Genomic DNA, 112,354 nt, shown 5'->3' on the forward strand with positions numbered 1-112,354 from the left:
GACCAGATCCGTGACGTCAACCGGCACCTCTGGCAGTTCGCGCCGACGGTGCACGCCGGCTGGCTCGATCTCTGGCCGGCGATGGCACAGGAGGACGGGGAGCTGCACCCGGCGTTCACGGAGGACGGCCTCCACCTCACCGCGGAGGGCTACCAGGCCTGGGCCGGCGAGCTGGCCCCCGCGCTGGAGCGGGTGCGGCAGCAGCCGCCCTCGAGCCGCGCGATCCAGCTCCCGAACCTGGGCGGTTCCGCTTAACTCGACGCGAGGAGGTGGCGGTAGAAGGCGATGCCGCGCCGCCACGTCGCGACCCGGATGCGCTCGTCGCGGGCGTGCAGCGCTCCGCGCTCCTCCGCGCTCAGTTCGAATGGCGTGAACCGGTAGACCGCGTCGGCGATGCCGGTGAAGTGGCGGCTGTCGCTGGCGCCGAGCATCACGTACGGCGTCACGACCGCGCCCGGGTGCACCTCCGCCACGGCCGCGGCGACGCGCTCCCACACCGGCCCCTCCATCGGCGACACCGGGGAGGGCTCGCTCGGATCCAGTACGTCGATGCGCACCTGCGGATCGCGGATGGCGCGGCGCACGTGCTCCACCGCCTCCGCCACCGACGAGCCGACGGCGATGCGCACGTTGACGACCGCCTCCGCCGTCTCGGGCAGCGCGTTCGCGGCGAGGCCGCCGCTCAGCTGGGTCACCGCAGTCGTGGTCCGCACGATCGCGCGCGTCTCGTCGCTCAGCCGGCCGAAGACGCCGTGCAGCACCGGCCGCAGCCGGCGTGCGCGGGTGAACACCGCGCGCAGCGGACCGGTCGCGTGCGCGCCGAGGGTCTCGACCATGCGGAGGTTCGTCTCGGTCAGCCGTGACGGGAACGGCCGGGCGTTCAGCCGCGTGATGGCGCGGGCCAGGCGCACGGTCGCGGTCATCCGCGGCGGGGTGGAGGCGTGGCCGCCGTTCTGCTCGACGGTGAGGCGGAGGCTGGTGATGCCCTTCTCGCTGACGCCCACGACGGCGATCGGCTTGGCGACGCCGGGGAAGATCCCCTCCACGATCGCGCCGCCCTCGTCGACGACGAGCGCGGGGCGCACGCCGCGCTCCCGCAGTTCCGCCGCGATGGCCTGGGCGCCGGTGCCGCGCGTCTCCTCGTCGTGGCCGAAGCTGAGGTACACGTCGTCGGCGGGGGTGAACCCGGAGGCGGCCAGCGCCTCCACCGCCTCCAGGATGGCGACCAGGGCGCCCTTGTCGTCGATGGCTCCGCGCGACCAGAGCAGCTGCTCGTCGCCGGCTCCGGTGAGCGTGGCGGCGAAGGGCGGGCGCCGCCAGCCCTCGTCGGTGGCGGGGACGACGTCGTAGTGCGCCATGAGCACGGTCGGCGCGCCGGCGGGCGAGGAGCCGCGCCAGCGGTAGAGCAGGGAGTGGCCGTGGCGCTCCCGCTCGAGGGCCGCGTGCACCGCCGGGTACAGCTCGGGCAGGGTGTCGATGAACCGCTCGAACACCGGCCAGTCGGTCGTCTCGGCGTCGGTGCGGGAGACCGTGGGGAGGCGCAGGAGGGTGCGGAAGCGGTCGAGGGCGGCGTCGCCGCTCGCCGTCCCCTCCGTCACTGGCCCGCCGCCGCGCGGAAGGCGGCCAGGGCCTCGTCGTTGAAGAGCACGAAGCGCACGTGCTCGACAGAGCCGACGCCCGAGGAGAGCACGGCGCGGACGGTGCTGACCGCGATGCGCGCCGCATCCTCCATCGGCCAGCCGTAGACGCCCGCCGACACCGCCGGGAACGCGACGCTCTCGGCGCCCAGCTCGCGAGCGACCCGCAGCGACGAGCGGTAGGCGTTCTGCAGCAGCGGGGTGCGGTCCTCCCGCGACGACCAGACCGGGCCGACGGTGTGGATGACCCAGCGCGCCGCGAGGTCGCCCGCGGTCGTCGCGACGGCCTGGCCGGTCGGCAGGCCGTCTGGCAGGGTCGTCGCGCGCAGCTCGCGGCACGCCTGCAGGATCGCGGGGCCGCCGCGGCGGTGGATCGCGCCGTCCACGCCCCCGCCGCCGAGCAGCGAGCTGTTGGCCGCGTTGACGATGGCGTCGACGGTCTCGTCGGTGATGTCGCCGGGGACGATCTCGATGGGGTCCGACACGGTCACCCGCGGTTGTTCGAGAGCTCGTACACCTTGAGCAGCTCGACGATGGCGTCGTCGCGCTGGTCGCCGCCCTCCTCGAACATCTCGGAGACGTGCGTCTTGAGATGGTTCTCGACCAGGAGCTTGTTGAGCGAGCCGAGCGACTTCTGGATCGCGAGCGACTGGGTGATGATGTCGATGCAGTAGTCCTCGTTCTCGATCATCTTCTCCAGCCCCCGCAACTGGCCCTCGAGGATGCGCGTGCGGTGGAGGGCACGCTTCTTGATGTCTGCGATCACCCCTTCAGGATACCGCTGATCCCATATACCCCTATGGGGTACTGTGCTACGCTGCTGGACATGCAGACGACGTACGACATCCTGGGCATGACCTGCGACCACTGCGCCCGCGCGGTGACCGAGGAGCTGACGGCCATCGACGGCGTTGCCGGCGTGACGGTGGACGTCGCCGCCGGAACGGCGACCGTCGACAGCGCCGTACCGCTCGCCGAGCCGGACGTGCGCGCGGCCGTCGAAGAGGCCGGCTACACGCTGGCGCGCGCCGACCGCCTCCCGCTGCTCTGACCTCCGCCGAGCGACTCCCACTGCTTCGACTCCCACCGCTATGAGCGACATGACCGCCACCACAGCCTCCGGCTCGGCCGCCCGCATCGACCTCGCCGTCGAGGGGATGACGTGCGCCAGCTGCGTCGCCCGCGTCGAGAAGCGTCTCGGCCGCGTCGACGGCGTCACGGCGACCGTCAACCTCGCGACCGAGCGCGCCAGCGTCACGGCCCCGCCCGGGATCGCGGTGGACGCGCTGATCGCGGAGGTCGAGAAGGCCGGCTACCGCGCCCGCGTGCTGAGCGACTCCCGCGAGGAGCGCCGCGCGGAGGACACCGCCGTCGACGACCGCGACGGCGACCCGCGCCGCCTGCTGCCGCGACTGATCGTCTCGGTGGCGTTGAGCGTCCCCATCGTGCTGCTGGCGATGGTCCCCGCCTGGCGGTCGGCACCGGGGGAGTGGGCGTCCCTGCTGCTCGCGGCGCCGGTCGTGCTCTGGGGCGGCTGGCCGTTCCACCGGTCGGCCGCGGTGAACCTCCGCCACGGCGCGACGACGATGGACACGCTCGTGTCGCTCGGCACGCTCGTGGCGTTCGCCTGGTCCGTCGCGGTGCTCGTGAGCGGAGGCGGCGGTCACGTCTACTTCGAGGTCGCCGCCGTCGTGACCGCGTTCCTCCTGCTCGGCCGGTTCGCCGAGCAGCGGTCGCGCCGCAGCGCCGGTGCCGCCCTGCGAGAGCTGCTGTCGGCCGGGGTGCGCGAGGTGTCGCTGCTCGACGGAGCCGGGCGCGAGCAGCGCGTGCCGGTGCACGAGCTGCGCCCCGGCGACCGGTTCGTGGTCCGCCCGGGCGAGCGCATCGCCGCCGACGGGGAGGTGCTCGACGGCTCGGCCGCGATCGACGCGTCCGCGCTGACGGGGGAGTCCGTTCCGGTCGAGGCGACAGCGGGCGACGCGGTGTCGGCAGGCACGATCGCCGCGGGCGGCTCGCTCGTCGTGCGGGCCTCCCGCGTCGGCGAGGACACCCGGCTCGCGCGGCTGGCCGGGCTCGTCGAGGAGGCGCAGCTCGGCAAGACGCGCGCGCAGCGGCTCGCGGACCGCGTGTCGGCGGTCTTCGTGCCCGTGGTGATCGCCCTCGCGGTCCTGACCTTCGTCGTCTGGGCCGTCGTGACCGGCGACCCCGCCGCGGCGCTGTCGCCGGCGGTCGCCGTGCTGATCGTCGCTTGCCCGTGCGCGCTGGGGCTGGCGACGCCGACCGCGCTGCTGGTCGGCACCTCGCGTGCGGCGCAGCGCGGCATCCTGCTCTCGGGGGCGGATGCGCTGGAGCGTGCCGGCCGCATCGACACGGTGGTCTTCGACAAGACGGGAACGCTCACCACCGGGCGGATGACCGTCATCGGCGTGCATGCCGCGGACGGCGACGGCGCCGGTCGGGACGGCGCCGAGGCGCTGCGCCTCGCCGCGGCGGCGGAACGCGGTTCGGAGCATCCGCTCGGACGCGCCATCGCCGAGGCGGCGCTCTCCGACGCCCCGGTCTCCGGGTTCCGTGCGGTCGCCGGCGTGGGCGTCACGGCGACCGTCGACGGGCGCGCGGTGGAGGTGCGCTCGGCCGGTGACGAGCTTCCGCCGTCGCTGGCGACCGCTGCCGGCGAGCTGCGGGCCCGTGGCGCGACCGCGGTCGCCGTGGTCGTCGACGGCCGGCCGCTCGCGGTGATCGGCATCGGCGACCCGCTGCGCGACGACGCCCGGCGGGCGGTGGAGGCTGTGCGCGGCCTCGGCGCCGAGCCTGTCGTCCTGAGCGGCGACCACCAGGCGACCGTGCAGTCGGTCATCGCGCCGCTCGGCATCGCGCGGGCGGTCGGCGGCGTCGCTCCGGAGCAGAAGGCGGCGGAGGTGGCGCGCCTCCAGCGCGAGGGCCGACGGGTCGCGATGGTCGGAGACGGCGTGAACGACGCGGCCGCCCTGGCCACGGCCGACCTCGGCATCGCGATGGGGAGCGGCTCCGACATCGCGATCGCCGCCGGCGACCTCACGCTGCTGCGCCCGGAGCCGGTGCTCGTCGCCGACGCGTTGCGGCTGGCGCGGCGCATGCTCGCGATCATCCGCGGCAACCTGTTCTGGGCGTTCGCCTACAACGTCGCTGCCCTCCCGGTGGCCGCTCTGGGGTTGCTCGACCCGATGATCGCCGGGGCGGCGATGGCGTTCTCGAGCGTGTTCGTGGTGCTCAACAGCCTCCGCCTCCGGCGCTTCTGATATCAGACGCGCGCTTTCTGGACCGGTAAGCCATCTGGCGTGTCATCGTGCGTACCCCCAATGGGGGGTGGGGGCGGACATACCGGTTCGTCTATCCTCAACGCAGGGGTTGAGAAATATTCGTTTTACAGGAAAGGCCCGACTTTGCTGAAGAACCTCAGCCCGCTGCTGTCCGGATCGCTCTTGAGTGCTCTGGATGCCATGCACGACGGCGACACGCTTACCCTTGTCGGCAGCGGCTATCCCGAGAACACCATCACCACGCCCGTCGTCCACCTCGGTGACGACACCACCACTGAAGCCGCCGCCGAAGCGATCCTCAGTGTGTTCCCGCTCGACAACGCCAGCCCGTCCCCGATCGTGTTCCTCGACCTCGCCGACGAGCCCTACGAAGTCCCAGACGTCGCCTTCGCGGTCAACGGCATCGCCTCCGATGCCGAGCTGCGCCGCGTGCCCATGACGCGTCTCGAGCTCGACCCGTTCGTCGAGCTCGCCCGCTCCTCCTCCGTCGTCGTGCGCGTCGGGTCCGACGCCCCGCCGTGCGCCTTCCTGTTCAGGAGGGGCAACCTGTAGTCCCTGCACATTCCGAACGCACATTCCGCACGCGCCCGCCGGGAGGTCTCGCCCGGCGGGCGCTCTGCGTCGCGGCCGTAGACTCGGTTACCGTGTCCGCCTCCCGCACCCCGCAGCCGCCCGCCGTCAACCGCGCCGCCCTCGCGCCCGGATTGCTGGGCGCGATCGTCCTGCTCGCGGGTCTCGGGCTGCTGGGCGGAGAGTGGTACCTGTTCGTGCAGTACGGCGCGAGCATCCTCGCGCTGATCCTCTGCGTCTTCGCCGGACAGGCGCGCGCCTGGTGGTGGTTGCTGGGGCTGATCCCGCTCGCCATCGTGTTCAACCCGGTGCTGCCCCTCCCGATCGATGACACGCTGCTGCGCGTGCTGCACGTCGCCGGCGCCGTGCTGTTCGTCTGCGCGGGAATCCTGATCAAGATCCCGGCGGATGGGCGTCGCTGACCGGCGCAGCCTCCGGTAGACTGGAGTCGCGCGGCCGTTCCTGAAGCCGTGCTCCCGGCGCCCTCGACGCGCGGGCGGAACCACTCGGTCCACCGCCCCGCAACCGCGCCGGCCCTCATGCCTACGGCGCCGAGCCCTCCGTCAGTGCGCGGCGCACCTACTGGAGGACCATGTCTCGTTCCGGTCAGCGCACTTCCGGCCAGCGCACCAGCCCGTCGCGCCCGCAGCAGCGACGCACCCGGCACGCCAACAACGACGGCCTCATCCCCGTCCTCGCCCGCAAAGTGCGCGAGGTCGAGGCCAAAGCGGCCGACGGCAAGAAGCTCGGGCCGACGAACCGGACCAAGTTCCAGGTGATCGCGTTCCTCATGCGCGAGGAGCGCGCCCGCGCCAAGGCCGACAGCGAACTGACCGATGCGCAGCGCGCCGAGCAGCTGAAGCGCCTCGACGGCATCGCGACGATCCTCGCCAAGACCGCCGCTCGCGACACCTCGCTGATCTCCCTGCTCGAGAGCGAGGCGCCGCCGACCGCGACCGCGCAGAAGATCCGGCGCGACTGGCTGCTGGAGTCCGGCACCGAGCTCAGCCCCGACGACCTGATCATCACGGTGGAGGCGCCGCCGCTCAAGCAGGACAGCGTCATCCCTCCGGAGCTGGCGCAGAAGCAGGTCGTGCCGCCGTCGGTGAAGGCGCGGCAGCTCTCGAACCCGTTCCTCGCCCCCGATTTCAGCCGGGCGACCGCCCCGCAGTCGGCCCCGCGCCGCCGCCTCGACTCGTGGGAGCTGCTCGGCCCGCTGTTCAAGTCGTTCGAGTACGGCTCCGGCGGGCAGGCCGCCAGCATGGACCTGCCGCCTGCGCCGCTGATCGACCGCTACTCGCCTCCCGGCATGGAGCTGATGCACCACCAGGCGCGACTGATCGAGAGCGTGCGCCAGGGGCACCGCACCTTCCTGCTCGCCGACGAGCCCGGCCTCGGCAAGACGGCCCAGTCGCTCCTCGCCGCGTCGGTCGCCGGCGCCTATCCGCTGCTCGCCGTCGTCCCCAACGTCGTCAAGATGAACTGGGCGCGCGAGGTCGAGCGCTGGACGCCGCACCGCAGGGCCACCGTCATCCACGGCGACGGGGAGGGGCTCGACGCCTTCGCCGATATCGTCGTCGTGAACTACGAGGTGCTCGACCGCCACCTCTCCTGGCTGAGCACGCTCGGCTTCAAGGGCATGGTGGTCGACGAGGCGCACTTCATCAAGAACCTGCACTCGCAGCGCTCCCGGCTCGTCCTCGGGCTCGCGGAGGCGATCCGCTCCTCCACGCCCGATCCACTGCTGATCGCGCTCACCGGTACGCCGCTGATCAACGACATCGACGACTTCAAGGCGATCTGGCAGTTCCTCGGCTGGATCCAGGGCGACAAGCCCGCCGACCCGCTCATGGAGCGGCTCGAGGAGACCGGGCTGACCCCGGCCGACTTCGGTTTCTACGCCGCCGCGCGCGAATCCGTGATCGACCTCGGCATCGTCCGCCGGCGCAAGATCGACGTCGCCGCCGACCTGCCCAGCCGACGCGTGGTCGACCTCCCCGTCGAGCTCGACGGGGAGCTGGGCCGGTCCATCCGCCAGGCCGAGAAGGAGCTCGCCGACCGCCTGGTCGCCAAGTTCCAGCGCGCCTCCGCCGCCGGTCGTCCCGACTCGTTCGACGGCGACGACGAGGCTCACCGCAAGCACCTCATCCGGCTGGTCGCCCAGTCCGAGCTGGAGGATTCGAAGTCGGGCAAGACCGGCGACAACGTCTTCACGATGGTCCGCAAGATCGGTCAGGCGAAGGCCGGGCTCGCCTCCGACTACACCGCTCAGCTCGCGCGGTCCGTGGGCAAGGTCGTCTTCTTCGCCAAGCACATCGACGTGATGGACGCGGCGGAGGAGGCGTTCGCCGCCCGCGACCTCAAGACGATCTCGATCCGCGGCGACCAGTCGGCGCTCGCCCGTCAGAAGGAGATCGACGCCTTCAACAACGACCCGGAGGTCTCGGTCGCGGTCTGCTCGCTGACCGCGGCGGGCGTCGGCCTCAACCTGCAGGCCGCCTCCAACGTCGTCCTGGCCGAGCTGTCGTGGACCGCTGCCGAGCAGACACAGGCCATCGACCGCGTGCACCGCATCGGCCAGGAGGAGCCGGTCACCGCGTGGCGGATCATCGCCGCGCAGACCATCGACTCCAAGATCGCCGAGCTGATCGACGCCAAGCAGGGCCTCGCCGCGCGCGCGCTCGACGGCAGCGACCAGGAGGTCGGCTCGACCGATTCCGTGCAGCTCGACGCCCTCATCCACCTCCTGGAGGACGCGCTGGCCGCCTAGCGGTCAGGGGGCGTCACCGTCAGGCGATCTCGGCGTCGTCGGGGTCGAGGGGCACCGGGCGCTCGTCGTCCGGCAGGAGGCGGTCCTCCGCCTCCTCCTCGTCGTCGACCGGCACGTCGTCGGGGTCGTGCACGACGGGCTCCGGCTCGTAGTCGGTCTCCTGGGCTTCGCGGAAGTCGTCCAGGTCTTCGTCTCGTCCCGTGTCGCTCATACCGCGAGGGTACCGCCGGGGTGGGCGGCGGTGAAGAGCGAGCTGGGTCAGTCCAGCTCGACCACGAAGTACGGCCCGCGGTCGTCGTGGTGGATGCGCGCGGCGCCCGTCCAGCCGGCGAAGTCGCCGGTCCCGGTGCCCGGAACGATGTAGCCGAACGCCGACGGGTCGCCGGGATGCTGAAGCGCGCCGTGGTGGACCGTCACCGATCCGGAGCGCCCGTCCGGGAGTGCTCCCGTGATGCGCTCCGCCGCGAGGTAGCCGCGGCCGCCCTCCTCCGTGCCGGAGGAGACGAAGTGGGCGACGGAGTCCCCGACGAGCCCCTCCGTGTACGTCTTGCGCATGACCACCGCGCCCACCCAGTCGCCGTCGCCGTCGAGGCCGGGGAGCGGCGCCGGGTCCCAGCCGGTGACCTCGAAGCGTGCGGTGATCGTCTCCGTCGTGTCCATGCCCGCAGCATACGGACCGCAGGCACGGCGTCTCTTGTGATTTCGCGACAGCGGCGAAGTGGACTAGACAGGGGGGCATGCCGCAGCACACCCAGGTCGAGATCGAGCGCAAGTACGACGTCGACGCCGACACGACGCCGCCGGCGCTCGTCGGCGTCGGGGCCGTGGCTGTGCAGGCGGAGCCCGAGACCGCCGAGCTGGTCGCGACCTACCTCGACACCGCCGACCTCACGCTCGCCAACGCGCGCATCGCCGTGCGCGTCCGCCGCGGCGGCCATGACGAGGGCTGGCACGTGAAGCTGGCGCCGGGGGAGGAGGGCCGGGTCGAGCTGCACTGGGCGCTCTCCGAGGGTGACGGCGACGAGCCTCCCGTCGCCCTGCGCGAGGCCGTGGGCCAAGCGCTCGGCGACCTCCCTCTCGGTGACCTCCCGCTCGCTCCCATCGCCCGCATCGTCAACACGCGCGTCACCACGGTGCTGCGGGATGCCGCCGGCTTCGACCTCGCGGAGCTCTGCGACGACCATGTGCGCGGCGAGAACCTGCGCTCCGGCGGTTCCGAGAGCTGGCGGGAGTGGGAGGTGGAGCTGCTCAGCGGCGCCCCGGACACCCCGGCCGGTCGCACCGCCCTCCTGGACGGGATCGAGGAGCGGCTGCTCGCGGCCGGCGCGCGGCCCGCGGCCAGCGACTCCAAGCTGCAGCGCGTCCTGTCGCTCTGAGCCGGGAGCTCCGACCGGCACCCCTGGCGGTCCCCGTCCGGCGCTTTTGTGCTCCGGCGGAGGCGTCGGGCATGATTCTCGGGGGACATCGAAAGGGAGCGGCACACAGCATGAAGATCGGCATCCTCACCAGCGGCGGCGACTGCCCGGGCCTGAACGCGGTCATCCGCGGCGCGGTCCTGAAGGGCGACCGCGTGTTCGGCTCCGAGTTCGCCGGCTTCCGCTACGGCTGGCGCGGCGTCGTCGAGGGCGACATCATCCCGCTCGACCGGCACAGCGTCCGCGGCCTCTCCCGGCAGGGCGGCACCATCCTCGGCTCCAGCCGCACCAACCCGTTCGAGGGCGACCAGGGCGGCCCCGAGAACATCCAGCGCATGATGGACGAGAACGGCATCGACGCCATCATCGCCATCGGCGGCGAGGGCACGCTCACCGCGGCCCGCCGCCTCACCGACGCCGGCCTGCGCATCGTCGGCGTCCCGAAGACCATCGACAACGACCTCGCGGCCACCGACTACTCGTTCGGCTTCGACACCGCGGTCGAGATCGCCACCGAGGCGATCGACCGCCTCCGCACCACCGCCGAGTCGCACCAGCGCTGCATGGTGGTGGAGGTCATGGGCCGGCACGTGGGCTGGATCGCCCTGCACTCGGGCATGGCGGGCGGCGCTCACGCCATCCTGATCCCCGAGCAGCCCCAGTCCATCGACCAGATCTGCGAGTGGGTCGAGTCGGTCCGCGACCGCGGCCGGGCGCCGGTCATCGTCGTCTCCGAGGGCTTCCACCTCGACACCATGGAGGAGGCCCACTCGCACAAGGGCCTGGATGCCTTCAACCGCCCCCGCCTCGGCGGCATCGGCGAGATGCTCGCGCCCATGATCGAGGAGCGCACCGGCATCGAGTCGCGTGCGACCGTGCTCGGCCACATGCAGCGCGGCGGCGTGCCCAGCGCCTACGACCGCGTGCTCGCCACGCGTCTCGGCATGGCCGCGGTCGACGCCGTGTACGAGGGGCGCTGGGGCTCGATGGTGTCGCTGCGCGGCACGGACGTGGTCAACGTGTCGATCGCCGACGCGACCGGCGGGCTCAAGACGGTGCCCGCGGCCCGGTATGAGGAGGCTGCGCTGCTCTTCGGCTGAGCGGTACGTCGGGCGGGCGCGGCTGGGAGGTCCCTGCTCGCCCCTGCAGTTCGCGCGGCGCCGGGGCTAGGCTCCCTCCTACCGGAGTGGAAGGAGCACGTGTGCCCAGATTCGTCCAGCTCGAGGAGTTCGGCTCCCGCGACTTCCTGCACGTGGTCGACCGCGAACGGCCCTGGCCGGGCCCCGGTCAGGTGCTCGTGCGCGTCATGGCCGCGGGGCTCAACCCGATGGACTGCAAGGCGTACCGGGACGAGAAGGCCGCGGCACGCATGGGCGTGACCCTCCCGAGCGGGATGGGACAGGACTTCGCCGGCTTCGTGGAGGAGATCGGCGACGGCGTCACCCGGTTCGCCGTCGGCGACGCCGTGATGGGCACGGCCCCCTTCGCCTCCCTCGCCGACTTCGTCGTCGTGCCGGAGGACGGCCAGATCATCGTCAAGCCGGAGGCGCTCACCTTCGAGGCCGCCGGGTCGCTCGGGGTGGTCGGCAGGACCGCGATGGCGACCGTCGCCTCCCTCGGGCTGAGCGAGCACGACTGCGTGCTGGTGAGCGCCGCGGCCGGCGGTGTCGGCGTGCTCGCGGCGCAGCTCGCCGTGCGGGCCGGCGCCAGCGTCGTGGGGACGGCGGGGGAGGAGAACCACGAGTTCCTCGAGACGCTCGGCATCACCCCGATCGCGTACGGCGACGGGCTGGCCGACCGGCTGCGCGAGCTGCTCGACGACGGCAACCCGATCACGGCGGTGCTCGACAACCACGGCCCCGACACCATCGACGTCGCGCTGGAGCTGGGCGTGCCTCCCGAGCGCATCAACACCATCGCGGCGTTCGGGCCGGAGGCGCGCGGCGCGAACACGGTCGGCGGCGCGGCGGCCGGCAACGACGAGCTCGCCGAGCTGGCCGGCCTGCTCGCGGAGAACGAGCTGGTGCTGCCGATCGACTCCATCTTCCCCATCGAGCGGACGGTGGAGGCGTACGGGCGCCTCGAGGCGGGCCACGTCCGCGGCAAGATCGTCGTCGTCACCTACTGACCGGGCGACGCGGACTGAGAGGAGAACGCTTGTGATCGACGACGACCTGGCGCGACAGCTGCGGGAGGCGGGGCTGCGCTGGCAGCCGGCCTCGGGCGACACCTTCGCCATCGACCGCCCTGACATGGGCGGCGAGCGGTTCACCGTGAGCGACATGACGATCGAGCCGCACCACTTCGACACGGGGACGATCCTGGGCTTCAACGGCACGACCGAGTGGGCGCTCGACTCGCTGGCCGTGGAGGACGCGCTGTGGATCCCGCGGGAGGACCAGCTGCGCGAGCTGCTCGGCGGGTCGTTCCGGCACCTCGCACGGACGCCCGACGGGTATCGCGTGACCATCCTCCTCGGCGGGGAGGAGCGGATATACGAGCACGAGGACGCCGCTACGGCGTACGCGCATGCGCTGCTCTCGCTCATCGGGGCGGCGGTGTCGTAGAGCGTTCGACCCCTGAAATACAAACATTTTCATAGCGTCGTGGATGTGATACTCAAGATGTATGAGTTCACTCCGGCTGTCCACCTCCGCGCTGATCAATGAGGCGGGGCGGTTCTCCCTGCCTTCTGCTTCGCGCTCGTCCAGGTTGCCGGCATTCGGCGAACCGCATCGGCTCGGGGTGGCGAGTGAACGGGTCGCGGGCGAGCTGTCGCGCGCGGGAGACGCGCTGGCGCGTGACGCCGATCGGCTGAGCCGCGGGCTGCTGCTGGCGGTCGACGGGTTCGCGGGGGTCGACGCGGGGCTGGCTGCGGCGGTGGCGGGGTGAGCGCGGCGGAGGGGGCCGTCGCGCTCGACCGAGCATCGCACCCGCGCGAGCTGATCCGCGGCGATCCGGATGAAGTGCGAGCGGTGGCGGCCACCTGGCGGGCGCAGGGTGAGAGCCTTGCAGAGGCCGCGGCCCGGCATGGCGCCGTCGACCTGCGCGGCGAATGGGCCGGCGCCGCCGCAGACGCGTTCCACGCCGCTCTCGCCGCTCACTGCGAGCGATTGCGCTACGCGGCGGAGACCTCCGGCGCGGCGGCGGAGGCGCTCACACGGTTCGCGCACGAACTCGACGAGGGCCACCGTCTCGCTCGCCGCGCGATGGCCTTCTGGGAGGGGGCGGGTCCGGTCGTGGCGGTCGCCGGCCTTCGCCGCGGATTCATGGACGCGGGCTTCTGGGACCCGGCCGACGAGCTGCGCCGTTCCGCGCTGCGCCTGCTCGACCGGGCGCAGGAGGAGGTGAACGCCGCCGAAGAGGTCGCCGTCCGGCGGCTCGAAGCCCTGCTCGGCCGGGTGCCGGCCGACTCGGTGTTCGCCGCCGACCCGGTGCATACGGCGGCGTTCGCGGCCATCCTGCCGGATGCGCCGGTCCCTCCGCTGCTGACGACGCTGGAGGGACTGAGTGCGGGGGAGTTGGAGCGGTACGTGCGCACGCATCCGGACCTGCTCCCGTCGCTGCTCGCGCTCGGCCCCGCGACCATCGCGCGGTGGTGGCGGCGGCTGAGTGCGGAGGCGGTCGCGCGGCTGTCCGCCGGGTTGCCCCGCGTGGTGGGGAACCTCGACGGCGTGCCGCCCGGCGTGCGGTCGACGGTCAACGCCCGGCAGCTGGAGACCGACCTCTCTCGCACGCTGGCGTCGCTCTCGGACGCGCGGCTCGCGCTGTCCGCGCATCCGGCCGATCCCGCACTGCAGGTGCGGGCGCAGCAGCTGGCCGCTCACCTGGAGACGCTGCGTCGTATCCGCCGGGCGTACGGCGCCGGGCCGGCGGGCGCGCCGGCGCACGAGCTGTACGCCTACTCGACGGAGGGGAAGGTGAAGGTGGCGCTCAGCACCGGACTGATCGAGACGGCGGAGCACGTGACGCTGCTCGTGCCGGGGATGGGGACGACGGCGGATGATGTGGGGCGGTACGGGGAAGCATCGTGGCAGCTGCTCAAACGGCAGGCGCGCGTGGCGGACGCGGACCCTTCCCGCTTAGCGGTCGTCGCATGGCTGGACTACGACCCGCCTGGGCCGACGGATGTCTGGGGCGTCTCTCACGATGAGCTGGCCCGCGCAGGCGCTCTCCGCTTGGGGCACACGGTGCAGGGCATCGACCAGATCTCTGGTGGAGGCCGAGGGGCTCCCGCCGTTTCGGTCGTGGCTCACTCGTACGGGACGGCCGTGGCGACGTTGGCTCTCGCCCAGGGCGCAGTCGCCGCCGACAACGTCGTGCTCTTGGGGTCCGCCGGGATCCCGTCCGGCGTCCGCTCTGCAACCGCTCTCCATGTGCCGCCGGGTCAGGTGTTCGCGTCGGAAGGAGTGAACGACGAGTGGGCGGGTTGGGGCCGGTTGCTCTCGGGTCGTGCCGACCCCACGGGCGACGCCTTCGGCGCTCACGTCTTCACGTCCGAGGACGCGACGATCGACGGTGAGCACCTCCACGGGATCACCGAGCATGGCCCGCTCGTGAACAGCGACTCGCGCCCGGATCGGTTCAGCTACCTCGATCCGCGCACCTCGGCGCAGTACGCGACCGCGAAGGCGACGATGGGATTCGGCGCAGGACTTCCGGAGTCCGGAGACGCGGACGATCGCATCCGGGCGCACCTGCTCGAGGAACTCTCGCGATGACAGCTCCCACGATGACAGCGGGCCGCGCTCGTCTCCGCCGCGTCCTCGCCACTGTCGCCATCTGCCTCCTAGCCGCAACGGCGTCGGGATGTGCGCAGAAGGCCCGATTCGTCCCGGTCCCGCAGAAGAGGAGCGACATCATGTCCAGACCCGCCATGGAGAAACGCATACGCACCCTCTACGCCAAGACGGTCGAAGCAGTGGGGAACGGATGGAAGGAGGACGTGCTGGCCTGGCTCCCCGGGGGCGACTTCGATGACGGAACGCCGTCGGACTACTTCTCGGCCTCCGCCTCCCGTCGTGGCGACCTCGGGCGGAGCCCGCAGGACATCGCCGAAGCGGTGGCCGCGGTCTGGCATGATCTCGGCTACCCCGTGAAGGTGGAAACCGATGACACCATCCGGCCGCCGCAGAAGATCGTCGCCTATCCGGCCTACCTGACGGGGACGGATGAAACCGGATTCTCGGCGGAATTCAGCGTCGGTGAGGGCGTCGCGTACTTCATGGCCGACTCGCCGCCGTATCCCGGCAAACCGTATGCGGAGGACGAGTGATCAGCGTCGGCGGCCGCGGGACTTCCGGGACCCTGCTGTGTTGCCGGAAGCGGAGCGGCCGGTCTTGCCGGAGCCGGTCTTGCCGGACGCAGCTTTCCCGGCCCCTGCCTTGCCGGATCCGGCCTTGCCAGACCCCGCCTTCCCTGCCGCCGACTTCCCGGCCCCCGCCTTCCCGTCCGCCGCCCGGACCTCCTGCTCGGCGACCCCGGGGTTGCGGGAGCTGTGGGCCGTGCGGCCGCGGACGATGCCGATGAACTCGTCCACGAGCTCGTGCTGGCCGTCGCGCGGCCAAGTGAGACCGATCCGGCTCTGCGGGGCGTCGTCGAGGCGCATCGCGGTGACGTCCTTGCGGCGGAGGGCCTTGGCCACCGAGGCGGGGAGGAGGGCGATGCCGTCGCCCGCCGCGACGCTGCGCATCAGCGTCTCGGACGGTTCGGCCGTCAGCTGGGGCTCGTCGGCCAGGTCGGCGAGGGTGAGGCGCTCCTCCAGCGTCAGCAGGTGCTCGTGGTGCATGACGACCACCACATCCTCCGCGTAGAGCGGGATGAGGTGGCGGGTGTCGTCGGCGTCGGCATCGCGCACGAAGGCCATGTCGGCCTCACGCGACCCCAGGGCGGCCAGCGGGTCGGCGCTCGGGCGGACGACCAGCTCTGTGTCGGGGTGGCGGTGCTCGAACTCGCGCGTCCATTTGCCGACGGTGACGCCGAGCGGGAAGACGAGCGCGAAGCGGCTGGGCATCCTCCGAGCGTACCGGCCGGTACCCTGGAGAGCATGAGCGGTGAGAAGCGATCCCAGACGATGAAGGCGGCGACGGCGGCCAAGAAGCTGGGGGTCTACCTCCCGGCGACGCCCGACGACTTCCAGGGGCGCGAGATCAGCCGCACCGAGCTCGACGAGCTCACCGCCAACCCGCCGGAGTGGCTGCAGACCCTCCGCGCCGACGGTCCGCACCCGCGCGACGTTGTCGCGCGCAAGCTCGGCGTCTCCAACTCCGGACTCGCACGCGGCGGCGTCACCGACGCCCTGACGACCGCGCAGATCAAGGAGCTGCTCGCCGACCCGCCCGCGTGGCTCGTCAGCGAGCGCGCCACCCAGGCCGCCGTCCGCGCCGAGAACGCCCGCGTCAAGGCGCGCGACGCCGAGCGCGCCGCACGCGCCTCCGACGACGACTGAGCCGACCCGGCGGGAGGTGCGATGACCGGCCACGCGCGGGTGCGCAACGCGGGCGTCGACCTCGTGCGCGTCATCGGCGTCGCCGCCGTCGTCTTCGGGCATGTGTACGGCGCGATCCCGGCCGTGCACCAGTGGGTCTACGCCTGGCACGTCCCGCTGTTCTTCGTGCTCAGCGGCTACTTCTGGCGCGCGAGCGGCGCGCGCAGGACGCCGCAGCGCCGGACGTTCGCCGACGAGTTCCGCATCCGCGCGCGCACGCTCGCCCTCCCGTACGTCAGCTGGTTCCTCGTCATCGCGGTGCTCGGCAGAGTCATCCCGAACCCGTCGGGCAACATCGACGGCTCGCTGCTCATCGTGCTGGCCCGCGGCGGCAGCAACGCCACCGGGCTGTTCGGGACGTTCTGGTTCGTCTCCGCCCTCTTCTTCACCTGCCTGCTCTACCGGCTGATCGACCGCCTCCCGTGGGCCTGGCAGGCCGCGATCGCCCTTGTCGGCCTCGCGGCCGGGATCTTCGCCGGCCAGTGGCTCGGCGCAACGCCGCTCGGCATCGGCCAGGCGCTGCCGTGCGTCGCCTTCGTCATGGCCGGGCGCCTGCTGCGGCACGTGGAGCCGCGGCTGAGGCGTCCCGTGGTGATCGGAGGGGCCGCGATCGCGATGGCCGCGCTCCTGATCGCCGTGGTGCCGATGACGCCGATCGACCTCAAGTCCGGCGGCTGGGGGCTCCCGCTGCTGGGGCCGCTGCTCGCCGTGCTGATCAGCGGAGGGATGATCCTCGTCGGCTCGCGGCTGCCCATACCCGAGCGCGCGGCCGGCCCGATCACCGCCCTCGCCTCCGTCGCTATCGCGGTCGTGCTGTTCCACCCCTACCCGATCTGGCTGCTGAACGGGTGGCACGTCGCGCACGCGGTGATCCTCCTCGTCGCGCTGGTCGTGCCGTGGGGCGTCGCGCTGCTGCTGCGCAGCACCCCGCTCGCGTACCCGCTGCTCGGTATCCCGCGGACGCTGCGGAAGCCGCGCGTGCTGGCGACGACGCCAGGTGGAGCGGACGCGCCGCAGGCCCGCGCTTCGCGCTGAGCCGCGCTACGACCGCTCTCCGGACGGCGCGACGCGACCCGCGTCTCCGACCGTGCCGTCGCCGGAGCGCCGCACCGCGTGCGCCAGCACCTCCGGGCCGGTGACGAGGGCACGCCGCCAGGGTGCGACGCCGTCGATCTCCACCTGGAGCGAGAAGCTCAGGATGGTCCGGATCAGCACGATGATCCCCAGCACGAACGCGTCGGTGAGCGTCGGGTTCGAGGTGACCGTCTTCACGAGGTCGGCGGCGACCAGGATCTCGAGGCCGAGCAGGATCACGCCGCCGAAGGTCTCCCGCAGGGTCCGGAAGCCCGCGCGCCCGCCATCCCGCCGCCAGGCCACCAGTGCGAGAACCAGCGCCACGACGAAGCCGATGGCCATCGACGCGACGCCGACGAACTCGAACGTGACGCCGACCACTTCGAAGAACGCCTTCGACTCCATGACGTCATGCTGCCACACCGTCCGGCCGGCGCGGAGGCGACGCTCAGGGTGTGCGCCAGGTGAAGATCAGGAGACGTGCACCGCCGGCCGCCGCTTCACGTCCTTCTCGGCCTCGCGCAGCACCTCCCTGGTCACCGGGGCGACCTCGCCGACGCCGGTGATCAGGTAGCGCCACATGTTCGAGACCGGGTTGCCCTCTGTCCACTGGAAGTAGATCGCCGGCACGATGCCGGTCACGTCGCGGATCTCGAGCAGCACGGCCGCGATCGTGTTCGGGACGTTGCCGCTCTTCACCTGCAGCACCCGGAAGCCGTGCTTGACGACGCCGTGCACCACGAGGTCCTCCTCGAAGTCGGACGAGTCGGAGGGCAGCACCTCCAGGAAGATCGTCCGCGCCCGCTGCGGGATGTGGCTGAACTTGCGCTCGTCCTTGTTCTTCTGCGTGTACTCGCGGGTCGTGTCGACGTCGGGCTCGTGCGAGATGATGCGGATCTCGCCCTCCTCGGCATCCTCCAGCACGAAGTCGAGCGCGCTCACGTCGAGGGTGACGGAGGTGGCCCGGAGCTGGAACGACCGGCCCACGCGCGACACGATCGACACGACGAGGATGCCGAGGATGAACAGCAGCGCGATGCGGATGCCGTCGGGCCGTTCGATCACGTTGACGATCGTCGTGTAGACGAAGATCGCCGTGATCACGCCGAACAGCACCGTGCGCCGCGGCTGCTTCTTGCGCCGGGCCGAGAGCGCCACCGCGAGCGACGCCGAGGTGATCAGCACGAGCACGCCGGTCGCGTACGCGCCGCCCTGCGCGTCCACAGACGCCTCGAACACCAGGGTGATGACGAACGCGATCGCGGTGAAGACGAGCACCAGCGGACGCACCGCGCGCGCCCACTGCGGCGCCATCCCGTAGCGGGGGAGGTAGCGCGGCACGAGGTTGAGCAGGCCGGCCATCGCCGATGCCCCGGCGAACCAGAGGATCAGGATGGTGCTGAGGTCGTACACGGTGCCGAACCCGTTGCCGAGGTACTCGTGGGCGAGGTAGGCGAGCGCGCGGCCGTTGGCGGAGCCTCCGGGCTGGAACTCTTTCTGCGGGATCAGCAGCGTCGTCGTGAAGCTCGACGTGATCAGGAAGCAGCTCATGATGATCGCCGCTGTCGTCAGCAGGCGGCCGGCGCCGCGGATGCGGCCCTTCGGATACGCGGGGTCGTCGTCCGGCCGGCCCTTGATCTGCGGCATGACGGCGACGCCGGTCTCGAAGCCGGAGAGGCCGAGCGCGAGCTTCGGGAAGACGAGGAGGGCGACGCCGACGATCAGCAGCGGGTTGCCGTTGTTGCGGAACAGCGCCTGCCACCAGTCGTCGATCGCGCTGGGGTGCTGGAACACCTCGACGATGGAGGTGCTCACCACGACCACGTTGAGGCTCAGGTACACCGCGACCAGCACGACCGCGATGCCGATGGCCTCCTTGAACCCCTTGAGGAACACCGCGCCGAGCAGGGCGAGCAGCACGAGCGTTATGGCGACGTTGTTGCCGTGGAACCACTCGGGCGCGTACGGGTTCTCGATCGCGTGCGCGGAGGCGTCGGCGGCCGACAGCGTGATCGTGATCATGAAGTCGGTCGCCGCGAAGCCGAGCAGCACGAGCACGAACAGCTTGCCCGCCCACCAGGGGAGCAGGCGCTCCAGCATCGCGATCGACCCGGAGCCGCGGAAGCTCTCACGCGCCACCCGGCGGTACACCGGCAGCGCGCCGAGCAGCGTCAGCGCGACGAGCACGAGCGTGGCGAACGGCGAGATCAGCCCGGCGGCGAGGGCCGCGATGGCGGGCTGGTAGCCCAGGGTCGAGAAGTAGTCGACACCGGTGAGGCACATGACCTGCCACCAGCTGTGCGTGCGCTCGGGGTTGCGGCCGTGCGGCCCCTGCTGCGTGCCGCGCTCGTCGATCAGCCCCGAGAGGAGCCAGTGCTTGAGCCGGCCGGTCTGCCGCTGCTGCGCCCGGAGCGGCCGGGCCTGACCGGGGACGGGGACCGTCTCGCGGGGCGTGACGCGCGGAGGGGCGGAGGCGGTGGGGGCGGCGACACCGCGGTCGCCGTCGTCTCCGTCGCGCGCGCCGAGCTGGGCGTCGCCCTGCGTCTTGTCGGTCATCGGCTCTCTCTCGATCCGTCCGTCGCGGTCACTGTACCTTGCCGCGGGCGCGCACCTGCCACGAGGATCGCGGGGTCACAGGAGCTGCGACGGAGGCGGGGCCGGAGAGAAACGCTACCAGGAGAGCCGGGCCGTCAGTCGACCGGGACGATCAAGCCATCCTCGTCGAGCACGAGACGCGTGAAAGGCTGCCGGCCGAAGGCGTTGATGCCCTCGTCGAGGTGGATGAGGAAGAGTCCGAAGCTCCGTTCGGCGCGTGTGGCGCCGCCCATCCACTCGAAGCCGTCGCGAGTGGACAGCCTGTCGGCGTCTGCCGCCGTCACGGCCAGGGTTACCTTTCGACCGTTCCGCGCGCGGAGGAACACGGTTCCGTTCGCGCGGTCGATGGACTCCACCGACGGTTCCCAAGCCGTGAGGTGGTCGAACAGAGCGTCGAGATTCTGGTTCATCAGCTCGATCGTGTCACGTGCGTGGGAGCCAGCCCATCGGTGGTATTGGTCGCCTCGGCTTGCGCAGCGGGAATGTCCACTCCCGCCTCCGCGAACTGATCAACGTAGTCGTCCATCGCGGCAACCGGCTCGAGACTCCCGTCGTAGACCCCGCCGCCGGCCTCGATGTTCGCAGGCAGGGCATCCGCGGTCACACAGGGCGCCAGGCCGCAGAGGGGGAGAAGCGCAGTTACGCCTGCCGCAGCCGAGATGCGAATGGAGGGTCTCATGACCCCCAATCTGCCGGGCAGCCGATCCGCGTGGACCCGAACGGGCGCGATGCAGTGGTGTCAGCCGTCAGCTTTGCGTAGCGCAGCCCGACGAGTGCGAGCTCACCAGGCCGACGCCCGGTAGTCCTTCAGGAACACCCCGTGGACGTCGTCGCCGGCCTCGCCGCGGACGATCGGGTCGTAGACGCGGGCGGCGCCGTCGACCAGGTCGAGCGGGGCGTGGAAGCCCTCCTCGGCGAGGCGGACCTTGGTGTGGTGGGGGCGCTCGTCGGTGATCCAGCCGGTGTCGACGCTCGTCATGAGCACGTGGTCGGTTTCGAACAGCTCGCCGGCGCTCGTGCGCGTGAGCATGTTGAGCGCCGCCTTCGCCATGTTGGTGTGCGGGTGGCCGGCGCCCTTGTAGCGGCGGCCGAACACGCCCTCCATCGCCGAGACGTTGACCACGTAGGCGCGGCCGGCCGCGGCGGCTCCGGCGGCGAGGGAGGGGCGGAGGCGGTCGATCAGGATGAAGGGCGCCGTAGTGTTGCAGAGCTGCACCTCCAACAGTTCCAGCGGGTCCACGGCGCCGAGCGCCTGCGTCCAGCTGTTCACGTGCAGCTTGTCCGGCACGAGGCCGCCGGCGTCGATCGCCGTGCCGTCCGCGTGGCGGGCGAGGGAGGCGGAGCCCGCGGCCATGGCCTGCGCGGCCAGATCGTCGGCGGTGAGGGCGGCGGGTCCGGCGAGCTCGGCGATGGTGCCGCGCACGTCGGCGGCGGAGAGCAGCGGGTGGGCGGCGACCGACGCCTGCAGCGCCTGCGGGTGCGGGTCGGCGGTGTGGCCGAACGTCTCCAGCTCGGGCAGCGGGCCGTCGGGGAGGGGCTGCGTCTCGGCCTCCGCCAGCAGCGAGTAGGCGCCGGGGGAGCGGCGGACGGTCTGCGCCGCGTTGTTGATGAGGATGTCGAGCGGGCCGCGCGAGGCGACCGAGTCGGCGAGGGCGATCACCTGCGACGGGTCGCGCAGGTCGATGCCGACGACCCGGAGGCGGTGCAGCCACTGGCCCGCGTCGGGGAGCTGCGAGAACCTCCGCACGGCGTCGCGCGGGAAGCGGGTCGTGATGGTGAGGTGCGCGCCGTCACGCAGCAGCCGCAGGGCGATGTGCATGCCGATCTTGGCGCGGCCGCCGGTGAGCAGGGCGCGGCGGCCGGTGAGGTCGGTGCGCGCGTTGCGCTTGGCGTGGCTGAGCGCCGCGCACGACGGGCAGAGCTGGTGGTAGAACCAGTCCACCTCGGTGTAGTGCTGCTTGCAGATGTAGCAGGCCTGCGACTGGCGCAGCGTCCCCGCCGTCGCGGACCCGGTGGAGCTGGAGGTGAGCTCGCGTCCGCGGGTCTCGTCGTCGATGCGGTCGGCGGCGCCGGTCGCGGTCGCCGCGATCACGGCGCGGTCGTGGGCCAGCTCCTCCTCGCGGAGCTGCCGCCGCCTGGCCTGCTTGACGGCCTTGAACATGTGGCCGGTCGCGCGGCGCACGGCGATGAAGTCCGGGTGCTCCTGGTCGAGGTCGTGGAGGCTCGCGAGCACGCGCAGGGTCGTCGCCAGGTCGTCGGGGTGGATGCCGGGTTCGGAGGCGGCGGAGGGCGCGGTGGAGTCTGCCGGCGCCGGAGAGTCCGGGATCGCCGTGGTATCGGGAAGCACCGTGGAATTCTACGTGGTGTCGAGCTCGAGCCAGGCCAGACCCCGGAGGTCGAGGCACAGCCTCCCGTCGCGGTCGGTCGCCCGGGCGATCACCTCGCCGCAGACGTTGCACCGCAGGACGAGGCCGTGGTCGTCCGGGTAGAGCCGGGCGCGGGCGACGACGCTGACGTCGCCGCAGTGCGCGCAGCGTCCGCGCGCCGACGTGACGTCGACCGCGAACACCTCCGAGAGCATCCCCGCGGCGGCGTTGCCGTCGAGGAAGTCCATGGGCTGATCGGTGGGCTGATCGGTCATCCGGCACCTCCGATGCCGCCGTAGCGCTCGGTGCGGACGCGCGCAGGGTCGTGGCCGGCGTCGATCAGCCAGCCGGACACCGCCTCGACGAACGGGGTGGAGCCGCACAGGTAGAAGGTGGGCGCGACCTGCGCGGGCAGCACGAGGTCGGCCAGGGTCGCGGCGGTGAGCCGCGCGGGGGCGGTGGGCCAGCCGGCCGGCGCCTCCCTGGTGTACGTGTAGTCGACGCGCAGCGGGGCGCCGGGGTCGGCCGCGAGCGCCGACAGCTCCTCGCGGTAGTAGCCCGCGGCGGGCGTGCGCAACGAGTAGAGCAGCCGGAAGGGGGCCGCGCTGGCGGCCGCGTGGTGCGCACGCGCCATCGACATGAGCGGGACGACGCCCGAACCGCCGGCGATGAGCTGCACGGGGCCCTCGTCACCGGTGCGCCAGACGAACCAGCCGCCGACCGGGCCGCGCACCTCGAGCTGCTCCCCGACCTGGAGGCCGCGGACGAGGTAGGGCGAGACCTCCCCGTCGGCCAGCTCCTCCACGGTCAGCTCCAGCTCGTCCTCGGGCAGCCCCGCGCCGGAGGCCGAGGCGATCGAGTAGGAGCGCACGGCCTGATAGCCGTCGGGGGCGGTGAGGCGGACATCCACGTGCTGGCCGGCGAGGTGGCCGTGCAGGCCGGGGATGCGGAGGCGGATGGTGCGGGCGGTCGGTGTCTCGAGCCGCGCGTCCACCACGTCGGCCACGCGCCAGACGGTGCTCACCAGTAGCGCTGCTCCTTCCAGGGGTCGCCGTACATGTTGTAGCCGTTCTGCTCCCAGAAGCCGGGCTGGTCCTGCGGGAGCATCTGCAGGCCGTTGACCCACTTGGCGCTCTTCCAGAAGTAGAGGTGCGGCACCAGGAGGCGCGCGGGGCCGCCGTGCTCGGGGGCGAGGTCCTCACCGTCGAAGGTGTGCGCGATCCAGGCCTTGCCGTCGAGCAGATCGGCGAGCGGGACGTTCGTCGTGTAGCCGCCGTAGCTGTGCGCCATCGTGTACTCGTACGACGTGTCGACCTCGGCGAACAGCGTGTCGAGCGAGACGCCCCGCCACGAGGTGCCGAGCTTCGACCAGCTGGTGACGCAGTGGATGTCGGTGGAGACGTCGTCCTGCGGCAGAGCCATGAATTCGTCCCAGCTCCAGCTGCGCTTCTCACCCTTCTCGTTGGTGATGGTGAACGCCCACTCGTCTTTGGAGATGCGCGGGGTGGGGCCGGCGCTCAGCACCGGGAAGCCCTCGGTCAGATACTGACCCGGTGGCAGGCGGGGGTCGTCGGTCCGGCGACGACCGAGGAAGCCGGAGGAGATGATGCCCATGGGGCGAGCCTAATGGGGTGGCGGCTGCGCGGTCTATGGTGAAGGCATGGCCGCCGTCAATCTCGGGATGCCGCGCAGTGCGATCGCGGATGCTGCTGGCACTGCCGCTGGGGGCGCTGGTGGCGCTTCGGGCGTCGCGCCGAGCATGGCCGGGCGGCCGGAGCATCCTGGGCTCCTCGACCGGTTCGGGCGCGTCGCGCGCGACCTGCGGGTGTCGGTGACCGAGAAGTGCTCGCTGCGCTGCACCTACTGCATGCCGGCGGAGGGGCTCCCGGCGATACCCAGGGACGACCTCCTCACAGCCCCCGAGATCGCCCGGCTGGTCGGGATCGCCGCGCGCGACCTGGGGGTCAGGGAGGTGCGGTTCACCGGAGGCGAGCCGCTCATGCGCGCCGACCTCGCCGAGATCATCGGGCTGTCGGCGGCGGCGGCGCCCGGCGTCGACCTGTCGATCACGACCAACGGCATCGGGCTGGACCACCGCCTCCCCGCCCTCGTGGCGGCCGGGCTGACCCGCGTGAACGTGTCGCTCGACACCGTCGACCGTGCGCACTTCGCCGAGCTGACCCGCCGCGACCGGCTGCCGGCCGTGCTGGCGGGCATCCAGGCCGCCCACGACGCCGGGCTCAGCCCGCTCAAGCTCAACGCCGTGATGATGCGGCAGACGCTCGCGGATGCTCCCGACCTCCTCGCCTGGGCCCTCGAGCACGACTGCCGGCTGCGCTTCATCGAGCAGATGCCGCTCGACGCCGACCGCTCGTGGATCCGCGACAACATGGTCTCGGCGGCGGAGCTGCTGGAGGTGCTCGGCACACGCTTCGTGCTCACGGAGGCCGGACGCGACGACCCGTCCGCTCCCGCTGAGGAGTGGCTCGTGGACGGCGGCCCCGCGACGGTCGGCATCATCGCCTCCGTCACCAGGTCCTTCTGCGCCGCGTGCGACCGCACCCGGGTCACGGCCGAGGGCACCGTGCGCTCGTGCCTGTTCGGCGACGACGAGACCGACCTGCGCGGGCTGCTGCGTGGCGGCGCGGACGATACGGAGATCGCGCGCTGGTGGCGCGGCGCGATGTGGAACAAGCAGGCCGGGCACGGCATCGACGCGGCCGGATTCGCGCCGCCGGTCAGGAGCATGGGAGCGATCGGTGGCTGACATCCTGGTGCGGTACTTCGCGGCGGCCGAGGAGGCGGCGGGGCGCTCGGAGGAGCGGCTCGCGCTCGCCGACGCCACGGTGGGATCGTTGCGCGCCGAGCTCGTGGCGCGGCACGGGGAGCCGATGGAGAAGGTGCTGCGATCGGGGTCGTTCCTGGTGGGCGGTGTGGTGTCGCGGGATCCGTCGCGGGAGGTCGACGGGGTCGTGGACGTGCTGCCGCCGTTCGCCGGGGGGTGAGCGTCGTCGGCGCCTCGTGGGCGGCGCGACGCGCGCGGGAACCGTGCGTTCGTGCTCTGTCGTGTCCGGCCGCCCTCGCATAGTGTTCCGGAAAGGGGGTACGGGATGTCCGCACTGATGGGGGAATACGAGAAGGGGCGGCGTCGGGCCGCGCGATTCTGGATGCTGCTGATCGCAGCGTTCGCGGCGGGCGTCGGCGTGTGGTTGACGCTGCCGTACGGGATCGTGCTGGTCGCCGGTGACGTCGGAGCGGTCGGCGGCTGGGGGCTCGCCATGCTGGGCGCCGCGCTGCTGGCCGGTGTGGTGGCCGCGGGCGTGGCTGCTGCGCGAGTGCGCGTGCCGGTGACGAGTTCGCCGGGCAAGCCGAACGAACGTTTCGATCGGGTGGACCCGTCGCCCGATCCCGAGCCGGGTGTGGTCTGGAGCGGCGCGAAGCTGGGGTCGATGTAGCGGACGGTGGTGGCGCCGGCGCCGGCGTCGGTTGGTCAGCGTGGGTGGATCGTCACATCCTCCGGGGCGACCAGGAGGTCGACCGAGCTGCCGATGACGAGCGCTGCGTCGGCGACGGTGGCCGGTGGGACGAGTGCGGTGAGGGTCGTGGTCCGGACGCGGACCAGATCGGCGTGGGGCTCGAGGCCGGTGACGCGTGACGGGATGCGGTTGGGCGAGGCGGTGGCGGCCGGGTTCGGCGTGGTGGCGCCGGGGCTCGGCGCGGTGGCGGCCGGGCTCGGCGCGGTGTTGGTACTCGCCGCAGTGGGGGCGGTGACAGCGACGGCGGAGGGGCGGATGACGGCCGAGACGGGGGCGCCGACGGGGATGTGCTCGGTCGCGGTGCCGTGCAGGCGGAGGCCGTCGGTGGTGAGCAGGCCGGTGGGGGTGCGGCCTCCGGTGAGCAGTGTCAGGCCGGAGAGGTCGGCGGTGAAGGGGTGGTGGGGCCGTTCGAGCACGCGGCGCGTCTCTCCGTGCTCGACGACGCGGCCCTCGTGGAGCACGGCCACGCGATCGGCGAGGAGGTAGGCGTCCAGCACATCGTGGGTGACCAGCACCGTGGTCCGGTCGCGGAGGACGTCGGCGAGCATGCCCCGGAGCTCGGCGGCCACGGCGACGTCCAGCGCGGCGAGCGGCTCGTCGAGCAGGAGCAGCCGGGGCTCGGCGGCGAGGGCGCGGGCGATCGCGACACGCTGGGCCTGACCTCCCGACAGCGAGTCGGGGTGCCGGTCGGCGAAAGGGGCCGTCCCGGTGCGGCGCAGCCAGGCGTCGGCGCGGTCGCGGGCCTCGGCCCGGCCGGCGCCGGACGAGCGCGGGCCGAACTCGACGTTGTGTCGGACGGTGAGGTGGGGGAAGAGCAGGGCGTCCTGCGCGAGCAGTGCGACACCGCGGCGGTGCGGGGGCGTCCAGGTGCGGGGGAGGTCGAACAGCACGTCCCCGTCGAGCGCGGCGCGGCCGGTGTCCGGCCGCACGAGGCCGGCGAGCATGCCGAGCACGGTCGACTTGCCGGCGCCGTTCGGACCCAGCAGCGCCAGCGTCTCCCCGGCGTGGACGGACAGCTCGATGCTGACGTCGCGCTCCACGCTCGTCGCGGTGAGGGCGAGACTCATGGAGTCGCCTCCGGGGTGAGCGCACCGCGGGCGTCGCGCATAGCCCGGCCACCGCCTCCACCGCCTCCGCTTCTGCGCCGCCGCAGCGGCTCACCCGCGCTGTGCGCGACCGCGACGACCAGCACGGCCACCACGATCAGGACCAGCGAGAGCGCGACGGCGGCGTCCGGGTCCGTCTCGCGTTGGAGGTAGATCTCCAGCGGCAGGGTGCGCGTGACGCCCTGCAGGCTCCCGGCGAAGGTCAGCGTGGCGCCGAACTCGCCGAGGGCGCGCGCGAAGGAGAGGATCGCCCCCGACACGATCGCCGGGACCACGAGCGGAAGGGTCACCCGGAACAGCACGGTCGAGGGGCGGGCACCGAGAGTCGCGGCGACGGCCTCGTAACGGTCGCCCGCGGACCGCAGCGCACCCTCCAGACTCAGCACCAGGAAGGGCAGCGCGACGAACGTCTGCGCCACCACGACCGCCGGAGTCGAGAACGCGATGCCCAGCACGCCGCCGAGCGCGCCGCGCCGACCGTACAGGGACAGCAGCGCGAGGCCCCCGACGACGGGAGGCAGCACGAGGGGGAGCAGGACGAGCGCCCGCAGCAGGCGGCGTCCGGCGAACGGCAGGCGCGCCAGCACGATCGCCATCGGCACCCCGAGCACCAGGCAGGCGGCGGTTGCGAGCAGCGAGGTCCGCAGGCTCAGCAGCAGGGCGTCCACCGACGAGGGGGAGGTCACCAGCGGCACGAACTGCGACCACTCCACCCGGCCGACCATCGCCGCGAGCGGCAGGAGGACGAACAGCGCGCCGACCGCGGCGACCGCCACGATCCACCGGGGCACGCCCAGCCGGCCGGTCACGGCGCCTCCCAGCCGGAGGCTGCGATGGACGACGCCAGGACACGCCAGGCCGGGTCGTCGTGGCGCCACGCGTCGGCGACCACGGCCTCCGGACTCTCGCCCACGCCGCCGGTCACGGCGCCCCGAAGCCGGCGGCCTTCAGCACCGCGCGGCCGTCGGCCCCGGTGACGTAGTCGATGAATGCTCGGGCGCCCTTCGCGTTGGGGCCGTCCACGATCGGCGCGATCGGGTAGGTGTTGACCGCGCCCTCGGCCTCCGGGAACGGCACCGACTCCACCTTGTCGCCCGCGCCCGTCACGTCCGTGGCGTAGACCACGCCGGCGTCGGCCTCGCCGGACTCCACCTTGCCGAGCACGTCGGTGACCGACGACTCCTGGCTCACCGGCGACAGCGTCACGCCGCTCGACGACTCCACCTTCGCGGTCGCAGACCCGCACGGCACCTGCGGTGCGCAGACGACCGTCTTCACGCCCGGCTTCGCGAGGTCGGCGAACGATCCGATGCGGGCCGGGTTGCCGGGCGGCACCGCGATCGCCAGCACGTTGGTGGCGAAGTCGACAGGGTCGCCGTCGATGACGCCGGCCTTCTGCGCCTTCTGCATGTTCGTCTCGTCGGCCGACGCGAACACGTCGGCGGGCGCGCCCTCGGAGAGCTGGGTGACGAGGTCCGACGACCCGGCGAAGCTGAAGGTGACCGTGGAGCCGGGGTGCGCCTGCTCGAACCGCTTGCCCAACTCGGTGAAGGTGGAGGTGAGGGAGGCGGCGGCGAAGACGGTGATCGTGCCGCCGACCTCCGACGACGAGCTGCCGGTGCCGCCGGTCGGGCTCGCCGCCGGTGCGTCCGCGGCGGACGCGCAGCCGGCGAGCACGAGGGCGGCGGCAGCGGCTCCGGCGGCGAGCAGTGCGGTGAGGGTTCGTCGGGTCCGCATGGTCAGCTCCTCCCCGCGGGGGTCTCGACGATGACGTTGGTCGCCTTGACGACCGCGACGGCGACCGAGCCGGGCTCGAGGCCGAGCTCGCGGACGGCTTCGCTGCTCATCAGCGAGACGACGCGGTGGGGGCCGCACTGCAGCTCCACCTGCGCCATCACGCGGTCCTGCACGACCTCGGTGACGATGCCGACGAAACGGTTGCGCGCCGAGCGGCCGATCTCGGACGGGTCGGCGGGCAGCACGGCGTTCTGCTTGGCGAGGCGGGCGAGGTCGAGGCCGTCGACGACCGTGCGGCCGGCGGCGTCCTTCGCGCTGGGAATCAGCCCGCCGTCGATCCAGCGACGGACGGTGTCGTCGCTCACGCCGAGGTAGAGCGACGCCTCTTTGATCCGAATCTGCGGCATGAAGCCCATGCTAGACCCGCATCTGCGGAAGGCGTAGGTTACAGGCCGACCCACTCCGAGGCGCCGTCGGTGAAATGCTGGCGCTTCCAGATCGGGACGCGCGCCTTGATGATCTCCACCAGCTCGGCACAGGCGGCGAAGGCCTCCGCCCGATGCGGCGCGGCGACGGCGGCCACGAGGGCGAGGTCGCCGACGGTCAGGGAGCCCACCCGATGCTGAGCGGCGACCCGGAGGCCCGTGCCGCGAGCAACGTCCTCGCAGCACGCGCGCAGGAACGACTCGGCGTCGGGATGCGCGCGGTAGTCGAGCGACACGACGCCCCGCCCGCCGTCGTGGTCGCGAACGATGCCCTGGAACGACACGACGGCCCCCGCCTCCTCGCGCCACACGAACTCGTCGAGGGTGGAGGGGTCGAGCGGGAGGTCGGTGATCTCGGCGAGGACGTCGGAGCCGGGGCCCGCGGTGGGCTGGGGGCCGCGGTCGGCGGCGGCGCCTGACCCGGCGGCCGGGGTGTCGGCTGTCATCGGTGGTCGCCTCCGCGGAGCTGGTCGAGCAGGTGGGGGAGCAGGTCGTCGAGCACGGCGAGGCCGTCGGCGACGCCGCCGCGGGAGCCGGGGAGGTTGACGACGAGCGTCGGTCCGGCGACGCCGGCGAGACCGCGGCTGACGGCGGCGAGCGGTGTGGAGGCGACGCCCCTGGCCCGCAGCGCTTCCGCCACGCCGGGGAGCTCGCGGTCGAGCACGGCCGCCGTCGCCTCGGGGGTGCGGTCGGTGGGGGAGATGCCGGTACCGCCGGTGGTGAGCACGACGGCCGGGCGCTCGCTCAGGGCGGTGCGCAGGGCGTCGGCGATGTCGGCGTCGGCGACCACACGCACGACGGCGGGGAGACCGAGGCGGTCGAGCCATTCGGCGATGACCGGGCCGGTGGTGTCGTCACGGGTGCCGGCGGCGGCGCGGGTGGAGGCGACGAGCACGATCGCGCGCTGCTCAGCGGCGGCGGGCCGGGCCGGGGCATCCGGTCCGAGGGCATCCGGTCGCGGAGCGCCCGCCGCCTCTGTACCGCCCTCCCGCGTCCAGTGACCGCGCTTGCCGCCGCGCTTCTCCACCAGTTGCACGTCGGTCAGCGTGGCGGCGGGGTCGACGGCCTTCACCATGTCGTGGAGGGTCAGCCCGGCGACGGCGACGGCGGTGAGCGCCTCCATCTCGACGCCGGTGCGTCCGCGCGTCTTGGCCACGGCCTCGATGGCGATCGTGCCGGCCGCCGGGTCGAGGGCGAAGTCGATGCGGACCGAGGTCAGCGGCAGCGGGTGGCAGAGCGGGATGAGGTCGCTGGTGCGCTTGGCGCCGGCGATGCCCGCGATGCGCGCGGTGGGCAGCACGTCGGCCTTCGGGAGGCCGTCGGCGGCGACCAGGCGGACGACCTCTGCGGTCGTCACCAGGCGCCCGCGGGCGACGGCTTCGCGCTCGGTCTCGGCTTTCGCGCCGACGTCGACCATGCGGGCGCGGCCGTCGGCGTCCAGGTGGCTGAGCTCGGTCATAGGGTCCAGCCTGTCACGTCGCGGTGGGCGTGGGCGGTCACAGCGCCCACACCGTCACCTCCTGCCCGGCCGCCAGCGCCTCCACCTCCGCCGGCACGTCGATCAGCACGTCGGCGCGGGCCATCGCCGCGACCAGGTGCGAGCCGGGGCCGGAGACCGCGACGACCGCGTCGCCGTCGGTGCGGCCGCGGAGGAACTGGCGGCGACCGGGCACCGACCGCAGCCCCTCGGCGAGCGTCGCGCGGCGGCGCGGTGCGGGCGGAAGGCCGGCGGCCGTCCGCAGGAGGTCCCGCACGAAGACGGTGAACGACACCTGCGTGCTGACCGGGTTGCCAGGGAAGCAGACGACAGGGACGCCGTCGACGAGCGCGGTCGCCTGCGGGCCGCCCGGCTGCATCGCGACGGTCGTGACCTCACCGCCGCGGGGGACCACGACCTCCCGCACCACCTCGTACGCGCCCTGCGAGATGCCGCCGGAGGTGAGCACCAGGTCGCTGACCGCGATCGCCCGGTCGAGCAGCCGGCCGAACGCCTCGGGGTCGTCGGCGCAGGCCTCGCGCAGCGAGACGACGGCGCCCGCCTCCTGCACGAGCGCGGCGAGCGCGACGCCGTTCGCGTCGAACACCTGCCCGAAGCCGGCGCGCTCGCCGGAGGCGACCAGCTCCGATCCGGTGGAGAGCACGGCCACGCGCAGCGGCTCCCGCACGCCGACCGCCTCCACGCCGGCCGATGCGAGCGCGGCCAGGTGGCGGGCGGCCAGCCGGGTGCCGGCGGGGACGAGGAGGTCGCCGCGGCGGAGATCGCTCCCGCGCTCGCGCACGAACTCGCCGACGCTGCGCGGCCGCCGCACCTCCACGACGGCTCCGTGGAGGTCGTCGTCGCGGCCCAGGACCAGCTCGGTGTCCTCGACGGGAACGACCGCGTCGGCTCCGTCCGGGACGGGAGCGCCCGTCATGATGCGGATCGCGGTCCCGGCGTGCAGGACCACGGGCACCGTGTGCCCGGCCGGGATGTCGCCCGCCACTTCGAGCGCCAGCGGCGCGGCGGCGACGTCGGCAGCGCGCACCGCGTAGCCGTCCATCTGGGAGTTGCGGAACAGCGGGAGGTCGACCTCCGACCGGACGTCCTCCGCGGTCACACGCCCGGCCGCCTCGGCGAGCGGGACGGTGGCGGTGGCGGGCTCGGTGCAGAGCGGGTCGAGCAGCCGCTCGATGGTCTCGGCGTGCTCCTCGACGCTGCGCGGCCTGGTCATGGCCCCAGTATCCCGCGCGGCTCGCGCAGCGGCGAACGAGTTGGCGCGACATGCCGCCTCCGCACCCGACCAGACGGCGTGTTGCGCCAAATGGATGGAGGAGATGGAGGGGCGGGAGGGGGCGGCTGGAGGGGCCGGCACGAGGGGAGGGCGTGGCAGCGTCAGTAGCGCGGCAGCGCCGGGTCCACGTCGCGCGACCAGGCGTCGATGCCGCCCGCGAGCACGACGCCGGAGGCGCCGGCGGCGGCGAGCAGCTCGCGCGCGGTCTCGGCGCGGACGCCGTGGTGGCACACGATCACGAGGGGGTCGTCGCCGAGGCGGGCCGCGACACCGTCCGCGTCGCGCTGCACAACGCCGAGCGGCACGAGCAGGGAGCCGGGGATGGAGGCGACGTCGGCCTCCCACGGCTCCCGCACGTCGAGCAGCGTGTGCGGCTCGCCCGCCACCAGCCGCGCGTGCAGCTCCGCCGGGGAGACCGTGGCGGTGACGCCGCAGAAGAGGTCGTAGTCGATCAGCGCGGTCACCGGCGCGGCGACCGGGTCGCGCTCGTACGCCAGCTCGCGGAAGGCCCCGCGCAGCGCGTCGTGCACGACCACGCGGCCGAGCAGCGGCTCGCCGGTGCCGGTGACGAGCTTGATCGCCTCGCTGACCATGAGGCTGCCGATGGTCGCGCACTCCGACGGCAGCGCGCCCGCCTCGGCGCAGCTCGGCACCGATCCGGGCTCGGGAGGCTGCGGGAAGAGGTCGCGGTAGTGCGGCCCGTGCGCGGCCCAGCTGAGCCCGGCCTGACCGCCGGTCTGGTGCACGGCGCCCCACACGACCGGCAGCCCGGCGAGCAGGGCCGCGTCGTTCACCAGGTACCGGGTGGGGAAGTTGTCGCTGCCGTCGAGCACGAGGTCGAAGCCGGAGAGGATGCGGGAGGCGTTCGCAGCGGTCAGCCGCTCGGCGAACAGGCGGACCTCGATCGTCGGGTCGAGCGCCCGCAGCGTGTCGGCTGCCGACTCCACCTTGGGCCGGCCGAGGTCGGCGGGCGTGTGGATGTTCTGCCGCGGCAGGTTGCTCGGCTCGACCCGGTCGTCGTCGACGATGCCGATGGTCCCGAACCCGGTGGAGGCGAGCAGCGGCAGCACTGCGGAGCCGAGCCCGCCCGCGCCGATCACGAGCACGCGCGCGGCCCGCAGGCGTCTCTGGGCGACCGTCCCGAATCCCGGAAGCTGCGCTGTGCGGGCGTAGCGGGCCTCCTGCTCGGGGGTGAGCTCCTGGGCCGGTTCGACGAGCGGGGGGAGGGGCATGACCTCAGCGTAAGCCCGTCCGCTCCGGGCGTCCCGCGTCAGACGACGGTGACCGCCACACTGTGCAGCCCCGTGGCGCCGTCGGGCACGACGCCCTGCTGCTTGGTGACCTGCTGCTTCCCGTTCGCGTCCGTCGCCCGCACCCGGATGGTGTGCGCGCCCGGCTCCGCCTCCCACGCGTACCGCCACTGCCGCCAGGTGTCGGCCGAGATGGCGTCGGCGAGGGTCGCCGCCCGCCAGGGGCCGTCGTCGATCTGCACGTGCACCGCGGACACGCCGACGTGCTGCGACCAGGCGACGCCCGCGACGGCGACCGTCCCTGCGCGCACCTGGCGCCCGGCGGCCGGCACGTCGATGCGCGACGACAGCTTGACGGGCCCGCGCTCCGACCAGCCGCGGTCGGTCCAGTACGAGGTCACGCGGTCGAACCGGGTGACCTCCAGCGAGACGACCCACTTGGTCGCCGACACGTACCCGTAGAGGCCAGGGACGACCATCCGCACCGGGTAGCCGTGCTCCAGCGGCAGGGGAGCGCCGTTCATGCCGACGGCGAGGATGGCGTTGCGCTCGTCGGTCAGCGCCTCGATCGGCGTGCTGGCGGTCCAGCCGTCCTGGCTGCGCGAGAGCACCATGTCGGCGTCGGCGTGCGGCTTCGCCCGGGCGAGGAGGTGCCGGATCGGGTAGCCGAGCCAGACCGCGTTGCCGATCAGGTCGCCGCCGACCTCGTTGGAGACGCAGGTGAGGGTCGTCACCGACTCCTCCAGCGGCAGCGCGAGCAGCTCGGCGAAGGTGAGCTCGATCTCCTGCTCCACCATGCCCGTGATGCGCAGCCGCCAGTCCTGCGGCTGCACGCCCGGGATCTGCAGCGCGGTGTCGATGCGGTAGAAGTCCGCGTTCGGCGTGATGATCGGCGACAGCCCTGCGATGTCGAACGACGCGCCCGGCGGCACCGGCGGCGCGGTGACGGTCGGGGCCGGGAGATGGAAGGAGGCTCGCGCGGCCGCCGCCGCCCGGTACCCGGTCGCGACCATCTGCCCCACAACCGCTGCGAGCGCACCGGCCGCCGCCGTCGCTGCGGTCGCCCCGACGAACCTCCGCCGGCTGACCGCTCCGAGTGGTGACACCCGGGTCGGCTCCGCGCCGCGATCGAGCCCGATCAGCCAGCCGAGCAGCAGGACGGCCACCACCGCCGCGAGGGCGGAGGGAACGGCGTCCACGATCCCCGCGCCCGACCGGGTGAGCGCGGCGAGCACGCCGACCGCGCCGCCGAGGGCGATCAGCACCCGGCCCCACGGTGGGAGGCGCCGCTCCAGCATCCCCGCCGCCGCTCCTCCCACGAGCAGCACAACCGCCAGCACGACGATCAGGAACGCCTTGTCGCCGGTGCCGAACAGGGCGATCACGCCCTCCTTCAGCCACGGCGGGGCGAGGTCGATGGCGAGCGCTCCGACGACGAGCACCGGGCTGCCGTTCTGCACGACGAACGCGCTCACCAGCTCGGCCGCGCCGACCCCCGCGACGACGCTCGCCGCACCGGCCGCGGCCGGACGCCACCACCTCCGCCACCAGGAGTCCGTCGACCGCATGGCGGCAGCGTACGACGCGCGCCTGTGCGCGGGCAGCGTGCGCACGCTCCCCGCAGCCGTGGGAGGCTGGAGGCACCATGACCGACACCGCCTCCCGCCTCCGCGTCGACGACCTCCCCGGCTGGGCCGGAGCGGGGAGCGTCGGAGAGGACGCGGTCTACGACGCCTTCGTCACCTGGGCGCAGGCGGGCGGGCTCACGCTCTACCCGGCGCAGGACGAGTCGGTGATCGAGATCGTCGGCGGGTCCCACCTGATCCTCAGCACGCCGACCGGCACCGGCAAGTCGCTCGTCGCCGTCGGCGCGCACTTCGCCGCCCTGGCCAGGGGCGAGCGCAGCTTCTACACCGCGCCGATCAAGGCGTTGGTGTCGGAGAAGTTCTTCGCGCTGGTCGACATCTTCGGCGCCGAGAACGTCGGGATGATGACCGGGGACTCCGCCGTGAACGCCGACGCGCCGATCATCTGCTGCACGGCCGAGATCCTCGCCAACCTCGCGCTGCGGCACGGCGAGGACTCGCCGGTCGGGCAGGTCGTCATGGACGAGTTCCACTTCTACTCCGACCCCGACCGCGGCTGGGCCTGGCAGGTGCCGCTGCTGAGCCTCCCGCACGCCCAGTTCGTGCTCATGTCGGCCACGCTCGGCGACGTGACGGCGCTCGCCGACGACCTGAGCCGCCGCACGGGACGCGCGACCGCGACCGTCACCGGCGTCGAGCGGCCGGTGCCGCTGCACTACTACTACGAGGTGACGCCGGTCCACGAGACGATCGACGACCTCCTGCAGACCGGGCAGGCGCCGATCTATGTCGTCCACTTCTCCCAGCTCGCCGCGCTGGAGCGGGCGCAGTCGCTGTCGAGCGCGAAGATCGCGAGCCGCGAGCAGCGCGACGCGATCGCCGAGCTGATCGGCGGCTTCCGCTTCACGACCTCCTTCGGCAAGACCCTCTCGCGCCTGCTCCGGCAGGGCATCGGCGTGCACCACGCCGGCATGCTGCCCAAGTACCGCCGCCTGGTCGAGCAGCTCGCCCAGCGCGGCATGCTCCGCGTCATCTGCGGCACCGACACCCTCGGCGTCGGGATCAACGTGCCCATCCGCACGGTGCTGCTCACCGCCCTGACGAAGTTCGACGGCACCAGGATGCGGCAGCTCAACGCCCGCGAGTTCCACCAGATCGCCGGGCGGGCCGGCCGCGCCGGGTACGACACGGCCGGGACGGTCGTCGCGCAGGCTCCCGAGCACGAGAGCGAGAACCTCAAGGCGATCGAGAAGGCGGGGGACGACCCCAAGAAGCGCCGCAAGATCGTGCGCAAGAAGGCGCCGGAGGGCTTCGTCTCGTGGGGCGAGCCGTCGTTCCGCAAGCTGATCGAGGCCGAGCCGGAGACGCTGACCTCGTCGATGCAGATCACGAGCGCCATGCTCATCAACGTGATCGGCCGCGGCGGCGACGTCTACGGGCACGTGCGCGCGCTCGTCTTCGACAACCACGAGCCGTGGAAGCGGCAGCTCGCCCTCGCCAGGCGCGCCATCGAGCTGTACCGGTCGCTGCTGACGGCCGGGGTGGTCGAGAACGTTGCCGGCGAGGTCCGCCTCACCGTCGACCTCCAGCCCAACTTCGCCCTCAACCAGCCGCTGTCGCCGTTCGCGCTCGCCGCGTTCGAGCTGTTCGACGCGGAGTCGCCCGTCTACGCCCTCGACATCGTCTCGGTGGTGGAGGCGACCCTCGACGACCCGCGCCCGGTGCTCTCCGCGCAGCAGTTCCACGCCCGCGGAGAGGCGGTCGCCGCCATGAAGGCCGAGGGCGTCGAGTACGACGAGCGGATGGAGCTGCTGGAGCAGGTCACCCACCCCAAGCCGCACGACGTGCTGCTGCACGAGGCGTTCGCGACCTACGCCTCCAGTCAGCCCTGGGTCGCCGACTTCGAGCTCAGCCCGAAGTCGGTGGTGCGCGACCTCTACGAGCGCGCCATGACGTTCGGCGAGTTCATCGCCTTCTACCGGCTGGCCCGCTCCGAGGGCGTCGTGCTGCGCTACCTCTCCGATGCGTACCGCGCCCTCAACCAGACCGTGCCGCTGGAGGCGCGCACCGAGGACCTCCGCGACATCATCGAATGGCTCGGCGAGCTCGTCCGCCAGGTCGACTCCAGCCTCCTCGACGAGTGGGAGGAGCTGGTGCACCCGGACGCCGCCCGGCACGCCGCCGAGTCGGCCGAGCTCGCGCCTCCCGCGCCCCGCAACGTCACCACCAATCGCCGCGCCTTCTTCGTGCTCGTGCGCAACGAGCTGTTCCGCCGGGTGCAGCTCGCCGCGCTCGACCGCATCGAGGAGCTCGGGAAGCTGGAGGCGGAGGCCGCGGCGCTCGCCGGGGGAGCGGCTCCCTCGTTCACCGGCAGCCAGTGGGACGCGGCCCTGGAGGCCTACTACGCCGAGCACGACGAGATCCTCACCGACGCCTCCGCCCGCTCCGCCGCCCACATCGCCGTCGACGAGACCGACGCGGCGAAGGGCGTCTGGCGGGTCAGGCAGACCCTCGCCGACCCCGAGGGCGACCACGACTGGGGGATCGCCGCCGAGGTGCTGCTCGAGGACTCCGCCCGCGAGGGCGTCGCGGTGATCCGCGTCACCGCTGTCGATCGCCTCTGATCGATCCGCGCATCCGCGCGGATCCGCAGGAGGGATTTCGCGCGCCGCCGACCGGCATGCGATCATCTTCTCGGCTGGTTGCCAGCACTACTGCCCTTGCATGAACTCCCGATGAATGATTGCGTCGGGAGGACCTGCTCCCCACATCCGGAAAGAGATCGGTGGACCTCAGCCTCATCGTCGTGCTGGTGATCGTGCTGGCTCTCTTCTTCGACTTCACGAACGGCTTCCACGACACGGCCAACGCGATGGCGACCCCCATCGCGACCGGTGCGATGCGGCCGAAGGTGGCGGTCGCGCTCGCCGCGGTGCTCAACCTGATCGGCGCCTTCCTGTCGACGGAGGTGGCCAAGACCATCTCCGGCGGCATCATCCGCGAGGGCGACGGCGGCGTGCAGATCACGCCGGAGCTGATCTTCGCGGGCCTCATGGGCGCGATCGTGTGGAACATGGTCACCTGGCTGTTCGGCCTCCCGTCGTCGTCCTCGCACGCGCTGTTCGGCGGCCTGATCGGCGCCACGATCGTCGGTGTCGGGGTCGGGGCCGTCGACTTCGTCGTCGTTCTCGACAAGGTGGTCCTGCCCGCCCTGATCGCCCCGGTCACCGCCGGCGTCGTGGCGTACAGCGCGACCAAGCTGGCCTACTGGATCACCAGGAGGCCAGACGGCTGGCCCAACGGCCGCGGCGGCTTCCGCTACGGCCAGATCTTCTCGTCGTCGCTCGTCGCGCTCTCGCACGGCACCAACGACGCTCAGAAGACCATGGGCGTCATCACCCTCACCCTCATCTCCGTGGGTGCCCAGCCGGCGGGCAGCGGCCCGGAGGTGTGGGTCGTCTTCACCTGCGCCCTCGCCATCGCGCTCGGCACGTACTCGGGCGGCTGGCGCATCATCCGCACGCTCGGCCGCGGCCTCACCGAGGTGAAGCCCGCCCAGGGCTTCGCCGCCGAGACCGGCACCGCGGCGACCATCCTCGCCTCCAGCCACCTCGGCTTCGCGCTCTCGACCACCCAGGTCGCCTCCGGATCCGTCATCGGCTCCGGACTCGGCCGCCGCGGGTCGAAGGTGCGCTGGGGCACAGCCGGGCGCATCGGGATCGGCTGGCTGCTCACGCTGCCGGCCGCAGGCATCGTCGGGGCTGTCGCCGCGCTCGTCGCGGGCACCGGCCCGGTAGGCGTCGCCATCGTCACCGTCGTGGGCGTCGCGGTGATCGCGCTGATCTTCTGGCTCTCCAGCCGCAACCGCGTGCACGCCGCCAACGCCATCAAGCCGGTGCCGGTGCAGGGTCGCAGCGAGGTCGCCGCGTCCGGCCACGCGGTCGCGATCGACAAGCGCCGCAAGAAGGAAACGACAAGGAGGACCTCGTGATCGACTGGGCCGCCTTCCTCATCGTCTTCGGCGCCGCTCTGCTCGCGACCTGCGTCGTCGTCAGCCTCTACGCGCTCGGCACGCGCCTGCTCTCCGTCGCCGGCCGTGTGCCGGTCGTGGAGCCGGTGGAGTTCACCGACGCGATCACCGTCATGACGCCCGAGCAACTCCGGCGCGCGCAGCGCCGCGCCGAGAAGGCGGCGAAGCGGAGCCCGCTGACCGAGGGCCAGAAGCGGGCCGCACTGACCGGCGCGTACGCGTGCTTCACCGCCTGCGGGCTCGCCGTGCTGTTCGGGCTGTACCTGATCATCCCGTACTTCCACGGCTGAGCCGCCCGGCTCCCAACGATGTGACGCAACACGCCGCCCGGGCGAGTGCCCGGACGGCGTGTTGCGACAACTCGATCGGAGGTGTCAGGCCGTGCCGCGCACCCGGCTGATCGCGTTCATGACGTGGTAGACCACGATCGCGGCGATGGCGCCGAGCGCGATGCCGTTGAAGGTCAGCTGGCCGAGGTTGAGCGTGAAGTCGCCGATGCCGATGATCAGCGCGGTCGCCGCCGTGAACTGGTTCGTCGGGCGTGAGAAGTCGACCTTGTTGTCGAGCCAGATCTTGACGCCGATGATGCCGATGAGGCCGTAGAGCGCGGTGGTGACGCCGCCCAGGACGCCGGCCGGGATGGTGTTGATGACCGCGCCGACCTTGGGGGAGAGGCCGAGCAGCACCGCGACGATGCCGGCCACCCAGTAGGCCGCGGTCGAGTAGACGCGCGTGGCGGCCATGACGCCGATGTTCTCGCCGTAGGTGGTCGTGCCGGAGCCGCCGAAGAAGCCCGCGATGGTCGTGGCGACGCCGTCCGCGAGCAGCGCGCGGCCAGTGACACGGTTCACCGACGGGTCGGTGAGCTGCGCGACGCCGCGGATGTGGCCGACGTTCTCGGCGATCAGCACGAGCACGACCGGCAGGAACGCGGGCAGGATGCCCCACGTCGCCGCGGGCGCGGTGAACGGGTTCGCCGGGAGGGTGAACTGCGGCAGCCCGATCCAGTCGGCCTTCGCGACGGCCGAGAAGTCCACCTCGCCGACGATCACGGCGAACGCGTAGCCGACCAGCACGCCGAGGAAGATCGACAGCCTCCCGAGCATCCCCCTGAACAGCACGGTGCACAGGATGACCGCGGCCAGCGTCACGAGGGCGGTGACGGGGGCCTGCACGAAGTTGTTCTTCGCAGCGGGCGCCAGGTTGAAGCCGATCAGCGCGACGATCGCGCCGGCCACCACCGGCGGCATCAGCGCGTCGATCCAGCCGGTTCCCGTCGCGATGACGATGGCGCCGACGAGGAGCAGCAGGAGGCCGGTGACGACGATCCCGAACAGCGCCGCCGGCATCCCCTCCGCCTTCGTCGCCGCCACGATCGGCACGATGAAGGCGAACGACGAGCCGAGGTAGCTGGGCAGCCGGTTGCCGGTGATGACGAGGAAGAGCAGCGTGCCGACACCCGAGAACAGCAGCGTCGTGGCGGGCGGGAACCCGGTCAGCAGCGGCACGAGGAAGGTCGCGCCGAACATGGCGACGACATGCTGCGCGCCGATGCCGATCGTGCGCGGCCAGGAGAGCCGCTCGCCGGGGAGCACGATGTCGCGCGCCCCCACCGTCGTTCCGTCGCCGTGCAGCTTCCAGGGCAGGGCCATGCGCGTCCTTCGCTCGTGAGAATGGGAATTAGGCTTGAGTGCGGCGCGTCGCGCCTGCGAATCAGCTCCGGATGTTCAGAGCACGTTCATCGAGATATTACGGGAGATCACCATTTCGGCTTCGACCACCGCGCCCGCGCCGACCACCAAGGGGCGCCTCGACCGGTTCTTCGAGATCACGAAACGCGGCACCACCTGGGGCACCGAGGTGCGCGGCGGCGTCCTGACCTTCGTGACCATGGCGTACATCGTCATCCTCAACCCGATCATCCTGGGCTCCGGGCCGGATGTGGCGGGCAACACCCTGCCGCAGGCGCAGGTCGCCGCCGTGACCGCGCTGAGCGCCGGTGTCATGACGTTGCTGTTCGGCCTGATCGCCCGCCTGCCGTTCGCGTTCGCGGCGGGCCTCGGCATCAACTCGTTCCTCGCCGTCAACGTGGTGCAGGTGCTGACCTGGCCGGAGGCGATGGGCCTCGTGGTCATCAACGGCCTCATCATCGTGCTGCTGTCGGCGACCGGCCTGCGCAAGCTGATCTTCAACGCCGTGCCCGCGCAGCTCAAGACCGCGATCACGGTCGGCATCGGCCTCTTCATCGCCTTCATCGGCTTCGTCGACAGCGGCTTCGTTCGCTCCACGAACGCCTCCTCGCCGCCCGTGCAGCTCGGCGAGGCCGGCTCCATCGCGACCGTGCCGACGCTGATCTTCCTCGTCGCGCTCGTCATCATGGGCGTGCTGATGGCACGCAAGGTCAAGGGCGCGCTGCTGATCGGCATCGTGGCCGCGACCGTCATCGCGATCATCGTGGAGGCCATCTGGCACGTCGGCCCGTCGATGGGCGGCAAGAACCCGGGCGGCTGGAACCTCACCGTCCCGCAGCTGCCGAGCTCGCTCGTCGCGCTGCCGAACCTGAGCCTGGTCGGCCAGGTCGACCTGATCGGCGCCTTCGGCCGCATCGGCGCGCTGGCCGCGATCATGCTGATCTTCACGCTGGTCTTCACCAACTTCTTCGACGCCATGGGCTCGATGACGGGCCTCGCGCGCTCCGCGGGACTGGCCGACGAGGACGGCACCTTCCCGCGCCTCCAGCCCGCCCTGATCGTGGAGGGTGTCGGCGCGGTCGTCGGCGGCGCCACCTCCTCCTCGTCCAACACGGTGTTCGTGGAGTCGGCCTCGGGCATCGGCGAAGGCGCGCGGACCGGCTTCGCGAGCGTCGTCACCGGTGTGCTCTTCCTGCTCGCCATGTTCTTCACCCCGCTGACGAACGTGGTGCCGCAGGAGGTCGCCGCGGCGGCTCTCGTCATCGTCGGTGCGCTCATGGTCGTGCAGATCCGCCACATCGACTTCAGCGAGTTCTCGGTCGTGCTGCCGGTGTTCCTGACGATCATCGTGATGCCGCTGACCTACTCGATCGCGAACGGCATCGGCGTCGGCTTCATCAGCTGGGTGCTGGTGCGCTCGCTCTCCGGCAAGGCGCGCGAGATCAGCCCGCTGCTGTGGGTCGTGGCGGCCGGCTTCCTGGTCTACTTCGCCCGCGGCCCGATCGAGGCGCTGCTCGGGCAGTAGCGGCGCGCGGCGCAGCGCGCCGACGGCTCGAGCGGCCGGTCTCCGGGTGACCCCTGATCCGAATCGGGGGTTATCCGGATACCGGCCGCTTCGTCGTCCCGCTTGACTTGTCTCATGACCAGCACTCCGTACTCCGCCACCGCTCCCGTCCGCACGCTCAGCGTCACGAGCTTCGCCTTCGGCCTCGCCTCCATCGTCTTCGGCTGGACCTTCGTCGCCCCGATCGCCGGCCTCGTCATCGGCGTGCTGGCGCTGCGCCGCGAGCCGCTCGGCCGCACCTTCGCGATCTGGGGCATCGTGCTCAACGCCATCATGCTGGCCGGCGTGATCGTCGGCCTGCTGTTCGCGGCGATCGGGCTCGGCATCGGCTTCGCGTTCCTCCCGCTCGCGTTCCTCTGAGCGGGGCATCGGGCGCCCGGCTCCGTCCCTCCTGCGACAATGGAGGGATGGAACCGACCCCTCTCGTCCGCCCCCGCAGCTTCGTCGTCCGCGGCCGCAAGACCGAGGCGCAGACGCGCGCGATCGACGAGCTCTGGCCCTCCTTCGGGCTGGAGTTCACCGGTGAGCCGCTCGACCTCGACGCCGCCTTCGGCCGCCGGGCGCCGCGCGTGGTCGAGATCGGCTTCGGCAACGGCGAGAACCTGCTGACCCTCGCCGAGCGGCACCCCGACCGCGACTTCGTCGGCATCGAGGTGCACGGGGCGGGCATCGGGCGGGTGCTCGGCGCCATGCGCGACCGCGGGCTGACGAACATCCGCATCGTCCGGCACGACGCCGTCGAGGTGTTCGAGACCGGCCTGCGGCCCGGCAGCATCGACGAGATCCTGATCTTCTTCCCCGACCCGTGGCCCAAGGCGCGACACCACCGCCGCCGCCTCGTCCAGCCGGAGTTCGGGAGGCTGCTGGTGCGTGCCATCGCCCCGACCGGTGTGCTGCGCCTCGCCACCGACTGGGAGCCGTACGCGGAGCACATGATCGAGGTGCTCGACGCGGAGCCCGGCCTCGCGAACGCCGCCGGTGCCGACCGGTTCGTGCCGCGCCCGGAGGACCGCCCCGTCACCAAGTTCGAGCGCCGCGGGGAGCGGCTGGGCCACGCGATCTTCGACCTGGAGTACCGCCCGCGCACCTGACGCGGCTCCCGCGGCTACGGCGGCGCGTGCCCCTAGGATGACGGCATGACCAGCGCCCCCACCGGAATCCCGGGAATCGCGGGAATCCCGCAGACCGTCGCCGACCTGCGCTCCACCTTCGACCGCGGTGTCACGACCTCCCTCGCCTGGCGGCTGGGCCAGCTGCGCGCCCTGCGGCGGATGCTGACCGACCGCGCCGAGGACTTCGAGGAGGCGCTGCGCAGCGACCTGGCCAAGCACCCGACCGAGTCGCAGATCGCCGAGATCGGCTTCGTCGTCGGCGAGCTCGACCACACGCTCCGGCGCCTGCGGAGGTGGCTGCGGCCCCGACGGGTCGCCGTGCCGGGCGCGCTGCTGCCCGCGCGAGCCTCCACCCTCCTGGAGCCGCTCGGTGTGGTGCTGATCATCGCGCCGTGGAACTACCCGGTGCAGCTGCTGCTCGGCCCGCTCGTCGGGGCGCTTGCCGCCGGCAACACGGTCGTGCTGAAGCCGAGCGAGCTCGCGCCCGCGACCTCCGCCGCCATGGCCCGGCTCGCTCCGCAGTACCTCGACCGGCGCGCGGTCGCCGTCGTGGAGGGCGGCGTGGAGGAGACGACCGAGCTGCTCGCACAGCGCTTCGACCACATCTTCTACACCGGCAACGGCCGGGTCGGGCGCATCGTCGCCGCCGCCGCGGTCGAGCACCTGACGCCGGTCACCCTGGAGCTCGGCGGCAAGTCGCCGGTGTACGTCGACGACTCGGCCGACCTCGCCGCGGTCGCGCACCGGCTCGCCTGGGGCAAGTTCATGAACGCCGGGCAGACGTGCGTCGCGCCCGACTACGTGCTGGCCACCCGCGACGTCGCCGGCCGGCTGGCGGAGGCGCTGGGGGATGCGGTGCGCGAGCTGTACGGCGACCGCCCCGAACAGAGCCCGGCCTACGGGCGCATCGTCAACGACCGGCAGTTCGAGCGTCTCACCGGGCTGCTCGGCGCCGTCGGGGGAGCCGGCGCCGGGACCGTCGCGGTCGGCGGCGAGCACGACGCGGCGACCAGGTACGTTGCGCCGACCGTGCTGACCGACGTGCCGCTCGACGCCCCGGTGATGCAGGAGGAGATCTTCGGGCCCATCCTGCCGATCGTCACCGTCGACGGGCCAGAGGAGGCCATCCGCATCATCCGCGCGGGCGACAAGCCGCTCGCGCTGTACGTGTTCAGCGAGCGCGCCTCCGTGCGCCGCCGCTTCCTCACCAGGACCAGTTCGGGCGCGGTCGGCTTCGGCGTTCCCGCCGCCCACCTCGGCGTCGCCGGGCTGCCCTTCGGGGGCGTGGGCGCGAGCGGCTCCGGCGCCTATCACGGCGAGCGGTCGCTGCGCACCTTCAGCCACGAGAAGGCCGTGCTGGCCAAGCCGCTCGCGCCCGACACGCTCCGGCTGATCTATCCGCCGTTCACCGAGGGCAAGGACTGGTTCGCGCGCCGGCTGCTGCGCAAGCTCGGCTGAGCGGCCGCCGCCTCCCGCACTCGACACGGTGTCGAGTGGCGTCCGGGATGCCGGACAGTGCGTCCACCTCGACCCCCGGGGCCCGGGGTATCGTCGGAGGCAGCCGGCGGCCACGAACGGCCGGCTCGTCCAGCTCGCCACCGCACAACGAGAGGCAACGGTGCCCACCGTGAGTTCCACCACCCCCACCCCGGTCGTCGACGCGTCGGAGAACGTGTCGGATGTGCCGCACGCCGAGCCCGACGGCCGGCCGACCCGGGTCGAGACCGACTCGCTCGGCAGCCGCGAGATCCCCGCCGACGCGTACTGGGGCGTCCACACCTCCCGCGCCATCGAGAACTTCCCGATCGCGAAGCGGCCCATCTCCGTCTACCCCGACCTCGTCGTCGCGCTCGCCAGCGTCAAGCAGGCCGCGGCCCGCGCGAACCTCGAGATCGGCGTGCTGGAGGAGCACAAGGCGCGGCTGATCGACCAGGCCTGCCAGCTCATCATCGACGGCCGGTACCACGACCAGTTCGTGGTCGGCGTGATGCAGGGAGGCGCCGGCACCTCCACCAACATGAACGCCAACGAGGTCATCGCGAACATCGCGCTCGAGCTCGACGGCCACGAGAAGGGCGACTACGCCCACCTCAGCCCCATCGACGACGTCAACCGCAGCCAGAGCACCAACGACACGTACCCGACCGCGATCAAGATCGCCCTCACCTTCGCGCTGGAGCACCTGCTCGACGAGCTCGCGCTGCTGCGCGACTCCTTCCTGCGCAAGGGGGAGGAGTTCCGGCACATCCTCAAGGTCGGCCGCACCCAGCTGCAGGACGCCGTGCCGATGACCCTCGGCCAGGAGTTCCACGGCTTCGCCACGACGCTGACCGAGGACCACGCCCGGCTCACCGAGACCAAGTGGCTGCTCGCCGAGATCAACCTCGGCGCGACCGCGATCGGCACCGGCATCACCGCCGACCCCGGGTACGCGGCGGCGGCGGTCAAGCACCTCAACGCGATCACCGGGCTGAACCTCGAGACCGCCCCCGACCTCATCGAGTCGACCAGCGACGCGGGCGCCTTCATGTCGTTCTCCGGCTCGCTGAAGCGCAGCGCGATCAAGCTGTCGAAGATCTGCAACGACCTGCGGCTGCTGTCGTCCGGCCCGCAGGCCGGTCTCGGCGAGATCAACCTCCCGCCGCGCCAGGCCGGTTCGAGCATCATGCCCGGCAAGGTGAACCCGGTCATCCCGGAGGTCGTCAACCAGGTCGCTTTCTCGGTGGCCGGCGCCGACGTGACGGTGACGATGGCGGCGGAGGGAGGCCAGCTCCAGCTGAACGCCTTCGAGCCGGTCATCGCGCACTCGCTGCTGCAGAGCATCACGTGGATGGCGCAGGCGTTCCGCACGCTGCGCATCAACTGCGTCGACGGCATCACCGCGAACGAGGAGCGCCTCGGCGCCATGGTGGGCTCGTCGGTCGGCGTGATCACGGCGCTGACCCCGCACATCGGCTATGCGGCCGCGGCGGCGCTCGCGAAGTCGGCCCTCCTCACCGGCCGCAACGTCGCCGACCTGGTGGTGGAGGCGAAGCTGATGAGCCGCGCCGAGGTCACCCACCTGCTCTCCCCGGCCCGCCTCAGCGGCCTGGAGGCGATCACGACCGCGATCCCGATCACCCCGCCGGAGGACTAGGGCGGCCCTGCCGCCTGCGTGCGCAACTCCGGAGGCGGCGCGGCCTGCGGCCGCCGCCCCCGGAGTTGGGCGCGTTCGCGCGGCGTGTCGCGTCGAATCTCCGTAATTGCACGCGTGGTCGCCATTTCCGGAGTGTTGCCACGACACGCCGCGCAAGCGCGCGCAAGTCCGGCGATGCGGGGCGAGGGAGGCGGAGCCTCCGGAGTTGCGCGCGCAGCCCCGACTACTCAGCGGCGCGGAAGAGCGCGAGCATGTCGCGGCCGAGCTGGTGCGGCGCCGTCTCGCACGGGCTGTGCCCGGTGCGGTAGACCGCGAGCCGCGCGCCGAGGACGCGCGCGTTCCTCGCGTGCAGGTACGTGGGCCACAGGTCGTGGTTGCCGGTCGCGACCAGCACCGGCACCCCGCTCGCCGTCACCTGCGCGCGCACGTCGGGCACGCGCTTCATCAGCCCGACGATGTCGTCGACGCTGGAGCGGCGGGTCAGCGCGAAGCGCGAGCGCACGAAGTCGAGGCGGTTCGGTGGCACGCGGTTCTTGTTCGTGACGATGCCCCAGATCATCAGCCCGCCCGCGATGCGGCCGCCCACGAACCAGCTGAGCGGCCCGATGAACCGCACACCCCGGAACGCCTGTCCGGGCTCGGGCGGAGAAGTGAGCAGGGTGAGGCTGCGGAACAGCTCCGGCTGCCGGACCAGGGCCAGCTGCGCGAGGATCCCGGCGAACGAGTAGCCGAGCACATGCGCCGGACCGCCGTCGCGGAGGAAGGCGAGGAGGTCTGCGACGAGCAGCTCGTACGTATATCGGCCTCCTGCGACCGGCCCCGCCTCCGCCGACTCGTACTGTCCGGCGAGGTCGAAGCTCTGCACGTGGTACCCGGCGGAGACGAGGATGGGCGCGAGCAGGTAGAAGTCCTCCTTCGACCCGGTCACGCCAGGGACGAGCACCACGCGCGGGTCGGACGGGTCGCCCAGCGAGGCGACCGCGAGCTCGCCGCTCGGCGCGCGGAAGCGCGAGAACACGGTGCCGACCGGTGCGATCGACCAGTCGATGTCGGGCAGCGCGGCGTCGAGGCGCGCAGCCTCGTCGTCGCCTCCTCCGGCCACTCCCGGCCGGCGCTCACCGATGGACACGTGCCTACGCTAGCCGACACGCCCGACCTTGGCAGGGTGGCGGGGCCTCAGGTGACGCGGCAGTACGTCGTCAGGTAGCCGATCCCCCCGATCGAGACCGTGACCGTCGAGCGGTCCTTGAGGAACACCGGGGGCGTGCGCGAGTAGCCGGCGCCGCCCGGGCTGCCGGTCGAGATGAGCGTGCCCGGCTGGATGGTCGCCGACCGCGACAGGAACTCGATGATCTCGGCGACCGAGCGGACCATGTCGGCGGTGGAGGTGTCCTGCAGGATCTGCCCGTCGACGTTCGTGGTCAGCCACAGGTCCTGCGGGTCCGCGATCTCGTCGGCGGTGACGACGACCGGGCCGTTCGGGGTGAAGCCGTCGAAGGACTTGCAGCGCGACCACTGCGCCTCCGAGAACTGGAGGTCGCGGGCCGTGATGTCGTTGACGACCGTGTAGCCCCACACGTAGTCGAGGGCGTCCTGCACCGAGACGTTGCGCGCGGGCCGGCCGATGATCACGCCGAGCTCGGCCTCGTAGTCGACCTGCGTGGTCAGGTCCTCCGGCCAGGCCGTGGTGCCGCCGTGCCCGGCGAGCGAGTTGGGCCAGAGCGAGAACACGGTAGCCGCCTTCTCGCTGCGCAGCTTGAGCTCGGAAGCGTGGGCCGCGTAGTTCGCGCCGATGGCGATCACCTGGGGCGGCCGGAGCACCGCGGAGGCGTGCCGCAGCTCGTGCACCGGGGCGAGCGGAGCGCCGGCGGCGACGGCCTGGTCGACGAGCGCGCGCACGTCGGCGAGAGCGCCCTCCCCGCGCTCGATGAGCTCCTGCAGGTCGCGGGGCGCCGCCTCCATCACCTCCTCGAGGAACAGGGCGCCGTCTCCGATGACGGCGGCCAGTCGCGGAGGTGCGTCGGGGCCGGTGCTGAGGTGCGAGAATCTCACCTCACCAGGCTATCGGGGATGCGGCGACGACGGAAAGCGCGGTCGCGCACGCCGTACGCGACGGAAACCGTGGTGGAGACGACGGATTCCGTCGTGGAGCGGTCGGTATCCCGGCGGAGGACGGTGGAGGGAGGCCGCGCTCAGGCCAGCGCGTCCGGCGCCTCGGCCGTGTGCTCCTGCCGCCAGCGCCGCCTGGCCATGCGCCGCCGCAAGGGCGAGTCCTCCGGCAGGTGCATGCGCAGCGTCGTGTACGCCCAGCCCAGTCTCCGGCCGAAGCCGCGCCAGGTCGAGAACGGCCGCGCCGAGATGCCGACGGTCAGCAGCTCGTCGTATCGGACGACGACGCCGGGGTCGAGGTGGAAGGAGAGATCGAGGTCGTCGTGCACCGCGGCGAGGCCGCTGTGCACGCGGTCGCGCACGTCGCGCCAGACCGCGCGGCGCATGGCGAAGTTCGAGCCGAAGATCGGCGGCTGCCCGAGCCACAGGCCCATCGACCAGAAGTAGCCGCCGATGTAGAGCACCTGGCCGAGCCCGGCGACCACCGGGTTGCCGTCGTAGAAGACGCCGGGGCCGGTGAGCACGTCGACCTCCGGCGCCTCCAGCAGCTCCGCCTCGAGGTGCAGCAGCCAGTCGACGGGAGGCCGCGAGTCGGCGTCGAGGCGCGCGATGACGTCGCCGGTGGCGGCGTCGTACCCGGTGGCCGCCGCCGACCAGATGCCGCGGACAGGCTGCTCGATCACGCGTGCGCCTGCCGCGCGCGCGACGGCGGCGGTGTCGTCGGTGCTGCCGTTGTCGACCACGACGATCTCGTCCGCCGGCCGGAGCTGCGCGGCGAGGGCCGCGAGGCACTGGGTGAGCATCTCCGCGTCGTCGAGCGCGGGGATCACGACGCTGAAGGACGGCACGGGTTCACATTACGCCGCCCAGAGGTGCATCCCGGCGTAGCTGCGCCACGGCGCCCAGGCCGTGCCGCGCTCCGCGAGCGCCTTCGGGTCGGACGGCAGCCCGAGCCGGGCGGCGCCCTGCCGCAACGCCAGGTCGCCGGTGAGCAGCACGTCCGGGCTGCCGAGCACGCGCATGGCGACGTAGCCGGCCGTCCACGGGCCGACACCGGGGAGGGCGAGGAGGCGCGCCTCCAGCTCGTCCCGCGACTCGCCGACGTCGATCGTCAGCGACCCGTCCGCGAGCGCCGCCGCGGCGCCGACGATGGCGTCGATGCGGCGGGCCGGCCCGCGCAGCACCTCGCGCCCGCGCTCGGCGATCGCCTGCGCGGTGGGGAACAGGCGCGTGAAGCCGCCGAGGTCGATCGGCTCGCCGATGGCCGCGGTCAGCCGGGCCAGCGCTGTGCGCGCCGCCGCCACGGACACCTGCTGGCCGATGAGCGCGCGGAACAGCACCTCCTCGGCGTCCACCGCCCCGGGCACCCGCCGGCCGGGGGAGGCCGCGACGCTGGGCGCGAGCGCCGGGTCGGCGGCGAGGGCGGTGTCGATCGCGTCGGCGTCCGCGTCGAGGTCGAGCAGTCGCCGGACCCTGGCGACCAGGGGAGCGAGGTCGGCGACGTCCGCGAGGGTGGCGTCGCACTGCACCGCGGGAGCCTGCGGCGTCCCGGTGAGGGTCAGGCGCACGGTCGCCGGCCCGTGCGGGAGGCGCAGAGCGCGGGCGTAGGAGCCGGCGTCCGCCTGCTCCACGCCGTCGATCGCCCGGGCGGCCAGGAAGCCCAGCAGTGCTCCGCCGTCGAACGGCGCCCGGGCCGGGAGGTGCAGGCTGAGCGTCGCGCCGCCGCCCTCGACGTGCGATCCGGCCGGTCGCCGGCGTGCGGCCTGCCGGATCGCCCCGGGGGTCATCCGGTAGACCTCTGCCATCGTCTCGTTGAACTGCCGCACGCTCGAGAACCCGGCGGCGAACGCGACGTCGGTGATCGGGAGGTCGGTTCCGGTGAGCAGCAGCCGCGCCGTCTGTGCGCGGTGGGCACGCGCGAGGGCGAGCGGGCCGGCGCCGAGCTCGGCGGTCAGCACCCGCCCCAGGTGCCGCGGCGTGTAGCCGAGCCGGCGGGCGAGGCCGGGCACGCCCTCCCGCTCGACCGTGCCATCGGCGATCAGGCGCATGGCCCTGGCGGCGAGGTCGTCGCGCACGTTCCACTCGGGCGAGCCGGGCACGGCGTCGGGAAGGCAGCGTTTGCAGGCGCGCAACCCGGCCTCGTGCGCGGCCGCGGCGGTCAGGTAGAACGTGACGTTGCCGGGCTTGGGCGCGACCGCCGGGCAGCTCGGCCGGCAGTAGATCCCGGTCGAGTGCACGCCGGTGATGAACTGGCCGTCGAAGCGGGCGTCGCGGGCGCTCATGGCCCGGTAGCGCTCGGCGAAGACCGGGTCGGCCATGCGGTCGTCGGTGCGCGCGCCTGGCCGGGCGTCCGTGCGGCCGGAGGTGGTGGTCATGCCTCCAGCCTGGCACCGCCCGCCGACATCCGATAGCGGAAAACGGACATGGGCGCGTTCGCTAGCCTGAGGGCATGGACCTCCTCGACTGGCTGGCCGCGGCCCTCGGCGACGACGCCGTCGCGGCCGGCGTGCTCACGACCGACCCCGCCCTGCTGGACGCCGTCCGCACCGACCGTTCCGGCTGGACCGCCGAGGGCCGCCCGGTCGCCCTGGTCAACGCCACGCGGGTGGAGCACGTGCAGGCCACGCTGCGCGCCGCGAGCGAGTTCCGGGTGCCGGTCGTGCCGCGTGGAGCAGGCACCGGCCTCGCGGGCGGCGCCAACGGCACCGACGGCGCGATCGTGCTCTCGGTCGCGGGCATGGACCGCATCCTCGAGATCTCGGCGGAGGACCAGCTCGCGGTCGTCGAGCCGGGCGTCGTCAACAGCGACCTCAACGACACCCTGCAGCCGTACGGGCTGTTCTTCGCACCCGACCCCGCCAGCCGCGCCATCTCGACCGTCGGCGGCAACATCGCCACGAATGCGGGCGGCCTGCTGTGCGCCAAGTACGGAGTGACGCGGGAGGCGGTGCTCGGCCTCGACGTCGTCCTCGCCGACGGGCGCCTCATCTCCACCGGCCACCGCACGGTCAAGGGCGTGACCGGCTACGACCTCACGGCGTTGTTCACCGGGTCGGAGGGAACGCTCGGCGTCATCGTCGGCGCGACCGTGCGCCTGCTCCCGCTGCCCGCGGGCGAGCCGACCACGCTCGGCGCGATCTTCCCCGACGTGCGCAGCGCGGCCGGGGCCTCCGCCCGCATCACCGCTGCACAGCTCCGCCCCGCGGTGATGGAGCTGATGGACGGCCCGTCGCTCACCCGCATCGCCGACCACCTCGGCCCCGAGACCATCGCCGACGCGTTCGGCACGACCGGAGGCGGCAGCTTCCTGCTCGTCCAGTTCGACGGGATCGGCTCGGCCGACGACGCGGCGGCGGCCGCGAGGCTGATCGAGGAGGCGGGGGGCTCGGTGCGCGTCTCGCACGACGCCGACGAGGGGGAGCGGCTGCTCGCCATCCGGCGCGCCTTCCACCCGGCCCTCGCCGCGACCGGAGAGGTGCTCATCGAGGACGTCGCGGTCCCGCGCTCGCGCCTGCCCGAGATGTTCGACGCGATCGAGCGCATCTCGGAGCGGTACGGCATCCCGATCCCGACGGTCGCGCACGCGGGCGACGGCAACCTCCACCCGAACTTCGTGTTCGCGGGCGAGGAGGCGCCGCCGATCGTGTGGGAGGCGGCCGGCGACCTCTTCCGCACGGCGGTGGAGCTGGGCGGCACGCTGACCGGCGAGCACGGCGTCGGCGTGCTCAAGCGACGCTGGCTCGCCGACGAGCTGGGGCCGGACTCCTACGAGCTGCAGGTGAAGCTCAAGTCGGTGTTCGACCCGCTCGGCATCCTGAACCCGGGCAAGGTCTTCGGGCGTTAGTGCCGTTAAAAGACTCGACGCCCGGTGGTGCGGCGATGCCTGCAACGCTCCCGGGTCGTCGAGTTATGCAACTAGGGTGCACCCGCGGCGCCAGGATTTCAAGACCCCGTCCCGCAACGGCTGCGCGCACAGCGAACGCCTTTGACGGCGGCGGCCGCCGCAGGTTGGATGGAGCCATGGCAGAGAACACCAACCAGAAGCCCGAGGTCGACGCTCCGGAGGGCCCCGCCCCCGAGACGCTCGAGATCGTCGACATCGTCGAGGGCGGCGGCGACGAGGCGAAGGCCGGCTCCAAGGTCGACGTGCACTACCTCGGCGTCGAGTACGAGACCGGCGAGGAGTTCGACTCCTCGTGGAGCCGCGGGCAGTCGATCAACTTCCCGCTCAACAACCTGATCAAGGGCTGGCAGGAGGGCATCCCCGGCATGAAGGTCGGCGGCCGCCGCAAGCTCACCGTCCCGCCGGCGCTCGCCTACGGCCCGGCCGGCGGCGGTCACCCGCTCTCGGGCAAGACCCTGATCTTCGTGATCGACCTGCTCGGCGTCAGCTGAGCCTCCCGTACCCGGAGAAGCGCTCCCTCGGCAAACGCCGGGGGAGCGCTTCGTCGTGTGGGACGCCGACCGCTCAGAGCGCCGGCGGCTGCATGTGCGTCGGGATGGCGACGCGGTTCCAGATGTTGATCGTGCCGATGGCGAGGATGAGGTCGGAGAGCCCGCGGTCGCCGAACTCGTCGCGGGCGCGCTCGTAGAGGTCGTCCGGCACGCCGCCCTGGTGGATCAGGGTCACCGCCTCGGTCAGCTCGAGCGCGATCCGCTCCCGCTCGCTGAACCACGGCGACTCTCGCCAGGCCGACACCGCGAACACCTTGCGCAGCGGGAAGCCCCGGTTCTGCAGGTCGACCGAGTGCATGTCGACGCAGTAGGTGCAGCCGTTGATCTGCGAGGCCCGCAGCTTGAGGAGGTCGCCGAGCGGCTCCTCCACGTTCATCCCGACGTAGCCGTCGAGCTTGATGACGGCGCGGTAGCCATCGGGCGAGAGGGAGGGGATCTGGATGCGGTCGCTGGTCGTGGTGTCTGTCATGCCTCCACGCTAGGAATGCCGGTGGACCGTTGTAAGGTCCAATCCGACGGGTTCTCACCGGACCAATCGCGCCGATCCAGGAGGGAGCGGGATGGACCTCCACGTGTCCGTCGGCGAGCGCGGCGATCGCGCGGACCGCATCTACCGCGAGCTGCGCCAGGCCGTCCTCGACGGGAGGCTGCGACCGGGCGAGCGCGTCCCTCCGTCGCGCGAGCTGGCCGCCGACCTCGGCGTCGCCCGATCGACCGTCACGACCGTCTACGACCGGCTGATCGCCGAGGGCTACCTGGTGGCGCGCCGCGGCGCAGGCACGTTCGCGGCCGCGGTGGGCGGCCGCGCGGGGGATCGAGCGGGCGCCCCGGCCGGCCACCGCCCAGCGCCAGGCGCGGCGCGTCCTGCGCCCTGGTGGGAGGAGCTCGACGACCCGCTCTGGCGCGAGCCGCTGCCGATCGCGTACGACTTCAGCGTCGGCTCGCCCGACGCGGCGCTCTTCCCGGCGGACGAGTGGAGGCGCAGCGTCGCGGCCGCGCTGCGGGACCGCCGCTCCCGCTCGGCGCACTACGGCGACCCGGCCGGCGACGAGCGGTTGCGCGCCGCGGTCTCTCGGCGGATCGCGCTCTCGCGCTCGGTGGAGGCGGATGCGGCGGACGTCCTGATCACCAGCGGCGCGCAGCAGGCGTTCGACCTGATCGCGCGGGTCGTGCTTCGGCCCGGCGATGTGATCGCCGTCGAGGACCCGGGCTATCCTCCCGTGCGCCAGCTGTTCGCCTCGCTCGGCGCCCGGGTGGTGCCGGTCCCGGTGGACGAGCACGGCCTCCGCGTCGACCTGCTGCCGCCCGCGCGGCTGGTCTACGTCACGCCGTCGCACCAGTTCCCGCTCGGCGGCGTGCTCCCGCTGGAGCGCCGCAGGGCCCTGCTGGCCTGGGCCGAGCGGCACGACGCCGTGGTCATCGAGGACGACTACGACAGCGAGTTCCGCTTCGCGTCCCGTCCGCTCGACCCACTGCACCGTGTGGACGACAGCGGGCGCGTGGTCTACGTGGGGACCTTCTCGAAGACCATGCTGCCGTCGCTGCGCGTCGGTTTCGTCGTCGCGCCACGCTCGCTGCTGCCCGCGCTGCGGGCGGCGAAGCGGCTGACCGACTGGCACACGGACGGGCTCACGCAGGCGGCGCTGGCCCGGTTCGTCGACACCGGCGCCTTCGCGCGGCACCTCCGGCACGCGACGCGGGCGTACGCCGAGCGGCACGCCTCCATCGGGCGGCAGGCGGCCGAGCAGCTGGGGGAGTGGCTGCACGTGGTGCCCTCGGTCGCCGGGCTGCACCTGGCGCTGCTGCCGCGGGAGGGGGTGGCGCTCGACTCCGAGCGGGTCGCCGCGCGTGCGGCCGTGGCCGGTGTGGTCGTGCAGCCGCTGCCGCGGTTCGGTGCGGGGGAGCCCGGGACGAGAGGGCAAGGCGCGGGAGGGCGCAGGGAGGGCCTCCTGCTCGGGTTCGGCGCGGTGCCGGCCGCCGATGTGCCCGACGGGCTGCGCCTCCTCGCCGACGCCCTCGCCCGGGAGCGCCCCGCCGAGTCGTGACCCGATGTCACGATTCGGCGGAGCGGATCGCGCGCAGGATGCGTCAGATCGCCGACCAGCCGCCGTCCGAGGCCAGGACAACGCCCGTGACGTTCGCGGAGTCGTCGCTGAGCAGCCAGGTGATCGCCGCGGCGAGCTGCTCCGGCTGCGCCACCGGCGGCACGGTGGTCTGCATGATCGGGCCGATGCGCTCGCCCGCCCACTGCGAGCGGAACGGCGCCTCGATGTTCGTCGCCACCGGTCCCGGGGCGACGGCGTTGGCGCGCACGCCCTTCGGCGAGTAGAAGACGCTCGTGCTCTTGGTGAGGCCGACGACCGCGTGCTTCGACGCGGTGTACGCCGCTCCCGCCGCCGAGCCGCGCAGGCCCGCCTCCGACGAGACGTTGACGATGGAGCCGGCTCCGGCCTCCACCATCAGCGGCAGGACCGCCCGGCTGAGCCGCATGATCGCGGTGACGTTGATCGTGAAGACGCGGTCCCAGGTGGCGTCGTCGACCTCGGCCGTCGGCAGGAAGCCGTCCATGATGCCCGCGACGTTGGCGAGCGCGTCGACGCGGCCGCCCGCCGCCTCCAGCAGGCGTGCGATCGTCTCCTCGGCGGCCACGTCGCCGGCGACGGGCACGATGTCGAGACCGGGGTTCTCGGCGACGAGCGCGTCGAGGCGCTCGGGCGCGATGTCGCTCGCGACGACCCGGGCGCCCTCGGCGGCCAGGCGCAGCGCGGTGGCGCGGCCGATGCCGGAGCCGGCGCCGGTGACGATGGCGGTCTTGCCCGCGAAGCGGTCGGTGGAAGCAGTGCTCATGACGGATCTCCTCATCCCTCTGCGATGAGCGCCGTGAGCGCGGCGCTCGAGCTATTTATAGCACTCGGTGCCATAATCAAGCCATGAGTTCACCGGACGTTCCTTCGACGCCCGCCCCGCGGCGGCGCGGCCGGCCCGCCGACGTCGACCCCGACGCGGTCGCGCTGGTCGCGCTGCGCCACTTCGACGCCCACGGCTACGACGAGACGACCATGGACGACATCGCCGCTGCGGCCGGCGTCAGCAGGCGCACGCTGTTCCGCTACTTCCCGAGCAAGCCGGCACTGGTCTGGGGAGGCATGGAGCCGGTCGTCGAGCGGATGCGCGCGGTGTTCGACGCCGCCGGCGAGACCGAGCCGGTGCGCGACGTGCTCGCGCGCGCCTTCACCGAGTCCCTCGACCTCGGCCCCGACCGGCTCGAGGCGACACGGAGGAGGCTGCGGCTCATGGCCGCCCACCCGGCCCTCGTGGGCTTCGGGATCACCAGCCTGGCCGTCGACCGCGACCTGCTGTGCACCTTCCTGGCGCGCCGGCTGCGCGTGCCCGCCGACGGCCTCCGCGCCCAGGTCCTCGCGGACGCGCTGACCTCGGCGAACTTCTCGGCGCTGCTCTGGTGGGCGCAGCACGACGACGGCGACCCTGCGCGGATCGCCGTCGCCGCGCTGGACGAGGTGCTGCGCGGCCCGGTCTAGTCGTTCGGGATGATCACCGCGCGCCCGCGGATGCGGCCCTCGTGCAGCCGCTCGTACGCCTTCGGCGCCTCGTCGAGGGTGTACGTCTCGATCTCGACGTTCACGGCGCCGGCGCGGGCGAGGTCGAGCACCTCCATCAGCTCGGCACGCGACCCCCAGTACGGCGTGCGGACCGCCACGTCGTAGCCGATCCTCCCGAAGCCGACCGGGAGGGCGCCTCCGCCGATGCCGACGATCGTCACGTCGCCCTCGGTCGCGGCCATGCCGCCCGCCAGGTCGACGGTCGGCTGGATGCCGACGAAGTCGAAGACCGCGTCGGCGCCGCGGCCGTCGGTGCGCTCGCGCACGGCCCGCACCGCATCGGCGTTCGACAGGAGCGCGTCGTGCGCCCCGACCTCGCGGGCGAGTGCCAGCTTCTCGTCGTTGACATCGAGCGCGATCACGGTCGCGCCGCTGATCGCGCGCAGGATCTGGATGCCGACGTGCCCGAGCCCGCCGGTCCCGATCACCACGGCGGTCGTCCCGGCGCCGAGCTTCGGCAGCGACGTCTTGATCGCGTGGTACGGCGTCAGGCCGGCGTCGGTGAGGGAGACGTTGCGCACCGGGTCCAGGCCGCCCAGCGGGACGAGGTGCCGCTCGCTGTCGACCAGCATGTACTCGGCCATCGACCCCGGCGCGCCGAGGCCGGGCGGGCGGATGCCCTCCGCCTCCGCGTTCAGGCAGTAGTTCTCCTTGCCCTGCGCGCACATGTGGCAGCGGCCGCAGCCCCACGGGCCGTACACCGCGACCGCGTCGCCGGGCTTGACGCCCGTGACGCCGTCGCCGACGGCCTCCACGATCCCGGCTCCCTCGTGCCCGAGGGTCAGCGGGAGGCCGTAGATGTACTGCTCGGCGGGCAGGCCCATGATGAACTCGTCCGAGTGGCAGACACCCGCGGCGGTGACCTTGAGGAGCACCTGGCCGGGGCCCACCTCGGGGTCCGGGACGTCGACGACCTGGGGCGCCGAACCGATCTCTCGATATTGCAATGCCTTCATGAGGGCGACGCTACTCCGGCCGCATGAGCGCTCCGCAAGGGGTGACCGCCGCGTTCGGGAGCACCCTCCCGCAACCGGGTGGCGACGGGCTACCGTGTGCGCATGCCGATCGTGACCTCCTTCCCGTCGGGCACCCCGATCTGGGTGGACCTGCAGAGCCCCGACCAGCCGGCCGCCGCCGCCTACTACCGGGCGCTCTTCGACTGGGAGGTGACGCCGGCCGATCCGCGGATGGGCGGCTACTCCTCGGCCTCGCTGCGGGGCGTCCCCGTCGGCGCGCTCGGCCCGCTCCTGTCGGACGACGTGCCCTCGATGTGGACGACCTACTTCGCCGTGCCCGGCCTGCACGCCGCAGCGCAGGCGGTGGAGGCCGCGGGCGGCACGGTCCTGCTGCCGCCGGGCGAGACCGTGCCCGGCGTCTTCCTCTCCATCGTGCAGGACCCGGCCGGGGCCGTGTTCGGCATCTGGGAGAAGCGCGGCGATCACCGCTGGCTGCGCGACGAGCCGGGCGCCGTCGACTGGGTCGAGCTCGTCACGCCCGAGCCGGAGGCCGTGTTCCCGTTCTACGAGGCGGTGCTCGGCGTCGGCGCCAGCGAGATGCGGGTGGGGGACAAGCCCTACGGGCTGTTCGACGTCGGCGACAACAGCGTGGCCGGCGTCTACGAGGGTGCGGGAGGCCCCTCCCGCTGGCTCGTGTACGTCAACGTCGCCGACCTCGACGCCGCGGTGGTGCGGGCGACGGAGCTCGGCGGCACCCTCGCGCTGGAGCCGCTCTCGGCGCCCGGCGTCGGCCGCTGGGCCGAGATCACCGATCCCCAGGGCGCCGCCTTCGCCCTCCTCGAGCCGGAGCGCGAACCGGACTGAGCGCCCGCCCTCCTCTGGTAGACTCTTCAGGTTGCCGTCGAACGGCCGCGGATCAAGAGAGCCCAGGCATACGGCCCCGGGCACCGCGCAACGAGAGGAAGGGGATCCCATCTATGGCACTGGATGCTGAGACCAAGAAGGCGATCATCGAAGAGTACGCTACCCACCCCGGTGACACCGGATCCCCCGAGGTTCAGGTCGCCATCCTGACCAAGCGGATCAAGGACCTCACCGAGCACCTCAAGGAGCACAAGCACGACCACCACTCGCGTCGTGGCCTGCTCCTCCTCGTGGGTCAGCGTCGTCGACTGCTCGGATACCTCTCCGACATCGACATCAACCGGTACCGTGCGCTCATCGAGCGCCTCGGTCTGCGTCGATAACTTCGACCGCGAGCTTCTTCGCGAACGGGTCGTCACCCGGGCTTCACGGCCCCGGTGGCGGCCCGTTTCCCGTATCACGACGACCACCCCGGCCGTCCACAACTCCGGAGATCGCGGTCGACACGCCGCCGCCGTACCGGAGAAGCAGGCCGCGGCCCGGCGTGTCGGCGCGCGCCTCCGGAGTTGCCGACGCGGACGTCAGGCGCGCGCCGCCGCCTCCCGCGCCGCCACCGCCCGGTCCACGAGCGTCGCCGCCACCAGTCCGGCCGCGACCACCGCGATCCCGATGGTCACGCCGACCAGGCCGATCGCGGGGGAGGCGAGCGGCAGCAGCAGGATGAGCACGATCGCGACCGTCGTCTTCAGCGGCCGGATCACCACCTCCTGCACCAGCGGCGCGTGCAGCACGTAGAGCATCAGCAGGAAGACCGCGACCGGGATCGCGACCGCGTACTCGACAGCCGTGTCGGAGACCTCCGCATGGTCGGCGCCGCGCTGCACCGCGACCTCCAGCCCCGCGCCGAGCGCCGCCAGCGACGCGAACACGAAGTAGTGGCCGTAGCCCCAGTAGAACGACCGGCCCCGCCGCGACGACAGCCCCTCGGCCGCCGGCTCGAGGAAGTACAGCCACCACAGCGCGAACAGCAGCACCAGTCCCGCGGCCGCGATCGCGATCAGTGACGCCGACAGGCCGTTCGCCGCCAGGGCGCGCTGCACGCCGACCGACGAGGCGAGCACCGACTCCCCGAGCACGATGATGGTGAACAGCCCGTACCGCTCGGCGATGTGATGCGGATGCCAGGAGGTCATGCCGGTCCGCTCGGCCCACAGCGGCACCGCGAGCTCCAGCAGCGCACCCACCGGGAACAGCCACGGCGCGATCGCGGGAGGCATGAACCCCCACGCCACCCACAGCACCTGCACCGCGGCCACCCCGCCCGCGTAGCGCAGGGCGGTCACGCGGCCCTCGGGATGCTCCACCGCCGCACGGATCCACTGGGCGACCAGCGCCAGCCGCATGATCAGGTAGCCCACGATGACCGCCGTGAACGACTGCTCCTCGAACGCCGCCGGCACTCCGGCCGCCAGCACGAGCACGCCGCCCATCTGCAGCATGGTCATGAGGCGATACGGCACGTCGTCCGTGTCGTACGCCGAGGCGAACCAGGTGAAGTTCATCCAGGCCCACCAGATCGCGAAGAACACCATGCAGTACGGCCCGAGCTTGTCGAGCGCGTGGCCCTCCTCGCCCGCGGTGGCGAGCTCCGCGGCGACCTGCGCGATGGCGACGACGAAGGTCAGATCGAACAGCAGCTCCAGCGGGCTCGAGACGCGGTGCTTCTCATCGGTGGCGCGTCCGGTCATCCGGATGCGGAACGGGAGGGTCATGTGCGCCAGCATAGAAGGCATGCTGCGACGCCGTCCCGCCCTCGCCGCCGTCACCGGCGTCTACCTGCTCGCGGTCGCCTGGATCACGCTCAACCCGTTCCCGCCCGACCCGCACGGCAACGGCCTGCTGAAGCAGCTGCTCGCCTTCACCGCCGACGTCGCCCCGCTGCGGTGGATCACGTTCGACGTCGTCGAATTCACCGCCAACGTGCTGATGTTCGTGCCGATGGGGGTGCTGTTCACGCTGCTGCTGGGTCTCGGGAGGTGGTGGTGGGCGCTGCTGATCGGCGTCGCCTCCACGTGTTTCATCGAGGGCGTCCAGCTGTTCCTGCCGAACCGCTACAGCGACGTGCGCGACCTCGCGGCGAACACGCTCGGCACGCTGATCGGGATCGGGATCGTGGCACTGGTCGCCGTCGCGGCCCGGCGACGGCGCCCGGTGCAGGCCGCGTAGGGTGACGCGCATGGAGATGTGGCAGGGGGAGACCCTGGTCAAGCAGCGCTCCGACGCCCCGGACCGCTTCTTCGAGGCGGAGGCCGCCGGCCTGCGCTGGCTCGCCGAGCCCGAGCAGCACGGAGGAGCCCGCGTCGTCCGTGTCGCCGCCGTCTCGCCCGGGCGCATCGAACTGGAGCGGGTGCGGGAGGCGCGGCCGAGCAGGGAGGCGGCGCGTGCGTTCGGCGCGGCTCTGGCGGTGACGCACGCGGCCGGAGCCGCCGCGTTCGGCGCCCGCCCCGACGGTTGGGAGGGCCCGCTGTACATCGGCCGGCGCCCGCTGCCCGCCGCCGACGAGACCAGCTGGGGCCGCTTCTACGCCCGCGACCGCGTGCTCCCGTACCTCGACATCGCGGTCGCCGTCGGCAACGTGACCCGCGCCCAGGAGCCGGTGATCCGCGAGGCGGTGGAGCGGGTCGCGAGCGGCGCCTTCGACGACGGCGAGCCTCCGGCCCGCCTCCACGGCGACCTGTGGACGGGCAACGTGCTGTGGACGCCGGAGGGCGCGGTGCTGATCGACCCGGCCGCGCACGGCGGGCACCGTGAGACGGACCTGGCGATGCTCGCGCTGTTCGGCCTCCCGCACCTCGACGAGGTCCTGGCCGCCTACGACGCCGCCCGTCCGCTGCGGGAGGGGTGGGAGGCGCGGGTGCCGCTGCACCAGCTGCACCCGCTCGCGGTGCACGCGGCCGGGCACGGGCCGTCGTACGGCACGGAACTGGCGGAGGCCGCCCGCGCGACGCTCGCCCTCTGAATCGGCGCGGACTGATAGGATGCTCACGGTCGGCAGTGCGCCGACCGAACCGGAGCAGGCCGGCAGGAGCTGGTCCTCGGTGGTGGTATCCGGAGGCGTCCGCGCAAGATCGCGGGGGGCGTCACCGTGTATTTCTACTGATGGCCAGACGGGCTCGGCCCACGCACCCGCGTGGGGATGCCGCGTACACGGAACGTGTCGAACTGCTTGCTCCTGCTCCTTGGAGTGAAGTCGCGCCCACACGGGGTGGCGACGTTAAACAAAGGAGAAAGACCTCTTGGAAGGTCCTGAGATCAAGTTCGCCGAAGCCGTCCTCGACAACGGCCGCTTCGGCACCCGCACCGTCCGGTTCGAGACCGGACGCCTCGCCCAGCAGGCGCAGGGCGCCGTCGCCGCCTACCTCGACGAGGAGACCATGCTGCTGAGCGCGACGAGCGCCAGCAAGCACCCGAAGGACAACTTCGACTTCTTCCCGCTGACCGTCGACGTGGAGGAGCGCTCCTACGCCGCCGGCAAGATCCCCGGCTCGTTCTTCCGCCGCGAGGGCCGCCCCTCCACCGAGGCGATCCTCGTCTGCCGCCTGATCGACCGCCCGCTGCGCCCGTCGTTCGTCGACGGCCTCCGCAACGAGGTCCAGATCGTCATCACCGTCCTGAGCATCGCCCCCGGCGAGTTCTACGACGCGCTCGCGATCAACGCCGCCAGCGCCTCCACGCAGATCTCCGGTCTGCCCTTCTCCGGCCCGATCGCCGGCGTCCGCCTCGCCCTCATCCCGGGCAACGGCGCGCACGAGGACCAGTGGATCGCGTTCCCGAAGGCCGAGCAGCTCGAGGAGGCCGTGTTCGACCTCATCGTCGCCGGCCGCGTCCTCACCAACGAGGACGGCTCCGAGGGCGACGTCGCGATCATGATGGTCGAGGCCGAGGCGACCGAGAACTCCTGGAACCTGATCCAGGGCGGCGCCGTCAAGCCGAACGAGGAGATCGTCGCCCAGGGCCTGGAGGCGGCCAAGCCGTTCATCCGCCAGCTGGTCGGCGCGCAGAACGTCATCGCGCAGCAGTCCGCGAAGGCGATCGCCGACTACCCGGTGTTCCTGCCCTACTCGCAGACGACGTACGACAACGTCGCCGGCCTCGCGTACGACGAGCTGGTGAACGTCTACCAGATCGCCGACAAGATCGAGCGCCAGAACGCCGACGACGCCCTCAAGGAGCGCGTCAAGGCGGCCCTCGCCGAGAAGGTGGAGGCGGGTGTCCTCGACCCCGAGGTGCTCACCCAGTTCTCGGCCGCCTACAAGTCGGTCTCGAAGGTCGTCATGCGCGGCCGCGTGCTGCGCGAGGGCGTCCGGATCGACGGCCGCGGGCTGACGGACATCCGTCCGCTCGACGCCGAGGTGCAGGTCATCCCGCGCGTCCACGGCTCGGCGATCTTCCAGCGCGGCGAGACCCAGATCCTGGGCGTCACCACGCTGAACATGCTCAAGATGGAGCAGCAGATCGACTCCCTGTCGCCGGTCACGCACAAGCGCTACCTGCACCACTACAACTTCCCGCCCTACTCGACCGGTGAGACCGGTCGCGTCGGCTCGCCGAAGCGGCGCGAGATCGGCCACGGCTTCCTGGCCGAGCGCGCGCTCGTGCCGGTGCTGCCGAGCCGCGAGGAGTTCCCGTACGCGATCCGTCAGGTGTCCGAGGCGCTCGGCTCCAACGGCTCCACCTCGATGGGCTCCGTTTGCGCCTCCACCCTGTCGCTGCTGAACGCCGGTGTGCCGCTGCGCGCCCCGGTCGCCGGCATCGCCATGGGCCTGATCTCCGACGTCGTCGACGGCGAGACCCGCTACGCGGCGCTCACCGACATCCTGGGCGCGGAGGACGCGCTCGGCGACATGGACTTCAAGGTCGCCGGCACGAGCGAGTTCGTCACCGCCATCCAGCTGGACACGAAGCTCGACGGCATCCCGTCGTCGGTGCTCGCCGGCGCGCTGAAGCAGGCCAAGGACGCCCGCACCACCATCCTGAGCGTGCTCAACGCCGCGATCGACCGTCCGGACGAGATGGCCCCGACCGCGCCGCGCGTGATCTCGGTCCAGATCCCGGTCGACAAGATCGGCGAGCTGATCGGCCCGAAGGGCAAGACGATCAACGGCATCCAGGACGAGACCGGCGCCGAGATCTCCATCGAGGAGGACGGCACCGTCTACATCGGCGCCACCGACGGCCCGGCCGCCGAGGCCGCCCGCGCCGCCGTCAACGCGATCGCGAACCCCACCAACCCGGAGGTCGGCGAGCAGTTCCTCGGAACCGTCGTCAAGCTCGCCGCGTTCGGCGCGTTCGTCTCGCTGCTCCCGGGCAAGGACGGCCTGCTGCACATCTCCGAGGTGCGCAAGCTCGCCGGCGGCAAGCGCGTCGAGAACGTCGAGGACGTGCTCGGCGTCGGTCAGAAGATCCTGGTGGAGATCACCAAGATCGACGACCGCGGCAAGCTGTCGCTCGCCCCGGTGATCGCCGAGGAGGCCGAGGCGCCCGCCGCCGAGGCGCCCGCCGCCGCCGAGGCCCCCGCGGAGTCCTGACCCCGCTGGGCAACCGCCGAGTACGCGGATAATCGCCCCGAAACCGCCGAGTACGCAGACTGTCTGCGTACTCGGCGGTTTTTCATGTGTCGCGGGTGAGGAGCTGGCGGAGGCGGTAGGGGATCAGCTCGCCCATGTCGAGCGAGGTCTCGGCGCGGTCGACGCCCTCCACCGCTTGGATCAGGCCGGTGATGCGGAACAGGTCCTCCGCGTCGACGCACACCACGCGCAGCAGCAGGTCGTACGGCCCTGAGATGCCGTGGGCCTGCACGATCTCGGGGATGCCGGCCAGTGCCTCCACCACCTCCGCCAGCATCTGCTGCCGCACGTGCACGGTCACGAAGGCCGCGAGCGGGTATCCGGCGGAGCGCGCGCTGATGCGGCGCTCGAACGACAGGAAGACGCCGTTGCGCTCCAGCTCGGCCACCCGCGCCTGCACGGTGTTGCGGCTGAGGCCGAGGCGGTCGGCGAGCGAGACGTTGGTCGACCGCGGGTCGTCGGCGAGGGCGACGAGGATGCGGCGGTCGGTGCTGTCGAAGCTGCGCATGGTGTGCAACCTAGCAGGAGTCAAACCGCAGCGATAGAGCACTCTGCACGGTCGACACGCCGTTGGTTGTGCGCGGTGACCGGGGCGCGTAGCCTTCCGGTAATTCCGGCGACGAGGCCGGGAGCCGGTCGGGCACGCCACAAGCATGCCGGCCGGGCAGAGAGTGAAGGTTGCGTGAACCGTGACGATCGACAATCAGCCCGACACCCGGATGGACGACGTGCGCCTGCCCGCCGGGGCCGACACGATGGCCATGACCGACACCGTGCAGCTGTTGAGCCCTGCGGGGGAGCGGCTGAGCGACGTCCGCTTCGACGCCTGGATCTCCGACATCGGCTCGGACCAGCTGCTCGCCCTCTACGACGACATGGTCGTCATCCGCCGCATCGACGCCGAGGCGACCGCCCTGCAGCGCCAGGGCGAGCTGGGGCTGTGGCCGCCGCTGCTCGGCCAGGAGGCCGCCCAGATCGGCTCCGGACGCGCGCTGCGCTCCGACGACTTCGTCTTCTCCAGCTACCGCGAGCACGGCGTCGCCTACTGCCGCGGAGCCGGCCTCGTCGACCTGCTGCGCGTCTGGCGCGGCGTCGCGCAGAGCGGGTGGAACCCGTACGACATCAACATGGCGACGCCGCAGGTCATCATCGGCGCCCAGACGCTCCACGCGACCGGGTACGCGCTCGGCATCCAGGCCGACGGCACCGACGCGGTCGCGCTCGCCTACTTCGGCGACGGAGCGACCAGCGAGGGCGACGTCAGCGAGGCCCTGATCTTCGCCGCGACCTACTCGGCGCCCGTCATCTTCTTCTGCCAGAACAACCAGTACGCGATCTCCGAGCCGGTCGCCCTGCAGGCGCAGCGCCCGATCGCCGAGCGCGCGCCGGGCTTCGGCGTGCCGAGCGTGCGCGTCGACGGCAACGACGTCCTCGCGGTGATGGCCGTGACCCGTGCGGCCCTCGACCGGGCGCGTTCGGGAGGCGGCCCCACCTTCATCGAGGCCGTCACCTACCGCATGGGTCCGCACACCACCGCCGACGATCCGTCGCGCTACCGCGACCCCGCCGAGCTGGACGAGTGGGCCGGCCGCGACCCGCTGGCCCGGGTGGAGGCGCGGCTCGTCGCCGACGGCGTGCTCACCGAGGAGGCGCGTGCGGCCATCGCCGCCAAGGCCGACCGCGTCGCCGCCGAGATGCGCGCGGGCATCGTCCAGCTCGAGGACCCGGACCCGCTCACCGTCTTCGACCACGTCTATGCCGAACCGCACTCCGGACTCGTCCGCGAGCGCGACCACTACTCCCGCTACCTGCGTACCTTCGTCTCGGGAGGCGACCGATGACCGCGCTCACGATGGCAAAGGCGATCAACGTAGGACTCCGCAAGGCCCTCGCCGACGACGACCACGTCGTGCTCATGGGCGAGGACATCGGCACCCTCGGCGGCGTGTTCCGCGTGACCGACGGCCTGCAGACCGAGTTCGGCCCGCGCCGCGTGATGGATTCGCCACTGGCGGAGTCGGGCATCCTCGGCACCGCGGTCGGGATGGCGTACCGCGGCTACCGGCCGGTGGTCGAGATCCAGTTCGACGGCTTCATCTACCCGGCGTTCGACCAGATCGTGAACCAGGTGGCGCGCATGCACTACCGGACGCAGGGCGCGGTGCGGATGCCCATCACGATCCGCGTGCCCTTCGCCGGCGGCATCGGGGCGGCGGAGCACCACTCCGACTCGCCCGAGGCCTACTTCGCGCACGCCGCCGGGCTCCGCGTGGTCAGCCCGTCTGACCCGCAGGAGGCGTACACGCTCATCCAGCAGGCCATCGCCTCCGACGACCCGGTGCTCTACTTCGAGCCGAAGCGGCGGTATCACGCCAAGGGCGAGGTGGACGAGGAGGCTCCGCTCGCCGACGCGCGCCCGATGGGCACCGCTCGAGTGCTGTCGACCGGCTCCGACCTCACGCTCGTGACGTACGGAGGACTGGTGCAGCTCGCCAAGGACGCCGCGACGGCCGCGGAGGACGACGGCGTCTCGGTGGAGGTCATCGACCTGCGCTCCCTCTCGCCGCTCGACCTCGACACGGTCGCCGCATCCGTCCGCAAGACCGGGCGGCTGGTGGTCACGCACGAGGCGGCGCTGTCGGGCGGGCTCGGGGCCGAGATCTCGGCCTCCATCACCGAGCGCTGCTTCTACCACCTGGAGCACGCGCCGGTGCGGGTCACCGGGCACGACATCCCGTATCCGCCCGCGCGCCTGGAGTCGGCGCACCTGCCCGACCTCGACCGCATCCTCGACGGCATCGACCGTGCGATGGACCGGCCGAACTCGCTGACGGGGGTGGAGGACTGATGCCGGTCAAGGACTTCGCCCTGCCCGACCTCGGCGAGGGGCTGACCGAGTCGGAGCTCGTGAGCTGGCGCGTCGCCGTGGGCGACAGCGTGAAGCTCAACCAGATCATCGCGGAGGTGGAGACGGCGAAGGCCCTCGTCGAGCTCCCCGCGCCCTATGACGGCCGCGTGTCGCGCCTGTACGTGGAGCCCGGAGTGACGGTCGCGGTGGGGGAGCCGCTCGTCGCGATCGAGGTGGGGGACCTCGAGGAGGCTCCGGAGCCGACCCTCGTCGGGTACGGCGCGCGGCCCGACGCGTCCGGCGGCGGCCGCGCGCCGCCCGCGGCCCGGGCTGGCGGCGCCCGCCACGTCCGTGCCCGCGACCGCCCACCCCGAGCCCGCGGCCGCCCACCCCGAGCCCGTGAAGGCCCACCCCGAGCCCGCGACAGCGGGGTCCCGACACGCCGTGTCGGACATCCACGAGACGGCGCGTCGGGACCCCGCTGCGGCGCCCGCCGCGCCCGCGGCGGCGACGGCCGTGGCGGAGCGGCCGCGTGCGACGCCGCCGGTGCGCAAGCTCGCGCGCGAGCTGGGCGTCGACCTGGTGAGCATCGCCGGCACCGGTGACCGCGGGCTCATCACGCGACACGACGTGGAGGCTGCGGGAGGCGCGGCTCAGGCCGGGCCGACGGCGGCGGCGGCGGAGGCGACGCCGGCCACCACCGGCCGCGAGCGCCGCATCCCGATCAAGGGCGTACGCAAGGCGACCGCCGACGCGATGGTGCGCAGCGCCTTCACCGCGCCGCAGGCCACCGTGTTCCTGACCGTCGACGTGACGCCGACGATGGAGCTGCTGGAGCGGCTGCGCGCCCGTCCCGACCTCGCCGATGCCCGCCCCGGGCTGCTGGCCGTGGTCGCGAAGGCGCTCTGCCTCGCCCTGCGACGGACCCCGGCGGCCAACGCCCGCTGGGACGACGCCGCGCAGGAGATCGTCGAGTTCGACGACGTGCACCTCGGGATCGCGGCGGCGACGCCGCGCGGACTCCTCGTCCCGGTGATCCGCGACGCGCACGCACGCGACCTCGCCGACCTCGCCGGCGCGATCCGCAGCCTCGCCGAGACCGCACGGGCCGGACGGACTCCGCCCGCCGAGCTGAGCGGCGGCACCATCACGATCACGAACGTCGGTGTGTTCGGCGTCGACGCGGGCACGCCCATCCTGACGCCGGGGGAGGCCGCCATCCTCGCGCTCGGGGCCGTCCGCCGTCAGCCGTGGGAGCACGACGGCGGCATCGCGCTGCGCCAGGTCGTCACGCTCGCGCTGTCGTTCGACCACCGGATCGTGGACGGCGAGCAGGCGGCGCGCCTCATCGCCGACATCGGGCGCATCCTGAGCGAGCCGGGGTCGGTGCTGACGATGGTGTGAGGGCGGGCCGTCGGGCCGCGCGGCTACGCGTGCAGAGCGGCGTTGAGCTCGACGCCCTGGCCGGCGCGGCGCAGCACCTCGACAGCGCCGGTCAGCGAGTTGCGGCGGAACAGCAGCCCGGCGACGCCGGAGAGCTCGGCCGCCTTCACCGTCTGCGGGCGCCCGTCGGCGGTGGGGGCGGCGTCGGCGAGCACGACCTTCGTCCCGGCGGTGACGTAGAGGCCCGCCTCCACGATCGAGTCGTCGCCGATCGAGATGCCGATGCCGGAGTTGGCGCCGAGCAGAGACCGCTCGCCGATCGCGACGCGGTGCGTGCCGCCTCCCGAGAGGGTGCCCATGATGGAGGCGCCGCCGCCGATGTCGGAGCCGTCGCCGACGACGACGCCCTGCGAGATGCGGCCCTCGACCATCGAGGCGCCGAGCGTGCCGGCGTTGTAGTTGACGAAGCCCTCGTGCATCACGGTCGTGCCGGGGGCGAGGTGCGCACCGAGCCGTACGCGCGAGGCGTCGGCGATGCGGACGCGCTCGGGCGTGACGTAGTCGAGCAGCCGCGGGAACTTGTCGATGCCGGTGACGTGGATGCCCGCCCGCTGCAGCGACGGCCGCAGCCGGTCGAGGTCGGCGGGGAGCACCGGGCCGGCGTTCGTCCACGCGACGATCGGCAGGTGGGCGAAGATGCCGTCGAGGTTCAGGGTGTTCGGCTGCACGAGCAGGTGCGAGAGCAGGTGCAGGCGCAGGTACGCGTCGGAGGTGGAGGCGGGAGGCGCGTCCAGGTCGATCTGCACGGTCACGATGTCGACGCGTACGTTGCGGCGGCGGTCCTCGGTGGCGAGCTCCTCCAGCTCCGCCGGGGCGATCCAGGGGTCGCGTCCGTCCGGGATGCGGCCGAGCCGCGGCTCCGGGAACCAGGTGTCGAGCACGGTGCCGTCAGCGGCGATCGTCGCGAGGCCGTACCCCCAGGCGGAGCGCACGGCGGAGTCGGCGGAGGAGCCGGCCGCCGATCCGGTTCGGGGCGCGGCGGATTCGGAGGGAACGGCGGAAGGCATCCCTCTAGATTAGTAGCGTGCCTCTCGACCTCACCGCCTCCTCCATCGACCTGACCCGCCAGCTCTGCGACATCGAGTCGGTGTCCGGCAACGAGCGCCCGCTCGCCGACGCGATCGTGGAGGCGCTGGAGGGCCTCGGCCACCTCGAGATCATCCGCGACGGCGACACGATCGTCGCGCGCACGAACCTCGGCCGGGAGCGCCGTGCGCTGATCGCCGGGCACATCGACACCGTCCCACTCAACGACAACCTGCCGACGCGCTACGAGACCGACGGCGGCGTCCGCTACCTGTGGGGCCGCGGAACCGTCGACATGAAGGCGGGCGTCGCGGTGCAGCTCAAGCTCGCCGCCGAGCTCACGAACCCGGCGATCGACGTCACGTGGATGTGGTACGACCACGAGGAGGTCAACGCCGAGCTGAACGGCCTCAACCGGCTCGCCCGCAACCGGCCCGACCTGTTCACCGGCGACTTCGCCATCCTCGGCGAGCCCAGCAACGGCGTGGTCGAGGGCGGCTGCAACGGCAACCTGCGCGTGGAGGTGCGTGCCTACGGCAAGCGCGCCCACTCGGCCCGCGGCTGGGTGGGGGAGAACGCCATCCACAAGGTCGCGCGGATCCTCGACACCCTGGCCGCGTACCAGGCGCGCGAGGTGGAGGTCGACGGTCTCGTCTACAAGGAGGGCCTGAACGCCGTCGGCATCTCCGGCGGGGTCGCGGGCAACATCATCCCCGACGAGGCGATGGTGCACATCAACTACCGGTTCGCGCCCTCCCGCAGCTCGGAGGAGGCGATCGAGCACATGCGCGAGCTGTTCGGCGACTACGAGATCACGGTGGTCGACCGCGCCGACGGCGCCCGGCCGGGCCTCGACGCGCCGCTCGCCCAGGAGTTCGTCGCCGCGGTCGGCGGCGTCGCGAAGCCGAAGTACGGCTGGACCGACGTCGCCCGGTTCAGCGCGCTCGGCATCCCCGCCGTCAACTACGGCCCCGGCGACCCGCTCAAGGCGCACGCCGACGACGAGCGGGTCGACGTCGAGCAGATCGTCGCCGTCGAGGCGGGTCTCCGTGCCTGGCTCACCGGTTCCCGCGAGCACTGACGCCGGCGCGCCCGCGACCGAGCTCCGGGCGCCCTGGTGGAGGCTGTGGTGGGTCCGCGTGCTCGCGGTCTTCGCCGCGAGCCGGGTGGCGACGACCGTCATCCTGCTGATCTTCGCCGCGAACCAGGGGCAGAACCCGTGGACAGGGCCGAAGCCGGACTACTTCTCGTACGCCACCATCTGGGACGGCCTCTGGTACAACATCGTCGCGGTCTCCGGCTACCCGTCGGTGCTGCCGTACACCGACGGCGTGCATGTCGGCGAGAACGCGTGGGCGTTCATGCCCGGGTATCCGGCGGTGGTCGACGCGGTGATGTTCCTCACCCGGCTGCCGTGGTCGCCGGCTGCCGTGCTGGTGTCGCTGGCCTGCGCCGCGGGGGCCGCGCTCGTGTTCTACCGGCTGATGCTGCGGGTCGGGCTCCCGGCCTCCACCTCCCTGTTCGCGGTCGCGCTGTTCTGCGTGTCGCCGGTGTCGCCGCTGTTCCAGGTGGCGTACGCGGAGGCGCTGTATCTGCTGCTGCTCGCGACCTCCCTGCTGCTCCTGGTCGAGCGGCGGTACGTCGTGCTGTTCCCGGTGGTGCTCGCGATGGCGTTCACGCGGCCGAGCGGGCTCGCGTTCGCTCTCGCGCTCGCGATGCACGTGGTCTACCGCTGGCTGCGGGTGCGACGCGGCGTCGAGCCGTTCCCCGTGCGCGAGCGCGTTCTCAGCGTCGGGCTCACCGTGTTCAGCGGGCTCGCCGGCCTCGCCTGGCCGGCCATCGCCGCCGTCGCGACGGGATCGTGGACGGCGTACACCGACACCGAGCTGGCGTGGCGCGCGCCGTACATCGGGTACACGCACCTGGTGCCGTTCGCCTCCTGGTTCCAGGGCGCCGACTGGTGGGCGACCGTGATGCTGGGCGTGCCGGGGTGGATCGGCGTGATCGCGCTGGTGCTGCTCGTGGCGATCTACGCCGTGCTGCTGTTCTCACCGGCGGTGAAGCGGCTGGGGCCGGACATCCGGTTCTGGGTCGCCGCGTACTCCCTCTACCTGTTCGCCGTGTTCTTCCCGCAGTCGAGCACGTTCCGGCTGCTGATGCCGCTGTTCCCGCTGCTCGGAGCGGTCGCGCTGCCGCGCAACCGTTGGTACCGGGTGGGGATGGTCGTGCTGTTCCTCGCCCTCCAGGTGGGCTGGATCGCCATCTGCTGGGGGGTGGACGGGGCCGACTGGTCGCCGCCGTGATCGGCCCTCCACCGATACCCGACCGGCCGGTTCGGCAGTGGCCCGGCGGATTCCGCCGACGCCGAATTTCCACACGCCGTGCCGGATGTCGGATAATAGGAGGACATCCACGAAAGGGGAGCTGCATGGCGGCCATGAAGCCGAGGACCGGGGACGGGCCGATGGAGGCTGTGAAGGAGGGACGGCTCATCATCGTGCGTGTGCCGCTCGAGGGTGGGGGACGTCTCGTCGTCTCCGTCAACGACGCGGAAGCCAAAGAACTCCACGATGCGCTCGCGAGTGTGGTGAGCGCCTCCTAGCGAGGCGTCCACCGGCTTGCGCAGCCGTCGAGTACACGAAGAATGCGCGGAATCACGACGATTCCGCGCATTCTTCGCGTACTGGGCGGCTTCTCTGCTCGGCGGCTGCCGGGCGCACGGCTACGGGGTGAGCTTCGTGATCTGGAGCAGGCCGTCGCCGGCGGGGGAGAGGGCGCTGATGACGGCGCCGGAGGCCGCGGTCTCGGTGATCAGGGTCCGGAAGCCGGTCGCGATCTCGTCGCGCGCGGCCGGGTCGGCGACGCGGCCCCGCCACAGCGCGCGGGCGACGAGCACCGTGCCGCCCGGGCGCACCAGGCGGAGTCCGTGCTCGACGTACTCGATCACCGACTGCGGATCGGCGTCGACGAAGACGATGTCGTAGGAGTTCTCGTTCATGCGTGGTAGCACGTCGAGCGCGCGGCCGGGGATCAGCCGGACGCGGTTCGACGGCGCGCCCGCCTCGGTGAAGAACGCCCGCGCGTGCTGCTGGTGCTCCACCTCCACATCGATGGAGGTCAGCTGCGCCTCCGGGCTGCCCGTGAGCAGCCACAGGCCGGAGACGCCGACTCCGGTGCCGATCTCGACGATGTTCTCGGCGGCGGTGGCGGCCACCACGACGGCGGCCTGAGCGCCCGTGCTCGGCGGGATCGGGTCGATGCCGAGCTCCAGCGACTGCTGACGGGCCCGCAGGATCACCTCGCTCTCGACGATCACGTCGTCGGCGAATCTCCAGTTCGAGTCCTTCTCAGACACAGCGCTCCCTCACTCCCTCCCCAGGATACGGTGCGCGGTTCCAGCATCCGTGCAGCGCCGGGCGGATATCCTCGACATGTGTTCGGCCTGACCTTCGACAAACTGCTCATCGTGGCGGTGATCGCCGCGTTCGTCATCGGTCCCGAGCGCCTGCCCACGTACGCGGCCAAGCTGGGCGGTCTCGTCCGCTCCCTGCGCGACTTCGCCAACGGCGCCAAGAGCCGGATGCGCGAGGAGATGGGCCCCGAGTTCGACGAGGTCGACTGGAAGAAGCTCGACCCCCGGCAGTACGACCCGCGCCGGATCATCCGCGAGGCGCTGCTCGAGGACTCACCGGCTCCTGCCAGCTCGATCAAGCCGGTGACGCAGTCGGCGTACGCGCAGCGCGCGGCCAGGACGCTGCAGGCGGGGGCGGTTCCCCCCTTCGACAGCGAGTCGACCTGACCGCTCGCCGTCGACCTGCCAGCTCGGCCGGGGCGTTCCTCCGCCGCCGCCGCGGCATCCACTACGCTGCGGACATGATCGCAACGGAGCCGTCGCTCGATCGGGCGACCGTCGCGCGGTACGCCGTCGGCTCGCTCGGCACGGGCGGCTTCGCCACGCTGCCGGGCCTGGTGCTCGTCTACTACCTGACCAACACGCTGGGAGTCCCCGCCCTCGCCGCGGGTGCGGTCGTCGTGGTCGCCAAGGTGTGGGACGTCGTCATCGACCCCGTCATCGGCGCCCGCAGCGACCGCATGCTCGCGGCGCGCGGGTCGCGTCGGCCGGCGATGGTGCTCGGGGCGGCGGCGTTGCCGGTGTTCTTCCTGCTCACGTTCCTCGTGCCCCCGGGAACGCCGTGGGTGGTGGCGGCGCTGTGGGTGCTGGTCGCCTTCGTGCTGACCGCGACCGCTTTCAGCCTGTTCCAGGTGCCGTACATCGCATTGCCGGCCGAGCTGGCCGCCGGCTACGACGAGCGCACCCGGCTGCTGACCTGGCGCGTGGTGGTGCTGACCTTCGCGATCCTGCTGTTCGGAGCGGGAGGGCCGGCGCTGCGGTCGCTCGGCGGCGGAAGCACCTTCGGCGGGTACGCGCTCATGGCGCTCGTCGCCGCCGTGGTCATCGGCGCCGGGATGCTGGTGTCCAGCACGGTCGCGCCGCGCGGACTGCCCGCCGGCGCTCTTCCACCGCGGGAAAGCGCGCTGGTGACGCTGCGTGCGAACTACGCCGCGGGTGTGCGCGTGCTGCGCGAGAGCCGGCCGTTCCGGGCGCTGCTGTCGGCCTTCCTGCTGCAGGGCCTCGCGACGGGGATGATGCTGGCGGGCGCGAACTACGTGGCGACCTGGGTGCTCCACTCGGAGGACGCGGTGACACTGCTGTTCCTCGCCCTCATCGCACCGGCACTGGTGGTGACACCGCTGTGGGGCGTTGTGGCGCGGCGCGTCGGCAAGGAGCGCGGCTTCCGGATCGCCTCCGCTCTGTTCGCGCTGGCCGCGCTCTCGATGATCGGCCTGCTGTGGGCGCCCGGCGCCTGGCTGTATCTGCCGGTCGCGGTGGCGGGAGCGGCGTATGCGGGGATGCAGTCCCTCCCGATGGCCATGCTCCCGGACGTGATCTCGCACGACGCGCGCAGCGGCGGGGGCGATCGCGCCGGGACGTTCGGCGGCATGTGGACCGCGGGGGAGACGACGGGCATGGCGCTCGGGACGGCCGCCTTCGCCCTCGCGCTCGCCATCACCGGATACGTCGAGCGCAGCGCCGACCCGTCCGTGGTCGTGGCCGGAGCGACGCAGCCCGGCAGCGCGGTCGCGGGCATCGTCGTCGCGTTCAGCGTCATCCCGGCCGCGATCGTCGCTCTCAGCCTCGTGCCGCTCGCCCGCTACCGGCTCCGCAGGGAGGACATCGATGGTCTCGTTTGACGCGCAGGCGATCCTCGCGCGGCTGGCGGCGCTCCGCTCGGCCGACGCCCCGACCCACGGCGGCCGGGTGCTGAGCTACGTGTACGACTCCGGCGTGCCCGCGATCGACGAGCTGGCCACGGAGGCGATGCGGCTGGTGCAGCCGGTCAACGGACTCGACCCGACGACGTTCACCTCGGTGGCCGTGATGGAGCGGGAGGTGGTGGGCTTCGCGCGCGAGCTGCTGCACGGCGGCGACGACGTGGTGGGCTCGGTCACCTCGGGTGGGACGGAGTCGTGCCTGCTCGCCGTCAAGACCGCGCGCGACGCGTGGCGGGCGGAGGCTGCGGCGCGCGGCGAGGCCGAGGCGGTCCGTCCGCGCATCCTGGCCCCGATCACGGTGCACGCCGCGTTCCACAAGGCCGCAGAGTACTTCGACCTGGAGCTGGACCTCGTGCCCGTCGACCCGGCGACCGGGCGTCTCGACCCGGAGCGGCTGGTCGAGCGGCTGGGATCCGACGTGGCGCTCACGGTCGTGTCGGCGCCGTCCTACCCCTTCGGCACGCTCGACCCGGTGGAGGAGGTGGCCGCCGCGTGCGAGGAGGCCGGCGTCGCCCTGCACGTCGACGGCTGCATCGGCGGCTGGATCCTGCCGTTATGGCGGGCGGATGACGGCGGTGCGCTGCCGGCCTGGGACTTCCGGGTGCCGGGAGTGACGAGCGTCTCCGCCGACCTCCACAAGTACGGCTACGCGCCCAAGGGGGCGAGCGTGCTCCTGCAGCGCGGCCGCGACCGCCAGCGGCGGCAGTACTTCGCGACGACCGGCTGGCCGGGCTACCCGGTTGTCAACCCGACGCTGCTCGGTTCGAAGTCCGCGGGCTCGCTCGCGGCCTCCTGGGCGATCGTGCAGGCGCTCGGCGCACGCGGCTTCGCCGAGCTGGCGGAGTCGTGCCGCCGCTCGACGCGGGCGCTCGCCGACCTGGTGGCCGACATCGAGGGCCTGCGCGTGCTCGGCGCACCGACCGGTCCGCTGCTCGCCATCGCCTCCGATGACGCGGTGCCGCCGGAGCGCCGGGTGGACCCGCATCACTGGGCGGACCGCGTGCGGCGGCGCGGCTGGCACCTGCAGCTGCAGCCCGGGCTCGCGCAGCCCGACGGCACGCGGCTGCCGCACACCACGCACCTCACGGTCACACCGGTGACGGGGTCGCGGTTGGACGAATTGGAGGCGGCGCTCCGGGCCTCGGCGGACGAGGCGCGCGGCGTGCCCCCGGTCGACGCGGAGGCGGTGCTGGCGCAGCTCCCGGGCGCCGCGAGCCTCCCGCCCGCCGGCCTCGACTCCGACACCGCCGCCGAGCTGCTCGGGGCGCTCGGCCTCGCCGGACGCGACGGCGACGGCGGGCTCCCGCCGGAGCAGGCGCCCCTGCTCGCGCTGATCGAGGCGCTCCCGCGCCCGGTCACCGAGCGCCTCCTGATCGAGCTCCTCGCCCGCATCGTCGAGCCCCGCTAGCCACGAGCGGCTAGCGCCTAGCGGCTAGCGGTTCAGCGGACGGAGAGGCCGAGCTTGCGGCCGGAGAGGCCGCGCGAGCGCGTCGCGAGGCGCTCGGCGACCGCGCGGATCGCGACGGCGGCCGGGTCGGCCGGGTCGGTGACGACGATCGGGGCGCCCGCGTCCCCGCCCGCGCGCAGCGCGATGCTGAGCGGCACGGAGGCCAGCAGCGGCACCTCCTCGTCCTGCCCGGCCGACAGCCGGCGCGCCACCTCGGCGCCGCCGCCGCTGCCGAACAGGTCGAGCACCGTGCCGTCGGGCTGGGGGAGGCCCGCCATGTTCTCGATGACGCCGACGACCTTCTGGCCGGTCTGCCTCGCGACGACGCCGCTGCGCTCGGCCACGTCGGCGGCGGCGGGCTGCGGCGTGGTGACGACCAGCACCTCCGCGCCGGGGAGCAGCTGGCCGACCGAGATGGCGATGTCGCCGGTCCCGGGCGGAAGGTCGAGCAGCAGCACGTCGAGGTCGCCGAAGAACACGTCGGTCAGGAACTGCTGGATCGTCCGGTGCAGCATCGGCCCGCGCCAGGCGACCGCCGCGGAGGCGGAGTCGACGAACATGCCGATGGAGACGACCTTCACGCCGTACGCCACCGGCGGCAGGATCATGTCGTCCACCCGGGTCGGCCGCGGTGCGACGCCGTGCTCGTCGGTGAGGCCGAGCACGCCGGGGATCGAGAAGCCGTGCACATCCGCGTCCACGATCCCGACCCGCAGCCCGCGCTCAGCCAGCGCGACGGCGAGGTTGGCGGTCAGCGTCGACTTGCCGACGCCGCCCTTGCCACTGGTGACCGCATACACGCGGGTCAGCGAATCCGGGCCGAACTGCGGGCCCCGGGAGGCGCGGCCGCCGCGCAGCCGCTCGGTGAGCGCCTTCCGCTCGGCCGGGGTCATCACGCCGACGTCGACGGTCACGCCGGTGACGCCGGGCACGCTCGCGGCAGCGGCGTGCACGTCGCGCTCGATCGCGTCGGCCGCCGGGCAGCCGACGATGGTGAGCTTGACGCCGACGGTCGCGTGACCATCGGCCGACACCTCCACGCCGGAGACCATGTCGAGCTCCACGATCGGCTTGCGGATCTCGGGGTCGAGCACGGCTCCGAGCGCGCGCTCGACCGCGGTGCGCAGCGGAGCGGCCTCCACGCCCTCCACGTCAGGCACGGGCCTGCCCGCCCTCGCCCTCGCGCTCCTCGAGGTCTTCGAGCAGCGCGCGCAGCTCGGCGCGGATGAAGTCCTTGGTCGCCATGTCCTTCACCGCCAGCCGCAGCGCTACCACCTCGCGGGCGAGGTACTCGGTGTCGGCGAGGTTGCGCTCGGCGCGCTGCCGGTCCTGCTCGATCTGCACGCGGTCGCGGTCGTCCTGCCGGTTCTGGGCGAGCAGGATGAGCGGCGCCGCGTACGACGCCTGCAGCGACAGCACCAGTGTGAGGGCGATGAAGCCCAGGCCGGCGGAGTCGAACCGCCACGACTCCGGCAGGAGCGTGTTCCACAGCATCCACGCCAGCACGAAGACCGTCAGCCCGAGCACGAACCACGGCGTGCCCATGGCGCGCGCGATCCACTCGGTGAACCGGCCGAACCGGTCGCTCTGCTCGGGGCCGCGCCGGCCGAGCACCGGCGTCCGCAGCCCCTTGGGGGCGTCCAGCCGCGCGTCGTCCCTACCTCGTGCCACTTCCGCCCCTCCTTCCGTTCACGATGCGGATGCTGCCGGTCTCGTCGGACGGGCCGCGTTTCACGGGTTCGTCTTCGTCTTGACTCCGCCAGTCGTCCGGGAGCAGATAGTCGAGGATGTCGTCGATGGTCACCACCCCGACGAGCCGGTGCTTCTCGTCCACGACCGGGACCGAGACGAGGTTGTAGCTGGCCAGGATGCGAGAGACCTCGGCCGCGGACGTGTCGGCGGTGACCGGCTCCAGGCTGGGGTCGAGCAGGGTGCCGAGGCGCACGTGCGGCGGGTAGCGCAGCATCCGCTGGAAGTGCACGATGCCGAGGAACCGGCCGGTCGGCGCCTCGTACGGCGGAAGGGTCACGCAGACGGCCGCGCCCAGGGCGGGCGCCAGCTCGTGCCGGCGGATGAGCGCGAGACCTTCGGCGACCGTGGCGTCAGCCGAGACGATGATCGGCTCGGTCGTCATCAGGCCGCCTGCGGTGTCGGGGGCGTAGGTGAGGAGCATGCGGACGTCCTCCGCCTCCTCGGGCTCCATCAGCTCCAGGAGGTGCTCACCGCGCTCGTCCGACAGCTGCGCGATCAGGTCGGCGGCGTCGTCGGGCTGCATCTGGTCGAGCACGTCGGCGGCGCGGTCGTCGTCGAGCTTGGTGAGGATCTGCACCTGCTCGCTCTCCGGCATCTCCTCGAGCACGTCGGCGAGCCGATCGTCGGGGAGCTCCTCCGCCACCTCGAGCATGCGCTGTGGCGGGAGGTCGAGCAGCGTGTTGGCGAGGTCGGCGGGCTTCAGCTCGGAGTACGTCGCGATCAGCTGCTCGGCCGACTGCGCGGCACCGCGCTCCTGCTTCTCGCGCACCTCGTTCCAGGCCACGAGGGTCGTCGGACCCTTGCCGAACGGGGACGGACCCACCTTCGGCCGGCGCACGAACAGCTGGCTGACCGCCCACTCGCCGGTCGGCGACTCCTCGATCGCCACATCCTCCACCGTCGCCTCGCCGCTGCCGTCCGCGAAGACGACCCGGCGGCCCAGCAGCTCGGCGATCACGCGCACCTCGCCGCCGCGCTGCTCGAACCGGCGCACGTTGATCAGCCCGTTGGTGATGATCTGCCCGCTGGAGATGCTGGTCACGCGGCCGATCGAGAGGAACACCCTGCGCTTGCCCGGGATCTCGACCACGAGCCCGACGACGCTCGGCGGATCGTTCTTGCGGTACACCACGAGCACGTCGCGCACGCGACCGACCCGGTCTCCGACCGGGTCGAACACGCTTGTCCCGGCCAGCCGGGCGACGAAGATTCTGCTCGGGCTCACGTGTAATAACCTAAGCCCTTCCCGCCGCAGGGGCCCTGACAATGGGATGATGGCGGCATGACGACACCCAGCCCCATGGGCGGCCGCAACCGAGTCCTCTTCCCGACCCTGCCGCGAGGGGAGGTCGTCGCCACGTTCGAGACCTACCCCGAGGCGCAGCAGGCGGTCGACCTGCTCGCCCGCGCCGACTTCCCGGTCGACAAGGTCTCGATCGTCGGAAGCGACCTGAAGAGCGTCGAGCGCGTCACCGGCAAGCTCACCTGGGGCCGCGTGGCCCTGGCGGGCGCCGCGTCCGGCGCCTGGCTCGGCATCTTCTTCGGGCTCCTGCTGATCATCTTCTCGCCGACCGTCAGCCTCGCGTTCGTGCTCGCCGCTGTGCTGATCGGCGCGGGCTTCGGCATGCTGTTCGGCATCGCCTCCTACGCCATCAACCGCCGGCGCCGCGACTACACCTCGGTCATGCAGGTCATCGCGACCAGCTACTCGGTGCTCGTCGACTCCGACCTCGTGAACCGGGCGCGCAACCTGCTCGCGGGCGGGGGAGGAGACGGGGGAGCGCAGGAGCCGGTCGGGCCGGCCGCCGGCCTGCCGCCGCAGCCGCAGCACCCGAGCGACCCGCCGCCCGCGCCGCCCGCCGCGCCGCAGCCGCCGGTGCAGCCGCAGCCGCCCGTCCAGCCGCAGCCGCCGACGGCTCCCGAGCCTCCCACGACCCCGCCGTCGGGCCAGCAGCCCCCGGCGCCCCTCGCCTAGCGCGACAACGACAGAAGGGGTCCCGACACGCCGCTCGCCCTGCGCGGGCGCTGCGTGTCGGGACCCCTCTGCGTTCGCCGGCGGGACCGGCTCTCAGCGGTCGCCTTCTAACGGGCGCTGAGGCGCTGCACCCACGCCTCCACGTCGTCCGCCGTGCGCGGGATCGCGATCGAGAGGTTCTCGGCGCCGTCCTCGGTGACGAGGATGTTGTCCTCGATCCGCACGCCGATGCCGCGGAACCGCTCGGGCACGGTCAGGTCGTCGGGCTGGAAGTACAGGCCGGGCTCGATCGTGAAGGTCATGCCCGGCTCCAGCACGCCGTCGAGGTAGAGCTCGCGGCGGGCCTGCGCGCAGTCGTGCACGTCGAGGCCGAGGTGGTGGCTGGTGCCGTGGACCATGTAGCGGCGGTGGTGCTGGTTGTCCGCCTCCAGCGCCTCCTCGGCGGAGACGGGCAGCAGACCCCACTCGGCCGTGCGCCGCGCGATGACGGCCATCGCGGTCGCGTGGATCTCGCGGAACCGGATGCCGGGCCGGACGATCGCGAAGGCCGCATCGGCCGCCTCCCGCACCGTCTCGTAGACCAGCCGCTGCGTCTCGGTGAACGTGCCGCCGATCGGGAAGGTGCGCGTGATGTCGGCCGTGTAGTAGCTGTCCACCTCCACGCCTGCGTCGAGCAGGATCAGGTCGCCGGGCACCACGGGGCCGTCGTTGCGCGTCCTGCAGGATGCAGGCGTGCGGCCCGCTCGCCGCGATCGTGTCGTAGCCGACCGCATTGCCGTCGGCACGGGCGCGCCCGTTGAAGACGCCCTCCACGAGCCGCTCGCCGCGCGGGTGCACGGTGATGCGGGGGAGGTCGGCGATCACGTCGTCGAAGCCGCGCGCGGTGGCCGCGACGGCGGCGCGCAGCTGGCCGATCTCGTACTCGTCCTTGACCAGGCGCAGCTCGGACAGATCACGGGCGAGCCGGTCGTCCTCGGAGTGGTCCTCGGGGTCGCGGTCGCCGTCGGTGTCGTCCCAGAGCACCATGCGGGCGGCGTCGACCCGATCGGTGAGCCCGGGGTCGGCCTCCCGCAGCACGACGGTCTCGCCGTCGGCCTCGTCGAGCAGCGCGCCGACCTCGGCGATGCCGCGGGTCGGGAGGTCGAGGTCGGCGGCGACCTGGGCGAGCGACGGGCGCGGCCCGATCCAGAACTCGCCGATCTCGGGGTTGGCGTAGAACTCGTCGGAGTCGCGGCCGGCGCGCTCCCGGAAGTAGAGGGTGGCCTCGTGCCCGGCGGCGGTCGGCTCCATGACCAGCACGCTGCCCGGCTCGGAGTCGGAGCCCCAGCCCGTCAGGTGGGTGAACGCCGAGTGCGCGCGGAAGACGTAGTCGGTGTCGTTGGAGCGCTGCTTGAGCCGCCCCGCCGGGATGATCAGGCGCTTGCCCGGGAACAGCTCGGAGACGCGGGCCCGGCGGGAGGCGGCATAGGCGGCCTGCTCGCGCGGCGCGGGCAGCGGCTCCTCGCGGTCGGCCCAGCCGCTGCCGATGTACTCCTTGAAGCGGTCGGAGCCCGGCGTGGTCGAGCGGTTCGCGGTCGCGCGCGGCGCCGCCTCCGGCTCGATCGGGGTGCTGTCGGGGGTGAGCGCCGCGGCCTCGTCGGCGGCGGCGGCGCCCTCGGCGGGCGCGGTGGACGGAGTGGACGACTGCGACGACGACATGGCGACCATTCTCCCACTCCTAGGATGGTGAGCATGGTGGAGAAGCGACGGTTCCGGGGTCCCGTCGACCTGCACACGCACTCGAGCGTGTCGGACGGCACCGAGACCCCCGGCGAGCTGGTGCGTTCCGCCGCCGCCGCGGGGCTGGGCACCGTCGCCCTCACCGACCACGACTCCACGGCCGGGTGGGCGGAGGCCGCAGAGGCGGGCCGCGAGAGCGGGGTCACCGTCATCCCGGCGATGGAGCTGAGCACCCGCATCGAGTTCGCGAGCGTCCACATGCTCGGCTACCTCTTCGACCCGACGAACCCGGCCCTGGTCGCCGAGACGCAGCGCATCCGCGACGGCCGCATGCGGCGCGCGGAGGACATGGTCCGCCGCATCGCCGAGGACTACGACATCACCTGGGCCGACGTCATGGCGCAGGCCACCGAGGGCGCCACCGTCGGCCGCCCGCACATCGCCGACGCCCTCGTCGCCCGCGGCCTCGCGAGCGACCGCAGCGCCGCCTTCGCGGGCATCCTGCACTGGCGCAGCGGCTACTTCCAGCCGCACTACGCCCCCGAACCTCTGACGGGCGTGCGGCTGATCCGCGAGGCGGGCGGCATCCCGGTGCTGGCCCATCCGGCGACGGGAGGCCGCGGCCGGGTGATCCCGCGCGACCGGCTCAAGCGCCTGGTCGACGCCGGACTGTTCGGCCTCGAGATCGACCACCGCGAGAACCTCGAGGACGGCAAGCAGCGCCTCCGCGAGCTGGCCAAGGAGTTCGGCCTCGCGGTCACGGGCTCCAGCGACTACCACGGCGCCGGCAAGCCGAACCGGCTGGGCGAGAACACGACCGACCCCGCCGTCGTCGACCGGATGATCGAAGAAGCGACAGGCGCGGCGCCTTTCTACGCCTCCTGACGACCTGCCCCTAGCCTGAACGGGTGACACGCAACGGGCGAGCAACGGCGGCCGCGGTCGTCCTGGCCGCCGTCCTGACGATCGCGGGAGGCGCCGCCCCCGCACTGGCGGACGGCTACCCCTCCTGGGACGAGGTGCAGGCCGCGAAGGCGAACGCGGCGGCGGCGCAGGGCGAGGTGGACCGGATCAACGGGCTGCTGCAGGGCCTCCAGTCGGCGGCCAACGCGGCGGGCGACCTCGCGGTGAAGCGGCTCGGCGAGTACGGGAAGGCGGAGGCCGCGCTGCAGGCCGCGAGCGAGAAGTCCGCCGACCTCGCGCAGGAGGCGCAGGAGGCGACCGCGAAGGCGGACGCGCTGAAGCAGCAGAGCGGCAGGCTCGCGGAGCAGCTCACCCGCGCCGACAGCTCCTCCGTGTCGCTGCAGCTCCTCCTCAGCCCCGACGCCAAGCGCTCGGACTCGCTGCTCTACCAGCTCGGCGCCGTCTCGAAGCTGGCCGACCAGGCCAGCACTCTGTACGCGCAGGCGAACGCGCAGAAGAACACCGCGGCCTCCCTCAGCGCCCAGGCGGCGGAGGCCGAGAAGGTGCGCGACAAGCTGGCGGAGGACGCGAAGACCGCCCTCGCCGCCGCGAACGCCGCCAAGAAGGCCGCGGACACCCAGCTCGCCGACCAGAAGAAGCACGCCAACACGCTGTACGCGCAGCTGGCCTCGCTCAAGAACACGGCCACGTCGGTGGAGCAGCAGTACGCGGCCGGTGTCGCGGCCGCGCAGGCCGCAGCGGAGGCGGCCAACTCGGGAGGCGGCGCCGACGGGTTCGCCCCGCCGCCCGGCATGGTCGTCGACCCGGCGGGAGCGCAGGCGTACGCCTCCAGCAGGCTTGCGGCCTTCGGCTGGGGGCAGGACCAGATGGGCTGCCTGATCAAGCTGTGGAACCACGAGTCGGGCTGGCGCGCGGACGCGTACAACACGTCGAGCGGCGCGTACGGCATCCCGCAGTCCCTCCCGGCCAGCAAGATGGCGAGCGCCGGCGCCGACTGGATGACCAACCAGAACACGCAGGTGAACTGGGGGCTCGACTACATCGACCGGGCGTACGGGTCGCCGTGCGCGGCGTGGGCGTTCGAGATGAGCCACGACCCCAACTGGTATTGAGCGGGCGGGCGACCGGCCCCGCAGCCTCCCAGGACCTCGACGGGCCTGCCCTAGCCTGGACGGGTGAGACGACTCTGGACCGCCGCCGCGGCTGCCGTCGCGACGGCCGCGCTCACCGCCGCCCTGGGTCGGCGGGTGCGCCCGCGCGCGCGGACGACCCCTCGTGGGACGAGGTCCAGGCCGCGAAGTCGAACGCCGCCGCCGCGCAGACCCAGGTGGATCGGATCAACGGCCTCCTGGCGCAGCTCCAGACCGCCGCAGCCGCCGCCGGCGACCTCGCCGTGAAGAGGGCCGCCGCCTTCGGTGCGGCGCAGACCGCGCTCGCCACGGCGACGGAGAAGGCGACCGGCCTGGCGCAGCAGGCGGACCGGGCGAAGCAGGAGGCGGAGGAGCTGAAGGCGCAGAGCGGCCGGCTCGCCGCCCAGCTCACCCGGTCGGGCGCGTCCGACGTCTCGCTGCGGCTCTTCCTCAGCGGCAGCACCGCCTCCTCCGACGGCCTGCTCTACCAGCTGGGCGCGGTCTCGAAGCTGGCCGACCGCTCCAGCTCGCTGTTCTCCCGTGCGACCGCGCAGAAGAACCTCGCCGCCTCGCTCAGCGACCAGGCCGCCGCGGCGCAGAAGGAGCGCGACCGGCTGGCGCAGGAGGCGCAGCAGGCCTCGGCGCAGGCCGACGCCGCGAAGGAGGCCGCCGACGCGTCGGTCGCCGAGCAGCGGACGCGCGCCGACACGCTCTACGCCCAGCTCGCGACGCTCAAGAACACCGAGGCGTCGGTCGAGCGGGCGTACGCGCAGGGTGAGGCGCTGCGCAAGGCCCGCGAGGAGGCGGCGCGCCTCGCGCGGGAGGAGCAGGAGCGGCAGCAGCAACAGCAGCAGCAGCAGCAGCAGGAGCAGGAGGAGGCCGCGAACGCGGCGGCGGCGCCGACAGCACCGCCCCTCCACCGCCCGGCGTCGTCGTCGACCCGGCCGGAGCTCAGGCCTATGCCGCGAGCCGCATCGGCGCGTACGGCTGGGGCGGCGACCAGATGGGCTGCCTCATCCGGCTGTGGACCAAGGAGTCGAGCTGGCGCGCCGACGCGTACAACACCTCCAGCGGCGCCTATGGCATCCCGCAGGCGCTGCCGGGCAGCAAGATGGCGTCCGCGGGAGCCGACTGGCGCACCAATGCGGCCACCCAGAGATCGAGGGGGCTCACCTACATCGCCGGCCGGTACGGTTCGCCGTGCGCTGCCCTGTCGTGGCACCGGGCACAACTGGTACTGATCGCCGCGGCTGCGGGCGCGTGAACGGGCGCGGGCAGCACGAGGGCCCGGCGTCGCCGCCGGGCCCTCGTCATGTCATGGTGCGGTGTCAGCCGGGGCGCGCTCAGCTCGCCGGGGCGGCCGGCGCACCGGTGCCCGCGCCTGCGCCGCCGCGCGAGCGGCGCCGACGACGCCGCGGTGCGCTGTTACCGTCGCGGTGCTGCGCGCCGCCGCCGTCGTGGGTGCCCGTCGCGGTCGGCTGCTCGCCGCCCTCGGCGGGAGCGGTGGTGCCCTCGGCGGAGGTGGAGGCGGGGGTGCCCTCGCCCGACCCGCCGCTACGGCGACGACGACGCCGGCGGCTGCTGGACGAACCCTCGTCGCCCTCGGCCGCGGCCTGGCCTTCGGAGCGTCCCTCGGAGCGGCCCTCCGCCCGGCCCTCACGCGGCCCGGTGGAGCTGCGGCGGCCGCCCTCGCGGGAGCCTCCCTCCGCCTTCACGCTCGGGGTCGGCTTGAGCCGCCCGCGCACGCCCTGGGGGATGTCGAGGTCGGTGTACAGGTGCGGCGACGAGGAGTACGTCTCGGTCGGCTCCGGCTGGCCGAAGTCGAGCGCCTTGTTGATGAGGGCCCACTTGTGCAGGTCCTCCCAGTCGACGAAGGTGACCGCGATGCCGGTCTTGCCGGCGCGGCCGGTGCGGCCGGCGCGGTGCAGGTAGGTCTTCTCGTCGTCGGGGATGGTGTGGTTGATCACGTGGGTGACGTCGTCGACGTCGATGCCGCGCGCTGCCACGTCGGTGGCGATCAGGATGTCCTTCTTGCCGGCCTTGAAGGCCGCCATCGCGCGCTCGCGCTGCTCCTGGTTGAGGTCGCCGTGCACGGCCGCCGCGTTGAAGCCGCGGTCGTTGAGCTCCTCCATCAGCTTGGCCGCCGCGCGCTTGGTGCGGGTGAAGATGACGGTCTTGCCGCGGCCCTCCGCCTGCAGGATGCGGGAGATGACCTCGTCCTTGTCGAGCGAGTGCGCGCGGTAGACGACGTGCTTGATGTTCGCCTGGATCTGGCCCTCGTCGGGGTCCGAGGCGCGGATGTGGATGGGCCGGGTCATGAAGCGGCGGGCCAGGGCCACGATCGGGCCGGGCATGGTCGCCGAGAACAGCATGGTGTGCCGGGTGGCCGGCGTCTGCGCGAACAGCTTCTCGATGTCGGCGAGGAAGCCGAGGTCGAGCATCTTGTCGGCCTCATCGAGCACCATCTCGCGCACGTTGCCGAGGTTCAGCAGGCGCTGGCCGGCGAGGTCGAGCAGACGGCCGGGGGTGCCGACGACGATCTGGGCGCCGGCCTTGAGCTGGGCGATCTGGCCCTCGTACGCCTTACCGCCGTAGATGGCCGCGATCGAGGTCGGCCGGTTGGAGGCGGCCTGTTCGAGGTCCTCGAACACCTGGATGGCGAGCTCGCGGGTCGGCACGACGACGAGCGCCTGCACGCCGGGCTCGGGGTCGGGGCCGAGGCGCTGGATGAGCGGGAGGCCGAAGCCGAGGGTCTTGCCGGTGCCGGTCTTCGCCTGGCCGATGATGTCCTGGCCGGTGAGCGCGAGCGGGATGGTCTGGGTCTGGATGGGGAACGGCTCTGTGATGCCCTTGGACGCCAGCGCGTCCACCATGTCCTGGTCGATGTCGAGTTCGGAGAAAGTCAAAAGTGTGCCTGTCGGTTCGGAGTCGGAGGGTCTACGCCCTGTTCTTCCGCGCAGGCGTAGGGCCGTCGATCCTGCGCCGACGGCGTCACCAGCCTACTGGACGCCTCCCGATACACTGCTGTACGTGTCAACCTGGTTCACGCGGCGACGCCCGGCCGTCGAGCTTCCCCGTCTCTCACCGCGTGCCCAGAGGGCTCCCGCGGTCCGCATCGATCTGCACGAGGTGATGCCCGACCTGCTGCCGTATCTCGGCCAGGCGGCGTACATCCAGCTGGAGCAGTTCCGCACGCTGTCGCGGGTCGCCGCCGAGGTGAGCGACCTGCCGGCCGCCGAGCGGGTGGCGGGCGCCGCCGGGCACGCGCTGTCGAAGCATCAGGGGATCGCGGCCGAGATCCGCCGCCGTGGCGACGACCCCGCCGCGGCGATGCGTCCGTTCGCCGACGAGATCGAGGGGTTCGGTGCCGTGCTGGTCGGCGCGGACTGGCGGGAGACGCTGCTCGCCGCGCTGGTCGCGGGCGGGCTGCTCGACGACTTCTTCATCCGGCTCGCGGCCGGGCTGCCCGGCGACATCGGGCCGCGCGTCGCGCAGCTGCTCGGGTCGGACTCCGGTCAGGAGGGGATGCTCAGCGTCCTCCGCGACGAGATCGAGCAGGACCCGAAGCTGGCCTCGCGGCTGGCGATGTGGGGGAGGCGGCTGGTCGGCGACACGCTGCTCGTGGCGCGCTCGGCCCTCCACCTCTCCGGCAACCGCATCACCGACGAGGAGCGGATCGAGCCGATCTTCACCGAGCTGATCGCCGCGCACACGCGCCGGATGGACGCGCTCGGACTCACCGCCTAGGCCCGGGCCTCGGCGGAGGGAGGGCGGCGTCAGCGCGCGACGGCGCCCTTCATGAGGGAGTGCAGGAGGCGTTCGTCGGAGGCCGTGCGCGCGCGTCCGACCAGCAGGTCGACGGCGGCGACGATCACGGCGGTGCCGACGATCGTCACCCACCAGATCCAGCCGCCGTCCCATTTCAGGCCCGCCCAGGTGAGCGCGACCCAGAGGACGCAGGCGACAGCGACGCCGAGCACGGGGATCAGCACGGAGCCGTGCGTGTGGCGGCGGGGGAGCAGATAGCGGGCGCCGAGACCGAGGATGGCCCCGGCGAGCGCGACGAAGAGCAGTTCCATCGACGCAGAATCTAGCAGACGCGGACCAGGCGGATCTGTAGCCTGCGGCTAGCCCACGAAGCCGATGCGGCGGGACTCCTCGGGGCCGACCTCCACGTAGGCGACGCCGGCGGTCGGGACGATGTACACGCGCCCCTTGTCGTCGGTCAGGCGCAGGAAGCCCGTGCCGCTCGTGAGTGCGTTCTGCACCTGCTCGGTCAGCTCGTCGGGCGACTGGCTCGACTCGAAGCTGAGCTCGCGGGGGGCGTTGACGATTCCGATGCGGATCTCCACGTAGGTGCCTTTCAGAACGGGCCGGCTGGGTGAGTTCAGACTACCGGCACACGGCTCGCGGCCCGGCTCGCGTTCTCTGTCGGCGGACGCCGTTAGCGTGAGAGTCATGACCACCAGAGGCTTCCGTCAGCGCGCCGACGGCGCGGCTGCGACGGCCGGCGCGCTCGCCCCCGACGCGCTCGACGCCTCGCAGCTCGACGTGCTCACGCTGGCCGACGGCGCGTCGGCCGCCGTCCTCGGCGCGCCGGGCACGGGCAAGACGACGACCCTGGTGGAGGCGCTGGCCGAGCGGGTCCTCGTGCGCGGGTACGCGACGGGCGAGGTGCTCGCGCTGAGCGCCTCCCGGGCGGCCGCCACCGCCCTGCGCGACCGCATCGCGCTGCGCCTGGACGTGCCGACGAACGGTCCGCTGGCGCGCACGGCGACCTCCCTCGCCTTCCAGCTCGTGGGGGAGCGCGCCCGCCGGCTGGGCGACGAGCCGCCGCGGCTGCTGACCGGCGGCGAGCAGGACCAGATCATCGCGGAGCTGCTCGCCGGCCATCTGGAGGACGGAACCGGGCCGCACTGGCCCGATCCGCTCGTGCCGGAGGTGCGCGCGTTGCGCGGCTTCCGCACCGAGCTGCGCGAGCTGATGGCGCGCTGCGCCGAACAGGGCTTGACCCCCTCCCGGCTGTCCGAGCTCGGGGCGATGACCGGGCACGACGAGTGGCGCGCAGCCGCGCGGTTCATGGCGGAGTACCAGGGGGTCGTCGACAGCTACCGCGGCGGCTTCGTCGACTCGGCCGAGCTGATCGCGTCGGCGGTCGCGGTCGTACGCGACGGCAGCTCGCTCGACCGGCTGCGCGCGGTCTTCGTGGACGACCTGCAGGAGGCGACGGTCGCCACCGTCGCGCTGCTGCGGGCGCTCGCGGCGCGCGGCGTCGCGGTGATCGCGTTCGGCGACCCCGATGTCGCGGCGACCACGTTCCGCGGGGCGGAGGCGACGGCTCTCGGCCAGCTGGAGGCGCGGATGGGCGTCCCGGTGACCCGCATCGTCCTCTCCACCGCGCACCGCCAGACCCCGGCGCTGCGCGAGCTGACGAGCCGCGTCACCGAGCGGATCGGCACCGCGGCGGCGGGCGTCCAGCGCCTCGCGGCCGCAGGGCGCGAGGCACCCGAGGCGGCCGCCGCAGATGCGTCGGCATCGCACGCCGAAGTGGTGCGCATCGAGGCGTCGTCCGCTCCTGCCGAGGCCGCCCGGCTCGCACGCCGGCTCCGCGAGCGCCACCTGCTCGACGGCGTGCCATGGAGCGCGATGGCGGTCGTGGTGCGCTCCGGCGCCCACGTGCCCGGCCTGGCACGAGCACTCGCCGTCGCCGAGGTGCCCACCAAGACGAGCGTCGCCGGGCGGGCCCTGCGCGACGACTACGCGGCCCGGCAGCTGATCACGCTCGTCGGCGCCGAGCTCGACGCCGTCGAGCTGACCCCCGCCGTCGCGACCGAGCTGCTGCTCGGGCCGTTCGGCGGGCTCGACGGGGTCAGCCTCCGCCGTCTCCGCCTCGCGCTCCGCCAGGAGGAGCTGGCGGGCGAGGGCAACCGTCCGGCCGACGAGCTGCTGGTGGAGGCGCTGCAGACCCCCGCGCACCTGGCCACGATCGACGCCTCCCCTGCCCGGCGCGCCGCCCGGCTGGCCGAGACGCTCCGCGGCGGGCGTGAGAAGGCGGCGGAGGGCGCCACGATCGAGGAGCTGCTCTGGCACGCCTGGGAGCGCAGCGGGCTCGCCAAGCGCTGGCTGGAGCAGTCCGAGCGCAGCGGCATCGTCGCCGACGAGGCCGACCGGCACCTGGACGGCGTCGTCGCGCTGTTCACGGCCGCCCGCCGCTTCGTCGAGCGCTACCCCGAGCGTCCGGCCTCCGATTTCGTGGTCGAGCTGCTCGGCGCCGAAGTGCCGGAGGACACGCTCGCCGCCCAGACCTCCGGTGACGCGGTCCTCGTGTGCACCCCGAGCGCCACCGTCGGCCGTGAGTTCGAGATCGTCGCCGTCGCGGGCCTGCAGGAGAGCGTCTGGCCGAACCTCCGCCTCCGCGGCTCGCTGCTGCACCCCCAGCAGCTCGCCGACGCGGTGGGCGGCCGCGAGACCGCCACCGAGGACGCCCGGGCGGAGGTGCTGGGCGACGAGCTGCGGATGTTCGCGCTCGCGGTCTCCCGCGCCCGCGGCCAGGTGCTGCTGACCGCGACCGCCAACGACGACGAGCAGCCGTCGCCGTTCCTGCGCCTCGCCTCCGGCATCGCCGTCGACGACACGGACGAGAGCCTGCACCCGCTGTCGCTGCGCGGCATGGTCGGCCGGCTGCGCCGCCGGCTCGTGACGACCGGCGCCCCCGACGCGGCCGCGGCGCTCGCCCGGCTGGCCGACGCCGAGGTCGAAGGGGCCGACCCCGAGCAGTGGTACGGCCTCCTGGAGCCCTCCACCACCGAGCCGCTCGTGGACCTCGACGGCGACGAGGAGGCCGTGGTGCGGGTCTCGCCGTCGCGGCTCGAGACGTTCGAGAAGTCGCCGCTCGCCTGGTTCATCGATGCCATGGCGGCCTCGCCCAGCGGTCTCGCGGCGGGCATCGGCACGGTCGTGCACGCGGTCATGGAGGAGGCGAGCACCAGCGACGACGGCGACCTCAGCGTCGAGCGGCTGTGGGGCGGCATCGAGCGGCGGTGGAGCGAGCTCGCCTTCGAGTCGCCGTGGCTGGAGGAGAAGGAGCGCCGCCGCACCCGCACCCTGACCGAGGGCGTCTCGGAGTACCTGCGCGACTTCGAGCGCGCGGGCGGCGAGCTGCTCGGCTCCGAGGGCGAGTTCGAGCTGCGGGTCGGCCGGGCGCTGGTGCGCGGCACGATCGACCGGGTCGAGCGCACGCCGGAGGGCACGGTCGTCATCGTCGACCTCAAGACGGGCAATCGCACGCCGAGTGCGGCGGAGGCGGCGGCGCACGCCCAGCTCGGTGCCTATCAGCTGGCGATGGAGCACGGCGCGATCGCCACCGCGGAGGGGCTGCCTCCTGGCGGCGCGAAACTGCTGTTCGTCGCGAAGGGCGTCCGCGGCAAGCGCTACCGCGAGGTCGTGCAGGAGCGCGTGGACGCCGACGGGCTCGAACGGCTGAAGGAGCGCGTCGCGTCCGCGGCCGAGGGCATGGCCGCCGCGACCTTCGCGGGCGTGGTCGACCTGGGCGAGCGTGACCCGCACGGGCGTTATGAGTACCGCATCCATCTGGTCCCGGCGGTGAGCGCGTGAACGAACGCATGACGGAGCGCATGAAGGGGGAGGCATGAACGACGACGACGTCCTCGAGTGGGCGGCGGAGGCGGCCGGCCTCGACCTGGTCGAGCAGGCGTTCTCGCTGACCGAGCCGGAGGACCCGACGCCCACGCGTCCGGTGCGCGCCCTGTCGGCGGTCGAGATCGCCGAGGCGCTCGGCCTGCCGACTCCGACCGCGCAGCAGCAGGCCGTGATCGAGGCGCCGCTCGCGCCCGCGATCGTGGTCGCCGGCGCCGGCAGCGGCAAGACCGAGACCATGGCGAACCGGGTGGTCTGGCTGCTCGCGAACGGCCACGTGCGCGTCCCCGAGATCCTCGGTCTGACCTTCACGCGCAAGGCGGCCGGCGAGCTGGCCGCGCGCATCCGCGTGCGCATCGAGCAGCTCGTCGCCTCCGGCCTCACCGACGTCGAGTTCGACCCGTTCGAGTCGCCCGAGGTCGCCACCTACAACGCCTTCGCCAACGCCATCTTCCGCGAGAACGCGCTGCTCATCGGCCGCGAGCCCGAGTCGGCCGTGCTCGGGGAGGCGTCCGCCTGGCAGCTCGCGCGACGGCTGGTCGTCTCGAGCACCGACGAGCGCCTCGTCGAGCTCGACCGCGGCGTCGACGCCGTGACGAGCGCGGTGCTGGCGATCAGCCGCGCGCTCAGCGAGAACGTCGTGGAGGCGCAGGAGGTCGAGCGCATGGTGCAGCGTTTCGTGCGCCTGCCCGAGCTCCCGGTCGGGAACAGCCGCGTGAAGGAGGTGTACGAGTCGGTGCGCAAGGCCGTGTCGGCGGTCGGCTCCCTCCCTCCGCTTCTCGAGCTCGCGCAGGCCTTCGACACCGAGAAGCGGCGACGCGGGTTCGTGGAGTACTCGGACCAGGTGGCCCTCGCGCTCGCGATCGTCGAGCGGCTCCCCGGTGTGGTCGCCGACTACCGGGACCGGTTCCGCGTGGTGCTGCTGGACGAGTACCAGGACACCTCCGTGGTCCAGACCCGGCTGCTGTCGACGCTGTTCGCCGGGCAGGCGGTCATGGCGGTGGGCGATCCGCACCAGTCCATCTACGGCTGGCGCGGCGCGAGCGCGGCGAACCTCGGCCGGTTCTCGCAGGACTTCACGGGCGAGCGCGACGGCGCCGCGGCGTACGCGCTCAGCACGAGCTGGCGCAACCCGACCCGGGTGCTCGACGCGGCCAACGCCCTCGTCGCGCCGCTCTCGGCGACCTCCCCGGTGCACGTTGAGCTGCTCCAGGCGCGCCCGGGGGCCACAGCGGGCGACCTCGACGTGACGTTCGAGCAGACCGTCGCCGACGAGGCGGAGGCGGTGGCGACCTGGCTGGGGCAGCGTCTCAAGCGTCGAGACGGTTCAGGCCGTCCGCCGAGCGCCGCTCTGCTGTGCCGGTCTCTCAAGAAGGTCGACGTGTTCACCGCGGCGCTCGCCCGCCACGACATCCCGTACCACGTGCTCGGGCTCGGCGGTCTGCTGGAGCAGCCGGTCGTCGCCGACCTCGTCAGCGCCCTGCGGGTCATGCACGACCCCACCGCCGGCTCGGAGCTGATCCGCCTGCTCACCGGGGCGCGCTGGCGCGTCGGCGCGAAGGACATCGCAGCGCTGCGCAGCATCGCCTCCTGGCTCGCCGCGCGCGACCACCGCTTCCAGGAGCTCGACCCGGCGGTCCGGGACCGTCTGCGCCGCTCGGTCGCGGGGGAGGAGTCCGCCTCCCTCGTCGACGCCCTCGACTTCGTGACCGAGGCGCCCGACGGGCATGGCCGGCTCGCCGACCTCAGCCCCGCCGGGCTGGAGCGCATGCGCGAGGCCGGGCGGCTGCTCGACCGGCTGCGCTCGCGCGTCGGTCTCGATCTGCTCGACCTCGTGACCCTGGTGCAGCAGGAGCTGCTGCTCGACATCGAGGTCGCCGCCAACGAGTCCGCGCAGCTCGGCCAGGCCAGCCTCGACGCCTTCGCCGAGCAGGTCGCCTCCTACCTGCAGAGCGACGACCAGGCCACCCTCGGCTCGTTCCTCTCCTGGCTGGCCGAGGCCGAGCAGCGCGACAACCTCGCGCCCCGCAGCGAGGACGCCGAGCCGGGCACGGTCCAGGTGCTCACCATCCACGGCGCCAAGGGCCTGGAGTGGGATGTCGTCGCCGTGCCGCGCCTGGTCGACGGCGAGCTCCCCGGGCCGCCGCAGAGCAGCGCCGGCTGGCTGTCGTTCGGGCAGCTGCCCAACGAGTTCCGCGGCGACTCGGCCGAGCTGCCCGTGCTCTCCTGGCGCAACGCCGAGTGTCAGAAGGACGTGGACGAGGCCATCACGGCCTTCAAGGCCGAGAACGTCGCCCGGCACCTCGACGAGCAGCGCCGCCTGATCTACGTGGCCGTCACGCGGGCGCGGGACGGCCTCCTGCTCTCCGGCTCGTACTGGTCGACGCAGACGAAGCCGCGCGGCCCCGGCGCGTACCTGCTCGAGCTGCAAGCCGCCGGTCTGCTGCCGCACGACGCGTTCCCCGACTGCGACGAGCCCGACGAGAACCCGCTGGCGCTCGCGTCGCAGCGCCTCACGTGGCCGCTCGATCCGCTGGGCGCGCGGCGGCAGCGGGTGGAGGCCGCGGCCGCGGCGGTCCGCAGCGCCCGCGAGCGGGGTGCGGGGGATGGCGGCGTGTACGCCCGCGACCTCGACCTCCTGCTGGCGGAGCGCGCCCGCCGCGCGGCCGACGCCGGCCTGGTCGAGCTGCCCGCGCGCATCCCCGCGTCGCGTTTCAAGGACTACGTGAGCGACCCCGCCGGCGTCGCCGCCTCCCTCCGCCGCCCGATGCCCGAGCGGCCGTACCGGCAGACCCGGCTCGGCACGCTGTTCCACCGCTGGGTGGAGGAGCGGTTCGGCACGGTCGCGGGGGCCGCCGACGCGCTCGACGCGCACGGAGCGGAGCTGGACGACCCCGCGGGCGAGGTGCTGGAGGCCGAGCGGCTCGCCGAGCTGCAGGAGACCTTCGCGAACAGCGAGTGGGCGGGCCGGCGGCCCGAGCAGGTCGAGCTGGAGATCCACGTCACGCTCGCGAGCCAGGTCGTCGTCTGCAAGCTCGACGCCGTGTACCGGGTCGACGACGGCGAGCACGACTACCAGATCGTCGACTGGAAGACGGGCAAGGCGCCGCGCGACGCCGACGACCTGGAGCGCAAGCAGCTGCAGCTGGCGCTCTACCGTCTCGCGTTCGCCCGCTACAGCGGCATCGACCCGGAGCGCATCGACGCGGTGTTCTATTTCGTCGCCGACGACCGGGTGGTGCGGCCGGAGCGGCTCTACAGCGAGGAGGAGCTGCGGTCGCTCTGGTCTTCGGCGACCGGCTTCAACCCACCGGAGCGCTCGTAGCCCTCCGGTCGGCCGGCCTGGCCGTCGTGCTGCGCATGCAGGCGGTCGCCGGGCGTGCGGTCGAGCATCGCCTCCACGTCGTCGATCGCCATGATCGGCCCGGTCGCGGTCGAGAGCGGCGTCACCGACTGGCTGTGCACGCGGTCGACCAGGCCGTCGAGCATCTGCACGGCGTCGTCGACGATGCCCTGGTCGCGCACCTCGCGGCCGTGCAGCAGCCAGCGGGCGACCTCCAGCTCGGCGTACAGCATCGCGCGCTGCGTGAACTGGCGGTCGGTGGCGACCTGCCGGGTGGAGGCGTAGGCGCCGAGCGCGCCGTCCGTCGCCTCGGGCGCCATCGCGAGCAGCCAGTGCAGGTCGCGTGCGGGGTCGCCGACGCGCAGCGCCGACCAGCCGAGCACGGCCGTGACCGAGTCGTCCTCGACGAGGAACGAGTCGGCGGTCAGCGAGCCGTTGACCACGGTCGGCTGGAACTGCCACAGCGAGTGGTCGGCGACCGCGTCGCGCCAGCGGTCGCGCAGCGCCGTCGGCAGCAGGCCGGTCGCCGCGGCCGACTCGATGAGCGTCGTCGTGGCGTTCAGGCATTCGGGCGCGGACTGCACCGGCAGCCCCGCCTCGCCGACGAAGTTGGTGGGGAGGCGGTGGATGGCCGCGATGGCGTGCCCGATGGAGCCGGCGAGGCCGTCGCCCGGCGGCACCTCCTCGACGGCGACGTGGTGGCCGGGGAGGAAGTCGTAGACGATCGCGCGGGTGCCGGCGACGGGCGCCTGGCCGAGGTAGCGCGGCACGTCGAACGGCAGCCGGCTGCGGATGCCGGTGGTGAGCGCGCGCAGCGCGACGAGGTCGGCGCTCTGCTCGTTCTCGGCGGCCTGGGTGGTGGGGACGCGGATGATGACGGCGTCGCCGTCCCTGGTCTGCAGCAGCGCTGCGTCGTAGTCGCCCGTCCCACCCGTGGTGTACGACCGGGAGCCGGTGACGGCCAGGTCGGGGACGGCCGAGGTGGCCAGCGCGGCTAGAGTGAAGTGGGATCTGGCCATGCTCAATAGGCTAGATGGACATCCCCGCGTGGGCCGTTCCGCCACGCCTTGAAAGGATCTCGATGTCGTCCGCACCTCCCGTCGCGCTCCCGCTCGCCGCCCTGCCGCTGTCGCGTCACGCGGTCGACCGCGACCACGCCGCACGCTCCCGGCCCGCGCTGTTCGACGAGCTGTGGGAGGAGCCGGGCACGCGCGTCCTCGCCCTGTGGAAGGGCCGTGCGCTGCTCACGGCCGCGAGCGTCGCGGCGGCGACCCCGGCCTCCGACGGCTGGGCTGCCCCGGACGCCGGTCCCGCCGAGCTGGAGCTGCTCCCGGTGGAGCGGGTCACCAGCGCGACCGTGCGCGTCTACCTCGGCCGCACCCTCGTCGCGACCGACCGCGAGCCGGCCGGGACCGCCGTCGTGCTCGAGGTGCTGACCGACGCCGCCGCGCAGGAGCTGGAGCCGGACGAGGCGCGCTGGGGCAACCTCCGCACCGTCGCCACCGCGCTGAGCGACCGCGACGCCGGACTGTTCACGGAGGCGCTCGCCATCGCCAACTGGCACGCCTCGCACACGCACTGCCCGCGCTGCGGGAACCCCACGGTCGTGGAGCAGGCGGGCTGGGTGCGCCGCTGCTTCGAGGACGGCTCCGAGGTGTTCCCGCGCACCGACCCTGCGGTGATCGTCACCGTGCTCGACGCCGACGACCGGCTGCTGCTCGGCTCGAACGCGATGTGGGAGAACTCCCGCTACTCGCTGCTCGCGGGGTTCGTGGAGCCGGGGGAGTCGTTCGAGTCGGCCGTCGAGCGCGAGATCTTCGAGGAGGCGGGCATCCGCGTCGTCGACGCGCAGTACAAGGGGTCGCAGCCGTGGCCGTTCCCCGCGTCCGTCATGGTCGGCATGACCGCGCGCCTCGCCGACGACCAGCCGGCGGCCGCCCTCGACCCCGACGGCGAGGAGATCCTCGACCTGCGCTGGTTCAGCCGCGTCGAGCTGTGGGAGGCCCGCGACCAGATCATCCTGCCCGGCCGCTCCTCGATCGCCCGCGCGCTGATCGAGGACTGGTACGGCGGCTCGCTGGACGAGCCTCCCGTCGTGCCATGAGTGCCGCGGGGGCACAGCCCGACGCGGGCGGTGCGGTCGCGCTGCAGGGCCCGGTCGTCACGCCGGAGGCGCTGCTGGCGGGCCTCGACCCGCAGCAGCGCGTTGCCGCGGAGGCGTTGTTCGGCCCGGTCTGCATCCTCGCGGGCGCCGGCACCGGCAAGACCAGGGCGATCACGCACCGCATCGCCTACGGGGTCGCGACGGGCGCCTTCACGCCGAACCGGGTCATGGCGCTCACATTCACCAACCGGGCGGCCGCGGAGCTGCGCGGGAGGCTGCGCAAGCTGGGCGCGGGCGGCGTCGCAGCGCGCACGTTCCACGCCGCCGCGCTCGCCCAGCTCAACTACTTCTGGCCGCAGGTGGTCGGCGGTCAGCTCCCGTCGCTGCTCGACGGCAAGGGCCGCGTGCTCGGCCACGCCGCCGAGAAGCTCGGCCTCCGCGTCGACACGGCGACGCTGCGCGACGTGGCGGCCGAGATCGAGTGGCGCAAGGTCTCGGGTCTCGGCATCGAGGAGTACGCAGCAGCGCTCTCGTCGCGCGCGGTGCCGTCGAACCTGCGCCCCGAGCAGCTGGTCGACCTGCACACCGCCTACGAGGAGCTCAAGGACGAGCGCAAGCAGATCGACTTCGAGGACGTCCTGCTGGTCTGCGCCGGCATGATCGAGATGGAGCCCGCGGTCGCCATGCAGGTGCGCGAGCAGTACCGCTTCTTCGTCGTCGACGAGTACCAGGACGTCTCCCCACTGCAGCACCGCCTCCTCCAGCTGTGGCTCGGGACGCGCAAGGACCTGTGCGTGGTCGGCGACGCCAGCCAGACGATCTACTCGTTCGCGGGCGCCCGCAGCGAGTACCTGCTGGACTTCGGACGCGAGCACCCCGGCGCGACGATCGTCCGCCTCGAGCAGAACTACCGCTCGACGCCCGCGGTCATCGACGTCGCCAACCGCCTCATGCGCGGCCGCTCGGGCGCGCTGACGCTTCGGGCGGCGGAGGCGACGCAGCACGCTGCGGGGGACCGTGGTGCTGCGGGGGCTGCGGGGGCTGCGGGCACTGCGGGGCTGCGCGGGGCTGCGGGTGCTGCGGGTGCCCATGGCGCCGCGGGCGCCGCGGGCGTCGCAAGCGGCGCCGGCGCCGCGCGCACTGCAGGCGCTGCCGCGGGTGGCGATGGTGGTCGCGCTCCAGCCGGACGTGGCGACGGGGGCCGCGCCGAAGCCCGCCCCGCCGCCGCGGACCCCGCCGCAGCGGGCCCGGCGGTCGCCCCGCCGACCGCGTACGCGGACGACCGCGAGGAGGCGCGCGGTGTCGCCCAGCGGATCGCCGCCGAGCTCGCGAACGGCTCCCGGCCCGAGGACATCGCGGTGCTCTACCGCGTGAACGTCCAGGCCGCGGCGCTGGAGCAGGCGCTCGGCGATCTGGGCATCAGCTACCGCATCCACGGCTCGAAGCGCTTCTTCGATCTGCCGGAGGTGCGCCAGGCCATCATGACCCTGCGTGCCGCGAGCGTCGCCGCGACCGACGAGCCGCTGTTCAAGTCGGTCAGCGACGTGCTGCGCACGCTGGGCTGGTCCGTGCAGCCTCCCGAGGGGCGCGGCGCCGTGCGCGACCGGTGGGAGTCGCTCAACGCCATCATGCGCCTCGTCGACGAGCAGCCGCCCGGCACGACGTTCCGCCGCTTCACCGACGAGCTGCTCGCCCGCCAGGCCGGCCAGCATGAGCCGACGCTGTCGGCGGTCACCCTCGCCACACTCCACGCTGCGAAGGGCCTCGAGTGGGAGTCGGTGCACCTGATCGGTCTCAGCGAGGGCCTCGTCCCGATCAGCTACGCCACCGGCTTCGACGCCATCGACGAGGAGCGCCGCCTCCTCTACGTCGGCATCACCCGCGCCCGCCGCCGCCTCTCCCTCAGCTGGGCCGAACGCGGCACCCAGCCCGGCCGACCGGTGCTGCGCCAGCCTTCGCGCTTCCTCGCCGAGATCCGCCTCACGGACCACCAGCCCCGGGACAACCGGCTCACGGAGACCGGGCCGACGCCCCGCCGCGCCTGACGCCTTCGCTCCCGCCGCCATCCCGCTGCGCCGCCACGACAGCGGGCAGCCCTCGGCACCCGCATTCGGGATGGGGCTCGTGCGCCACCCGGCTCCACGTGCCGTCTGCAGGATCGAACCGCGCTGACTCCCGCGCCCACACGCCGGCCGTACCGCCCGCGCCGGCCGTGCCGCTCGCGCCGGCCGTGCCGCTCGCGCCGGCCGTGCCGCTCACGCCGGCCGTGCCGCTCACGCCGGCCGTGCCGCTCACGCCGGCCGCCCCGACCGTGCCGCCGGCCCCGTTCTCGCCGCCCACCCCGCTCACGCCTCCCGCCGCTCCCGCCGCTCCCGCCGCTCCCGCACCAACGCCACCCTCCACCCCTCCACCCCGCAACCTCCCGAGCACCGCCGCCACCGCCACCGACGCGACCGCCCCGACCACCAGCTCCGTCTCCCCGGGCCGCCGGAGCGAGAACAGCTGGGCCGCCATCGCGGGCCATGCCGGGTCCCGGTCGGTGCGGTGCAGGTCGAGGCAGCGGAGGCAGGGGCCGCCGCCCGGCTCGACGAGGGGGCCCACCGTGACTCCGGCGTCGCCGAAGACGACCGCGAGATGCGGCACGTCGCGGCGCAGCCAGCGCGCATAGCGGGCCGGCTCGATCGCGTACGATCCGACGATCACGGCCGCGCCCGCCGTGTCCAGGGCGGGGTCGTCCCAGGTGAGGCCGCTCGGCGTCTCAACGCCTGCGTCGCCGAGGAGCGTGCGCATCCGGGCCGCCGCGGGTCCGTCGCCGTCGATCACAACCGTGGGCAATGCGAGCGGCGGCGTCCGGGCGATGGCGAGCACCGGCCGCAGCCGGTCGAGCAGCGCCTCGACCTCGCGCGGGGACGCGTGCGCCCGCGCAGCGATCATCCGCAGGCCGGCGGGCGCGATGCCGTCGGCGAGGGCGGAGATCATCCGCTCCTCGGCCGCCGTCACCGGCTGCAGGACGAGCCGGGCACGGTCGACGCCGAACTGCAGGCTGTGCGGGTCGCGCCAGACGCGGCGGACGGAGGGATCGAGTGCGAGGACCATGCGGCCATCGTCCCGTGCAAGGATCGACCGTCGGCGGTTATCCCCAGATATTCATTCCGGGGCCCGCGCGTCCACAGCGAGGAACCGCCCTACGACTCCGTCGGCCGCCCGTCACCCTGCCCGTCGTCACCGCGACCGTCCCCCCGCAGCAGATCCTCGATGGCCTGGTCCAGCTCGTCCCGCTCCGGCTCCTGGCCCGCCGCGGTCGCGGTGAGCCGCGCCACGAGCGCGCTCGGGTCGTCCAGGTCGGACGCCTGGGGGAGGAGGTCCGGGTGCGACCACAGCGCATCCCGCGCCTCCTGGCCGACCGCGTCCGTGACCGCCTGCCACATCGCGGCCGCCTCGCGCAGCCGGCGCGGCCGCAGCTCGAGCCCGACGAGGGTCGCGAACGCCGACTCCGCCGGCCCGCCGGACGCGCGGCGCCGCCGCACGGTCTCGGCGATGGCGTCGGCGCGGGGGAGCAGCCGGGTCGCGTTGGCCGTGACGACGTCGACCCAGCCCTCGACCAGCGCGAGCATCGTCTCGAGCCGCGCGAGGGCCTCCTGCTGCAGCTCGGTCTTCGGCGGGATCAGCGCGCCGCTGACCATGGCCTCGCGCAGCTCCTCCGGGTTGGAGGGGTCGAAGCTCTCGGCCAGCGACTCCAGCCGCTCGGTGTCGATGCTGATGCCCTTGGCGAACGCCGTGATCTGCGTGATCAGCTGCAGCCGCAGCCACTTCGCGTGGCGGAACAGGCGCGCGTGGGCCAGCTCGCGCACCGCGAGGTAGAGCTGCACCTGGTCGGCGGGGATGTCGAGGCCGGAGCCGAACTCGGCGACGTTCTGCGGGATGAGGGCGGCGCGGCCGTCCTCGAGCAGCGGGATGCCGATGTCGCCGCCGGAGACGACCTCCTTCGACAGCTGCCCGACCACCTGGCCGAGCTGCATGGCGAACAGGGTGCCGCCGATGGAGCGCATGAGCTGCCCGGCGTTCTGGATCATGCCCTGCATCTCCTCCGGCGCCTGCTCGGTGAGCACGCGGGTGAGGGCGTCGGAGATGCTGGTCGCGACCGGCTCGGCCAGCTGCGTCCAGAGCGGCATCGTCTGGCGGGCCCACTCGGCGCGGCCGATCAGCTCGGGCGTGGAGGGGAGCTCGGAGACCGTGGTCACCTGGTCGAGCCACAGGGCCGCCACGTTGAACGCCTGGTCGAGAGCGGCGCGCTCGGCGGGCGTGGCCGCGTGCGCACCGTCGCCGGCGAGGGTCCGCGCCTGCTGGGCGGCGACCTCCCAGTCGATGCCCCCTCCCGGTTTCAGGAGGGCGTTCTGCAGCTGCCCGAGCAGCGCTTGGAGGCTGGCCGGGTCGCTCGGCAGCCCGGCCGCGCCTGCGAGCTGGCTCGGGTCGATCGACGAGTTCCCGGACAGGAACTCGCGCAGCATGTCCCGGAACTCGTCGTCCGGGCCCTTCTCCGGGTCGTCGGCCATCGTGGCGCCCCTCGTCTCGTCTCGCTGTCGCCGCAGCCGCCGACCGGAGGTGGTGCGCGGCTCACAGGCTCTGCATCTACGCTAGCCCGTGAGAACCAGGAGCCGGGTGGGAATCCGCCCGTCCTCCGCCCGTGGCCGTGCGCCCGTGGCGAACACGACGAAAGGGACCACCGCGTGACGTTGTTCACCGACGACGACCAGGCCGCCGGGGCCCCAGCGCAGCGGCAGCGGATCGCCCCGCCGCGACGCGTCCTGATCGGGTGGATCGCCGTCGGGGTGGCCTTCGTGCTCGCCCTCGTGCTGGCGATCGCCCCGGCGCCGTTCGTCATCGAGCAGCCGGGTCCCGTCTTCAACACCCTCGGCACCGGCACGGCGGTCGGCTCGACCGGCGACGGGTCGGACAAGCCGCTGATCAGCATCCCCGACAAGAAGACGTACCCGACCGCGGGCTCCCTCGACCTGCTGACCGTGTCGGTCGTCGGCAACCCCGATCAGCGGCCCAGCTGGGCCGAGATCCTGTGGTCGTGGTTCCAGCCGAGCAAGGCGGTCCTGCCGCTCGAGGCCGTCTTCCCTCCCGGCACCACGACGGAGCAGTCGAACGCCGAGAACGCGGCCCTGATGGTGAACTCGCAGCAGGACGCCGTGGCCGCCGCCCTCAACGAGCTCGGCTACGACTTCCCGCAGTCGGTGGCCGTCAAGCAGCTCATCCCCGACACGCCGGCGGCGAAGGTCCTGAAGGAGGGCGACGAGATCACGAGCGTCAACGGCACGACCGTCGAGAGCATCCAGCAGCTCCGCGACCTCGTGGCCGAGAACGGCACGTCGAAGCCCGCCGAGCTCGGCATCGTGCGCGGGGGAGCGGACTCCACCGTGCAGCTCACCCCCACCACCTCCGGCAACCAGACGGTGCTCGGCATCGGCGCCGGGATGGACTACACCTTCCCGTTCGACGTCAAGATCCAGCTCAACGACGTCGGCGGGCCGAGCGCCGGGCAGATGTTCGCCCTCGGGATCATCGACAAGCTGACCCCGGGCACGCTCAACGGGGGCAAGCGGATCGCCGGCACGGGCACCATCGACAACGAGGGCGCGATCGGTCCGATCGGCGGCATCCGGCAGAAGATGTACGCCGCGCGCGACACGGGCGACGCGAGCTACTTCCTCGCCCCCGCCGCCAACTGCGACGAGGTCACCGGGCACATCCCGGATGGGCTGCACGTCTTCGCGGTGAAGACGCTCGCCGACTCCCTCAAAGCGCTCGACGCGGTGCGCGAGGGGACCGGCACCCAGGGATTGCCCACCTGCCCCGCGTCATAGCCGCAGCGAACTCGCAGAGACGCCCACCTAGGATGGATTGACACCCCCTGTCACGGAGAGCAAAAGGGCCACACGTGAGTTCAACCGCAGCACCACGACCCGCAGGACGCCGCCGCGCGGCCATCTGGATCACTCTCGGGGTGATCGTCGCCCTGGTCATCCTGTTCTTCGTCTTCGCCGGACTGTACGCCGACATCCTCTGGTACCAGCAGCTCGGCTTCCTCAACGTGCTGACCACCCAGTGGTTCGCGGCCATCCTGCTGTTCTTCCTCGGCTTCCTGGGCATGGCGGTGCCGCTGTGGCTGTCCATCCAGCTCGCGTACCGCCTCCGGCCGGTCTACGCCAAGCTGAACAGCCAGCTCGACCGCTACCAGCAGGTCATCGAGCCGCTGCGCCGCCTGGCGATGTACGGCATCCCGATCGTCTTCGGCATCTTCGCTGGCGTCTCGGCCGCCAGCCGCTGGCAGACCGCCGCGCTGTGGCTCAACGGCACCCACTACGGCAAGACCGATCCGCTGTTCCACCTCGACATCGGCTTCTACCTGTTCGCGCTGCCGTTCTACCGCAGCCTGGTCGGGTTCGCCTCCGCCGTCGTGCTCATCTCGCTGCTGGCCACGCTCGCCACCTGCTACCTGTACGGGTCCATCCGCGTCAGCGGGCGGGAGGTGCGCATCAGCAAGGCCGCCCGCATCCAGATCTCCGTCGTCGCGGCGCTGTACCTGCTGCTCCAGGGCATCAGCATCTGGCTCGACCGCTACGCGACCGTGACCGACTCCAACGTCAACGACACCATCAACGGCGCCGCGTACACCGACGTGACCGCGACCATCCCCGGGCGCGCGGTGCTCGCCGGGGCCGCGATCTTCGTCGCGATCCTGTTCATCCTCACCGCGTTCGTCGGTCGCTGGCGGTTCCCGATCGTCGGCACGGCGCTGCTGATCGTCGCCGCGCTCGTCGTCGGCGCGATCTTCCCCTGGGTCATCCAGCGGTTCCAGGTCGAGCCGAGCCAGAAGACGCTCGAGACGCCGTACATCCAACGCTCCATCGACGCGACGAGGGATGCGTACGACCTCAGCAAGATCGAGGTCATCCCGTACGACGCCAAGACCGACGCGGAGCAGGGCGCGCTCCGGCAGGACGCCCGCACGACCGCGCAGATCCGCATCATCGACCCGGCGATCGTCAGCCCGTCGTTCCGGCAGCTGCAGCAGTTCCGTCAGTACTACGCCTTCCCGAACACGCTGAACGTCGACCGCTACGAGATCAACGGCAACGAGCAGGATGCCGTGGTCGCGGTCCGCGAGCTGCAGCAGTCGGGCCTCACCACGGGCCGCAACTGGTACAACGACACGATCGTCTACACCCACGGCTACGGTCTGGTCGCCGCCTACGGCAACCAGCGCTCGACCGACGGCCAGCCGGTGTTCCTGGAGTACGGCATCCCGACCCAGGGCAGCCTGGGCGAGTACGAGCCGCGCATCTACTTCGGCCAGCAGTCGCCCACCTACTCGATCGTCGGCGCACCGCAGGGCGGCAAGTCGGTCGAGCTCGACTACCCCGGCGGCAAGGACGGCGCGCAGCAGACGTACACGACGTTCTCCGGCAACGGCGGTCCGAAGCTCGACAACATCTTCAAGAAGCTCGTCTACGCGCTGAAGTTCCAGGACGAGCAGATCGTCCTCTCGGACGCGGTCAACAACGACTCCCAGATCCTGTACGACCGCGACCCCGTCAAGCGCGTGCAGAAGGTCGCGCCGTACCTGACGCTCGACTCGCAGGCCTACCCGGCGGTGATCGACGGCCGGGTGAAATGGATCATCGACGGCTACACGACGAGTGACCAGTACCCGTACTCGCACGTCGGCAGCCTGAGCGACGCCATCGCGGACACCGAGACGCCGACGCCGGCATACGCGTTCGACGACATCAACTACATCCGCAACTCCGTGAAGGCCACGGTCGACGCGTACGACGGCTCCGTCACGCTGTACGCGTGGGACGACAAGGACCCGGTGCTGAAGACGTGGGAGAAGATCTTCCCGACCACGGTCAAGCCGGTCAGCGACATGAGCGCGCAGCTGATGAGCCACGTGCGCTACCCGGCCGACCTGTTCAAGGTGCAGCGGTCGGTGCTCGGTCAGTACCACGTCACCGACGCCGGCTCGTTCTACTCCCGTGAGGACGCTTGGACCACGCCGAACGATCCGGTCTCGTCGTCGAGCGATCCGACGCTCCAGCCGCCCTACTACCTGACCATGCAGATGCCGGGGCAGAAGGCGCCGTCGTTCTCGCTCTACACGACCTTCATCCCGCAGGCGTCGAGCGAGTCGAGCCGATCCGTGCTCAAGGGCTATCTGGCGGTGGATGCGGACGCCGGGCAGACGAAGGGCAAGGTCTCCGACGGCTACGGCAAACTGAGACTCCTGTCGTTGCCATCGAGCGACACGATCCCCGGTCCCGGCCAGGTGCAGAACAACTTCAACGCCGATCCGACCGTGTCGCAGGAGCTGAACCTGCTGCGCCAGGGCAAGACGGACGTGATCAACGGCAACCTGCTCACCCTCCCCGTCGGCGGCGGTCTGCTCTACGTGCAGCCGGTGTACGTCCGGTCGACCGGTGAGACCAGCTACCCGCTGCTGCAGAAGGTGCTGGTCGCGTTCGGCGACAAGATCGCGTTCGAGGACACCCTCGACCAGGCGCTCGACTCGCTGTTCGGCGGCGACTCCGGCGCGAACGCGGGCGATACGAACGTGCCGGCGACGCCGGGCGGCCAGACCGGAGGCGGTTCGTCCGGTTCGGGCGGCGAGACCGGGGGCGGCAGCGGCTCCGGAGGCGAGACCGGCTCGGGCAGCGGCTCCGGCGGCACGCAGAACAACGCCGCGCTGCAGCAGGCGCTGCAGCAGGCCAAGCAGGCCCTCACCGACCGTGAGGCCGCGCTCAAGGCCGGCGACTGGACGAAGTACGGCGAGGCGGACGCGCGGCTGCAGCAGGCGCTGCAGGCGGCGATCGCGGCCGAGGGCGGCAAGTAGACCGGTAGCGCCGCCTCCCGCAGCCTCGAAGCGGCCCGCACCTCATCGGTGCGGGCCGCTTCGTTCGCTCCGCGTGCATCCGCGCGCGTTGCTCCGCGGACGGTCCTTACGGCACGGCGGCCGGAAGCGGACAATGAGCGCATGGGTCACGGGCTGCTGCTCATGGACGTGCAGCGCAACATGCTGGAGGGCGAGACGGCGGTGCCGGACGCCTCCCGCCTCCGTGGCGTGCTGAAGGGCCTGCTCGACGCCGCGCGCGAGGCGGGTGCCGCCGTGGTGCACGTCAAGAACGACGGCGGCCCCGGCGATCCGGACGAGCCGGGCACGCCCGGCTGGGAGCTGGCCTTCGCGCGCCGTTCGGGGGAGTTCGTGGTCCGCAAGGACGTCCCGAACGCCTTCCAGTCGAACCCCGCGCTGGCGGATGTGCTGCACGCGATGGGTGTCGACACGCTGGTGGTGGCGGGCATGCAGAGCGAGCTGTGCGTGCAGGCGACGGCGGTGGGAGCGCGGGAGCGCGGCTTCGCGGTGCTGGTCCCGGCCGGTGCGCACGGGACGTTCGACGGCGAGGAGCCCGCTGCGGCGATCGCGGAACGGGTCGACCTCGAGCTCGCGGCCGCCGGCATCGAGGTGCCGGAGGTGGGGGAGGTGCGGTTCGGCGGCTGACGCCGTCACTACGAGGAGGGACAAAAAGGCCCGGACCGGGGATTTCTCCCTGGTCCGGGCCTTCTCTTGGTTGCGGGGGCAGGATTTGAACCTACGACCTCTGGGTTATGAGCCCAGCGAGCTACCGAGCTGCTCCACCCCGCGTCGCAAGAAAGAATCTATCACGCCGTCCGGGTGACGCGAAATCGAACGTCGGCCCGGGCGCGTCCGGATCGGTAGACCGTTCGTCCCACTAGAGTCGGAGGAAAACGTAGGGGAAGCGTATGGCGATGGTCGGTCAGAAGTACCGCGTGTGCGTGATCGAGGACGATCCGGACGTCGCGTTCTTCATGAAGACGGTGCTGGAGAAGAAGGCCGATGCCATCGTCATCGCCATCACGGATCCGTCGAAGGCGCTGGGCGCGATCGCGGAGTTCGAACCCGACATCGTCGTGACCGACATCGAGATGCCCGGCATCAGCGGGCTCGATCTGCTGAAGGAGCTGCGCGCGCAGTATCCCGGCATGCCCGTCGTCGTGATGACCGCGCACGTGTCGGTCGATTACGCGGTGTCGGCGCTGCGGGCCCAGGCCGACGAGTTCCTGACCAAGCCGATCGCCTCCGCCGAGCTGGTGTCGATTGTGCAGCGGCTGGCGGAGGAGGGGCGCACCAAGCGGGCGGCCTCGCGGCAGCAGGTGGTGCTCGCGATCGGCGCGCACCCCGACGACGTCGAGATCGGCGTCGGCGGCATCCTCGCCGCTCACCGCGAGGCGGGCAACCAGGTCGTCATCCTCACGATGTCGCGCGGCGCGCGCGGCGGCGACGCCGACGATCGGCAGCACGAGTCGCTGGCGGCGGCCGAGCTGCTGGGCGCGCGGCTGTTCCTGGAGGACCTCGAGGACACGCGCATCTCCTCGGCCGATCCGACGGTCGGGATCATCGAGCGGGTCGTGCGGGAGGTGCAGCCGGACATCGTCTACACGCACTCGTCGCACGACCGGCACCAGGACCACCGGGCCGTCCACGCCGCCACGAGCGTCGCGACCCGCAACGTGCGCACCGTGTGCTGCTATCAGAGCCCGTCGGCGACGATCGACTACCGTCCGACGCGGTTCGTGCCGATCGACGGCTTCACCGACGCCAAGCTCGCGCTGATCGACTGCTTCCGCTCGCAGACCGAGCTGCGCGCCTACCTCGAGCCGGACTTCGTCCTCGCCACCGCGCGCTACTGGTCGCGGTTCGGCGGCGGGCACAGCTGCGAGCCGCTGGAGGTGCTGCGCGACACCGCGGACATCTCGCTGCCCGCCTCCACCCTCTCCGCCGACGTCCGAACCAGGAGGACCCTGTGACCGCATCGACCCGCGTCCTCGTCACCGGTGCGGGCGGCCCCGCCGGCGTCGCCGTCATCCGCTCGCTGCTGGCCCGTGACGACGTGGAGGTGCTCGCGGCCGACATGGACGGCTGGGCGAGCGGCCTGTACCTCGTCCCGGAGGAGGGCCGCCGGCTGGTGCCGCCCGGCCGTTCGCCGGAGTTCGTGGACGCGCTGATCCGGATGTGCCGCGACGACCGCGTCGACGTGCTGTTCTCGACCGTCGACGTCGAGCTCCCCGGACTGGCGGCACGCCGTGACGAGTTAGAGGCCGTCGGCACCGACCTGGCCGCGCCCGGTCACGAGACCCTGGTCACCTGCCTCGACAAGTTCGCGCTGGCCGAGCGCGTCACGGGCCACGCCCGCCTCCCCGTCACCCGCCTGCTGAACGCGGAGGGCGTGGGCACGGACTGGACGTTCCCCGTCATCGTGAAGCCGCGCAGCGGCGCCGGCTCCCGAGGCGTGCGGCTGATCGCCGACCGCGTGGCGCTGGAGGCGCTGGGCACCGACGAGAGCATCCTGATCCAGGAGAACCTCCCGGGCGACGAGTTCTCGGTCGACGTGCTGGCGGGCCTCGACGGTGAGGTGATCGCCGCGGTGCCGCGCTCGCGCGAGCGGGTCGACTCCGGCGTCTCCATCGCGGGGCGCACGGTCCGGCGCGACGAGCTCTCCGAGACCGCCTCCGCGGTCGCCCGCGCGATCGGGCTGACCGGCGTCGCGAACGTGCAGCTCCGATACAGCGCGGACGGCGAGCCGGCCCTGCTGGAGGTCAACCCGCGGTTCCCGGGCGCCATGCCGCTCACCATCGCGTCGGGCGTCGACATGCCGTCACTCCTGCTCGACCTGGTGCTGGGCCGCCCCGTCCCGTCGTCGGTCGACTTCCGGGAGCTGGCGAACGTGCGCTACCTCGAGGACGTGTTCGTCGCACCCGGCGACGTGCTGATCTCGGAGCACGCCGGCCACAGCGAGGACCCGGAGGGATGACGGGCGCGCGGGAGCTGCTGCGCGGCGACTTCCACGTCCACTCCACCTTCTCCGACGACGCCAGGAGCACCCTGGCCGAGAACATCGCCGCCGCGCACGCGGGGGGCCTCGAACGGCTGCGGCTGACCGACCATGTGCGTGCGAGCACCACCTGGGTGCCCGAGTTCCTCGCCGCCGTCGCCGCCGAGGATGTGCCGGACGGGCTCACCGTGCTCACCGGCGTCGAGGCCAAACTGCTCGACGCCTCCGGTGCGGTCGACACGCCCTCCGGCCTGGTGGTCGGCCCCGGCGGAGTCGACGCCGTCGTGATCGGCGACCACCAGTTCCCGGGTACCGACGGCCCGTGGTCCCCGGAGGCGACGCGAGAGCGGCTCGCGAACGGCCTGAGCGCCGACGACGCCCTCGACCTCCTCGTGACCGCGAGCATCCGGGCGATGGAGCGCACACCGCACGCGCAGCTGGCGCACTGGTTCTCGATCCTGCCCAAGGTCGGGCTCGCCGAGGAGCAGCTCGGCGCCGACCGCCTGGCCGCCTGGGCCGCCGCCGCGGCGGCGACGGGGACGATCGTCGAGGTCAACGAGAAGTGGTCCTGCCCGGGCCCCGCCGCCGTCGCCGCCCTGATGACGGCGGGCGCGCGTATCGTTGCCTCCACCGACAGCCACGTCGCCTCCGACGTCGGCCGCTACGAGACCGTGGCGGCCGTGCTGGAAGCGGCCTCCACCCTGACAACGCACCGGGAGGAAGAAGGATGAGTCCCGTCGACCTGAGCGACGAGCAGCGGAGCACGATCCAGGCCGAGCTCGACGCCGACCGCCGCTGGGAGAAGCGTCTCCCCGGCTACGCGGCGATCGCGCTGGCCGTGCTGGCCGTCATCGTCGTCGTGCGCACGGTGTTCTCGCTGTGAGCGTCGCCGCCCCCGGCGCCCCGGCGCGCAAGCGCGTGGTGATCGCCGACGACGACGATGACATCCGCGGCCTGATGGTCATCGCGGCCGGACGCGCCGGCGTGGACGTCGCCGCCGCAGTGGACAACGGGCGTGATGCGCTCGACGCCGTCCGCGGCGGCGGAGTCGACCTGGCGGTGCTCGACATCTCGATGCCGGGTCTCAACGGTGTGGAGGTCGCGACAGCCATCCGCGAGGAGGCCGCCGCCACGCTCATCCTCATGGTCTCCGCCTCCGTGCAGCTGCTCACCGACCACGGCGTCGTCGCCGACCGGTCGGACGCCTTCATCGTGAAGCCGTTCAGCCCGCGCGTGCTGTCGAACCGGATCCGCGAGCTGCTCGGGATGGGGGAGCCGGCATGACCCTCGACCGCTGGCTGAGCCGGCTCCCGATCGACACCCCGTCGCCGCTGATGAAGCAGATCCCGACGGTCCTGGGTTTCGTGGTCGCCCTCGCGCTGACCTTCGTCCCCGGCGTGGTCCGCGTGAGCCTGCCTCCGTACATCCTGGCTGCGGTCATCGTGGTGGTCGTCGCGACCATCGCGGCCGTCGTCGTGCCGTGGAACCGCCTCCATCCTGGGTGGACGGTCGCGGTGCCCGTCCTCTCGCTGCTCGGGATCGGGCTGCTGCGGCTGGGCACGGGAGGGTCGGCGTCGCCGTTCGTGGTCCTCACGCTGATCCCGTTCGTGATCATCGCGAGCGAGCCGGGGCGGCGCAACATCGCCATCGCGGCTCTCACCACCTTGGTGGTGCTGTTCGCGCCGCTGTTCGTGGACAATGCGCCGACGACCCCGGGCGATGTCGTCCGCGCCCTGTTCTCCCCGCTGATCTACCTGATCGTCGCGATGGTGGTGAACGAGCTGGCGCACCGGATGCGCACGCAGCTCACGGCCGCCTCCGCCGCCGCGCAGGAGCGGGAGGAGCTGCTGCAGCAGGCCGTGCGCGCTCAGGACGAGCTCGTCCTCAACGAGGCGAGGCTCAAGACAGCGAACCGGCTGATCAGCAGCATCTGGAACGCCGTCACCGAGCAGTCTGTGATCGGCACGGACCTCGACGGCATCATCGACGTCTGGAACCCCGGGTCGGAGAAGATGCTCGGCCTCACCGAGCAGCAGGTGCTGACCGCCCGCCGCAGCGTCACCGACTTCTATCTCCCGTCCGAGCTGGAGGACCGGCTGCGCGACATGGACGCGCGCTTCACCACGGTCGCGAGCGCCGACTCCTTCTCGGCGCTCGTCGACACCGTGCGGGCCGGCTCGGCCGACATCCGCGACTGGACGTACGTGCGCGCGGACGGCAAGCACGTGCCCGTCCAGGTCGCCGCGACCCCGCGCCTCGACGAGAACGGCCACCGGATCGGCTTCATCTTCGTCGCCACCGACATGACGCAGGCGCGGGAGTTCGCGCGCCTCAAGGACGAGTTCGTCGGCCTCATCTCGCACGAGCTGCGCACGCCGCTGAGCTCGATCCTCGGCTACCTCGAGCTGATGCGCGACGACGACGAGTCGCCGCTGTCGGAGGAGCAGCTGCAGTACCTCGGCGTCGCGGAGCGCAACGCCCACCGGCTGCTGCGGCTCGTCGGCGACCTGCTGTTCACCGCACAGGTGGAGTCCGGCCGGTTCCCGATCGAGATCCGGGACGTAGAGCTGCGCAGCGTCGTCATCGCCTCCGTCGAGACCTCGACGCCGGTCGCCGCCAACGCGGGCGTCACACTGCGCAGCGACGTGCCGGACGAGCCGGTGGAGCTGCGGGGCGACGCGCTGCGCCTCGGCCAGGCCGTCGACAACCTGGTGTCGAACGCCGTGAAGTTCACCCCGTCCGGAGGCACGGTCACCGTGTCGCTGCGCCGAGAGGGGGATGAGGCGATCGTCGCCGTCACGGACACCGGCATCGGCATCCCGGCGGTCGAGCTGAGCCGGCTGTCCCAGCGCTTCTTCCGGGCCTCCACGGCGACCCGCAACGCGGTGCCCGGCGTCGGCCTCGGGCTCACCATCACCAAGGCGATCATCACGGCGCACGGGGGCCGGCTCGAGATCGCGAGCGAGGAAGGGGTCGGCACGTCGATCAGCCTCCGGCTCCCGGTGAGCACGCCCGAGGCGGTCGCGGAGGCCCTGCCCGGAGCGGGGGCGACCCTGTGACCGCGACCCGCACGGACCAGGCGGCGAGCCTTCTGCCGCCCGCGCCGGCGGTCGGTGTCGCCGTCGCGCAGTTCGCCCCCGGCGAGGACCGCGTGCACAACCGGGACGTGATCGCCGGGCTGATCGCGGTCGCCGCCGGGCGCGGCGCACGCCTCGTCATCCTCCCCGAGTACTCGTCGTACTTCACCGACCCGCTCGGCCCGTCGTTCGCCCGCAACGCGGAGCCGCTGGACGGCGAGTTCGTCGACGCGCTCGCCCGGGCGAGCCGCGAGCACGGCGTCACCGTCGTCGCCGGGCTGGTCGAGAGCACGGGGGAGAAGCACCGCTTCGCGAACACGCTCGTCGCCGTCGACCCGGCCGGCGACGTGGTGGCCACCTACCGGAAGCAGCACCTGTACGACGCGTTCGGCTCCCGGGAGTCGGAGTGGGTCGTGCCCGGAGAGCTGGGCGCGCCCCAGCTGTTCGAGGTCGACGGCCTCACAGTGGGCATGCAGACCTGCTACGACCTGCGCTTCCCGGAGGTGAGCAGGAGGCTCGCCGACGCCGGCGCGGAGCTGGTCGCCGTACCGGCGGAGTGGGTGCGCGGCCCGCTCAAGGAGCACCACTGGAGCACGCTGCTCACCGCCAGGGCCATCGAGAACACGCTGTATGTCGCCGCCGCCGACCAGACCCCGCCGCTCGCCGTCGGGCTGAGCGCGATCGTGGACCCGATGGGTGTCACCGTCGCGGCGCTGGGCGAGACCGCCGGCATCGCGGTCGCCGAGGTGTCGCGCGACCGCGTGCGGGAGGTGCGGGAGCGCAATCCCGCGCTCCGCCTCCGCCGCTACCGGG

The 112,354-nt window shown here is 72.6% G+C and carries 110 protein-coding genes, 1 tRNA gene and 3 pseudogenes (3 of these 114 running past the window's edge); 65 read left to right on the plus strand and 49 right to left on the minus strand.

The features are described 5' to 3' along the window. Positions 1–255, plus strand: partial view of an SGNH/GDSL hydrolase family protein gene (locus tag P5G50_RS09775; RefSeq protein WP_301212594.1) — the 3' end only. 339 nt of this gene lie to the left of the window's left edge; only the last 255 of its 594 coding nucleotides appear in the window; the start codon falls outside the window, past its left edge; its stop codon occupies positions 253–255. Here P5G50_RS09775 and P5G50_RS09780 read toward each other — a convergent pair. From P5G50_RS09780 to P5G50_RS09790, 3 genes are read right to left on the minus strand one after another with little or no spacing between them, the layout of a single operon-like run. Next, a complete protein-coding gene (locus tag P5G50_RS09780; RefSeq protein ID WP_301212593.1) occupies positions 252–1,598 on the minus strand; it encodes a M20/M25/M40 family metallo-hydrolase in 1,347 nt (448 codons plus the stop codon). The two genes, P5G50_RS09775 and P5G50_RS09780, sit on opposite strands and share 4 nt — an antisense overlap. Beyond that, entirely contained in the window at positions 1,595–2,122 is a 528-nt protein-coding gene (locus P5G50_RS09785; RefSeq protein WP_301212616.1) for an O-acetyl-ADP-ribose deacetylase, read from the minus strand. Before P5G50_RS09785 ends, P5G50_RS09780 begins: the two co-directional genes overlap by 4 nt. 2 nt (positions 2,123–2,124) lie before the next feature. Then, positions 2,125–2,403, minus strand: coding sequence for a metal-sensitive transcriptional regulator (locus P5G50_RS09790; protein ID WP_301212592.1), 279 nt, complete (start codon positions 2,401–2,403; stop codon positions 2,125–2,127). A 60-nt stretch (positions 2,404–2,463) separates the two neighbouring features. Between P5G50_RS09790 and P5G50_RS09795 the strand changes: the two genes are divergently transcribed. From P5G50_RS09795 to P5G50_RS09815, 5 genes are all read left to right on the plus strand, one after another. Further along, complete coding sequence (locus P5G50_RS09795) at positions 2,464–2,688, plus strand: heavy-metal-associated domain-containing protein (RefSeq protein WP_301212591.1); 225 nt, start codon at positions 2,464–2,466, stop codon at positions 2,686–2,688. A 49-nt stretch (positions 2,689–2,737) separates the two neighbouring features. Beyond that, positions 2,738–4,915, plus strand: coding sequence for a heavy metal translocating P-type ATPase (locus P5G50_RS09800; protein WP_301212590.1), 2,178 nt, complete (start codon positions 2,738–2,740; stop codon positions 4,913–4,915). Between the two features lie 144 nt (positions 4,916–5,059). Then, positions 5,060–5,488 (plus strand): RbsD/FucU domain-containing protein, encoded by a 429-nt coding sequence (locus P5G50_RS09805; RefSeq protein WP_301212589.1) that lies wholly within the window; start codon positions 5,060–5,062, stop codon positions 5,486–5,488. A 92-nt stretch (positions 5,489–5,580) separates the two neighbouring features. Beyond that, positions 5,581–5,928, plus strand: a complete 348-nt coding sequence (locus P5G50_RS09810; protein ID WP_301212588.1) for a DUF6804 family protein — start codon at positions 5,581–5,583, stop codon at positions 5,926–5,928. A gap of 170 nt (positions 5,929–6,098) precedes the next feature. Beyond that, positions 6,099–8,276, plus strand: coding sequence for a DEAD/DEAH box helicase (locus P5G50_RS09815; protein ID WP_301212586.1), 2,178 nt, complete (start codon positions 6,099–6,101; stop codon positions 8,274–8,276). A gap of 19 nt (positions 8,277–8,295) precedes the next feature. Here the strand turns inward: P5G50_RS09815 and P5G50_RS09820 are convergent, their stop codons facing one another. Both P5G50_RS09820 and P5G50_RS09825 read right to left on the minus strand, forming a co-directional pair. After that, a complete protein-coding gene (locus tag P5G50_RS09820; RefSeq protein ID WP_301212584.1) occupies positions 8,296–8,487 on the minus strand; it encodes a hypothetical protein in 192 nt (63 codons plus the stop codon). Positions 8,488–8,534: 47 nt separating this feature from the next. After that, a complete protein-coding gene (locus tag P5G50_RS09825; protein ID WP_301212583.1) occupies positions 8,535–8,936 on the minus strand; it encodes a DUF3224 domain-containing protein in 402 nt (133 codons plus the stop codon). Between the two features lie 77 nt (positions 8,937–9,013). On the opposite strand from P5G50_RS09825, the gene P5G50_RS09830 reads away from it, so the two are divergent. From P5G50_RS09830 to P5G50_RS09860, 7 genes are all read left to right on the plus strand, one after another. After that, complete coding sequence (locus P5G50_RS09830) at positions 9,014–9,652, plus strand: CYTH domain-containing protein (protein ID WP_301212582.1); 639 nt, start codon at positions 9,014–9,016, stop codon at positions 9,650–9,652. A 110-nt stretch (positions 9,653–9,762) separates the two neighbouring features. Further along, on the plus strand, positions 9,763–10,791 hold the full coding sequence (locus P5G50_RS09835) for a 6-phosphofructokinase (RefSeq protein ID WP_301212581.1): 1,029 nt from the start codon (positions 9,763–9,765) through the stop codon (positions 10,789–10,791). Between the two features lie 101 nt (positions 10,792–10,892). Continuing rightward, positions 10,893–11,819: an NADP-dependent oxidoreductase gene (locus tag P5G50_RS09840; protein ID WP_301212580.1), complete on the plus strand. Its 927-nt coding sequence runs from the start codon at positions 10,893–10,895 to the stop codon at positions 11,817–11,819. A 31-nt stretch (positions 11,820–11,850) separates the two neighbouring features. Continuing rightward, positions 11,851–12,258: a cupin domain-containing protein gene (locus tag P5G50_RS09845; RefSeq protein ID WP_301212578.1), complete on the plus strand. Its 408-nt coding sequence runs from the start codon at positions 11,851–11,853 to the stop codon at positions 12,256–12,258. Between the two features lie 178 nt (positions 12,259–12,436). Continuing rightward, on the plus strand, positions 12,437–12,583 hold the full coding sequence (locus P5G50_RS09850; protein WP_301212577.1) for a hypothetical protein: 147 nt from the start codon (positions 12,437–12,439) through the stop codon (positions 12,581–12,583). After that, positions 12,580–14,412: an alpha/beta hydrolase gene (locus P5G50_RS09855; RefSeq protein ID WP_301212576.1), complete on the plus strand. Its 1,833-nt coding sequence runs from the start codon at positions 12,580–12,582 to the stop codon at positions 14,410–14,412. Before P5G50_RS09850 ends, P5G50_RS09855 begins: the two co-directional genes overlap by 4 nt. Before the next feature lie 140 nt (positions 14,413–14,552). Continuing rightward, positions 14,553–14,966: a hypothetical protein gene (locus P5G50_RS09860; RefSeq protein WP_301212575.1), complete on the plus strand. Its 414-nt coding sequence runs from the start codon at positions 14,553–14,555 to the stop codon at positions 14,964–14,966. Here P5G50_RS09860 and P5G50_RS09865 read toward each other — a convergent pair whose 3' ends face one another. Continuing rightward, positions 14,967–15,704, minus strand: a complete 738-nt coding sequence (locus tag P5G50_RS09865; protein WP_301212574.1) for a LysR family transcriptional regulator substrate-binding protein — start codon at positions 15,702–15,704, stop codon at positions 14,967–14,969. It lies immediately after the preceding gene. A gap of 33 nt (positions 15,705–15,737) precedes the next feature. Between P5G50_RS09865 and P5G50_RS09870 the strand changes: the two genes are divergently transcribed. Together P5G50_RS09870 and P5G50_RS09875 are read left to right on the plus strand one after the other, a co-directional pair. Further along, a complete protein-coding gene (locus P5G50_RS09870) occupies positions 15,738–16,139 on the plus strand; it encodes a DUF5997 family protein (RefSeq protein WP_301212573.1) in 402 nt (133 codons plus the stop codon). Between the two features lie 21 nt (positions 16,140–16,160). Then, complete coding sequence (locus tag P5G50_RS09875) at positions 16,161–17,213, plus strand: acyltransferase family protein (protein WP_301212572.1); 1,053 nt, start codon at positions 16,161–16,163, stop codon at positions 17,211–17,213. A gap of 6 nt (positions 17,214–17,219) precedes the next feature. Here the strand turns inward: P5G50_RS09875 and P5G50_RS09880 are convergent, their stop codons facing one another. The 8 genes from P5G50_RS09880 to P5G50_RS09915 form a co-directional block, all read right to left on the minus strand. Further along, positions 17,220–17,657, minus strand: a complete 438-nt coding sequence (locus tag P5G50_RS09880; protein WP_301212571.1) for a DUF1622 domain-containing protein — start codon at positions 17,655–17,657, stop codon at positions 17,220–17,222. Positions 17,658–17,723: 66 nt separating this feature from the next. Beyond that, a complete protein-coding gene (locus tag P5G50_RS09885) occupies positions 17,724–19,808 on the minus strand; it encodes an APC family permease (protein WP_301212570.1) in 2,085 nt (694 codons plus the stop codon). Between the two features lie 134 nt (positions 19,809–19,942). Further along, a complete protein-coding gene (locus P5G50_RS09890) occupies positions 19,943–20,257 on the minus strand; it encodes a hypothetical protein (protein ID WP_301212569.1) in 315 nt (104 codons plus the stop codon). Continuing rightward, positions 20,257–20,451: a hypothetical protein gene (locus P5G50_RS09895; RefSeq protein ID WP_301212568.1), complete on the minus strand. Its 195-nt coding sequence runs from the start codon at positions 20,449–20,451 to the stop codon at positions 20,257–20,259. Before P5G50_RS09895 ends, P5G50_RS09890 begins: the two co-directional genes overlap by 1 nt. Before the next feature lie 177 nt (positions 20,452–20,628). After that, positions 20,629–22,173, minus strand: coding sequence for an SDR family NAD(P)-dependent oxidoreductase (locus P5G50_RS09900; RefSeq protein WP_301212615.1), 1,545 nt, complete (start codon positions 22,171–22,173; stop codon positions 20,629–20,631). 30 nt (positions 22,174–22,203) lie between these two features. Then, entirely contained in the window at positions 22,204–22,488 is a 285-nt protein-coding gene (locus P5G50_RS09905; protein WP_301212567.1) for a DUF6510 family protein, read from the minus strand. Then, complete coding sequence (locus P5G50_RS09910) at positions 22,485–23,237, minus strand: ferredoxin reductase (protein WP_301212566.1); 753 nt, start codon at positions 23,235–23,237, stop codon at positions 22,485–22,487. Before P5G50_RS09910 ends, P5G50_RS09905 begins: the two co-directional genes overlap by 4 nt. Beyond that, complete coding sequence (locus P5G50_RS09915) at positions 23,234–23,827, minus strand: sulfite oxidase-like oxidoreductase (protein ID WP_301212565.1); 594 nt, start codon at positions 23,825–23,827, stop codon at positions 23,234–23,236. Before P5G50_RS09915 ends, P5G50_RS09910 begins: the two co-directional genes overlap by 4 nt. Positions 23,828–23,873: 46 nt before the next feature. Between P5G50_RS09915 and moaA the strand changes: the two genes are divergently transcribed. The 3 genes from moaA (at position 23,874) to P5G50_RS09930 (ending at position 25,668) form a co-directional block, all read left to right on the plus strand. Next, positions 23,874–24,980, plus strand: coding sequence for a GTP 3',8-cyclase MoaA (gene moaA / locus P5G50_RS09920; RefSeq protein WP_301212564.1), 1,107 nt, complete (start codon positions 23,874–23,876; stop codon positions 24,978–24,980). After that, the gene (locus P5G50_RS09925) at positions 24,973–25,218 is read left to right on the plus strand and encodes a MoaD/ThiS family protein (RefSeq protein WP_301212563.1); all 246 of its coding nucleotides are present in this window, start codon (positions 24,973–24,975) and stop codon (positions 25,216–25,218) included. Before moaA ends, P5G50_RS09925 begins: the two co-directional genes overlap by 8 nt. Positions 25,219–25,323: 105 nt before the next feature. Further along, a complete protein-coding gene (locus P5G50_RS09930) occupies positions 25,324–25,668 on the plus strand; it encodes a hypothetical protein (protein WP_301212562.1) in 345 nt (114 codons plus the stop codon). A gap of 35 nt (positions 25,669–25,703) precedes the next feature. Here the strand turns inward: P5G50_RS09930 and P5G50_RS09935 are convergent, their stop codons facing one another. The 9 genes from P5G50_RS09935 to P5G50_RS09975 form a co-directional block, all read right to left on the minus strand. Continuing rightward, positions 25,704–26,816, minus strand: a complete 1,113-nt coding sequence (locus tag P5G50_RS09935) for a sulfate/molybdate ABC transporter ATP-binding protein (protein ID WP_301212561.1) — start codon at positions 26,814–26,816, stop codon at positions 25,704–25,706. Next, positions 26,813–27,664, minus strand: coding sequence for an ABC transporter permease (locus P5G50_RS09940; protein ID WP_301212560.1), 852 nt, complete (start codon positions 27,662–27,664; stop codon positions 26,813–26,815). Before P5G50_RS09940 ends, P5G50_RS09935 begins: the two co-directional genes overlap by 4 nt. A gap of 112 nt (positions 27,665–27,776) precedes the next feature. Continuing rightward, positions 27,777–28,592: a molybdate ABC transporter substrate-binding protein gene (gene modA / locus P5G50_RS09945; protein ID WP_301212559.1), complete on the minus strand. Its 816-nt coding sequence runs from the start codon at positions 28,590–28,592 to the stop codon at positions 27,777–27,779. 2 nt (positions 28,593–28,594) lie between these two features. Further along, entirely contained in the window at positions 28,595–28,999 is a 405-nt protein-coding gene (locus tag P5G50_RS09950; protein WP_301212558.1) for a TOBE domain-containing protein, read from the minus strand. Between the two features lie 38 nt (positions 29,000–29,037). Then, positions 29,038–29,523: a molybdenum cofactor biosynthesis protein MoaE gene (locus P5G50_RS09955; RefSeq protein WP_301212557.1), complete on the minus strand. Its 486-nt coding sequence runs from the start codon at positions 29,521–29,523 to the stop codon at positions 29,038–29,040. Next, positions 29,520–30,536: a bifunctional molybdenum cofactor biosynthesis protein MoaC/MoaB gene (moaCB, locus tag P5G50_RS09960; RefSeq protein ID WP_301212556.1), complete on the minus strand. Its 1,017-nt coding sequence runs from the start codon at positions 30,534–30,536 to the stop codon at positions 29,520–29,522. The genes P5G50_RS09955 and moaCB overlap by 4 nt, the downstream gene beginning before the upstream one ends. A 37-nt stretch (positions 30,537–30,573) precedes the next feature. After that, on the minus strand, positions 30,574–31,788 hold the full coding sequence (locus P5G50_RS09965) for a molybdopterin molybdotransferase MoeA (protein WP_301212555.1): 1,215 nt from the start codon (positions 31,786–31,788) through the stop codon (positions 30,574–30,576). A 161-nt stretch (positions 31,789–31,949) separates the two neighbouring features. Further along, positions 31,950–33,080, minus strand: a complete 1,131-nt coding sequence (locus tag P5G50_RS09970; RefSeq protein WP_301212554.1) for a ThiF family adenylyltransferase — start codon at positions 33,078–33,080, stop codon at positions 31,950–31,952. A 38-nt stretch (positions 33,081–33,118) separates the two neighbouring features. Further along, positions 33,119–34,666 carry a molybdopterin-dependent oxidoreductase gene (locus P5G50_RS09975; RefSeq protein ID WP_301212552.1) on the minus strand — a complete coding sequence of 516 codons (1,548 nt, stop codon included), beginning with the start codon at positions 34,664–34,666 and terminating at the stop codon, positions 33,119–33,121. Between the two features lie 77 nt (positions 34,667–34,743). On the opposite strand from P5G50_RS09975, the gene P5G50_RS09980 reads away from it, so the two are divergent. From P5G50_RS09980 to P5G50_RS09990, 3 genes are all read left to right on the plus strand, one after another. Beyond that, entirely contained in the window at positions 34,744–37,308 is a 2,565-nt protein-coding gene (locus tag P5G50_RS09980; protein ID WP_301212551.1) for a DEAD/DEAH box helicase, read from the plus strand. Between the two features lie 161 nt (positions 37,309–37,469). After that, complete coding sequence (locus P5G50_RS09985; RefSeq protein WP_301212550.1) at positions 37,470–38,675, plus strand: inorganic phosphate transporter; 1,206 nt, start codon at positions 37,470–37,472, stop codon at positions 38,673–38,675. After that, positions 38,672–39,004: a peptidase gene (locus tag P5G50_RS09990; RefSeq protein ID WP_301212548.1), complete on the plus strand. Its 333-nt coding sequence runs from the start codon at positions 38,672–38,674 to the stop codon at positions 39,002–39,004. Before P5G50_RS09985 ends, P5G50_RS09990 begins: the two co-directional genes overlap by 4 nt. 84 nt (positions 39,005–39,088) lie before the next feature. On the opposite strand, the gene P5G50_RS09995 is transcribed toward P5G50_RS09990, so the two are convergent. Beyond that, positions 39,089–40,366 (minus strand): uracil-xanthine permease family protein, encoded by a 1,278-nt coding sequence (locus P5G50_RS09995; protein ID WP_301212547.1) that lies wholly within the window; start codon positions 40,364–40,366, stop codon positions 39,089–39,091. Positions 40,367–40,478: 112 nt separating this feature from the next. On the opposite strand from P5G50_RS09995, the gene P5G50_RS10000 reads away from it, so the two are divergent. The 5 genes from P5G50_RS10000 (at position 40,479) to P5G50_RS10020 (ending at position 46,217) form a co-directional block, all read left to right on the plus strand. Then, positions 40,479–41,930 carry an NCS2 family permease gene (locus tag P5G50_RS10000; RefSeq protein WP_301212613.1) on the plus strand — a complete coding sequence of 484 codons (1,452 nt, stop codon included), beginning with the start codon at positions 40,479–40,481 and terminating at the stop codon, positions 41,928–41,930. A gap of 114 nt (positions 41,931–42,044) precedes the next feature. Further along, positions 42,045–42,329 (plus strand): hypothetical protein, encoded by a 285-nt coding sequence (locus tag P5G50_RS10005; RefSeq protein ID WP_301212546.1) that lies wholly within the window; start codon positions 42,045–42,047, stop codon positions 42,327–42,329. A gap of 47 nt (positions 42,330–42,376) precedes the next feature. After that, complete coding sequence (gene trmB, locus P5G50_RS10010; protein ID WP_301212545.1) at positions 42,377–43,060, plus strand: tRNA (guanosine(46)-N7)-methyltransferase TrmB; 684 nt, start codon at positions 42,377–42,379, stop codon at positions 43,058–43,060. A gap of 45 nt (positions 43,061–43,105) precedes the next feature. After that, positions 43,106–44,539, plus strand: coding sequence for an aldehyde dehydrogenase family protein (locus P5G50_RS10015; protein ID WP_301212544.1), 1,434 nt, complete (start codon positions 43,106–43,108; stop codon positions 44,537–44,539). A 223-nt stretch (positions 44,540–44,762) separates the two neighbouring features. Further along, positions 44,763–46,217: an aspartate ammonia-lyase gene (locus P5G50_RS10020; protein WP_301212612.1), complete on the plus strand. Its 1,455-nt coding sequence runs from the start codon at positions 44,763–44,765 to the stop codon at positions 46,215–46,217. A gap of 223 nt (positions 46,218–46,440) precedes the next feature. On the opposite strand, the gene P5G50_RS10025 is transcribed toward P5G50_RS10020, so the two are convergent. From P5G50_RS10025 to P5G50_RS10040, 4 genes are all read right to left on the minus strand, one after another. Continuing rightward, positions 46,441–47,346, minus strand: a complete 906-nt coding sequence (locus tag P5G50_RS10025) for an alpha/beta fold hydrolase (protein ID WP_301212543.1) — start codon at positions 47,344–47,346, stop codon at positions 46,441–46,443. Between the two features lie 47 nt (positions 47,347–47,393). Next, complete coding sequence (locus tag P5G50_RS10030) at positions 47,394–48,269, minus strand: fumarylacetoacetate hydrolase family protein (RefSeq protein WP_301212542.1); 876 nt, start codon at positions 48,267–48,269, stop codon at positions 47,394–47,396. 140 nt (positions 48,270–48,409) lie between these two features. Beyond that, complete coding sequence (locus tag P5G50_RS10035; RefSeq protein ID WP_301212540.1) at positions 48,410–49,174, minus strand: glycosyltransferase family 2 protein; 765 nt, start codon at positions 49,172–49,174, stop codon at positions 48,410–48,412. Between the two features lie 9 nt (positions 49,175–49,183). Continuing rightward, on the minus strand, positions 49,184–50,701 hold the full coding sequence (locus P5G50_RS10040) for a DNA-3-methyladenine glycosylase 2 family protein (RefSeq protein ID WP_435870863.1): 1,518 nt from the start codon (positions 50,699–50,701) through the stop codon (positions 49,184–49,186). A gap of 74 nt (positions 50,702–50,775) precedes the next feature. Here P5G50_RS10040 and P5G50_RS10045 point away from each other — a divergent pair, with 74 nt between their 5' ends. Together P5G50_RS10045 and P5G50_RS10050 are read left to right on the plus strand one after the other, a co-directional pair. Next, the gene (locus P5G50_RS10045; protein ID WP_301212539.1) at positions 50,776–52,170 is read left to right on the plus strand and encodes an FAD-binding oxidoreductase; all 1,395 of its coding nucleotides are present in this window, start codon (positions 50,776–50,778) and stop codon (positions 52,168–52,170) included. Positions 52,171–52,346: 176 nt separating this feature from the next. Beyond that, on the plus strand, positions 52,347–52,721 hold the full coding sequence (locus P5G50_RS10050) for an FKBP-type peptidyl-prolyl cis-trans isomerase (protein WP_301212538.1): 375 nt from the start codon (positions 52,347–52,349) through the stop codon (positions 52,719–52,721). A 73-nt stretch (positions 52,722–52,794) separates the two neighbouring features. Here the strand turns inward: P5G50_RS10050 and P5G50_RS10055 are convergent, their stop codons facing one another. Then, entirely contained in the window at positions 52,795–53,250 is a 456-nt protein-coding gene (locus tag P5G50_RS10055) for a carboxymuconolactone decarboxylase family protein (RefSeq protein ID WP_301212537.1), read from the minus strand. 91 nt (positions 53,251–53,341) lie between these two features. Between P5G50_RS10055 and pdxR the strand changes: the two genes are divergently transcribed. After that, positions 53,342–54,826 (plus strand): MocR-like pyridoxine biosynthesis transcription factor PdxR, encoded by a 1,485-nt coding sequence (pdxR, locus tag P5G50_RS10060; protein ID WP_301212536.1) that lies wholly within the window; start codon positions 53,342–53,344, stop codon positions 54,824–54,826. 43 nt (positions 54,827–54,869) lie between these two features. Here pdxR and P5G50_RS10065 read toward each other — a convergent pair whose 3' ends face one another. Beyond that, positions 54,870–55,628, minus strand: coding sequence for an SDR family NAD(P)-dependent oxidoreductase (locus P5G50_RS10065; protein WP_301212535.1), 759 nt, complete (start codon positions 55,626–55,628; stop codon positions 54,870–54,872). An 83-nt stretch (positions 55,629–55,711) separates the two neighbouring features. Between P5G50_RS10065 and P5G50_RS10070 the strand changes: the two genes are divergently transcribed. Then, positions 55,712–56,320 (plus strand): TetR family transcriptional regulator, encoded by a 609-nt coding sequence (locus tag P5G50_RS10070; RefSeq protein ID WP_301212534.1) that lies wholly within the window; start codon positions 55,712–55,714, stop codon positions 56,318–56,320. On the opposite strand, the gene P5G50_RS10075 is transcribed toward P5G50_RS10070, so the two are convergent. Beyond that, on the minus strand, positions 56,317–57,357 hold the full coding sequence (locus tag P5G50_RS10075) for an NAD(P)-dependent alcohol dehydrogenase (protein ID WP_301212533.1): 1,041 nt from the start codon (positions 57,355–57,357) through the stop codon (positions 56,317–56,319). The genes P5G50_RS10070 and P5G50_RS10075 overlap by 4 nt on opposite strands. A 102-nt stretch (positions 57,358–57,459) precedes the next feature. On the opposite strand from P5G50_RS10075, the gene P5G50_RS10080 reads away from it, so the two are divergent. Together P5G50_RS10080 and rpsO are read left to right on the plus strand one after the other, a co-directional pair. After that, positions 57,460–58,221 (plus strand): VOC family protein, encoded by a 762-nt coding sequence (locus P5G50_RS10080; RefSeq protein ID WP_301212532.1) that lies wholly within the window; start codon positions 57,460–57,462, stop codon positions 58,219–58,221. A gap of 113 nt (positions 58,222–58,334) precedes the next feature. Continuing rightward, the gene (rpsO, locus tag P5G50_RS10085) at positions 58,335–58,604 is read left to right on the plus strand and encodes a 30S ribosomal protein S15 (protein WP_185277889.1); all 270 of its coding nucleotides are present in this window, start codon (positions 58,335–58,337) and stop codon (positions 58,602–58,604) included. 198 nt (positions 58,605–58,802) lie between these two features. Here the strand turns inward: rpsO and P5G50_RS10090 are convergent, their stop codons facing one another. After that, positions 58,803–59,993, minus strand: coding sequence for a low temperature requirement protein A (locus P5G50_RS10090; RefSeq protein ID WP_301212531.1), 1,191 nt, complete (start codon positions 59,991–59,993; stop codon positions 58,803–58,805). Between the two features lie 19 nt (positions 59,994–60,012). Between P5G50_RS10090 and P5G50_RS10095 the strand changes: the two genes are divergently transcribed. The 3 genes from P5G50_RS10095 (at position 60,013) to P5G50_RS10105 (ending at position 63,809) form a co-directional block, all read left to right on the plus strand. Then, positions 60,013–60,447: a VanZ family protein gene (locus P5G50_RS10095; protein WP_301212530.1), complete on the plus strand. Its 435-nt coding sequence runs from the start codon at positions 60,013–60,015 to the stop codon at positions 60,445–60,447. Between the two features lie 10 nt (positions 60,448–60,457). Continuing rightward, on the plus strand, positions 60,458–61,240 hold the full coding sequence (locus P5G50_RS10100; RefSeq protein WP_301212529.1) for a fructosamine kinase family protein: 783 nt from the start codon (positions 60,458–60,460) through the stop codon (positions 61,238–61,240). A gap of 277 nt (positions 61,241–61,517) precedes the next feature. Continuing rightward, positions 61,518–63,809: a polyribonucleotide nucleotidyltransferase gene (locus tag P5G50_RS10105; protein WP_301212528.1), complete on the plus strand. Its 2,292-nt coding sequence runs from the start codon at positions 61,518–61,520 to the stop codon at positions 63,807–63,809. 82 nt (positions 63,810–63,891) lie between these two features. Here the strand turns inward: P5G50_RS10105 and P5G50_RS10110 are convergent, their stop codons facing one another. Continuing rightward, the gene (locus P5G50_RS10110; RefSeq protein WP_301212526.1) at positions 63,892–64,356 is read right to left on the minus strand and encodes an Lrp/AsnC family transcriptional regulator; all 465 of its coding nucleotides are present in this window, start codon (positions 64,354–64,356) and stop codon (positions 63,892–63,894) included. A 211-nt stretch (positions 64,357–64,567) separates the two neighbouring features. Between P5G50_RS10110 and pdhA the strand changes: the two genes are divergently transcribed. The 3 genes and pseudogenes from pdhA to P5G50_RS10125 all read left to right on the plus strand — a co-directional run bounded on the left by pdhA (position 64,568) and on the right by P5G50_RS10125 (position 68,100). After that, positions 64,568–65,689 (plus strand): pyruvate dehydrogenase (acetyl-transferring) E1 component subunit alpha, encoded by a 1,122-nt coding sequence (gene pdhA, locus P5G50_RS10115; protein ID WP_301212608.1) that lies wholly within the window; start codon positions 64,568–64,570, stop codon positions 65,687–65,689. Further along, the gene (locus P5G50_RS10120; RefSeq protein ID WP_301212525.1) at positions 65,686–66,696 is read left to right on the plus strand and encodes an alpha-ketoacid dehydrogenase subunit beta; all 1,011 of its coding nucleotides are present in this window, start codon (positions 65,686–65,688) and stop codon (positions 66,694–66,696) included. Before pdhA ends, P5G50_RS10120 begins: the two co-directional genes overlap by 4 nt. Further along, positions 66,696–68,100, plus strand: a pseudogene (locus P5G50_RS10125) (dihydrolipoamide acetyltransferase family protein). Before P5G50_RS10120 ends, P5G50_RS10125 begins: the two are co-directional and overlap by 1 nt. Before the next feature lie 23 nt (positions 68,101–68,123). Here the strand turns inward: P5G50_RS10125 and dapD are convergent. Continuing rightward, the gene (dapD, locus tag P5G50_RS10130; RefSeq protein ID WP_301212915.1) at positions 68,124–69,146 is read right to left on the minus strand and encodes a 2,3,4,5-tetrahydropyridine-2,6-dicarboxylate N-succinyltransferase; all 1,023 of its coding nucleotides are present in this window, start codon (positions 69,144–69,146) and stop codon (positions 68,124–68,126) included. 17 nt (positions 69,147–69,163) lie between these two features. Here dapD and dapE point away from each other — a divergent pair, with 17 nt between their 5' ends. From dapE to P5G50_RS10145, 3 genes are all read left to right on the plus strand, one after another. After that, entirely contained in the window at positions 69,164–70,246 is a 1,083-nt protein-coding gene (gene dapE, locus P5G50_RS10135; RefSeq protein ID WP_301212916.1) for a succinyl-diaminopimelate desuccinylase, read from the plus strand. Then, entirely contained in the window at positions 70,215–71,468 is a 1,254-nt protein-coding gene (locus P5G50_RS10140; RefSeq protein ID WP_301212917.1) for a hypothetical protein, read from the plus strand. Before dapE ends, P5G50_RS10140 begins: the two co-directional genes overlap by 32 nt. Before the next feature lie 125 nt (positions 71,469–71,593). Continuing rightward, positions 71,594–71,767: a DUF3117 domain-containing protein gene (locus P5G50_RS10145; protein WP_021764147.1), complete on the plus strand. Its 174-nt coding sequence runs from the start codon at positions 71,594–71,596 to the stop codon at positions 71,765–71,767. A 120-nt stretch (positions 71,768–71,887) separates the two neighbouring features. On the opposite strand, the gene P5G50_RS10150 is transcribed toward P5G50_RS10145, so the two are convergent. Then, positions 71,888–72,520 carry an O-methyltransferase gene (locus tag P5G50_RS10150; RefSeq protein ID WP_301212918.1) on the minus strand — a complete coding sequence of 211 codons (633 nt, stop codon included), beginning with the start codon at positions 72,518–72,520 and terminating at the stop codon, positions 71,888–71,890. A 78-nt stretch (positions 72,521–72,598) separates the two neighbouring features. Between P5G50_RS10150 and P5G50_RS10155 the strand changes: the two genes are divergently transcribed. The 3 genes from P5G50_RS10155 (at position 72,599) to P5G50_RS10165 (ending at position 75,907) form a co-directional block, all read left to right on the plus strand. Beyond that, positions 72,599–72,964, plus strand: coding sequence for a sec-independent translocase (locus P5G50_RS10155; RefSeq protein WP_301212919.1), 366 nt, complete (start codon positions 72,599–72,601; stop codon positions 72,962–72,964). A gap of 74 nt (positions 72,965–73,038) precedes the next feature. Next, a complete protein-coding gene (locus P5G50_RS10160) occupies positions 73,039–74,418 on the plus strand; it encodes an MFS transporter (protein WP_301212921.1) in 1,380 nt (459 codons plus the stop codon). After that, complete coding sequence (locus tag P5G50_RS10165) at positions 74,405–75,907, plus strand: pyridoxal phosphate-dependent decarboxylase family protein (RefSeq protein WP_301212923.1); 1,503 nt, start codon at positions 74,405–74,407, stop codon at positions 75,905–75,907. The genes P5G50_RS10160 and P5G50_RS10165 overlap by 14 nt, the downstream gene beginning before the upstream one ends. Positions 75,908–75,939: 32 nt before the next feature. On the opposite strand, the gene P5G50_RS10170 is transcribed toward P5G50_RS10165, so the two are convergent. The 3 genes from P5G50_RS10170 to P5G50_RS10180 are packed head-to-tail and all read right to left on the minus strand — an operon-like array spanning position 75,940 to position 78,923. Next, positions 75,940–77,106 carry an Mrp/NBP35 family ATP-binding protein gene (locus P5G50_RS10170; protein WP_301212925.1) on the minus strand — a complete coding sequence of 389 codons (1,167 nt, stop codon included), beginning with the start codon at positions 77,104–77,106 and terminating at the stop codon, positions 75,940–75,942. Beyond that, on the minus strand, positions 77,099–77,617 hold the full coding sequence (locus tag P5G50_RS10175) for a DUF1003 domain-containing protein (protein ID WP_301212926.1): 519 nt from the start codon (positions 77,615–77,617) through the stop codon (positions 77,099–77,101). Before P5G50_RS10175 ends, P5G50_RS10170 begins: the two co-directional genes overlap by 8 nt. Next, positions 77,604–78,923, minus strand: a complete 1,320-nt coding sequence (locus P5G50_RS10180) for a magnesium transporter MgtE N-terminal domain-containing protein (protein WP_301212928.1) — start codon at positions 78,921–78,923, stop codon at positions 77,604–77,606. The genes P5G50_RS10175 and P5G50_RS10180 overlap by 14 nt, the downstream gene beginning before the upstream one ends. Positions 78,924–78,980: 57 nt before the next feature. On the opposite strand from P5G50_RS10180, the gene P5G50_RS10185 reads away from it, so the two are divergent. After that, positions 78,981–79,673 carry a YflT domain-containing protein gene (locus P5G50_RS10185; RefSeq protein ID WP_301212930.1) on the plus strand — a complete coding sequence of 231 codons (693 nt, stop codon included), beginning with the start codon at positions 78,981–78,983 and terminating at the stop codon, positions 79,671–79,673. A gap of 107 nt (positions 79,674–79,780) precedes the next feature. Here P5G50_RS10185 and P5G50_RS10190 read toward each other — a convergent pair. Next, a pseudogene (locus tag P5G50_RS10190) lies at positions 79,781–81,275 on the minus strand (aminopeptidase P family protein). Between P5G50_RS10190 and P5G50_RS10195 the strand changes: the two are divergent. From P5G50_RS10195 to P5G50_RS10205, 3 genes are read left to right on the plus strand one after another with little or no spacing between them, the layout of a single operon-like run. Continuing rightward, positions 81,199–81,402, plus strand: coding sequence for a hypothetical protein (locus P5G50_RS10195; protein ID WP_301230655.1), 204 nt, complete (start codon positions 81,199–81,201; stop codon positions 81,400–81,402). The pseudogene P5G50_RS10190 and the gene P5G50_RS10195 overlap by 77 nt on opposite strands. A gap of 2 nt (positions 81,403–81,404) precedes the next feature. Next, a complete protein-coding gene (locus tag P5G50_RS10200; protein WP_301212932.1) occupies positions 81,405–82,277 on the plus strand; it encodes a PHP domain-containing protein in 873 nt (290 codons plus the stop codon). A 23-nt stretch (positions 82,278–82,300) separates the two neighbouring features. Then, positions 82,301–83,428, plus strand: a complete 1,128-nt coding sequence (locus P5G50_RS10205; protein ID WP_301212933.1) for an aggregation-promoting factor C-terminal-like domain-containing protein — start codon at positions 82,301–82,303, stop codon at positions 83,426–83,428. 112 nt (positions 83,429–83,540) lie between these two features. On the opposite strand, the gene P5G50_RS18670 is transcribed toward P5G50_RS10205, so the two are convergent. Together P5G50_RS18670 and P5G50_RS18675 are read right to left on the minus strand one after the other, a co-directional pair. Further along, positions 83,541–83,909 (minus strand): hypothetical protein, encoded by a 369-nt coding sequence (locus P5G50_RS18670; RefSeq protein WP_488192643.1) that lies wholly within the window; start codon positions 83,907–83,909, stop codon positions 83,541–83,543. Positions 83,910–83,930: 21 nt separating this feature from the next. Beyond that, positions 83,931–84,155, minus strand: a complete 225-nt coding sequence (locus P5G50_RS18675; protein WP_488192644.1) for a hypothetical protein — start codon at positions 84,153–84,155, stop codon at positions 83,931–83,933. 294 nt (positions 84,156–84,449) lie between these two features. Here P5G50_RS18675 and P5G50_RS18680 point away from each other — a divergent pair, with 294 nt between their 5' ends. After that, entirely contained in the window at positions 84,450–84,710 is a 261-nt protein-coding gene (locus tag P5G50_RS18680) for an aggregation-promoting factor C-terminal-like domain-containing protein (protein ID WP_488192645.1), read from the plus strand. Between the two features lie 79 nt (positions 84,711–84,789). Here P5G50_RS18680 and P5G50_RS10215 read toward each other — a convergent pair whose 3' ends face one another. Next, complete coding sequence (locus P5G50_RS10215) at positions 84,790–86,352, minus strand: DEAD/DEAH box helicase (RefSeq protein ID WP_301230590.1); 1,563 nt, start codon at positions 86,350–86,352, stop codon at positions 84,790–84,792. Positions 86,353–86,476: 124 nt separating this feature from the next. Between P5G50_RS10215 and P5G50_RS10220 the strand changes: the two genes are divergently transcribed. Beyond that, positions 86,477–87,193: a ferritin-like fold-containing protein gene (locus P5G50_RS10220; RefSeq protein ID WP_301212943.1), complete on the plus strand. Its 717-nt coding sequence runs from the start codon at positions 86,477–86,479 to the stop codon at positions 87,191–87,193. 29 nt (positions 87,194–87,222) lie between these two features. Here the strand turns inward: P5G50_RS10220 and P5G50_RS10225 are convergent, their stop codons facing one another. Further along, positions 87,223–87,525: a hypothetical protein gene (locus P5G50_RS10225; RefSeq protein ID WP_301212942.1), complete on the minus strand. Its 303-nt coding sequence runs from the start codon at positions 87,523–87,525 to the stop codon at positions 87,223–87,225. Between the two features lie 48 nt (positions 87,526–87,573). Then, entirely contained in the window at positions 87,574–87,798 is a 225-nt protein-coding gene (locus P5G50_RS10230; protein WP_301212941.1) for a DUF3107 domain-containing protein, read from the minus strand. Positions 87,799–87,904: 106 nt separating this feature from the next. On the opposite strand from P5G50_RS10230, the gene P5G50_RS10235 reads away from it, so the two are divergent. Together P5G50_RS10235 and P5G50_RS10240 are read left to right on the plus strand one after the other, a co-directional pair. Then, positions 87,905–91,060 (plus strand): UrvD/REP family ATP-dependent DNA helicase, encoded by a 3,156-nt coding sequence (locus P5G50_RS10235; RefSeq protein ID WP_301212940.1) that lies wholly within the window; start codon positions 87,905–87,907, stop codon positions 91,058–91,060. A gap of 34 nt (positions 91,061–91,094) precedes the next feature. Next, entirely contained in the window at positions 91,095–94,427 is a 3,333-nt protein-coding gene (locus tag P5G50_RS10240) for an ATP-dependent helicase (protein WP_301212939.1), read from the plus strand. Here P5G50_RS10240 and P5G50_RS10245 read toward each other — a convergent pair. After that, entirely contained in the window at positions 94,358–95,464 is a 1,107-nt protein-coding gene (locus P5G50_RS10245; protein WP_301212938.1) for a phosphotransferase, read from the minus strand. The two genes, P5G50_RS10240 and P5G50_RS10245, sit on opposite strands and share 70 nt — an antisense overlap. Positions 95,465–95,526: 62 nt before the next feature. On the opposite strand from P5G50_RS10245, the gene nudC reads away from it, so the two are divergent. From nudC to P5G50_RS18650, 3 genes and pseudogenes are all read left to right on the plus strand, one after another. Continuing rightward, on the plus strand, positions 95,527–96,549 hold the full coding sequence (nudC, locus tag P5G50_RS10250) for an NAD(+) diphosphatase (RefSeq protein ID WP_301212937.1): 1,023 nt from the start codon (positions 95,527–95,529) through the stop codon (positions 96,547–96,549). Next, positions 96,546–97,364, plus strand: a pseudogene (locus P5G50_RS18645) (UvrD-helicase domain-containing protein); the annotation flags it as partial. The gene nudC and the pseudogene P5G50_RS18645, both read left to right, overlap by 4 nt. A 243-nt stretch (positions 97,365–97,607) precedes the next feature. Further along, entirely contained in the window at positions 97,608–98,594 is a 987-nt protein-coding gene (locus P5G50_RS18650) for a 3'-5' exonuclease (RefSeq protein WP_435870921.1), read from the plus strand. On the opposite strand, the gene P5G50_RS10260 is transcribed toward P5G50_RS18650, so the two are convergent. Further along, on the minus strand, positions 98,560–99,645 hold the full coding sequence (locus tag P5G50_RS10260; RefSeq protein ID WP_301230594.1) for a hypothetical protein: 1,086 nt from the start codon (positions 99,643–99,645) through the stop codon (positions 98,560–98,562). The genes P5G50_RS18650 and P5G50_RS10260 overlap by 35 nt on opposite strands. 89 nt (positions 99,646–99,734) lie before the next feature. Beyond that, a complete protein-coding gene (locus P5G50_RS10265; RefSeq protein ID WP_301209350.1) occupies positions 99,735–101,102 on the minus strand; it encodes a zinc-dependent metalloprotease in 1,368 nt (455 codons plus the stop codon). A gap of 174 nt (positions 101,103–101,276) precedes the next feature. On the opposite strand from P5G50_RS10265, the gene P5G50_RS10270 reads away from it, so the two are divergent. The 3 genes from P5G50_RS10270 to P5G50_RS10280 all read left to right on the plus strand — a co-directional run bounded on the left by P5G50_RS10270 (position 101,277) and on the right by P5G50_RS10280 (position 106,111). Further along, a complete protein-coding gene (locus tag P5G50_RS10270) occupies positions 101,277–102,419 on the plus strand; it encodes a YlbL family protein (RefSeq protein ID WP_435870864.1) in 1,143 nt (380 codons plus the stop codon). 74 nt (positions 102,420–102,493) lie between these two features. After that, positions 102,494–105,448 carry a UPF0182 family membrane protein gene (locus P5G50_RS10275; protein ID WP_301209349.1) on the plus strand — a complete coding sequence of 985 codons (2,955 nt, stop codon included), beginning with the start codon at positions 102,494–102,496 and terminating at the stop codon, positions 105,446–105,448. Between the two features lie 141 nt (positions 105,449–105,589). Then, the gene (locus P5G50_RS10280) at positions 105,590–106,111 is read left to right on the plus strand and encodes an isochorismatase family protein (protein WP_301209347.1); all 522 of its coding nucleotides are present in this window, start codon (positions 105,590–105,592) and stop codon (positions 106,109–106,111) included. A gap of 67 nt (positions 106,112–106,178) precedes the next feature. On the opposite strand, the gene P5G50_RS10285 is transcribed toward P5G50_RS10280, so the two are convergent. Beyond that, positions 106,179–106,255 (minus strand) — tRNA-Met (locus P5G50_RS10285). Positions 106,256–106,374: 119 nt separating this feature from the next. On the opposite strand from P5G50_RS10285, the gene P5G50_RS10290 reads away from it, so the two are divergent. The 7 genes in view from P5G50_RS10290 to P5G50_RS10320 are tightly spaced (each overlapping or abutting the next) and all read left to right on the plus strand, a layout consistent with a single transcriptional unit that may run on beyond the window. Continuing rightward, positions 106,375–107,439, plus strand: a complete 1,065-nt coding sequence (locus P5G50_RS10290; protein ID WP_301209346.1) for a response regulator — start codon at positions 106,375–106,377, stop codon at positions 107,437–107,439. Then, on the plus strand, positions 107,436–108,443 hold the full coding sequence (locus P5G50_RS10295; protein ID WP_301209344.1) for an ATP-grasp domain-containing protein: 1,008 nt from the start codon (positions 107,436–107,438) through the stop codon (positions 108,441–108,443). Before P5G50_RS10290 ends, P5G50_RS10295 begins: the two co-directional genes overlap by 4 nt. Continuing rightward, entirely contained in the window at positions 108,440–109,195 is a 756-nt protein-coding gene (locus P5G50_RS10300; RefSeq protein WP_301209342.1) for a PHP domain-containing protein, read from the plus strand. The genes P5G50_RS10295 and P5G50_RS10300 overlap by 4 nt, the downstream gene beginning before the upstream one ends. Then, complete coding sequence (locus tag P5G50_RS10305; RefSeq protein ID WP_301209340.1) at positions 109,192–109,347, plus strand: hypothetical protein; 156 nt, start codon at positions 109,192–109,194, stop codon at positions 109,345–109,347. Before P5G50_RS10300 ends, P5G50_RS10305 begins: the two co-directional genes overlap by 4 nt. Then, positions 109,344–109,748: a response regulator transcription factor gene (locus tag P5G50_RS10310; protein ID WP_301209339.1), complete on the plus strand. Its 405-nt coding sequence runs from the start codon at positions 109,344–109,346 to the stop codon at positions 109,746–109,748. Before P5G50_RS10305 ends, P5G50_RS10310 begins: the two co-directional genes overlap by 4 nt. Next, the gene (locus P5G50_RS10315; RefSeq protein ID WP_301209337.1) at positions 109,745–111,523 is read left to right on the plus strand and encodes a sensor histidine kinase; all 1,779 of its coding nucleotides are present in this window, start codon (positions 109,745–109,747) and stop codon (positions 111,521–111,523) included. Before P5G50_RS10310 ends, P5G50_RS10315 begins: the two co-directional genes overlap by 4 nt. Next, on the plus strand, positions 111,520–112,354 hold the 5' portion of the coding sequence (locus P5G50_RS10320; RefSeq protein WP_301209336.1) for a carbon-nitrogen hydrolase family protein. The gene runs 32 nt beyond the window's last position; the window shows 835 of its 867 coding nt (coding positions 1–835); the start codon lies at positions 111,520–111,522; its stop codon lies beyond the right edge, outside the window. Before P5G50_RS10315 ends, P5G50_RS10320 begins: the two co-directional genes overlap by 4 nt. Then, positions 112,347–112,354 carry the final stretch of a pyridoxal phosphate-dependent aminotransferase gene (locus P5G50_RS10325; RefSeq protein WP_301209334.1) on the minus strand. It continues 1,240 nt past the right edge of the window, so the window shows 8 of its 1,248 coding nt (coding positions 1,241–1,248); its start codon lies off the right edge, out of view — the gene reads right to left on this strand; the stop codon is at positions 112,347–112,349. The two genes, P5G50_RS10320 and P5G50_RS10325, sit on opposite strands and share 40 nt — an antisense overlap.

Source organism: Leifsonia williamsii (genome assembly GCF_030433685.1).
Taxonomy (GTDB): Bacteria; Actinomycetota; Actinomycetes; order Actinomycetales; family Microbacteriaceae; genus Leifsonia; species Leifsonia williamsii.

Bases quoted from the DNA above. Each gene is read 5' to 3' on its own strand.
- P5G50_RS09795 (WP_301212591.1), top strand. From the start codon at position 2,464: ATGCAGACGACGTACGACATCCTGGGCATGACCTGCGACCACTGCGCC.
- P5G50_RS09800 (WP_301212590.1), top strand. From the start codon at position 2,738: ATGACCGCCACCACAGCCTCCGGCTCGGCCGCCCGCATCGACCTCGCC.
- P5G50_RS09815 (WP_301212586.1), top strand. From the start codon at position 6,099: ATGTCTCGTTCCGGTCAGCGCACTTCCGGCCAGCGCACCAGCCCGTCG.
- P5G50_RS09820 (WP_301212584.1), bottom strand. From the start codon at position 8,487: ATGAGCGACACGGGACGAGACGAAGACCTGGACGACTTCCGCGAAGCC.
- P5G50_RS09825 (WP_301212583.1), bottom strand. From the start codon at position 8,936: ATGGACACGACGGAGACGATCACCGCACGCTTCGAGGTCACCGGCTGG.
- P5G50_RS09830 (WP_301212582.1), top strand. From the start codon at position 9,014: ATGCCGCAGCACACCCAGGTCGAGATCGAGCGCAAGTACGACGTCGAC.
- P5G50_RS09835 (WP_301212581.1), top strand. From the start codon at position 9,763: ATGAAGATCGGCATCCTCACCAGCGGCGGCGACTGCCCGGGCCTGAAC.
- P5G50_RS09860 (WP_301212575.1), top strand. From the start codon at position 14,553: ATGTCCAGACCCGCCATGGAGAAACGCATACGCACCCTCTACGCCAAG.
- P5G50_RS09865 (WP_301212574.1), bottom strand. From the start codon at position 15,704: ATGCCCAGCCGCTTCGCGCTCGTCTTCCCGCTCGGCGTCACCGTCGGC.
- P5G50_RS09870 (WP_301212573.1), top strand. From the start codon at position 15,738: ATGAGCGGTGAGAAGCGATCCCAGACGATGAAGGCGGCGACGGCGGCC.
- P5G50_RS09875 (WP_301212572.1), top strand. From the start codon at position 16,161: ATGACCGGCCACGCGCGGGTGCGCAACGCGGGCGTCGACCTCGTGCGC.
- P5G50_RS09880 (WP_301212571.1), bottom strand. From the start codon at position 17,657: ATGGAGTCGAAGGCGTTCTTCGAAGTGGTCGGCGTCACGTTCGAGTTC.
- P5G50_RS09885 (WP_301212570.1), bottom strand. From the start codon at position 19,808: ATGACCGACAAGACGCAGGGCGACGCCCAGCTCGGCGCGCGCGACGGA.
- P5G50_RS09890 (WP_301212569.1), bottom strand. From the start codon at position 20,257: ATGAACCAGAATCTCGACGCTCTGTTCGACCACCTCACGGCTTGGGAA.
- P5G50_RS09905 (WP_301212567.1), bottom strand. From the start codon at position 22,488: ATGACCGATCAGCCCACCGATCAGCCCATGGACTTCCTCGACGGCAAC.
- P5G50_RS09915 (WP_301212565.1), bottom strand. From the start codon at position 23,827: ATGGGCATCATCTCCTCCGGCTTCCTCGGTCGTCGCCGGACCGACGAC.
- moaA (WP_301212564.1), top strand. From the start codon at position 23,874: ATGGCCGCCGTCAATCTCGGGATGCCGCGCAGTGCGATCGCGGATGCT.
- P5G50_RS09930 (WP_301212562.1), top strand. From the start codon at position 25,324: ATGTCCGCACTGATGGGGGAATACGAGAAGGGGCGGCGTCGGGCCGCG.
- P5G50_RS09935 (WP_301212561.1), bottom strand. From the start codon at position 26,816: ATGAGTCTCGCCCTCACCGCGACGAGCGTGGAGCGCGACGTCAGCATC.
- modA (WP_301212559.1), bottom strand. From the start codon at position 28,592: ATGCGGACCCGACGAACCCTCACCGCACTGCTCGCCGCCGGAGCCGCT.
- P5G50_RS09950 (WP_301212558.1), bottom strand. From the start codon at position 28,999: ATGCCGCAGATTCGGATCAAAGAGGCGTCGCTCTACCTCGGCGTGAGC.
- P5G50_RS09955 (WP_301212557.1), bottom strand. From the start codon at position 29,523: ATGACAGCCGACACCCCGGCCGCCGGGTCAGGCGCCGCCGCCGACCGC.
- moaCB (WP_301212556.1), bottom strand. From the start codon at position 30,536: ATGACCGAGCTCAGCCACCTGGACGCCGACGGCCGCGCCCGCATGGTC.
- P5G50_RS09965 (WP_301212555.1), bottom strand. From the start codon at position 31,788: ATGACCAGGCCGCGCAGCGTCGAGGAGCACGCCGAGACCATCGAGCGG.
- P5G50_RS09970 (WP_301212554.1), bottom strand. From the start codon at position 33,080: ATGCCCCTCCCCCCGCTCGTCGAACCGGCCCAGGAGCTCACCCCCGAG.
- P5G50_RS09975 (WP_301212552.1), bottom strand. From the start codon at position 34,666: ATGCGGTCGACGGACTCCTGGTGGCGGAGGTGGTGGCGTCCGGCCGCG.
- P5G50_RS09980 (WP_301212551.1), top strand. From the start codon at position 34,744: ATGACCGACACCGCCTCCCGCCTCCGCGTCGACGACCTCCCCGGCTGG.
- P5G50_RS09995 (WP_301212547.1), bottom strand. From the start codon at position 40,366: ATGGCCCTGCCCTGGAAGCTGCACGGCGACGGAACGACGGTGGGGGCG.
- P5G50_RS10005 (WP_301212546.1), top strand. From the start codon at position 42,045: ATGACCAGCACTCCGTACTCCGCCACCGCTCCCGTCCGCACGCTCAGC.
- trmB (WP_301212545.1), top strand. From the start codon at position 42,377: ATGGAACCGACCCCTCTCGTCCGCCCCCGCAGCTTCGTCGTCCGCGGC.
- P5G50_RS10015 (WP_301212544.1), top strand. From the start codon at position 43,106: ATGACCAGCGCCCCCACCGGAATCCCGGGAATCGCGGGAATCCCGCAG.
- P5G50_RS10040 (WP_435870863.1), bottom strand. From the start codon at position 50,701: ATGACCACCACCTCCGGCCGCACGGACGCCCGGCCAGGCGCGCGCACC.
- P5G50_RS10045 (WP_301212539.1), top strand. From the start codon at position 50,776: ATGGACCTCCTCGACTGGCTGGCCGCGGCCCTCGGCGACGACGCCGTC.
- P5G50_RS10050 (WP_301212538.1), top strand. From the start codon at position 52,347: ATGGCAGAGAACACCAACCAGAAGCCCGAGGTCGACGCTCCGGAGGGC.
- P5G50_RS10055 (WP_301212537.1), bottom strand. From the start codon at position 53,250: ATGACAGACACCACGACCAGCGACCGCATCCAGATCCCCTCCCTCTCG.
- pdxR (WP_301212536.1), top strand. From the start codon at position 53,342: ATGGACCTCCACGTGTCCGTCGGCGAGCGCGGCGATCGCGCGGACCGC.
- P5G50_RS10065 (WP_301212535.1), bottom strand. From the start codon at position 55,628: ATGAGCACTGCTTCCACCGACCGCTTCGCGGGCAAGACCGCCATCGTC.
- P5G50_RS10070 (WP_301212534.1), top strand. From the start codon at position 55,712: ATGAGTTCACCGGACGTTCCTTCGACGCCCGCCCCGCGGCGGCGCGGC.
- P5G50_RS10075 (WP_301212533.1), bottom strand. From the start codon at position 57,357: ATGAAGGCATTGCAATATCGAGAGATCGGTTCGGCGCCCCAGGTCGTC.
- P5G50_RS10080 (WP_301212532.1), top strand. From the start codon at position 57,460: ATGCCGATCGTGACCTCCTTCCCGTCGGGCACCCCGATCTGGGTGGAC.
- rpsO (WP_185277889.1), top strand. From the start codon at position 58,335: ATGGCACTGGATGCTGAGACCAAGAAGGCGATCATCGAAGAGTACGCT.
- P5G50_RS10090 (WP_301212531.1), bottom strand. From the start codon at position 59,993: ATGACCCTCCCGTTCCGCATCCGGATGACCGGACGCGCCACCGATGAG.
- P5G50_RS10095 (WP_301212530.1), top strand. From the start codon at position 60,013: ATGCTGCGACGCCGTCCCGCCCTCGCCGCCGTCACCGGCGTCTACCTG.
- P5G50_RS10100 (WP_301212529.1), top strand. From the start codon at position 60,458: ATGGAGATGTGGCAGGGGGAGACCCTGGTCAAGCAGCGCTCCGACGCC.
- P5G50_RS10110 (WP_301212526.1), bottom strand. From the start codon at position 64,356: ATGCGCAGCTTCGACAGCACCGACCGCCGCATCCTCGTCGCCCTCGCC.
- pdhA (WP_301212608.1), top strand. From the start codon at position 64,568: ATGGACGACGTGCGCCTGCCCGCCGGGGCCGACACGATGGCCATGACC.
- P5G50_RS10120 (WP_301212525.1), top strand. From the start codon at position 65,686: ATGACCGCGCTCACGATGGCAAAGGCGATCAACGTAGGACTCCGCAAG.
- dapD (WP_301212915.1), bottom strand. From the start codon at position 69,146: ATGCCTTCCGCCGTTCCCTCCGAATCCGCCGCGCCCCGAACCGGATCG.
- P5G50_RS10145 (WP_021764147.1), top strand. From the start codon at position 71,594: ATGGCGGCCATGAAGCCGAGGACCGGGGACGGGCCGATGGAGGCTGTG.
- P5G50_RS10160 (WP_301212921.1), top strand. From the start codon at position 73,039: ATGATCGCAACGGAGCCGTCGCTCGATCGGGCGACCGTCGCGCGGTAC.
- P5G50_RS10165 (WP_301212923.1), top strand. From the start codon at position 74,405: ATGGTCTCGTTTGACGCGCAGGCGATCCTCGCGCGGCTGGCGGCGCTC.
- P5G50_RS10185 (WP_301212930.1), top strand. From the start codon at position 78,981: ATGACGACACCCAGCCCCATGGGCGGCCGCAACCGAGTCCTCTTCCCG.
- P5G50_RS10195 (WP_301230655.1), top strand. From the start codon at position 81,199: ATGTACTCCTTGAAGCGGTCGGAGCCCGGCGTGGTCGAGCGGTTCGCG.
- P5G50_RS10200 (WP_301212932.1), top strand. From the start codon at position 81,405: ATGGTGGAGAAGCGACGGTTCCGGGGTCCCGTCGACCTGCACACGCAC.
- P5G50_RS18680 (WP_488192645.1), top strand. From the start codon at position 84,450: ATGGGCTGCCTCATCCGGCTGTGGACCAAGGAGTCGAGCTGGCGCGCC.
- P5G50_RS10225 (WP_301212942.1), bottom strand. From the start codon at position 87,525: ATGGAACTGCTCTTCGTCGCGCTCGCCGGGGCCATCCTCGGTCTCGGC.
- P5G50_RS10235 (WP_301212940.1), top strand. From the start codon at position 87,905: ATGACCACCAGAGGCTTCCGTCAGCGCGCCGACGGCGCGGCTGCGACG.
- P5G50_RS10240 (WP_301212939.1), top strand. From the start codon at position 91,095: ATGAACGACGACGACGTCCTCGAGTGGGCGGCGGAGGCGGCCGGCCTC.
- P5G50_RS10245 (WP_301212938.1), bottom strand. From the start codon at position 95,464: ATGGCCAGATCCCACTTCACTCTAGCCGCGCTGGCCACCTCGGCCGTC.
- nudC (WP_301212937.1), top strand. From the start codon at position 95,527: ATGTCGTCCGCACCTCCCGTCGCGCTCCCGCTCGCCGCCCTGCCGCTG.
- P5G50_RS10260 (WP_301230594.1), bottom strand. From the start codon at position 99,645: ATGGTCCTCGCACTCGATCCCTCCGTCCGCCGCGTCTGGCGCGACCCG.
- P5G50_RS10265 (WP_301209350.1), bottom strand. From the start codon at position 101,102: ATGGCCGACGACCCGGAGAAGGGCCCGGACGACGAGTTCCGGGACATG.
- P5G50_RS10280 (WP_301209347.1), top strand. From the start codon at position 105,590: ATGGGTCACGGGCTGCTGCTCATGGACGTGCAGCGCAACATGCTGGAG.
- P5G50_RS10290 (WP_301209346.1), top strand. From the start codon at position 106,375: ATGGCGATGGTCGGTCAGAAGTACCGCGTGTGCGTGATCGAGGACGAT.
- P5G50_RS10300 (WP_301209342.1), top strand. From the start codon at position 108,440: ATGACGGGCGCGCGGGAGCTGCTGCGCGGCGACTTCCACGTCCACTCC.
- P5G50_RS10305 (WP_301209340.1), top strand. From the start codon at position 109,192: ATGAGTCCCGTCGACCTGAGCGACGAGCAGCGGAGCACGATCCAGGCC.
- P5G50_RS10315 (WP_301209337.1), top strand. From the start codon at position 109,745: ATGACCCTCGACCGCTGGCTGAGCCGGCTCCCGATCGACACCCCGTCG.